This window comes from Bacteroides timonensis, assembly GCF_000513195.1.
GTDB lineage: Bacteria > Bacteroidota > Bacteroidia > Bacteroidales > Bacteroidaceae > Bacteroides > Bacteroides timonensis.
The window spans coordinates 1-96,759 of sequence record NZ_CBVI010000134.1; the positions used below are offsets into that span (position 1 = coordinate 1).

The following is a 96,759-nucleotide window of genomic DNA, read 5'->3' on the forward strand; positions in this document are numbered from 1 at the left end:
ACACATCTTTTCAAGTTCTCTCAGCACCTGCATCGCTTTTCCGCTATTACGCTTCGGCACTCTTTGTCCACGGGCTATTTTACCCACGTATTGCGTGCATACGCCTACTTTTTCCGCCACCTCTTTATAAGGTGTCGTACGCTTTTCTTTCAGTTTTTCAGCTAATTCCATAACTTTTCTCGTTTTAATTATTACTTTTGTTCCGTTAACTGGGTACAAAATTACAAAAGATTTCGCCAAATGCAAGGAATATTACAAAAAATTTCACCGATAAAGCAAAGGATTTTGCATTTTGTTGATACTTTAGGTATTAGCAAGCGAGATTTTTATGCAGCTACAGGCATATCAAGAGGAACATTAGAAAGTTCTACAGGTATTACGGAAGATACTATTGCAAAAGTTTTCGCCATTTATCCTAATTTGTCTCCAGCGTGGATTGTTCTTGGCAAGGGGGAAATGCTAAATAACCAAAATCTCAGCGAGAATAATTGTAACCTAAACTGTAACCCAAATTGTAACCAATCAGTAGAACATGATAAAAAAGATATTGTAGGGTTGGATTTAGGGGTTAGCTCTATAGGCTTAGGCATCGTTAGCGACTCTTCTGATATTAAGTATGGAAAAACAAAAAAGAAAGTATCTGTAAAGCTTCGTAGGGAACAAATACACATACCAGAATTGCTAACTGAACAAACCCGTACTTCAGTACCATTTTATAATCTCCCTGTAAGCGCCGGTCAGCTCGGTGTTCTTGAATCGGAAGTCTTCTCAAGTGCTACTCCAGATGGTTTTGTTGAATTGGGTGTGTTCGAAGGTTGTGAGGCTGTGTTTCCCATTGTTGGTGTAAGCATGGAGCCAATCATTTCGAGTGGTGATTGGATTGGTATAAAATCAATTGATAATATTTCAAGTAGTTGGGAATTCCTGCAAACCGGTGCCATTTATCTCATTATTACCCGCGAAGACCGTATGATAAAATTCATAGAAAAAGCTACTGACGAAAATTTCATTGTATGTACAAGCCCCAATTATAGTCCTTTCAAAATATTCAAAGGTGACATACTCAAGTTGTATCGTGTGAGAGCTTGTTCTAAAAGATTATAAACCATTAAATATTAATACTATGTACGATTTTAGTTTACTAAAACCTATATCTAAGACAATAGGAATAATTGGTAAAATATTATTTTTTCTTGGCTTGGTAATTGGTATCATTACTCTTTTTAATAGCGATTTCAGTAGTGGTATTAGTTTTATATATAACATTGCTATAGGGCTAGCAATATTGCTTGGTGGTGGCATTACTGGGCTTCTACTTATAGCATTTAGCCATCTCATAAATTTATTTCTTCAGATAGAAGAAAATACCCGTAAGCCATCTTAATAGTACATATAAACAAACTCCTTCATTAACTATATTACTATGGTATTTTTTGTCTATTTCGCATTATTAATATTTTAATTTATTCCATATAATAAATATATAGTAGTTTTGCTGTATAAAATAAACTATATAGCACAATGACAAAAGTAATCCATGTACATCTAATTTTCGAGAAAAGAGATTATTATTTCGGTAGTATCTCTGCAATATACGATACCTTAGACGAGGCCACAATTGGAATAAAGAAAAGCACTCTCGCTCATTCCGGTCTCTCCGATGGAAGTTCCTTACCAACAACCCGGGCTATCATAAAACAATCCCATCTCATTCGCAGCGCTCAAACTTCCGAAAAGTAGAAGCAAGGTTTAACTACCACTTAAACCCTGTTTAACTTCACTTTAAACCATCATATTAAACATCATTCAAATGTTTAACCCAAACTCACTCAAGTTTAACACACTTGCACGATTTGTTTCCATTCACCTTCACAAAACAAAAAAGGCTGAAACCCGCATCACATCGACGTTTCAGCCCTCTCGACTCTCCCCACCTCAATTTATACTATTTGTATTGCCCCCTATATCCCTCTTTATCGTCACAAAACCATAGATTTTTATGATTATCCTCATAAATATACCGTATGCTTTTTGTAAACGGTTCTATATGTTCAGGAAATACATCCGACTTGAAAGTACCGGTTGACATATCATACAAAAAAACAGCTCCATTCGCTCCGATCCAAATCCTATCCTTTGAATCAGCTTTTAAAGTAAATATTGAATTTATGGCAAGAGACGAATTTCTATTATTGTGATTTACATACTGACCGGTCAATTCATTATAGACATACACCCCATAAGAACTCCCTATCCAGTACTTGCCCTCTTTATCTCTTTCACATCCGGTAAATGAATTTTGCCTGAAGCAATCATCCGGTTTAAAGAAAGACAGTTTACCCGTCTCTGCATGCAGCAAATACATGCCACCACCATAAGTTCCTATCAAATAATCATCTCCCAAAGGTTTAACTGATAAAATAATATCCGAACGTAATATAGAAGATTTTATAGTGTAATGTTTCACTATATTCTCTTCTTCGGAAATATAATAAAGTCCGTCACGGGTACCTATTACTTTTCGCCCTTGTTTACCAATCCAGAACGCACGCACATTCAGATTATGGGAATCAAATTTATCCTTAAAAGAATAGATGGAAAAGGTATTCCCACGCGTAGGCGTATAACTCATTCCACCCATGTAAGTACCGATATAAAGGATATTTTTATCTTTCAGTAATGAATAAACAGCATTCGAACAAATGACATCTTCCTGTATAGAATGTTCTATTGACGTTATTTCTTGTCCGGAGGATGCTTTTATAATTTTGACACCACTTCCATTGGTTCCTACATACAATGTATCATTACCTACAGGTACCAAATCCTTAATACATCCATTACCTATTTGCGGATATATGGAGAAAACTTCCTGTCCAATATCAAACTTCAGCATACCCTGGTTTGCCGTACCTAAATAAATAGTATTTCCCATCAAAGCCAGACAGTTATAGTAATTTAATCCTCCTCTAATATTATTCTCAAACACTCGTGATCTTCCAGTTTCCATATTATAATGGATCAATCCTCCATTTGAAGCAATCCAAACACTATCATCCTCTCCATCTACAATATCCATTAGGCCATTCACAACAGACAAGGCATTGGAGTCCAGCAGAATCTTTCTGAATACACCACTTTCATACAGAAATAATCCACGTGAACTACCAAGTAGTAATTTCCCCTTCTTACTCACAAAAACCACTTTTACAGACAAAGATTTGCCATCTAAAACAATCGGTTCAACCGTCTCTGTCTTACGATTAAACTTTATCAATCCTATATCTGTACCCACCCATAAATTTACAGAATCAGTCTCTGCTATCGAAAAAACAGTTCTCCCGGAAAATTGAGGATAAGTCGTCACATTTACCCCATCAAAACGATCCAATCCCATCTGTGTTCCTAACCATACGAAACCACGGGTATCTTTATATATAGCATTTATCGTATTATGGGATAAACCTTCAGATACAGTTACAGAGCGAAAAACAGGAGACCGTTGAATTGAATACAGAGATAATGGCAACAACAGCATTATCGCCATAAACAAATAATGAATGGCAAATTGAGCAACTCTCCCTATATAATAATATGTGTCCTTCATACATTCATAAAAATCAATCATTTTCCCCTTATTATTACTAAGAAGTCCGACAAACTTAATAATTTATTTGATAGAATGTATAAGTTTTGTTCACTAAAACTTAGTTTAATCTCATGATGCATTATACGTATAATTGTTTTTCATAATTAAATTAAAAAATGCGATGCCGCTTTAGGTAAATCGGCTCGTAAATACGCTATACACATATTGACTTCTATCTAATATGTATTAACCTTATTATTTTAAGAATATGATGAAAAAGAAATTTATTCCATTATTCATTCTTCTCTTTTATATGCTGAATATAAACAGTCAAGAGTTTACTCATCCGGGCTTACTTCATTCTGAGTCTTCATTAAAAAGAATCCGGGAACTTGTCAGAAATGAGGCACAACCAGCTTACGGTTCATTCAACATAATGCGAGGAATGCCTGAGGGAAAAGCTGATTATTGTATAAAAGGACCTTTCGAAACTATCAGTCGTGCCGGTAGATATGGTTATACCAAAGATCCTTGTGAACGAGATTTTAATGCAGCTTACTACAATGCCATTCTTTGGATAGTCACAGGAAAAGAGCCCCATGCAGACAAAGCAATGGAAATTATCAGAGCGTATGCAAGTACCCTAAAGAAAATAGAAGGTCCGGACGATCCGCTTTGTGCCGGCCTTCAAGGATTTATGCTGGTAAACGCAGCTGAAATCATGAGATATACATATACAGCAGATAAATATGCCAACGGATGGGATGCAAAAGATACCCCCAAAGTAGAAAATATGTTCCGAAATGTATTCCAGCCGATACTTACTACTTTCTACAATACCAAACCTTACACCAACGGTAACTGGGGAATTGCGGTAACTAAGGCACAAATGGCATTCGGAGTATTTCTGAACGATAAAAAGTTGTATGAAGACGCTATAGAGTTTTTTCTGAAAGGCCATGACAATGGAACTCTTCCCAACTACGTAGCAGAATCCGGCCAGATACAGGAAAGTGGACGTGACCAGCAACATGCCATGTTAGGGTTAGGATGCCTCTCGGAAATTGCCGAAATAGCCTGGACACAAGGCAGAGACCTGTATAGCGCTTTGGATAATCGCCTTATGAAAGGTTATGAATACCTGGCCAAATCCAATCTGGGCTATGAAGTACCTTTCTTTACCTGGAAAGATATAACCGGAAAATATTCAAACTGGACTACGTTAGGGGAAGAAGGAATGGGACGTTTCCGCTCATTATTTGAAATAGCCTACAATCACTATGTTGAACGCAAAGGGTTAGAAATGCCATATACCCAAATTGTATTAGGCATGATACGCCCTGAAGGACCGGGATTTACTTGTGATAACCCAGGCTTCGGCAGCCTGCTGTTCTATTTGGGAAAGGACTTAAGTGAAAGGAAAGTCCCCGGACAAATAAATGAGGATCTTTCCCAACTGGAAGGATGGGCTTTCGCCAATTGCTCTTATAAACAGGTGGATAATCTAATGTCATTTGTATCATCCGGAGTAAATATGCAAAAGAAAAGGATTTCCTATCAGGCAGGAAACTATCCATATATTGCTGTAAAGGCACCCAAAATTCCAGCATCCGCAAATAAAGACTGGTTACAATTAAGCTATAGCGTTGCCAGTGCTCCGGAATTTTGGAAGTTAGATTCAGATAAGGCTAAAAAGATAGGAAAAGATATCTATGTATTCAAGATTACAGACTATCTGTCAAATAATGGAACGCACTTCACAGAAAGGCCAACAAACATTACTCTTATTCTCAATTTTGGGAATATCGGTAATGAACCGGTAATTGTGGAATGGATTCGCTCATTTGAAAAGCTGGAAGATATTTGAGTAATATATTTCTCTCCTTCGTATCTATACTAAAGAAAGAATTAACAAAGAAATTATGAGAAATAAAAGAAAACATGTGCTGACGCTCATTCTGTTTTGTTCCCTGGTTTTCTCAATCCGGGCGCAGCAACAACACCCCTATCTGTTCTTTACCCCCGATCGGATAGCGACACTGAAAGAACATCTCAAATCGGATAAAGAAGTCAAAGCCAATTACACCCAGGTAGAACAAGTAGCCAGGGAAGCCTTGAAAGAAAACAATCCTTACCGCAAGTTGGAATATCTGGCATTGGCATACCAGGTGACAGGCGAAAAAAGATATGCGGATAAGATCAAAGAATCAATCCGGCAGACAGGTGGAAAAGAAACCCTCGAAGCAAAGGATATGCTGAATCGGGAGCCTGCCTGGACTTCATTGCTAAGCACCGCCCATGCCAATCATCAAATGGCTATCGGTTTCGATGCTATCTATAACGAACTCTCAGATAAAGAACGGAAAGAACTGGCACAAGCCATTTACAAAATAGGAATCCGTCCGACGCTGCACGATTGGCTATCACCGGCAACTCGCTTCCATGCAATCAATTCCATGGGGCACAACTATTGGGTATCCTGTATTGCCATGACCGGAATTGCTGCCATGGCCGTCAGCAACGAAATTCCCGAGGCTGCCGAATGGATTGATATGGTAAGTAGGGCAACAACAGACTGGGCTAATTTTCAAGGAGATATCTTACAAAACAAACCGGCTAACTTCGATAATGGAGCTTATTACGAAAGTGTGAGTTACGCCAATTACGGGCTCACCCAATACCTGACCTTCCGCCTTGCCATGCAGAATTTCAATCCCCGGGCAGAATGGCCGGAAAGGAAGCTGTTTGAACGTGCAGCAGATTATTTTATGTATACCTGTTATCCTGCCGACGGTGATTATCTTCCTTCCCTTTATTTTGGCGACAGCAACATTGCCGCCAATGGTGAAGGAGTCTTGAAATTACTTTGGGAATTAGGTTTTCAGAAAACGGATATGTTATGGTATCTCACACAGGTACGGAAAAACCAGGCAAAAGAGAGTATGCCGACTGATACACCCATGGGGTTATTGTACACTCCCGATTTATCTGCGGCTCCACTGCAACCTTCCCTGTCGCTATCTACGGTATATGAAAGAATGGGTTGGAGTGTGATGCGTACTTCTTGGGAGAAAAATACAACTCTGTTAGGAGTGAAATGCGGACATACATGGAATCACTCTCATGCAGACGCAGGTTCATTTATCCTTTTTCATAATGGACAGCAAGTAATTAAGGATGGCGGAAACTGTTGGTATCCCAATCCGTGGTATCGTGAATATTTCTTCCACAGCCAGGCCCATAATGTACTGTTGTTTAATGGACAGGCCCAGCCTCAAGAGCAACAGTACAAAGGTTCGATGCTCGATGGTTCTTTGCATCATCTTACAAACGAAGGAAATATCAAATACATCCTGGCCAACGTGACCGGACCTACTTCCCGCTACTTTTCTAAAAACCACCGTAGTTTTTTGTGGATAGATGATGTTATACTGGTTATTGATGATGTCTGTTCGCATGAAGACGGTACATTCAGTCTGCTTTTTCACCCGGATGGAGTAAGCAGGAAAAATGGTATTGATTTGAGTGTCGTCAACCAACAGGCCGCTGTGGATATACGCCCTTTATGGCCGGACTATCTGACAGAAAGCGACTTCGAACATGATTTCCCTTATAATCTGAAACTGAAAGCTCACCAGGGTCCCAAAGCAAAGAAGACCGACGAAATGGAAACGTATTATTCGATAACCTATCCGATAAAGGCACAAAGTGTCAAGTTTATAACGGCAATCATCTTGAAAGATTCTCCTGCAAGTAAAAATAGTCCTCAGGTAACCCGCCTGAAAGGAGACGATCTGCAAGGTGTCCGTATTGCTAAAGGTGACAAAATAACTGATGTTTATTTAAACACACGGGCAGATGGGCATATTATGCACCGGAATTCCTGCACAAATGTGAACGGTTGGGATACAGACGCATATTTACTTGCTTTTTCTTATAAGAAAGGAACTGACCCCGCAGTTTCCAAAAACATATTGGAATGGTTCATCGGGTATGGGAGTTATGTGCGCAATGCCAATGAATCCATTTTCGATTCTTACACTAAAAAATATAAAGTAATCCGTTGACGAGACTAGTTCATTTCTGTAGGGTTATGAGCTAAATTGATACGCGGACGACGCGGACAAGGCGGACAAACGCGGATGAAAAGTTACTTACACACCGAAGGGAACCAACGGTCAGCGAAGCTAAATCTTACTCCGCGTTCGTCCGCTCTATCAGCGTCGTCCGCGTACCCATTCTCAATATAAATAATAAATATTTATAAAACAAAACATTTGCGAGATCAGTCGCATACTTAGGGGGTCTCAGTATCATACTTAGGGTACCTCAGTATCATATTGAGATACCCTAAGTATCATACTGAGATAGCCTGATTATAACACACTTGATAATCAAGCATTTACAAAACTAATCTTTGGTGGTTATAAATTAGAACAAATAAACTATTGAAATAATAAATTAATTCGTTTCTTTCCGGATATGAGCTATATAGAAGTGCAAAAGAAGCATAACTATCTGTGTGACAATGCACTTGATGTTCCACTAAGATCAGTTGTAGTGGAACACGAGTTCAGTCCTAGTGGGAAGTGCCTTCAGTCGTAGTGGGAAGTACCTTCAGTCCTAATGGGAACTATCCTCAGTCGTAATAGGAAAATAGCTCGCTATACAGTTTTAAATTCCCCTAACGGGTTTTGAGTAATATATCCCTCTACTTCGTATATATAAAGAAAGAATTAATAAAAAAGTTATGAGAAATAAGAGTTTAATCCTAATGACAATCTGTGCGGCTCTATCAACTGGTCTTTCCGCTCAATCCATTTATCCCGGACAGCATGCCGGAAAAATGAAAAAAGTGACAACAGCGCCGATACAGGTAGAGAGTTTCGATTTAAAAGACGTGCGTTTATTACCAAGCCGTTTTCGCGACAATATGATGCGTGATTCTGTTTGGATGACTTCCATAGCAACCAATCGTTTGCTACACAGTTTCCGCAACAACGCCGGAGTATTTGCCGGACGTGAAGGTGGGTATATGACCGTAAAGAAACTAGGCGGCTGGGAATCACTAGACTGCGAACTGCGCGGACATACAACAGGGCATTTACTATCAGCCTATGCTCTCATGTACGCATCTACCGGAAGCGAAATATTCAAGCTGAAAGGTGACAGTCTTGTTACAGGTCTGGCAGAAGTACAAGCAGCTTTGGGAAACGGGTATCTCAGTGCATATCCGGAAGAATTGATCAATCGGAACATACGTAGGACAAGTGTATGGGCACCCTGGTATACATTACACAAGCTCTTCTCCGGATTGATCGACCAATATCTCTATACAGATAACAAACAGGCATTGGAAGTAGTTACCCGCATGGGCGACTGGGCTTATAATAAACTTAAACCGCTGGATGAACCCACCCGGAAAAGGATGATACGGAATGAATTCGGTGGTGTGAACGAATCTTTCTATAATCTTTATGCCATCACCGGCGACGAGCGTTATCAATGGCTTGCTGAATTTTTCTATCACAATGATGTTATCGATCCGCTGAAAGAACAACGCGATGATTTAGGAACCAAGCACACGAATACCTTTATCCCAAAAGTTCTTGCCGAAGCACGTAACTACGAGCTGACGCAGGATAATGACAGTCGGAAACTGACTGATTTTTTCTGGCATACCATGATAGACCATCATACCTTTACACCGGGATGCAGCAGTGATAAAGAGCATTATTTCGATCCACAACAATTATCCAAACATCTGACCGGATATACCGGTGAGACTTGTTGTACGTACAATATGCTGAAACTCAGTCGCCACCTGTTTTGCTGGACAGGAGATGCCAAAGTTGCTGACTACTACGAACGTGCACTCTATAATCATATCCTTGGGCAACAAGATCCTGAAACAGGAATGGTATCCTATTTCTTGCCTTTGCTCTCCGGCTCTCACAAAGTTTATAGTACCCGGGAGAACTCCTTCTGGTGTTGTGTAGGCAGTGGTTTCGAAAACCATGCTAAATATGGAGAAGCTATCTATTATCACAATGACCAGGGAATCTACGTAAACCTCTTTATCCCGTCAGAAGTAAACTGGAAAGCGAAAGGAATAACTCTGCACCAGGAAACAGCTTTTCCCGCAGAAGAGAACACTGCATTGACCATCCAAACGGACAAACTTGTCACCACTACGATTTATCTGCGCTATCCATCATGGAGTAAAAATGTGAAAGTAAACGTCAATGGAAAAAAAGTATCGGTAAAACAGAAACCGGGATCATACATTGCCGTAACCCGCCAATGGAAAGACGGTGATCGCATTGAAGCTAATTATCCGATGAGCCTACAACTGGAAACAACGCCAGACAATCCACAAAAGGGAGCCTTGCTATACGGACCGCTGGTATTGGCCGGTGAATCGGGAACAGAAGGTATGCAATCTCCGGCACCATTCTCTGATCCGGCATTATATAATGATTACTATACTTACAATTATCATATTCCGGCTGAGCTGAATACCACCTTACAAATAGACCGGAAACACCCCGGACACAGTTTACAGCGTACAGGCGAGGAACTGATATTTAAAACATCACAGGGCAATGTTTTAAAGCCACTGTATGACTTACATCACCAACGTTACGTTGTATACTGGGATTTGTCATTCACATCATGCCGTCCTGCCGATAACCGGCAGGCGGCTTATGATTTTACGCCACTTGACTCCATTGTCACCTCATGGATGAATAAAGGATACTATCCGGGAGCCTCAATCTGTGTAGTCAGAGACGATAGCGTTATCTTTCAGAAAAACTACAAAGACGTTACCCCTGACACTAAAGTCTATGTAGCCTCTGCCGGAAAATGGGTAGCCGCCGCAGTAATCGGAGCAGTGGTAGACTGCACCGAACTGGACTGGAATGATAGTGTAAAGAAATGGATTCCTGAATTAAAAAACGACATAAAAGGAATGATTACTTTACGCCAGTTGCTTTCGCACACATCGGGCGTCCGCCCTTATCTGCCGGAACCACGCGTAGACAATTACAATCATCTGGATTCGGCAGTCACGGAGATTCTTCCGCTTGACACGGTTTTCACTCCCGGTACCCGCTTTGAATATGGTGGACTTGCCATGCAGATAGCCGGCCGGATAGCAGAAGAAGCTATGAATAAAGAATTCGAAGAATTATTTCAGGAATTAATAGCCCGACCTTTAAGAATGAAAAACTCCCACTTCACGCCCGTGAATACAGATGGCGGACACGCTCCCATGTTGGGTGGAGGTCTCTGTACCACTTTGCACGACTACATGCGTTTTCTTGATATGATCTACCACAATGGCGTATTTGAAGAAAAGCAAATACTGAAACCCGAAACCATACATGAAATGCAAGCAGACCAAGTGGGAAATGCAGAAGTTCACCCGGGTGAATATGTGGAACGTGCGCTGAAAAAACATCATACTGGCATATATGGTTTGGGAGAATGGCGGGAACTTATTGATAAAGCAACAGGAGAAGCCTATCAGATCAGTTCACCGGGTTGGGCCGGCGCCTATCCATGGATCAATAAACAGGACCGGGTATATGGATTCTTCATAGCCCATGTGCAGGGAAGTTCACAAAAGGAAGATGGCTTCTCGTCATTTTTTGGAAGTCCTGTCATTTCACAAACTGTCTCGAACATTATTTCCCTAAAAAGATAGAATACATTGAGTATCCTCATATTCCAAATCGTATTTATATAAAAACAATAAATACGAAGATATGAAGACTATCGGCTCAGTAATTATTATGTTAGTTCTCACTCCTTCCCTCTTTGCAGACAATGGCAAGGAACTGAAGCTGACATCTCCTGACGGAACACATGAAATAGCATTTTACCAAAAGCAGGTTTCACCTGCGGTAAACGAACTTTGTTATCGGGTAGATTACAAATCACAACCTGTAGTCAATGAATCACGTGCCGGACTGGAACTGGACAACCGGATATGGGAAATGGCTCTGGGAGCACGAAACCTGAAACAGCCCGCCTGCTGGATGGACAATCTGGAAGTGGACTCTGTGACCTACCAACCCGAAACAGACATCACCTGGCAGCCACTTTACGGTGAACGTAGCAGTGTACGCGATCATTACCGGGCTGGCACCCTTTATCTCTCCAAGAAAGATAACTCCGGCTACCGGCTCAACATTGAGGTGCGTGCCTATAATGAAGGAGTAGCTTTCCGCTATTTCTTCCCGGAACACCCAAAGGCTATCTTTCATAAAGTAGTAGGTGATCTCACAGAATACGCCTTACCGGCAGGTACAAAAGCATGGACCGAACAATGGGCACAGGCTTTCTTTGAGTACCTGAACATTGATGATATCAAACATCCGGTAGAACGTGCCCTTACGCTGGAACTCCCGAATGGTAAATGGGCGGCATTGGCAGATGCTGATGTAGACGACTGGTGTCTGACCAAATACCTTGCCTCCACAAACAAGAAGAACACACTGACTTCTGTAATGTATAGCCCCGTGGATGTGGTGACTTATTATGCCACTCCCTGGAAGATAGTCATGGCAGCCGACAAACCGGGTGAATTGCTGGAGCACAATGATATCATCCAGAATCTGAATCCGCCGTGTGAAATTGCCGATGCCGCCGCATGGGTGAAACCAGGCAAGATCATGCGCGAAACAACTATCACAACCGAAGGAGCTATTGCAACCATCGACTTCTGTGCAGCACATAATATCCCGTATATGCTTTTCGACTGGCAATGGTATATGCCCTGTACTTCACATGACGGGGATGCCACAAAAGTGGTTGCCAAACTGGATATGCCCCGTGTTATAGCTTATGGTAAAGAAAAAGGAGTTGGTATCTGGGGGTACGTAAACCAGCATGCACTCATGAAGCAAATGCGTGAACTTTTCCCACTGCTCCGCGAATGGGGAATTGTCGGAGTGAAATCCGGCTTCGTACAATACGCCAGCCATCGCTGGGCAACTTGGATGCACGACATGGTTCGCTTGGCGGCAGAGAATCATCTGCTGATGAATATCCATGATGAATATCGCCCTTCAGGCTTCAGCCGTACTTATCCGAATTTATTAACTCAGGAAGGTATTTGCGGAAACGAAGAATTTCCCGATGCAACTCATAACGTCACGCTCCCCTTCACTCGTATGATAAACGGTGCAGCCGACTATACGATCTGTTATTTCGACAAACGGCTGAAAACGACTCATGCTCACCAACTGGCAGCATCGCTCGTGTTCTACAGTCCGCTGCAAACTATCTTCTGGTATGACAAACCATCGTTCTATCACGGAGAACCGGAAATGGAATGGTTTGAGAACTTGCAAACTGTATTCGACGATACGAAAGTATTGGATGGCACTCCCGGCAAAAACATAACAATGGCACGCCGAAAAGGTCAGGAATGGTTTGTTGCAGCAATGACCAACAATGAAGGTTCCGAAGAAGAAATACCTCTCACGTTCCTTGATAAAGAAAAGAATTACCTCGCCTACATCTATACGGATGGAGGAGAAAATATAAAAACAAGTACACAGGTAAAATGTACTTATCTGCTTGTCAATGCTTCACAAACCATGAAGTTCCAACTGAAACCCAGCGGTGGGACTGCCATAAGACTGGTTCCTATAGACAGGCAGGAAATGAAGAAGTATAAAAAGTACAAAGGAGAAAGATTATAAAATATGATATTTCATTGAGTGAATAAACAGATTCGCTCGTATTAATAGGCAAATAACACATTAAGATTATTTTCAGTAGATAAAGGTAAGAGTTTGTTTAGGTAAAATCTTTGTTTTCAGGATATTTAAAAAGGTAAATAAAAAGATGAAAAAGATATTTCTGCTTACTACATTGCTATGCGCTGCCTGTTGGCAGGCGGAAGCCCAATATGTATCCAAAGCCTGGGTATCTGATCAGAAGGATGGCACATACATCAATCCGGTGCTGCATGCCGATTACTCCGATCCGGATGTCTGCGCAGTAGGTGAAGATTTTTATATGACGGCTTCCAGCTTCGGATGTGCTCCCGGTTTACCCATTCTCCACTCCAAAGATCTGGTAAACTGGAAATACGCAGGCTATGCGCTGAAACAGATAGAACCCATCGAGTTCTTCAATGCTCCCCAGCATGGAAAAGGTGTTTGGGCACCATCCATCCGCCATCATAATGGAGAGTTTTATATCTATTGGGGAGATCCGGATCATGGCATCTTCATGGTAAAGACCAAAGACCCGGCCGGAGAATGGGAGAAACCGATATTGGTAAAAGCCGGTCGTGGCATGATAGACCCTGCTCCCCTGTGGGATGAAGATGGAAAAGTATATCTGGTACACGCATGGGCAGGAAGTCGTGCCGCACTGAACAGTGTTATCACAATTTGTGAAATGAATGCAGAAGGCACGAAAGTGATCAGTGATCCGGTACTGGTCTTTGATGGTAATGATGGAATCAACCATACGGTTGAAGGCCCCAAACTCTATAAGCGGAATGGCTACTACTATATTTTTGCCCCGGCAGGCGGAGTAGCAACCGGATGGCAGTTAGTATTGCGTTCGCGGAATATATACGGTCCTTATGAGAAGAAGATTGTCATGGCGCAAGGCTCTACCGGCATCAATGGTCCCCACCAAGGCGCATGGGTTGATACGCAGACAGGGGAATCCTGGTTCGTTCACTTTCAGGATAAAGCCATGTATGGGCGTGTCGTTCACCTGAACCCGATGAAGTGGGTAAACGACTGGCCTGTAATTGGAGAAGATAAGGACGGCAATGGTTGTGGCGAACCAGTAACCCGTTATAAAAAGCCCAATGTAGGCAAGAATTACCCGGTAGAAACACCTGCGGACAGTGACGAGTTCAATACCCGTCAATTGGGAATGCAATGGGAATGGCATGCCAATTATCAGGATACATTCGGATATACTTCCGACTTGGGATTCATCCGTATTTACGGACATATTCTCTCCGAGAACTTTGTGAATTTCTGGGAAGTCCCTAACCTTTTATTGCAGAAGTTCATGGCAGAAGAGTTCACAGCAACTACCAAACTAAAAGTTTCCGCCAAAATGGACGGACAGCAATCCGGATTGATTGTGATGGGCTGGGACTATTGCTACCTGGGAGTAGAGAAAGAAGGTGATAAATTTATATTGAAACAAGTGACCTGCAAGGATGCAGAGCAAAAGACACCCGAAACAGTCAATCGCCTGGCAGAATTACCTGCCAGCAGAAAGTACGAAGCAGGTTTGTTTCCCAACTACGAAAGAGATATCTATCTACAGGTAAAAATAGAGAAAGGCGGTATCTGCCACTTCTATTACAGCCTGAATGGTAAGAAATATAAAGCAATAGGTATGCCTTTCACAGCCCGTCAGGGAAAATGGATAGGTGCCAAAGTAGGGCTATTCAGTACCACTCCTTATGGTAAGGAACGGGGATGGGTAGATGCCGACTGGTTTCACATAGATAAATAAAAAGACTGATTATATGAAAACAAAAGAACTACTGTTCGGTGCATGCTTGTGCATGTTTACAGCTTGCAACATGCCCGAGAAAGGAATGGATGTAGATGTATATGAGGCGCTGGATTACTGTGACGCCCAGGTACAACGCACTTTAACAGAACTAAAAGCGGCAGAAGGTACTATCGATTACTCGATGATGCCGCGTAATATCATGGACAGCCTCAACACCTGGCATTGCCGAAAAGCAACAAAGGATGAATGGTGCAGTGGTTTCTGGCCAGGAGTTTTATGGTATGATTACGAATATACCGGTAAAGCAACCATAAAGGAAGAAGCTGAGAAATTCACCGAACCGTTGAAGTTCCTGTCACAAATTCCGGCATACGACCATGACCTGGGTTTTCTGATCTTTTGCAGCTACGGTAATGGATATCGGTTGACACATAATCCGGAATACAAACAAGTGATTCTGGATACAGCAGATTCACTGGCAACCTTGTTCAGACCTCGTGTAGGCACCATACTTTCATGGCCACGCAATATAGAAATGTTCGGTGGACACAATACGATCATGGATAATATGATAAACCTGGAAATGCTTTTCTGGGCTGCCAAGAACGGAGGAAACCCATATCTGGCAGATATAGCCGTGTCGCACGCCGATAAGACTATGAAATATCAGTTCCGTCCCGACTACACTTCCTATCACGTAGCGGTTTATGATACTTTGACGGGCGACTTCATAAAAGGAGTTACACATCAGGGATATGCAGACAATACCATGTGGGCACGCGGACAGGCGTGGGCTATCTATGGATATACAGTAGTCTACAGGGAAACATTAGATCCACGATATCTGGATTTTGTACAGAAAGTAACAGATGTATATTTGGAAAGATTGCCGGAAGACTATGTGCCTTACTGGGATTTTGATGACCCCAATATCCCGAATGTCCCACGTGATGCCTCCGCTGCAAGTGTAACCGCATCGGCTTTACTGGAACTCTCCACTTACCTGCCCGGCAAAAAAGGAGAAGAATATAAGAATGCAGCTATAAAAATGTTGGCAATCCTGAGTTCGGATAAGTATCAATGCGGCAAAAGCAAGCCGGCATTCCTCCTCCACTCCACCGGACACTTGCCGAATAATTCAGAAATAGATGCCGCCATCATTTATGCAGACTATTATTATATCGAAGCCTTGGTTCGATTGAAGAACTTAATTGAAAATAAAGCTGTCATATAGAAGCAACGCTATCCCCTCTTACTGTTTTGGTTTGAGGGGAAGCGTAAACCAAAATGTAGAACCTTCTCCCAATTTAGAATTCACTCCGATTTCGCCTCCCATATTCTGAATAATGAGCTGGCAAATAGGCAAACCTAAACCGGTGCCCTGCTTAAAGCTATCCAACTTGATGAAACGTTCGAATATAAGATGGAGTTTATCTTCCGGAATACCAGTTCCCGTATCAGTTACATAATAATAGATGTCTTTTTCACGCACTTCATAGCCATAGCGGATACTGCCGGTTGATGTAAATTTACAGGCATTAGTCAGGAAGTTCAAAACCAATTGTTGAAGTCTGTTTTTCTCTGAATAAACAACATAATCATCCGGCATCCCCGGCTCAAAAATCAGATCAACCGCATCCTGCAAACGAGACTCAACAACTCCCTTCAAGGTTGCTAGCACTCCATTTAATCCAAATTCCGAATAATACAAATCAAGAACTCCAGCCTCAATCTTGGATAAGTCCAGAACATCATTGATAAGTTGCAGCAAGATTCCATTATTCTTCTCTATGATGCTGACATACTCCTTCTTCTCTTCTTCATCTTCAGTCATAGCCAATATACCGGAGAAGCCAATAATTGCATTCAACGGAGTGCGGATTTCATGACTGATATTAGCAAGGAAGGCGGATTTCAGACGGTTGGACTCTTCCGCACGCTCTTTGGCAGCAATCAGTTCACGCTCTGCCGCCTTACGCTCCGTAATAAACAATGATGAACCCACCACAACCAAAGGTTTTCCCTCTTCATCATATTGTTCTACAAAGGCACGCACCTCCATCCAGTCCTCTGAGCCATCTGATTTATCAGGTCGATGAACACGGTACTCTTCTTTTATTTTATCAATTTTATTAGCATGCACATCCTCAAAAACCTGCTGAATACGCTCTCTATCCTCTTCACAAACAAAGGTAAGATAGTCATCTATATTGGTGGTATAAGTCATTTCTGAGACTTCTTCTTTTCCCGGCTCTATCGGCTTATAGGAGCTATATGTAATTTCATCTGTCCGCAAATCCCATTGCCACGGCAGCAAATCAACCACCTCTAATGCCATAGCCATCTTAGAATGAGTAAAACGCTGATTCTGCTCTACTTGCTGAAGCCGTTCCAGAATCTTATTCCTACGAAGCTGGAAAAAGAGAACAACTACTAATAAAGTAATACTACCTATTACTAAAGCAGACTGATACTTGTCAAAGAAAGTAGGAGGAGCATTCAAATAAACCGTTCCCGGAGGACAGTTTTTAGGAGACAAGCCAAAATCCACCATGTAAGGATAGTTAAAAAGAACCATGGGCTTCGGATTATAATATGGAATATCCCGCGCTTGCTTGCCATCAGCTACAGCATTAATCATCTTCACAATTTCCTCACAGTACAGGTTCATATCATATACACACCCTCCTATTATAGTCCCATCTTCTTCAATACTTGAAATAGAAGAAGATAATGCAAAAAGCGGACAAGGCAATGTAGAGTTGGCAATCACTTTATAAGAGTTTGCCATCATAAGCATATTACCCGCAAACATGCGTTTGTGGAACCATGAAGCAAATAGAATACCTGTTTCCTCCGGAACCACTTGTCGCAATGTATCCAACAACTGGTCCGGACTCCAAGCACCTGCTGATAAAAACTTATAATTAATATCTGTATATTCAGTGTTAATCAACTCTGAGAGTTGCTGGTCATAATCAATGTCACGGTCAGTCTGATCACCTATTAACAGTAAATTCTTCAGATTCGGAATCATACGACGCAGCAACTGGACACTTTCCGGTATAAAAGCACGTGCAGCAAGAAAAGTCATATTATACTCATTACGCAGATCTTTCAAGTAGATACGATCTTTATATGGAATAATCTGATTGTACATATAGGTAGAATCCGGCCCTATATATCTACTTTCAGCACATACTATCAAAGGTATATCTCCCCAGTGTCTACGCATATCATCACGTAATATCAAAGGAGCATTTCCCAACATCAACACTGCTTTAGGCGGGTTGTTACCATAAGTTGAAAAAAGATTTTCTTTATATTGGTTCAGTATCTCAGGAGTTTCTATCGTCAGGATATTCATGTACTCCACATTCATACTCACATCCTTCCGGTCATACTCTTTCTGCATGATATGTGAAATGATAGTCTGACTCCATGGAGCACCCGATACATAACTGCTGATAATCAATAAATCCGTATCGGAATTCTCTTTCTTATCACCGGCAGATACCAAACAAGAAAAAGATAAAAGAAAAAGAAGTAAAAGATATCTTATATGTAGTATTCTCATGATTGCATAACTTGACTGTATTAAAACACAGAGAAGCAGCATTTAGTTCATGAACAGAAAGATTTTCCTTGTGATTATCAATATTTTCTTAGAAATAGTCTTATATTTGCATTCAACAATTATCACGAAAAGCTATTATATATGAAAAACTTAATTTATCTCTCCGTTCTTGCTTTCTTTGCGGGAAGTATCAGTTCTTGTAAACAAGAGAATCGTCCTCAAGTACTCAATGGAATAGTTTATGATGCTACAATGAATAATATCACCCTGATTACGGGAAATGGTGATACAATAAACATCAGCACTATGGACGCAAATCCGGATAAAGTTCCTGGAGTATTACTGGAGGACAGTGTAGAAGTAACATGTATCAAAGAAAAGATTGAAAGTGGGGAAATCCTGAAAGCTACCGAACTGGTAATAATCAAGAAGTGATATTCATATAAATAAGGGGTGTTCCGAAAACCACCCCTATCTCTTTTTATTCTCTATTCATTAATCGTTGTTCAGCTATGCCCTCATACTTCGTACCCGGGCGTCCATAGTTAGCGTAAGGATAAATGGATATGCCACCACGCGGAGTAAAAAGTCCTGTTACCTCAATATATTTAGGATTCATCAGGTGAATAAGATCCTTCATTATAATATTCACACAGTCTTCATGAAAAGCGCCATGATTACGGAAACTAAACAGATAAAGTTTCAAGCTTTTACTTTCCACCATCTTTATATCAGGAATATAACTAATACGGATTTCCGCAAAGTCCGGCTGCCCGGTTATAGGACATAGGCTGGTAAATTCCGGGCAATTAAAACGTACCCAATAATCATTCTCGGGATGCTTATTATCAAAAGCTTCCAGCACTTCAGGAGCATAATCCTGCTTATATTCTGTTTTTCTCCCCAAAAGGGACAGTTGATCTTTTAATTCGGTCATAACTATTTGTTTTTAATGTAAATCAGGAGTTAAAGCCAATACTCTCATTTATATCACAGTGGGAAAAATACGATACGTACTATTCTCTAACTCCTATAACTCCTAAGCGAAGCGATAATTCCTTTAAATACTTAACTACTTTAAATATTTCTCTAATCCCTCACGACGTAACTTACATGCCGGACAATGCCCGCAGCCATCACCCTGAATCCCGTTATAACAAGTCAACGTTTCGTTCCGTATCAGATCGAGCACTCCCAGTTCATCTGCTAATCCCCAGGTTTCCGCTTTGTCGATCCACATCAATGGAGTATGAATTACGAACTGCTCGTCCATAGCCAGGTTCAATGTAACATTGAGCGACTTGATAAAGGTGTCCCGACAATCAGGGTATCCGCTGAAATCAGTCTGCGACACTCCTGTCACGATATGATTGATACCATGTTCACGGGCATATACAGCAGCAATGCTTAGAAAGAAGAGATTACGTCCCGGCACAAATGTATTGGGATAACTACCGGCTGGCTTTTCCTGATCCATAAGCATCGTTGTATCCGTCAGTGAGTTGTGCCCCAACTTACCGATAAAAGACACATCCATTGCTTCAAACTCCACACCAGCTTTACCGGCTATTTCCCGTGCCAGTTCCACCTCTTTCTCATGCTTCTGTCCGTACAGGAAGCTCAAAGCAACTACTCTCTTAAACTCTCGTTTTGCCCAAAACAGGCAAGTGGTAGAATCTTGTCCACCACTGAATACGACTAATGCAACTTCTTTATTCACAACTATTCATTATTAATGCGAATCAGGAGTTAAAGGGAGTTATCGCTTCGTTTAGGAGTTAAAGGAGTAAACGCCGATACTCCTCGAAGCGATTTTATCATATATATAAAACGGAAGTATCAGCTTTAACTCCGAAGTCTGCTTGCAGACTGATAACTCCTTCAAATTCCTTAACTCCTGATTTGCAGTATTTATCATTATTTCAAATATCTTTGACTTTCAATATATTGTAAGAGATATCCTGATCATATACATCACTACCGTCAATACGTTTAATAGCTGCCACAACACGGATAGTGACCGGAAGAATCAACACCTCATACAGGGATTTCAATACAATCTGAATACACATCATCACCAGTAATTCAGGCCAAGCAATAATTCCTCCGAAAGCAACAGGAAAGAATATCAGAGAGTCTGCCGTCTCCCCCACTACAGTCGACCAGATGGCACGAGCCGAGAAATGCCGTCCGCCACTTGCCACTTTCATACGACTCATGACATAAGCGTTGAGAAACGAACCAACCAGAAAAGCCGTCAGACTCGCCACTACAATACGAGGTGCCATTCCAAAAACAAAGTTGAAGTGAGCCTCCCCCTCCCAAAATGGCGCAGCCGGTAATGCTACGGCTATCAATCCAAGCATCACCACAAAGAAATTCATAACAAAGCCACTCCAGATAATGAGACGTGCCTTACGAAAGCCCCACACCTCAGCAATGCAATCATTGATAATATAAGAAATAGGGAAAACCAGTAACCCTGCGGTAACGGTAATACCGAAAACCTGGATAACTTTAGTTTCAAGAAGATTAGCTGCAATCAGACAAACATTAAATAGAATACCCAGCAGCATAAAGGGTACAGATACTTTTTGCTTCATAAATCCTGTTTTTTACGTGGTGTTCTAGAATACACGACCGCTATTCACGGCATCATAAGATCGTTAAATCGGCTACAAAGATACGTTTTCTTCTATTGACCGCAAAACCATTTCTAATTTAAGTTGTTCAAAGGGCATTCACCAAAACCTAACTTAATAATGAAGACAATCTTAAAAGTAATGTTTCTGTTGTGCGGCATCGGTCTCATTCCGTCCGTGGCTAAAGCACAAGAAAAAGTGATTATTGATGACGAGGCATCTAACGGCATCGTCATGGTTACCATCGACAAGGCAGGCGACGAGATCGTCCGTATCATGAACGAATCACAGTTCAGGTACATCCACGATCCACAGGCGCCTCGCTTCCTGTTGATGGATAAAAAAGGAAAGTTCGCCCTTGGTATCGGCGGATATGTGCGTGCCACTGCCGAATATGACTTTGGCGGCATTGTGGACAACATGGACTTCATCCCTGCCTACATTCCGAATGCCAGCAAAGTAAAGAACCAGTTCCAGATGGATGCTAGTACTTCCACCATCTTCCTGAAACTGGTAGGGCATACTAAATTGCTGGGTGATTTCGTTGTGTACACTGCCGGTAACTTCCGTGGCGGCGATAAGGTATTCCAGTTGCGAAATGCTTATATGTCGTTCCGTAATGTAACGGTGGGTTATACTTATGGTGGGTTCATGGATTTGGCTGCATTGCCGTCCACTATCGACTTCCAGGGTCCCAATGGTGCAACTTTCTACCGTGCCACTCAACTTGCCTACACTTACAAAGGTCTGAAGAACTGGCGTTTCCATGCATCTATCGAAGTGCCAAGCGTAGATGGCGCCACGAATGACGAACTCAGCGTAGCCCAACAACGTATGCCGGACTTTACCGCTTACGCCCAATATGGCTGGGGAGCTAACAGCCATCTTCGTGTGGGTGGTATCGTGCGCAGCATGACGTATACCAGCACGCTCAGTAATCATGCATCCGATGTTACCGGATGGGGCGTACAGGCATCTACCTCGTTCAATCTCAGTAAGAAATGGGAAATCTTCGGACAGGCTACTTACGGAAAAGGTATCGGACAATATTTGAATGATATAAGCAATCTGAATGTGGACATCGTTCCCAATCCAGAAAAAGAAGGCAAGATGCAGGCATTGCCTATGCTGGGCTGGTTTGCCGGGGCACAGTATAATATCTGTCCGAAAATATTCGTATCCGGCACATACAGTATGTCCAGATTATATTCTGAGAATGGTTATCCCAACGATCAACCAAACAGTTATCGCTACGGACAGTATCTCGTAGCCAATGTATTCTGGAATGTCACTCCAAACATGCAGGTAGGAGCCGAATACCTCCGTGGCTGGCGTACAGATTTCAGCAATTCAACACACCATGCCAACCGAATGAATTTGTTGGTACAATATTCATTCTAAAGGCTAGGAGACTGTTTTTAGCAAATAATAGACTGCCTGAAACGCACAGTAAAGTTTGTTTCAGGCAGTCTATTTCATTATTTATCGGTAAATATACCGATATTTATATATACCTTTGTCACAACTATAATTCAATATACAAAGAATTCAGATATGAAACAGCACTCCGTTATTTCAGCAGATATAGTGGCCTCAACATCATTATCACCGGAAGAGCTCAGTGAATTGCGAAATAGAATCATCCGGTTCATTGATTATATGGAGCAGGAGTACAACGGATATGGACGAATCATTAAAGGAGATTATATCGAATGTTATTGTCCATCTCCGGAAAAAGCCCTCCGTCTAGCTATTGCACTAAAATGCTGTATAAAGTCCTATATACTTCTCCCGGAAAACGTAAGAGATAATACAGAAGTTAAACGGCGTAAATTATTCAAGGATTATGCTGTAAGGGTTTCTGTTGGTATCGGAGATATGAAGACAGTGGATATACGGAACGGAATTTTAGACGGTGACGCCATCTACCGGGCAGGCCGAAATCTCAAAGATCAAAATACCAGCCAGAAAGAGAAAGTAATCATAAAGAAAAGTTTCTTTTGGACAGGAGATGACAAGGATAAAGATATGCTTTGCAATGCAATAGGTGAACTCATAGATAACCAGTTGAACCGTTCTACAGCCAAACAATGCGAAGTACTATACTATAAACTGATTGGAAAAAGCGAGAATGAGATTTCTCTCATCACCCAGCTTAGTCAGTCTACCGTCAACCAACACTCTACTTCTATTGGCAGCAATGCCATTATCCAGGCTATAAACTACATAGAAAACAACACTAAACTATGGAAATAACAAAGCTATTCTTACTATTGCTTATTCTCCACATCATCGGAGATTTTTATCTGCAATCGCAGCAGATGTGTGACAACAAAAGGAAGAAAGGCATCAGAAGCAAGGAACTTTATACACATATCCTCATCATATCCCTCTTGTTTATCCCGGTCGCCATTTGTCATGGTGCATTTAAATGGTTTATTCTGATTGTTTTGTCTCACACCGCAATTGACATCTTTAAATCTTATCTCGAAAAGAAATATCCTCGATGGGTACTCCATTATTTTTTCGGGGACCAGTTGCTCCATTGGAGTGTCTTAGCATTTTGTGCAGTGAAAATATCCCCACTCTCTCAGCCGTTCCCACTGAATGAAGAACTGATACTACTGATACTCGGCTTTTTACTATTGTTCAAACCTACCAACATACTGATCACCCTTGTTCTCAGGCAGTTTAATGTAACCCCTCGCACTGAAAAAACATTGCCCAGTGCCGGGCACCTGATTGGAAACATGGAGCGAATACTAACCTTTATATTAATCTTGCTCAATCAATACAGTGCCGTCGGTTTTCTCATTGCTGCCAAGGGGCTTCTTCGCCTTCGAGATAATAAGCAAACCACTATCTCTACGGAATACGTACTTTGTGGTACTCTCCTCAGCATTGGATGTGCTTTTATCATCAGTATATGTATCAGGCATTTCAGCTCAATATTACGATTACTCACTTAATATTTACCGGTATCTAAGCCGATAAGTACTATTTATCGGCTTAAATACCGATAAATACAGCATAAAGAAAGGGCATGCCGGCTCTTCCCGCCGCATGCCCTTCCTTGATATATAAAAGAATTATAAAAATCAGAAGCTATAATCAATGCTAAGACCGAACACCTTGTTAGTGCGGCTATATACATTGGTACCAGTCAATCCGGTATTGTTATAGTTTTGAGAAGTTTTAGTGTAATCCTCATAGGTAGTCCACATATAACCAACATTCAGATTAGCTTTTTCACTCAACTTCAACTTTGCTCCAAGACCCAAAGTATAAGAATCGCAAGAGAAGCTGGTATCACTCTGATAGTCGTTGGACAATCCATAGTCTGTAATCTGACCACCGCAGCTCACTGTCAGATGCTTGGTTACATCCCATTCAATACCGGCCAGATATTCGTTTGTTCCCTTTGTCAGAAACTTCTGCTTGCCATTGGCCATTCCTGCATTCTTGTCATCAAAGAAGTGATATTCCACAGATGCGCGCAATACCGGTATGAACTCATAGGCAACAGCCACGGATAGCATGGAAGGGATATCATTCGGAGTATTCACACCATGCTTATAATCCGCCAATTCACTTTCGGCGGTACCAATCATACGAAGCGAGTTCTCTTTAGTGGAATTTTCAATGTTCAAATTAGTCATGAACTCATACTTTGCGCCAATGTTCAGCTTGCCCAACTTGGCATCCAAGCCGATAACCGGAGTAAATCCCCATCCGGTCTGACTACAATCCAAGTCGATGCCGATAAGCTCCGTGCCGGCAGGTATCGTTCCTCCGGTAGGCAAAGGCAAATTAGTGGCGGCACTGGCATTCAATGCACCCTGATAGCCACCGGTAAAGTAATTCATGCGACCACCTGCAAAGACAGAAAGCCAGTCCGTCGCCTTATAAGTCAAGCCCAACTGTACAGAATAGATGTACTGTTTGCCATCCATGTAGCTTTTCAGCGAATAGGCATTACTCGGAATGCCTTTGGCTCCCAATCCGCCTATCACCATAGCATCGAACATGGGAAGACCATCATCAAACGAAGCCTTTCCACCGCCACCGGTGATGCCGAAGAAACCGGAAAGCGTCCAGTCACTCGCCTTATAAGCGGCAAACACACTGGGAATAACAGGCGCGGACGCCTTACCTTCATAATACTTATTCAGCCCCAATCCTTCGCACGAAGCATCGATATTTCTTGTTTGGAAAGCGCTCTGAATGCTCAAAGACATATGAAAACCGTCATTGGGCAAAAAGGCCAGACCGGCCGGATTGGACAAAGCACCGTCTATTTCAGTTGTAGCACCACGGGATAGCATACGAAGAAAGGCGGCATGCTGATTTGTATTTGTCAGCAGTCCTCCTGCAAAAGTTGAAGTTGAAACGATTAGCAGCATAAGGCTAATCAACGAAAATTTTCTCATCTAAATCTTTTTTAATTGTTAGCGGGCGCAAAGGTACAACAATATTGCACATCAAAAAACGTTTTGTGCAGAAAGATACATTACAGGCAAAAATTAATTGAAAAACAAACTGTTTCTAATGAAACTTATTAAAGAAAAGAAGATATGGATAATGCATAACCGGAAAGTAATGAATTAAATGATAATTTAGGGGCGTAGCGCCCCGGCAAAGTTTAGCTTCGCTGACCGTTGGTTCCCTGCGGCGTATAAGCAATTTTTCAGACGCGGATAACGCGGATGACGCGGATTCTTTTTTTCATTCGAAATGATAGCGCAGCTTTTAAAATCCGCGTCATCCGCGTTATCCGCGTCTGAAAAATTAAAAACACACCGATAAATTCCCATTTAACTCATAACCCGACAGAAACGAATTAATTCATTATTTCAATAGTTTATTTGTTCTAATTTATAACCACCAAAGATTAGTTTTGTAAATACTTGATTATCAAGCGTGTTATAATCAGGCTATCTCAGTATCATACTTAGGGTACCTCAATATGATACTGAGGTACCCTAAGTATCATACTGAGACCCCCTAAGTATGCGACTGATCTCGCAAATGTTTTGTTTTATAAATATTTATTATTTATATTAGAGGTGCTTATCATATCGGATTATCGTTTTGTTCATAACCGGAAAGAAAAGAAGGAAATTCAGACATGAAGAAGTACGTAAGTTGCTGACTGTATGAATAATTGGTGTTCCACCTTGTTCAGTCGTAGTGGGAATATACCCGACTTCCAGACCAATCCTGTAACCTCCCCATATCCGGTCCGTATCTTCTCCGTACCAAGTCCGTAGCAAATTCGGTTCTATAGGATACGGAGTCGCCTATGAACCTTATCAGCCATCCGTGTGTTATATAACATACAATAAATTCTAAAAACTTCAATAAACTATGGCATATACAATTGCTTTCTTCGGTACGAAGCTCTATGACGAGGATTCGTTCAATGACAAGAACAAAGAGTACGGTTTTGAACTCCGCTATTACAAAGGTCATCTGAATAAACACAACGTGATACTGACACAGGGTGTAGATGCCGTCTGCATATTTGTAAACGACACCGCAGACGCGGAAGTGCTTCGCATAATGGCGGACAATGGCGTAAAGTTGCTGGCATTGCGCTGTGCCGGATATAACAATGTAGACCTGAAAGCAGCCGCTGATTGTGGCATCACGGTAGTACGCGTACCCGCCTACTCGCCCTATGCCGTAGCAGAATTTACGGTGGCCCTCATGCTGTCGCTGAACCGGAAAATTCCCCGTGCCACCTGGCGTACACGAGACGGTAATTTCTCTCTGCACGGACTGCTGGGTTTCGATATGTACGGCAAAACGGTCGGCATCATCGGTACGGGAAAGATTGCCAAGAAACTGATTATGATTCTGCGCGGTTTCGGCATGAACATACTGGCTTATGACCTATACCCCGACTATAACTTTGCCCGCGAGCATCAGGTGGTGTACACCACGCTGGATGAGCTTTACCACAGTTCGGACATCATCTCCCTGCACTGCCCGCTCACCGAGCAAACCAAATATCTCATTAACGACTACTCCATCAGCAAGATGAAGGAGAGCGTAATGATTATCAATACCGGACGCGGACAACTGATCCAGACCAACGCACTGATAGAAGGATTGAAGAACAAGAAGATCGGTTCTGCCGGACTGGACGTGTACGAGGAAGAAGGCGAATACTTCTATGAAGACCAGTCGGACCGCATCATCGACGATGATGTACTGGCACGTCTGCTTTCCTTCAACAATGTCATCGTCACCTCACACCAGGCGTTCTTCACCTGTGAAGCATTGGAGAATATCGCCACTACCACACTTCAGAATATCAAAGACTTTGCAAGCGGAAAAGCCTTGGAAAATGAAGTCAAGATATAAAATTAACAATAAAAATCTGCTATAAGCAGAGGATAACATCTGACCATAAACTTTTTCAAAACCAGTTTGTTATCTAAACATATCAACCATTTAAAAGAAAGGAATTAATTATGAAAAAAGTAATAGACAAAGCGGAAAGCCGTGGACGTGCTCTATATGATTGGCTCGACAGTCACCATACATTCAGTTTCGACACCTACTACAACCCGCGCCGTATGAACTTCGGTGCCCTGCGCGTACTGAACGACGACCGTGTAGAACCAGGTAAAGGCTTCGGCACCCACCCGCATAAAAACATGGAAATTATCTCCATCCCCTTGAAAGGAAAGCTGAAACATGGTGATAGCCAGAAGAACAGCCGCTCCATCACGCCGGGTGACATACAGACCATGAGTGCCGGTACCGGTATTTATCACAGCGAAATGAACGGCAGTGACACCGAACCGGTAGAGTTCCTGCAAATCTGGGTAATGCCGGAGAAGCTGAATACACCACCTGCCTATCAGGATTATGACATCCGCCCATTGCTGCGCAAGAACGAACTGACGTTGATTGTTTCACCGGACGGTGACGCTCCTGCCAAGATGCTGCAACAGGCATGGTTCTCCATCGGAGAGATAGAAGCAGGCAAAAAGATCGGCTACCACATGCACCAGTCGCATGCAGGGGTATACATCTTCGTGATCGAAGGTGAAGTGAAGGTGGACGACACTGTACTCTCACGCCGTGACGGCATGGGTGTATATGACACTCACAGCTTTGAGCTGGAAACACTGAAAGACTCGCATATCCTGCTGATGGAAGTGCCCATGTAAGTCTTTTAGATAAAAATAACAGCTAAAAGCCAAGGTTTGTGTAGCGTTTTTCGTAATATTGCGCTATAAATTGACCCTTGCATGAAACTTGATTACATTTACCATAGCGGCTTCGCGATTGAAGCGGACGGAGTGACAGTCATTATCGATTACTACAAAGATTCCTCTGAAACGGAATATAATAAAGGTATCGTTCATGACTATCTGTTGGGAAGCCCCGGAGAACTATATGTGCTCTCTTCCCATTTTCACCCCGACCACTTTAATCGCGAAGTTCTTTTATGGAAGGCCGAGCGTCCGGATATTCACTACATCTTCTCTAAAGACATTCTGAAACATCGTCGCGCCACACGTGAGGATGCCACCTATATAAATAAAGGTGATGTGTACGAAGACCCGAATATCCGTATCGAAGCATTCGGCTCCACGGACGTGGGCATCTCTTTTCTGATCGACCTGCAAGGCATCCGGCTGTTCCATGCCGGAGACCTGAATAACTGGCATTGGAGTGAAGAGTCCACCCCACAGGAAATCCGAAAAGCGGAAGGCGACTTCCTTGCCGAGGTGAAGTACCTCCAGCAGACCGCCCCTTCGGTAGACGTAGCCATGTTTCCAGTGGACAACCGTATCGGGAAAGACTATATGAAAGGTGCGGAACAATTCGTGGAACGAATAAAAACCGCTATCTTTGTTCCTATGCACTTCAGCGAGGAATACAAGGGCGGAAATGCTTTCCGGGAGTTTGCCGAAAGCAAAGGTTGTCGTTTCCTGTCCATCACCCGCAGGGGCGAAAGTTTCGATATTACTCAATAAAACATACGCATTATGAAAAATTTGACACAGTTTCTTTTTATGCTGTTATGCATCTGTCTGCCGGCCACAGCGTTTGCAGACGCCAATAAAGATAAAGATGACGACAGCAAGTATCTGGCAGGTGCAGTACCCGAAGTAGATGGAAAAGTGGTATTCACCAAAGAATTCAGCATTCCCGGCATGTCGCAGGAAGAAATCTTCAAACGCATGCAGAACTGGATGGAAGCACGGCTGAAAAAGAATGAAAACACCAGTCGCGTAGTCTACACCAATCCGGAAGAAGGACAAATCGTAGGTACGGGAGACGAATGGATCGTGTTCAGTTCGAGTGCGCTTTCTTTGGATCGCACAAAAATACTCTACCAGATTTCAGTAGTCTGCGCACCTGCGAAGTGTACGATGGAAGTAGAGAAAATCCGTTTCAACTATCGCGAAGGCAAAGAGAAATATACGGCAGAAGAATGGATTGTAGACAAGTACGCACTGAATAAAGCCAAAACCAAATTGGTGCGCGGACTTGCCAAATGGCGTAGAAAAACAGTAGACTTTGTAGACGACCTGGCCCTTGGAGCAGCCGAAGCCCTCAGTGCAAGCACTGCTAAGAAAGCAGCCGAAGCAGCTGAGCAGAAGGAAGCTAAGAAAGAGGAAAAGAGTGTTATCAACTCTGGCCCGATAGTAATTGCCCCAAAAGCAGAAGTTGAAGTGAAGACTCCGGCAGAAACCAGCAAAGTCACAGTAATCCCTGCCACTCCGCTCACCCCGGCTACTCCTGCAACGTCAGGTACAGTACCCGGTTACAAAGAAGTAGCTCCAGATCAATTACCGGCAAATGCCATCCAAATGGGTGCGGGCAAGTTAGTGCTTGTAATCGGCTCGGATGCTTTCAACATGACCATGATGACAGCAAATGCAGGTGGTTCATTGGGCAAATCATCAGGCAAGCCTGTTATTTTCAGCTTCCTTTCTCCCGACCAGCCTTACGAACAGATGGAAACGGCAGAAACTTACACTGTTCGTTTCTATCCGGCAAACCAAACCGAACCGTCAGTTGTTTTGGAATGTAAGAAGATGCCTTCACAGGCTCCGATGGAAGGTCAGCCACGCATGTATGTGGGTGAAATTCTGAAAGCATTCGTAAAATAATCACTAACAACTAATCACTAATTACGTGGAAATAAAAGCTAAATTCGATCATTTTAATATCAACGTTACCAACTTGGAACGTAGTATTGCTTTCTATGACAAAGCATTGGGATTGAAAGAACATCATCGTAAAGAAGCCTCAAACGGCTCCTTCACATTGGTTTACCTGACAGACAACAGCACAGGTTTCCTTCTGGAACTGACTTGTCTGAAAGATCATCCGCAAGCTTATGAACTTGGAGAAAACGAAAGCCATTTATGCTTCCGTGTTACCGGTGATTATGAAGCTATTCACCAATACCATAAAGAAATGGGTTGGGTATGCTTTGAAAATACAGCTATGGGATTGTACTTCATCCATGATCCGGATGATTACTGGATAGAGGTGCTTCCGGCAAAATGATGAAAGAATGGTAAAATGATAAATGGTAAGATGATAGGATTACATTTCCTCATCTTACCATTTATCATTTTACCATCTTATTTATGACGACCTGCCCTTTTCTTTCGTATATCCGCCTTCATCTTGGCAGCACCGGAACCATGTTTCCCAGTAATATACGATTTCTTCTTGGCTTTAGTTTTCACCTTTCCATCTTCTTTGGGTTTGTCTTTCTTTCCTTTAAAGACGATACCGCCCATTATTGCATCTTCTATACTCATATTCGGTTTCTATTACTATTACATTTATAAGCCGACACAAAGATAGTTTTTTTCTACCAATAGCCTGCATTTTTCGTATCTTTGCGGACAACTTTTAAAGATTGAATAGAATGAACACTACACTGCTTTCTGCTGATAAGGACCCGATGGGTGCTGCTATTGCCGATTATTATAAACAAAACAAGGCCGAACGGCTACGGGTCTTCTCCTCACAATTCGACGAGGATGAAATTCCGGTAAAGGAACTTTTTCGCATGGAAAAGCAGATGCCTCTTCTGGAACGTACCGCCCTGCAACTGGCTACGGGAAAGATTCTGGATGTGGGAGCCGGAAGCGGTTGTCATAGTCTTGCCTTGCAGGAAGCAGGCAAAGATGTACATGCCATTGATATTTCACCGCTTTCAGTAGAAGTAATGCAACAACGCGGTATACGGCATGCCACATTACTCAATCTGTTCGATGAGCATTTCCAAGAGACATACGACACAATATTAATGTTGATGAACGGTTCTGGAATCATCGGTAAGTTGGAGAACCTGCCTGCCTTCTTCAAAAGAATGAAGCAACTGCTACAACCCAGCGGCTGCATCTTTATGGACTCCAGTGATCTGCGCTATCTGTTTGAGGAAGAAGACGGAAGTTTTGTGATTGATCTGGCAGGTGACTATTATGGAGAAATAGACTTCCAGATGCAATATAAGGATATTCTGGGAGAGTCATTCGACTGGCTTTACATTGATTTCCAGACACTCAGTCTTTATGCAGCCGAAAATGGTTTCCAAGCGGAGTTGGTAAAAGAGGGAAAGCACTACGATTATTTAGCCAAGTTGACCTTGAAATAAGGTCAACCCGGACTTTCTGTTTATTATTTCTTTGACAGCATTTCGTCAATCTTCTTCGTCAATGCGGCAAATTCCTTCTCATTGTACAAGCGGGTCAGCATCACAATGCGTCCGTCTTTATCAATCAGTACATTGCGGGTAATGCCGGCATTACGAAGTGCATATTTGGCAAAGATATCCGCACCGGGATCCAATCCCAAAGGATAAGTAACGCCAGTCGACTTGCCGAATGCAATCACTTTGTCCAACGGCTCATCACGATCTATACCAATAAGAGCAAATGCAGAATTATCTTTGTGTTTCAGCCAGATATCCTTTTCGATAAAAGGCATTTCCTTGCGGCATACACCACACCAACTGGCGGTGAACTGTAACATCACTACCTTTCCACGAAGTTCGGAAAGGGTAACTTTCTTACCGTCTGTCAGGGTAATGGTAAAGTTGGGAGCCATCTCCCCTACTCTTACAATGTAGCCGGTGCTATCGGCAGCTGCTTCCTGTGCTTTGCCCGATAAACAGCAAAGGGCAAACAGGATAAAAATCAAACTATTTACTACTTTCATCGATCTTATACTTTAGTTATTTTAAAACGGGAACAATAACGGGAGCACAAAGATCATCACAATTCCCATAATTATCTGTAAAGGCAAACCTACTTTAACATAATCCATGAATGTATAACGTCCTGCAGGCATCACCAATGCATTGGGCGGAGTTGAGAACGGAGAAGCAAAACACATACTGGCTGCCACGGTTACGGCAAATAGGAATGGATACGGACTCAAATCCAACTGTATGGCAGACTGAAGCGCAATCGGTGCAAGAAGTACTGCCGTAGCCGTATTGCTAATAAACATAGTCATCAGCGAAGTGGTGAAATAAATACCAGCTAATAACACATAAGGTCCGTAACTACCTAGCCCGTTTACCAGCGATTGGGACACCAATTCGGAAGCTCCGGTCTTTTCCAGCGCCAACGACATAGGTAACATAGCGGCAATCAGAACAATACTTTCCCAGTTAATAGTTTTATATGCCGCTTCCACATTTCGGAAACAGCCGGTAAGCACCATCAGCAAACCTGCAATCATTACTGCCGTTACCGGAGCGACAGGGATGAAATCGAACATCATCATTACCACCATTCCCAACATGATAATGGCGGCAACAGGTGCTTTATGATTCAAGGTTACTTTGGCAGCCTCAGCAAGCGGTTGTCCGAGTACTACCCAATCAGAGGGATCTTCACTCAAACGCGCTATATTCTCCCATGTCCCTTGCACCAACAGCACATCCCCCGAATGCATCTTTTCATCCTTCAGATTCTTCAGGATATACTGACGTTTGCGTTGGATACCCAGAATATTCACCCCATATTTCTCTCTGAAACCAGAATCCTTTACCGGCTTATTGACCAGGTTAGAAGCAGGCATCAATACAATTTCAGCAATACCGATTTCTGTGAATTCAAGTTCATCACTCTTTGATTCTACGGTGCCTTCTGCATCATGCGTATCCAGTAACTTCAATGTATTTTCTTCTGCAAAGCGCTCCACATTCGCAAAATCGCCCAGTACATACAGAATATCATTCTCCTGGATAATGGTATCAGCAGCGGCCATTTCCTGACTCATCGTCTTAAAGAAATGACGGCGCGAAGAAGATGACTGACGGCGAACCTCCATTATACCCACATTATAACGTTGTGGAATACCCAGTTCCTGTATGGTCTTTCCAGTTAAAGGAGATCTACTCTCCACTCGTACCCGACACAAGTTCTGGAACAGTTGGTACTCTCCTGCCAGCTCTTTCAGTGATTTATTCTTTTTGCCCTTACGATCCTTATCGCCTTTCTTAGTCAGGAAAATTTTGCTCAATGGAATCAGTATCACCAATCCAACAGCTACACAAACCAATCCGACAGGAGTAAATGAGAAAAAAGTAAGGGGCGCATATCCAGCAGAAGTCAGTGCTTCCTGAATTACAAGGTTCGGTGGTGTACCGATAAGTGTCATCATACCTCCCATACTACTGGCAAATGCAAGCGGCATCAGCAGGCGACTGACATTAATCTGTGTTCCCATAGCCATACTGACAACAATAGGAAGCATCAAAGCTACCGTTCCGGTATTGCTGACAAAAGCGCCGATGAAGGCAGTCACCAGTACAATAAGAATAAAAAGCTTTAATTCGCTATCACCGGCTAATTTTAGGATACGACTACTGATCATCTTCGCCAAACCCGTCTGAAAAATGGCACCGCCCACAACGAACAATCCTATCATCATGATCACGACGGAATTGGAGAAACCGGTCAATGCTTCCTCCGGAGTTAGAATACCGAATATAATTAGTAACACCAAAGCACAAAGCGCCACCAAATCCGAACGCACTTTGCCACTCATAAAGAATATCGCAGAAAGGAATAAAACAATGAGAGTAATATACATATAGATATAAAATTTGTCAGTTATTAAACAATTCAACAGTGATTTTTGTTCTAAAGCGTTGCAAATATTACAAAAATCAGCACAATGGACAATAGGGTGAATCCTTTTTGAACTAAATAGGCGACAAATATCTCACTAAATTATAAATAAAGTATAGATTATTAGCATTATATTTATAACTTTGAATCCGGGAATGATATTATGGGATCACCTCTTTTATCAGTTAAATTCTATAACAACAATGGGAAACGACAACACAATTACAGGCACCTTCAATGGAACAATCCACCTGGAATACCTGCCATGCATCAATTATGCAATGATGCACAACCATGTGCCTTCATGCAATTTCTGCGAACTAATGAACAGTGATGAAGTCGATTGGAACAATATCAAAGTTTCGATAGATGGAGAACTTATTAAGCACTCAGAGAGTATTCTCGAAGTTATTCCGCACGGACAGAACATTCAAATCAACAACCTGGAAATATCACCTGAAAGTGAAAAATTAATCGAATTGACAGAAGGCATCGATACTATCTTTCATCTGGTTATTATGATTTCCGGTGAGATAGCCCATCAGCAAACATTTCCCATCAAACTAATGGCATACGATCAGTGGACCGGTTCCAGGATTATGCCCGAACTCTTAGCTACATTTGTTACTCCCAATCATCCCATACTTTCAAGAATAAGCGTAAAAGCCTCACAATTCCTCGAAAAGTGGACCGGAAACTCTGCCTTAGACGAGTATCAGACACAGGACCCCAACCGAGTACGTGCACAGATAGCTGCTATTTATGAAGCTCTCCGGTCTGAATCTTTAATATATTCTACGGTTCCAGCTAGCTTTGAAACTTCGGGGCAGCGTATCCGCTTGGTAGATAATGTACTCACCAGCAAACTAGGTACATGTATAGACCTGACTTTACTCTATGCTTCCTGTCTGGAAGCCAATGGCATTCATCCTCTTTTAGTCTTGTTGAAAGGACATATATTGGTAGGTGCATGGCTTACAGAAGATATTTATCATCAAACCGTAGGCGATGATGCTTCCTTTCTACTCAAAGGGAGTGCAAATGGCATCAGCGACATTGTATTAGTAGAGACAACCGCACTGGCATCTTCCCAAAACATTTCATTTGAAGAAGCTGCTACAATGGCTCAGAGAGAACTCAAAGAAGAAAACAGATTCGAGCTGTTTATTGATGTATATAGGTGCAGACTGGATAAAATCCGTCCATTGCCACAACGCATAAATCATAACGGTGAATGGCAAATAGAAAACAGTGGAATAGAACATGAGAATGTAACCCAAAGAATACACCAACTGGACCGGTATGAAATAAAACTGGAGGACAGCAAAGATGAAATAACCAAGCAAATCATTTGGGAAAGAAAACTACTGGACTTTTCTCTACGCAATAATCTGATCAACATCCGGCTTGGCAGAAGAGTTATACCATTCATATCTTTCGAAATTGATCATCTGGAAGATCATCTGCAAGCCGGAGAAAACTACCAGATATTATCCAGTCCCGCTAAAAGTAAAATAGAACCGGGTGAGACAGGACTCTATGATTCTTCTTTATGGAAAGAGAATTTGGAAGAATTAGTAATCAGCGAGCTGAGAAACAAAAAACTCCGTTCTTATCTGACAGAAAGCGAACTACAGAATTCACTCAAATTTGTATACCGTACATCGCGAACCGCCATTGAAGAAAATGGTGCCAATTCATTATTCCTCGTTTTAGGAATCTTGAAGTGGTACGAGTCTCCTAAGAGTGTGAAACCACGCTTTGCTCCTATCTTGCTATTACCGGTAGATATTGTGCGTCGTGGAGGCTCAAGTGGATATATCATTCGCACCAGAGATGAAGAAATTATATTGAATATAACGCTCGTCGAACTATTGAAACAACAGTTTAGCGTTAATCTTTCTGGGCTGAATCCGTTGCCGAAAGACGACAGCGGCGTAGACGTGAAAAAGATATTCGCTACAATTCGCACCTGCATCCGCAATATGAAAGGTTGGGATGTAGTGGAAGAATCCATGTTGGGGCTATTCTCATTCAACAAGTTTGTCATGTGGAACGATATTCATACCAATGCAGACAAATTGAAAGAAAATGCCATTATAGCCAGTCTGATGGAAAATCGTATTCAATGGCAGGATACGACTCCGGAGATTGACGCCAGAGAAATAGATAGAAATCTTGAACCTATCCATTTTGCCATTCCTGTTGATGTTGATTCTTCGCAGCTGGAAGCTGTCATTGAATCAGGAGAAGGAAAGAGCTTCATATTGCATGGCCCTCCGGGAACCGGCAAATCGCAGACCATTACTAATATGATAGCCAATGCCCTGTACAAAGGAAAGCGTGTGCTGTTTGTAGCAGAAAAAAATGGCGGCACTTTCTGTTGTACAAAACCGTCTGACCAAGATAGGATTAGATCCGTTCTGCCTGGAACTACATTCCAATAAAGTCACTAAATCCCATTTTCTAGCTCAGCTTCAGAAAGCCATAGAAGTCATTCACATTCAGTCTCCAGTCGAGTTTGAAAGCACTTCAATGCAATTATTTGAGCGTAGAAAGAAATTAATCGATTATATGGAAGCATTGCATCACCCCCATGCTTCCGGTTTCTCTCTCTACGATTGCATTACAAACTATTTATCAATACAGGGAGATGAATTGTCTATCGACTTTTCTCTGTTGCCCTCCATCACCAAGAATCAACTGACAGACTTTTACGAAAAGATCCAAGAACTGGATACAGTTTTTCAGATAACAGGGCATCCGCAAGACCACCCGTTAAAGGGACTGGAACCATACGATACTTCCATAGAAAGCTCTCAGAAACTACAGGCCGGAATCAGGCGCTTTATAAATTTATTCACTTCGATTACCGCTAACAGAAAGTTGCTTTCAAATAGTCTGGGAATCTCAATACCTGATAATTGGGATGGGATCAATTGGATGGGCAAGATGTGTACCCAGCTTCTATCCATCCCATATCTGAATAAAACGTTATTGGAAATGGGTGGTAATACCGACTTGATAGAAGAATGGAAAAACGTTGTCCTGTCCGGTCGTAAACGAGATCAGTTACAAACCGAACTAGGCAAAGACTATGCACCCCAAATTCTAGAAGAAAATGCATTTGCCCTTCAGCAAGAGTGGAAAGCTATCGAACTGAAATGGTTCTTACCCAAATTCTTTGCCAAACGTTCTTATTTGAAAAAACTCAAACTTTACAATACGAGTTTGCAAGCGGTACAAATACCAAGCCTGTTAGAAAAGCTAAATGCTTATCAAAAGAATAATAAAATCATTCAGGAACAATCTTCCGAATTATCATCTTCTTTCGGCTTCTTAGGAAGAAAGAGCAAAGAGAAATGGGATGATATTGATTCTATACTTAAGAGTCTTCCGACGATTTACAATACTTTATCGGAATATGCAGTAATCGTCCAACAACCATTTGCAGAAGTTCTGAATCAATTTGCAAATAAAATCAGCATTGACTGGAACGCATTCCAGCAGTCTAATGAAAATACATTCAAGCAACTAATCGATACATCCAACGAGTTGAATACGGTCCTCAATGAAATAAAAGGTTTATGCAACATACAACTGCCGGATAATAATCTTGAAATGAAACTACCGGTTCTACTGAATACTTGGTTAACTCACTTCAATAAGATTAAAGATTGGGGACAATGGTGCATCCGTAAGAGAGAATTGGAATCCCTGCATTTAACCGTAATTATCAACTATATAACAAATAAGCATAAAAGCGGATCGGAAGCTTCTGATGCGTATATGAAGGGTGTTTATCACCAATTAGCTCTAAAGACCGTTGATGCAGACGAAACTTTACGTCTTTTCAACGGGTTGCTATTTGAGGAAATGATCAGTAAATACAAACAGTTGACCGTAGATTTTCAGGAGTTGAGTAAAAAGGAACTATATTGTAGATTAGCAGCCAAAATACCATCACTGACAATGGAAGCCGCCTCCAGTTCCGAAATAGGAATTCTAAAAAGGAACATTTCAAACGGAGGACGCGGCACATCTATCCGGAGAATTATAGACCAGATACCAACTCTGCTGCCCAAGTTATGTCCATGCATGTTGATGAGTCCGATATCAGTGGCTCAGTATATCGATCTGAATACAGAGAAGTTCGACCTTGTTATTTTCGATGAAGCATCACAGATGCCTACCAGCGAGGCAGTCGGTGCAATAGCCCGCGGTAACGCATTAGTCGTAGTAGGCGATCCCAAGCAAATGCCTCCGACAAGTTTCTTCTCCTCTTCACAAGTAGACGAGGAAGAAGCTGAATTTGATGATATGGAAAGCATTCTGGATGATTGCATCTCGTTATCCATTCCATCCCGTTATCTGACCTGGCACTATCGGAGCAAACACGAAAGTCTGATTGCTTTCAGTAATTCTCAGTATTACAATGGAAAGCTATATACTTTTCCTTCTGTGGATGACAGAATTTCAAAAGTACGTTTAGTTCAGGTAGACGGCTCATACGATAAAGGACGTACACGCAGCAATCATGCCGAAGCGGAAGCCATTGTGAAAGAAATACTGAACCGGCTACGTACATCTGAAGTTCCCCAAAAAAGTATAGGTGTCGTATCTTTCAGCCAGGTACAGCAAAACCTGATAGAAGATATGCTCATTGAGGAACTGAACAAATATCCTGAGTTGGAAGAAAAAGCTTTCCAAAGTAATGAACCTATTTTCATCAAGAATCTGGAGAATGTACAAGGTGATGAACGGGATATTATTCTTTTCTCTATAGGATACGGTCCGGACAGGAATGGCAATGTATCTATGAATTTCGGACCATTGAATAATCAAGGTGGCGAGCGTCGTCTGAATGTAGCCGTATCGCGTGCACGTTATGAGATGATTATCTTCTCAACCTTACGCTCCGAACAAATAGATTTGAAACGTACAAAGTCCAAAGGTGTGGAAGGCCTAAAGAGGTTCCTTGAATTTGCAGAACGCGGTACCTCACCTATTCCGGCCATCCAACTACAGAACCTGCAACAAAGTAATCTTATTACTTTAATTGCACAGGAACTTACTCAGCGCGGTTATAAAGTGGACACTCTGGTAGGGCGGTCAAACTTTAAGGTGGATTTAGCGATTGTCAATCCGTTGCAACCGGATACATATATTCTGGGAATATTGTGTGACGGCAGGAACTATTATGAAACTAAGACTACAAGGGACCGTGAAATAGTACAACCGAATGTTTTGCAGATGCTCCACTGGAATGTAATGCGTGTATGGTCCGTCGACTGGTTTGAACATAAGGAGAACGTCGTGGAGCGCATTATCAAAAAGCTGGAAGATTTAAAAAACACAAAAGTAGAAGAACAGCCTCCTCTTCCGACAGAGAATAATGTTCTGAAAACATTCAGTATAGAGAATGAACCTGTTGTAGAGTTAGTGAACAATCGAGAAAGAGAGTATATATTTGCTGACTTGCCCAATATAGGCTACAGTACAGATATCGATACCGTAATGGCTTCCTCCTATCAGGTTAAAAAACAACTTCAACAAATAGTCAAGATTGAACAACCTATAACAAATACTCTGCTATATAAAAGGATATTACGAATTTGGAATCTAACAAGAGTTACCACCCGTCTACAGGTATTTATCGACAGTCTTCTTGAAGATGCATATAAAGACCCCTTATCAGGAGATACTATAATTTACTGGGAGGATAAAGAGAAAGCTAAAGACTGCGACTTTTACCGCATCAACTCCAAACGCGACATTCTGGATATTCCGATCCTGGAAGTAATGAGTGCCGCCCGCTATGCCATAGAACAACAGATATCCATGCCGACAGAAGATCTGAAACGGCTGACTTCCCAACTTCTTGGTTTCAGTAGGAAAGGAAACAATTTAGATATGGTAACGGAACATACTATACAATTGCTGATTGATAAAGGAATATTCAGCCACGCGAACGGAATGGTATCCATGAACAATTAGGGTTCATGGATACTTTTTTCCGAAAGGGAAAACAGGATGAAAAAGAATGTCTACCTAATAGTCTTCGATAGTGGAATTTCCGAATATATCCTTTTTGATAATCTGCCTGTGCCCTTTACTGTCTTCAATAATGGTATTGCCGAAGATATCTTTTTTGATTGTTTTCTTATTGCCATTATTATCCTCAATAATAGTATTGCCAAAAATATCTTCTTTGATCGTTTTTCTATAACCATTATTATCCTCGATAATAGTATTGCCAAAGATATCTTTTTTAATCGTTTTCTTATGGCCGTTATTGTCTTCGATAATAGTATTTCCCAAAATATCTTTTTTAATCGTAATCTTATTACCATTATCATCTTCAATAATCGTATTATCCCAAATGTCTTTTTTGACTGTTTTCTTTCCCTGATTGACTATCGAATATTCGTAACTATCCTCGATAGAATTAACACTATAGCTCTTCATTATATGGGGAGCTAAAACAAACTGAACTGTAAATAGGATAAATAGAATCTTTTTCATGGCGTATTTCTTTTGGTTTGTAACAAAAGTAATATGGGAAAATGATAACTAACTGGTGAATTCTATAATTATTGATAGGGAAAAACCTAAAATTAATACTTTTCATGTGCTACAATCGTATCGTTTTAGGAGGCTCGGACTACATGCGGTCTACATTCGCACGATTTTCCACCCAAATGGCAGGGTAGCTAAGTTACTGAAGGTCAATAAACAACAAATGCCCCGAGTATTTCTACTCAGGGCATTTTGTTCGTTTTGAGGTTCCTGGCGGATTCGAACCGCCGTACACGGTTTTGCAGACCGCTGACTAAGCCACTCATCCAAGGAACCAATCTTTTCTCATTTGCGGTTGCAAAGGTAGTACATTTTTTGGAAATTCCAACTATCCGCAGCAATTTTTCTTCTTTTCTTTTTTTGTCACACTACACTCTGCACGCTTCTCATCCATCAATCGCTTTAAGTCACAACCGGTTACGCAATTTGCACATGGATTACCATTTTCTTTTGTCCGGCGAAAAAATGCATAAATTCCCCATCCGATCCGGACAATACACAACAGTAACAGGATTGCAACTACCCATTGTTGCCAATTCATCATACAAATAATCCTCCTATTCTATAAATGACAAATGCCATTATCCACGCAAGCAACGTGGTATACACTGCCGTAAATAACGCCCATTTCCAACTACCGGATTCTTGCTTGATTGCTACAATCGTAGCTATACATGGGAAATAGATCAATACAAACACCATATAACAGAAAGCTACCAATGGCGTAATCGGAATACGTTCGGCAAGACTTACGGCATCTGCTTCAGCATCATTCGTATAAAGCACGCCCAGTGTACTTACCACTAATTCCTTAGCGCCCACACCTGAAAGTATACCGATACCAAGTTTCCAGTCAAAACCCAAAGGTACAATCACCGGCTCCATAGCCTTTCCTATCTGTCCGATGTAGGAATTCTCCTGTTGTTCGGCAACCGTTTCATACGCATCATGGTCAGGATAATATCCCAATGCCCATATTACGATGGAAGCTATCATGATAATACCTCCCATTTTACGAAGATATTGTGCACCCTTCTCCCACGTGTGACGGAAAATGGCTTTTGCTGTCGGTAAACGGTAAGGCGGAAGCTCCATTACGAACGGAGTATCATCCCCCTTCACCAGAAAACGGCTGAATAAACGCGCCAGCAATACCGCCAACAGGATACCTATTGAATATATTAATAACAGTATCAAACTACCATTGTTCGGAAAAAATGCACCTACCAGCAACAAATAAATAGGCAGGCGGGCACTACATGACATCAACGGATTGACGAGCATGGTAATAAGTCGGCTTTTACGGTTCTCAATAGTGCGCGAAGCCATAATAGCAGGTACATTACATCCGAAACCCATAATCAGAGGAATGAAGGATTTACCATGCAACCCCATCTTATGCATAATCTTATCCATGATAAATGCAGCACGCGCCATATAACCGGAGTCTTCCATCAACGATATACAAAAATAAAGAATAAGAATGTTCGGCAGGAAGACAATCACACCACCAACACCACCTACAATACCATCTACCAATAGATCTTTCAACGGTCCGTCCGCCATATTGGCATGTATAAAGTTGCCGAGGGTTTCTACCAGCCATTCGATACCCATCATCGGGTATTCGCCAAGCACGAACGTCCCTTCGAACATGAGATACATGAACAGGAAGAAAATGGGGAATCCCCACACACGATGTGTTACAATGGAATCTATCACGCGTGTAGTATGTTCTTTATCCAAGTGATTATCCACAAAGGTTTCTTTCAGTGCACCGGATATAAAACCATATTTTGCATCGGTGATAGCCTGATCGCAATCCTCATTCAGCACGTCTCGGATACGGCGGCTTTCCTGATCACGGACATCTATGATTTCTTTGCCGTTGGGTAAAGTTTTAATCAGTGTTTCCAAATCCGTATCATTCTCCAGAAGCTTGATGGCAAGAAAGCGGGTAGAATACTTATGACGGATACCCTCATTCTCACTAATCACCCGCTTCACCTCTTCAATGCTGCGTTCCAGTTCAGGACCGTGGTTAATGTGAATATGACGATAGAATCCATGATGACGTACTTCTTCTTCTTTATGAGCCCCACCGGTATAGCCGGGCACATACTCCCGATGCCATTCACGCAGGTCATTCAACACTTCTGCACGTACCTTGCCTTTCTGATCGAGGAAGTCGGCACCTTCGTAAATACTGATAACAACATGAAAAAGATCTTCGATGCCTTTGCCCGTACGCGAAACGGTAGGAACCATAGGAACACCAAAGAGTTCACTCAGTTTCATGTAATCCAGCGTGTTGCCGCTGGCTTCCAGTTCATCGTACATATTGAGAGCCATCACCATACGCACGTTCATGTCAATCAACTGGGTAGTGAGGTACAGATTACGTTCCAGATTGGACGAATCTACCACATTGATAACAATGTCCGGTGTTTCATCAATAATATGATGACGGACATACATTTCTTCAGGACTATATGCTGATAGCGAATATGTACCGGGCAAATCGACTATGCGGAAATGATAACCTTGAAAATTAAAGTAGCCTTCCTTGGCATCCACTGTAACCCCGCTGTAGTTACCAACGTGTTCGTGTGAACCGGAAGCAATATTAAACAGAGAAGTTTTCCCACAGTTTGGATTACCCACTAATGCAACATTAATGGTACGACGTTTACCGAGAGCGATACGTTTCAGTTCTTCTTCCCCCGGATAAATATCTTCACTCATTCCCGGATGATAATTCGGTTTTGTCACTTGCTCTTTCGCCTCATGTTCGCTGAGTATTTCAATCATCCCTGCCTCCTGTCGGCGCAAAGAGATTTCATACCCCATTACTTTGTATTTTATTGGATCTTTCAGCGGTGCATTCAGCAAAACCTCTACAGTCTTGCCTTTAATAAAGCCCATTTCTACAATTCGTTTGCGGAAACCGCCATGCCCCAGTACTTTAACGATTACACCTTTTTCTCCAGTTTTTAATTCGGATAAACGCATAGTCTTCTCTCTTTCTTTAATTTGGATGCAAAGATAAATGATTTGTATTTAGCCTACAAATTATTTAGATTGTTTTTAAATAAGGAGAAATATTCTCCATTCTCCACTTTGTTCCGAAGAATTAGAAAGAATTCAATTCGTTAATATTATCTTTGCACCATTATGAATATAAAGAAAATAGCGCAATACATTGATCAGGAGAAGCTTTTCACACGAGAAGACAAAATACTGATAACATTGAGCGGTGGAGCGGACTCAGTAGCTTTGTTGCGTCTACTTCTTGATATGGGGTACACTTGTGAGGCGGCACATTGCAATTTCCATCTGCGGGGCGATGAGTCGGTTCGAGATGAAATGTTTGTCCGCGAACTATGCTTACAATTGAAAGTTCCATTACACATTCAACATTTCCAAACCACGGAAGAAGCGGAAAAGCGCCACATATCCATTGAAATGGCAGCACGGGAATTACGTTATGCCTGGTTTGAGCAGCTCCGTCTACAACAAGGGGCCGACGTCATCGCCGTGGCCCATCATAAAGATGATAGTGTAGAAACTCTCCTGCTCAACCTTATTCGTGGAACAGGCATCAACGGATTATTGGGTATCCGCCCCAAAAACGGAAACATTGTTCGCCCCTTGTTATGCCTCGACCGGAAAGAAATAACCGAATACCTACAAAAAATCGGACAATCTTACGTAACGGACAGCACCAACCTGCAAGACGAATATACACGCAACAAGATACGCCTCAACCTTTTGCCCCTTATGCAGGAGATCAATCCCTCTGTAAAAGAAAGCCTTCTCCGCACCGCAGAACATCTGAATGATGCAGCTCTCTTATATAAGAAAGGTATAGAAGAAGGTAAGCAGAAAGTGCAAACCGAACAAGGTATCCTAATCAGTGCTTTGTTCCAAGAACCTGCACCGGAAACTTTATTATTTGAGATCTTATCTCCATTAGGATTCAACGGTGCACAGATCAAAGATATTTTCACCTCCCTGAATGGGCAACCGGGAAAGATATTCCTTAGCGGAGAATGGCGCGTGATTAAAGATCGGGAGCTTCTACTGTTAGAACCGGTCTGTTCAGAAGATGTTTCAACAGTCTTTTCTCCAGATGATCCTGCCCTGCCCTTTCGTCTGACAATGGAAGAACTAAAAATCACGGATGATTTCGTCATTCCACGCGACCGAAACACTGCCTGCTTTGATGCGGACAAACTAAAACAACCTCTCACTGTCAGACGTTGCCGACAAGGCGACACATTCGTTCCTTTTGGTATGACCGGACGAAAAAAGGTCAGTGATTACCTTACTGATCGAAAATTCTCCCTTTCCCGCAAAGAGCAACAATGGGTGCTTTGCAGTGGTTCCCACATCATTTGGTTGATAGGCGAACGTACTGATAATCGTTTCAGAATAGACGCCCAAACACGGAAAGTTGTTATTCTGAAGTTTATTCCTTGATTGTAGGGTTATGAATTCATTCACCACAGAGTAACACAGAGTTTCACAGAGTTTAATCAATTTGAAATCAAAAGAATAGAACTCCGTGAAACTCTGTGTTACTCTGTGGTGAAAAACTCATTACCGGACGGTTATGAACAAAACGATAATCCGATATGATAAACGCCTTCAATATGAATAATAAATATTTATAAAACAAAACATTTGCGAGATCAGTCGCATACTTAGGGGGGTCTCAGTATGATACTTAGGGTATCTCAGTATCATATTGAGGTACCCTAAGTATGATACTGAGATACCCTGATTATAACATACCTGATAATCAAGCATTTATAAATCCCTTTTTTAGTGATTATAAATTAGGACAAACAAACTATTAAAACAATGAATTAATTCGTTTCTGTCGGGCTATGAATTCATTCACCACAGAGTAACACAGAGCGACACAGAGTTTAATTAATTTAAAATCAAAAGAATTAAACCCTGTGTTACTCTGTGGTGATTAAAACTATAAAATAATCCGGTCCTCTTTCTGCCGCACAAAGCAGTCTGAAAGCAATGAAGCAAACGGAGTATCATACGTCCGCGCCTTGAACGAACATCCTTTGACGCATGCGCAACACTTTATGCACTTTTCGGCAATCGTATTACATTCGTCACCTTTCAGAATAGCTCCCGAAGGACAATGTACAGCGCAAACGCCACAATGCGTGCAAAGTTCCGCATTCACTTCCGGTACACGCGGCAAAGGAATACCACTTTTACGCAACTTTATCACCCGGCGCAGAAACTTGAACAAAGGCAGAAAAGGCTGGCGCGGGCGCTGAATACGGTTCACATCCACCGGATACAGGTGCTCCATATCAACGGCGGCATTTATTTTCGTCCGTATCTTCGCACCAAATTCCTCCGCATATTGCAAATCATTTGCATCCGGACGCCCTGGGGCTATTGGGTTTTGTTCCGTACTATACGAATGTTCTCCCACAAAAGTAGCCCCGGCAATAACTTTGAAGCCCTGAGCAGAAGCAAATGCGTCCAATTCTATCAAAGCCTTTTCATACGCGCGGTTACCATAGACTACTACCAGCACAACCGGAGATCCCGATGCACGAATACCCTGCAAACGCTCCATAGCCAAAGGAGCTACCTTGCCGCCATACACCGGCACAGCAATAACAGTCAGTGTATTCTCCGGAATATCTACCTCAGCAGCATGCAGTGTTAAATTAGTAGTAACAACATTTGTTAGTCCTGTTCCGCGAACAATTGCCTCGCCAACTTGTTTAGAAGTACGAGTAGGCGAAAAATAGATGAAATGAACTTCGTTTATATCCATAAATATATGCGTTTTTTCTTGGTTTATCAAGCAAAGATAAAGTTTTAAAATTAAAAAAAAGACGAATTGTTTATGAAACCAAAAATATTTATTACCTTTGCACCGTTGAAACATTCTGTAAACTCCTAAGTGCGGGTAGCTAACAGTTTTCCGGTTCAATAATAAATATCCCATAATCATTATATTAAATAAAGGTATATTTGCCACGTTGCTTGTGACGACAACCGCAGCCGTGTGAACATATCTGTCCAATAACAAAAGAAATTTTAAACCATTCACATATATACTGTATGTATAATATCATTCAATTGAACGACAAAAATTTGTCGGAACTTCAATCTATTGCCCAAGAACTGGGTATTAAAAAGACAGACTCACTAAAAAAAGAAGAACTTGTTTACAAGATACTTGATGAACAAGCCATCGCAGGTGCTACCAAAAAGGTTGCCGCTGAAAAGCTGAAAGAAGAGCGTAAAGTGGACAGACAACAGAAACGCACCCGCGTGACCGTAAAAAAAGAGAGTACTGACAAAGTCTTCACCGCCAACAAAAATGGTGACCTCACTAAGGCAAAAGCGGAAGCCACTGTTGCAGCAGCCAAGGTACAACCTGTAGCAGAGGCAGCAAAAGCCCCGGTAGCAGAGAAAGCTCCTGAAATAGTTGCAACCACCACCGTAGCCACTCCCGAAAAAGCTGAAGACTCTACCTCCCCGAAACGTAAACCGGGACGTCCTCGCAAAGTCAAGACGGAAGAAAAAGCTCCCATACCTGCACCTGTGCCTGTCGCAAAAAAGGAAGAGCCTAAAAAAGCTGAACCGGAATTGAGTTTTGAGCCCGAAACACCTAAAGTAGTTAAGAAAGTCGTAATAGAGGACAGCCCTATCTTATCAGAACCCGAAGATGACTTCATTCCCATCGAAGATCTCCCGACTGAGAAAATAGAACTCCCTTCAGAACTGCTGGGCAAATTCGAAGCTACCAAAGCCGAGACTCCCGTAACACCCGTAACAGAACCCACACCTGCTATTGCACAACGCCCACGCCTTCGTCCTCGCGACAATAATAACACTCCTTATAACAATAACAATAACAATAACAATAACAACAACAACAATAATAATCGTAACAACAACCCGCGTCCTGTTCAGCAGCAACGTCCCGCACAACAAAATGCCGGTGATAACTATGCTCCTGTGCAAGAACGCAGACCGGTAATTGAGCGTGAAAAAGTATACGAATTCGACGATATCCTGACCGGTACCGGCGTACTGGAAATCATGCAGGATGGTTACGGATTCCTTCGTTCTTCCGACTATAATTACCTTTCTTCACCGGATGATATTTATGTATCGCAATCTCAAATCAAGCTGTTTGGTCTGAAAACCGGTGATGTTGTAGAAGGTGTAATCCGTCCTCCCAAAGAAGGTGAGAAATATTTCCCATTAGTAAAAGTGGAACAAATCAATGGACGTGACCCGGCTTTCGTACGTGATCGCGTACCATTTGAGCACCTCACGCCATTATTCCCCGACGAAAAATTCAGATTGTGCAAAGGTGGCTATTCAGACTCTATGTCAGCTCGTGTAGTAGACCTTTTTGCTCCTATCGGTAAAGGCCAGCGTGCATTGATCGTGGCACAACCTAAAACCGGTAAGACCATATTGATGAAAGATATAGCCAATGCTATCGCAGCAAATCATCCGGAAGTCTACATGATCATGTTGCTTATCGACGAACGCCCGGAAGAAGTAACCGACATGGCACGTACCGTAAATGCCGAAGTGATTGCCTCAACTTTTGATGAACCGGCCGAACGCCACGTAAAGATTGCAGGTATCGTACTGGAGAAAGCAAAGAGACTTGTAGAATGTGGCCATGATGTCGTTATCTTCCTGGATTCTATCACCCGTCTGGCACGTGCTTACAATACGGTATCCCCGGCTTCCGGCAAAGTTCTTTCAGGTGGTGTGGACGCCAATGCACTACACAAGCCCAAACGTTTCTTCGGTGCCGCCCGTAATATTGAAAATGGTGGCTCACTCACTATCCTGGCTACTGCATTGATTGATACCGGTTCTAAAATGGACGAAGTTATCTTCGAAGAATTCAAAGGTACAGGTAACATGGAGTTGCAACTCGACCGCAACCTGTCCAACAAACGTATTTTCCCTGCAGTCAATATTGTTGCTTCCAGCACTCGTCGCGATGATCTGTTGCAGGATAAGCAAACATTGGATCGCATGTGGATACTCCGCAAATATCTGGCTGATATGAACCCGATAGAAGCTATGGATTTCGTAAAAGATCGTATGGAAAAAACCAAAGACAACGACGAATTCCTAATGAGTATGAACAGCTAAAACTGAAGTCAAAGGATATAATCAACAAGAAATAGGATTAAATATACAAAAAGGACGAGACATTTTCGGATATCTCGTCCTTTTTAGTTATTTTTGTCGCAATTAGTCATATGCCATTGTATAAAACGTATTAGTTAATAAAGTGAAGCTCAGTAAAACGTTCATGCTATCATTGTTGATGCTATTTTACGGCGCTTCCTATATCCTGTCTGCAAGCAAGGATTCGGAAGATGAACGTATACATCTTATAGAATACCTGATGGATAACAACTTAGGTTATTCCCAGGAAGTCAGATTAAGCGATATCGTCCAATGGGAGGACGAACTTGTAGAAGTATTCCGCAGCAGGAAGGACTATAAATACATGTTCCTTATGCGTCAGATGTCCGCCTATGCCCTTGCTTCAGGCGGGCATATCAACGATGCATTGGAAAAAGCGAATGCCATGCTGAAACAGGCCACTCAAATGAAATGCGATATCGGCATAGCCATAGCCCATTGCTCAATAGGCGATACTTATCTGAATGCCCACATGAACAACGAGGCTATCGAAGAATACCAAATAGCCATGCAGAAGTTGCATAAAGTTTCCGGCTCCGAAAAATTACAGGAAAAAGTCTTGATTCAACTAATTCCAGCCCTCATCAGAAAAGGAAGGATGGATGAAGCTAAAGCCCATTTGGATCAGATGGAACAAATGAATGATAACCAGCACAGCCGTTTCATAGAAAATATCTTCCAAGCATATTATTACCTCTATAATAATGATATGGATAAAGTCCGGAAATATATTCAGGAAGCAGAAGAATGGTATGAATACTATCCGTTTTATTTTCATAGTTCTATCTTGAAATATATACAAGCTGAATATGCCAAAAGAATTGGAGATGACGAACTAGCTATCAAATTATATAATGAGCTGACCATCAATACTAGCAATGCCAATGTCTATAACAGATATCTGAAAATGAAGAATTCACTGGCGTACTTGTATACCAAACAAAGCAGACCCAGAGAGGCATGCGCCATTTTTCAGGACATCAACATTGCACGAGATTCTATCAATGCCCGTAATTATTCCACCCAGATAAACCTGTTGCGAACCATATATCAGGTGGACCGTCTTGAGATGGATAATCAAAGTGAGCGAAGCCGTCTGCTTTTTTATTCAATTATAGGTTGTATCCTCATTTTAGGCATATCTATTGCATCCGTACTTTATATTCGTAAAATCAATGCACGCTTGATTGCATCTCAACATAAATTGGAAAAAGCCCGGCAAAGTGCTGAGAACTCCATTCGTACCAAAAGTCTTTTTCTGTCGAATATGAGTCATGAAATACGCACTCCACTAAATGCCTTGTCCGGTTTCTCATCTATTCTGACCGATGCTAATATTGACATCGGAACCCGACAACAATGCAATGAAATCATTCAGCAAAATTCAGACTTACTTTTGAAGCTGATAGACGATGTTGTTGACCTTTCCTGTTTGGAAATCGGGAAAATGCAATTCCAGTTTAGAAACAGCGATGCAGTAGCTATTTGTCGCAATGTAGTGGATACGGTAGAGAAGATAAAGCAAACATCCGCCGCAGTCCTATTCCAAACGTCTCAGGAAAAAATGGAAATCTATACGGATGAAGCACGTCTCCAGCAGTTACTCATCAACTTGCTGATTAATGCAACCAAATTTACCACAGAAGGTAGTATAACCTTATTATTGGAGAAAGAATCAGAAGAAATGGCTGTGTTTTCAGTTACAGATACCGGTTGTGGGATTGCCCCGGAAAAACAGGGACAGATATTTAATCGTTTTGAAAAGCTGAATGAAAATGCCCAAGGCAGCGGATTGGGACTCTCTATCTGTCAATTGATTGTAGAACGTTTTGGTGGAAGAATATGGATAGATCCTGAATATAAGGATGGTTCCCGATTCTTGTTTACTCACCCGATTCACTCTGTCAACAGAAAGGAGGCAGCGCAATGAAACAAACCTTGTTAATACTCGCTCTTTTCCTGCAAAGCTTCCTCGCATTCGCAGAGAATACAACAGAAAAATCAGCTGTTGCAGACAGCCTGTTAATTGAGCTGCGTACACTTCCGCATGACACCACAAGATTAAAATTGCTTGAAAAACTCGTGCTTACCGAACAAAACTCTCCGCATTATATAGAATATGCTGAAGAAATGTTCAACGAAGCACAGCGCCAAAAAAATCCTAAATATATATGTAGCAGTACATATTTCAAAATATTGTACTACTATAATAAAAATGAAGTCGATAGTGTCAGTAAACTGGTGAACTACGTGAAACCCATTGCCGAACGCATGGAGTTTTTCAGGTTGTACTTCAATGCACAAAAATTGCTTATTTATACTTATACATATAAGGAGAAATATGAATATGCCATCAATGAATCATTAAAAATGCTTGAGAAAGCAGAAGAACTGAATAACACAGACGGCCGTATAGCTGCTTATTCATGTCTGGCAAGTGCATACCATGAAACCAACCGTACAAAAGAAGAAGGAGAAGCGCTTCGAAAAGCTCACAAATATGTTTCGGAACAAACAACCAGCAGTACACAGTTTAATGTTCTGAATCAACTAATTGTATTCAGTAAAGACCAGAAAGACTATTCAAGCCTGAAGATGTATCTGAAAGAAAACAAACAGCTATTGCAAGAAATGCTTAGTTTAGATCCGGATATGTATGAATCATATTTCAATCTTTATTTATTCTCAGAAATATTTCAAACTTACTATTATATAGGGATAGGAAAGATAGACTCGGCTAAATATCATATAGAAGAAGCTCAAGGCTTCATAACTCCGCAGAGTTATATTCCTTATATGGCCCTGTATTATGATGCAAGTGCGGAGTATTACCGGCATACAAAAGATTATCAGGCTGCACTTCTCTATATAGATTCTGCTCTGATAAAGATGAAACAATTTGAATCTGCCCAAATGGAGTATGCCAAACAATTATCGCGGAAAGCTGACATTCTGCAAGAAATGGGTAAATATGCAGAAGCCCTGCCACTGTACGAAAGTTCCAATCATATTCAGGATTCACTGACTGCTACCATATCAGCTAAACAACTGGAGGAAATCAAAGAAATACATCATCTGAACCAATTGGTATGGGAACGTGGAAAACTAAGAAATCGTGTACAAACCAGTATTCTTTTGAGTCTCGGAATCATCCTGATCTTATGTATCGGCTATATGTTCCGCATCAATCTGATACGAAAAGCACTAAAGATATCAGAAAAAGAAACTCATAAAGCCACACGACAGACAGAAGAAGCCAATGAAATGAAGAATCGTTTCCTCTCCAATATGAGTCACGCCATCCGTGTTCCCCTGAACGGGGTATTGGGGTTCTCACAAATCATAGCAAACGAAGCGGAAATAGACGATCAAACCCGCAAAGAATATGCGGAAATTATTCAGCAAAACACGGATCAGCTAATGCGTTTAGTCAACAATGTCCTTGATTTGTCGCGCCTGGAAGCCGGTATGATGAAATTCCAAATGAGTAATTATGACATCGTACAGCTCTGCAACGATGCTGTAGGAATGGCACATATGCAGAATTCTACCTTGCATACTCATTTCATCAGTAACATTGACGAATATATCATCCATACAGACACAAACCGGTTCATGCAATTCGTTGTCAGTATTCTAACTTGTCCATTCGCTTCTTTCAAAGAAGAACGCGATCTCAACTTCACTCTGAACAAGAACGGAGAAATATTACGTTTTAAAATCACCAACTGCCCCCTCGCAGACCTCAAATATGCCAATCAAGACTCTGCTTTGCGTAATGATGTCAACCGTCTGTTTATAAAACACTTTGGCGGTACATATCAGGTAATCCCCGATAGCAAAGAAGGTCCAACTATTCTTTTCACTTATCCCGCTACCTCGGTTGAATAATATTATTGCCTTAAATGAAGGTAGATACGTGGATTTTTTGTACTTTTGCGCCTCAATAAGAGTAATTTGTAATTTATAAATAGAATTATATCATCATGTTCGATAATTTAAGCGAAAGACTGGAAAGGTCGTTTAAAATTCTGAAAGGTGAAGGAAAGATCACCGAAATCAATGTTGCGGAAACCCTGAAAGATGTGCGCAAAGCACTGTTGGACGCTGACGTAAACTACAAAGTAGCCAAAACTTTCACTGATACCGTTAAGGAAAAAGCATTAGGACAAAACGTGTTGACAGCTGTAAAGCCCAGTCAGTTGATGGTAAAAATCGTGCACGATGAACTGACTCAATTGATGGGTGGCGAAACAGCAGAGATTGATTTGGAAGGAAAGCCGGCAGTTATTTTGATGTCCGGCCTGCAAGGTTCCGGTAAGACAACTTTCTCAGGTAAGCTGGCACGAATGCTGAAAACGAAAAAGAACAAGAAGCCGTTATTGGTGGCTTGTGACGTATACCGCCCTGCCGCTATTGAACAGTTGCGCGTATTAGCTGAACAAATTGGAGTTCCAATATACTCTGAACTTGATAGCAAGAATCCGGTGAAAATTGCCGAAAACGCCATTCAAGAGGCTAAAGCCAAAGGATACGATGTAGTCATTGTCGATACAGCCGGACGTCTGGCAGTAGACGAAGAGATGATGAACGAGATTGCCGCTATTAAAAAAGTAATCAATCCAAACGAAATCTTGTTTGTAGTAGACTCCATGACTGGTCAGGACGCTGTAAACACAGCAAAAGAGTTTAACGAACGACTTGACTTCAACGGTGTTGTACTGACTAAATTAGATGGTGACACCCGTGGTGGTGCCGCTCTTTCCATTCGTTCGGTGGTGAACAAGCCGATCAAGTTTGTGGGTACAGGTGAAAAACTAGATGCCATTGACCAGTTCCATCCCTCACGTATGTCAGACCGTATTCTTGGTATGGGTGATATCGTTTCATTGGTGGAACGTGCCCAGGAGCAGTACGATGAAGAAGAAGCAAAACGCCTGCAAAAGAAGATTGCCAAGAATCAATTCGATTTCAACGATTTCTTGAGTCAGATTGCACAGATCAAAAAGATGGGCAACCTGAAAGACCTAGCTTCTATGATACCGGGTGTAGGTAAAGCTATTAAGGACATTGATATTGATGATAATGCATTTAAAAGTATTGAGGCTATCATCTATTCGATGACCCCGGCAGAACGCAGTAACCCAGCTCTTCTGAACGGTTCGCGTCGTCAACGTATTGCCAAAGGTAGTGGTACGAATATTCAGGAAGTAAACCGCCTGTTGAAACAATTTGACCAAACCCGCAAGATGATGAAGATGGTAACGGGTAGCAAGATGGGCAAAATGATGCCGAAGATAAAATAATAAAGATAAACTGCAAGTATACCAATCCCGCTAATTTCATATTTTAAATGAAGTCAGCGGGATTGTTGTTATATTCGGTTATTTGCTCTATATTTGCGATACTCTTTTAGGTCCCCAATGCAAGATAAATTATAATCAAAACAAAAAATATTTATATGACATTAATTGATGGAAAAGCAATCTCTGAACAAGTAAAACAGGAGATTGCTGCAGAAGTAGCAGAAATTGTAGCAAAAGGTGGCAAATGCCCTCACCTTGCTGCAATTCTTGTAGGCCACGATGGTGGCAGCGAAACGTATGTTGCTGCCAAAGTGAAAGCATGCGAAGTTTGTGGATTCAAATCCAGCCTCATCCGTTATGAAGCGGATGTTACGGAAGAAGAGCTCCTTGCTAAAGTACGTGAATTAAATGAAGATGCAGATGTTGACGGATTTATCGTACAGCTCCCATTACCCAAGCATATCTCTGAGCAAAAAGTGATTGAAACTATCGATTATCGTAAAGATGTAGACGGGTTTCATCCCATCAATGTAGGTCGCATGTCCATAGGATTGCCTTGCTATGTATCAGCAACTCCTAACGGTATTCTTGAACTACTGAAACGCTATCAAATAGAAACTTCGGGCAAGAAGTGTGTAGTATTGGGACGCAGTAATATCGTCGGTAAACCAATGGCTGCACTGATGATGCAGAAAGCCTATCCGGGAGATGCTACTGTAACCGTATGCCATAGCCGGAGTAAAGATCTTGTAAAAGAATGCCAGGAAGCCGATATCATCATCGCTGCATTGGGACAACCCAATTTTGTGAAAGCTGAAATGGTAAAAGAAGGTGCCGTGGTTATTGATGTAGGTACTACACGTGTACCGGATTCTACAAAAAAATCAGGCTTCAAACTGACTGGAGATGTTAAGTTTGACGAGGTTGCTCCGAAATGTTCATTTATCACTCCTGTACCGGGTGGTGTAGGACCGATGACCATCGTTTCTTTGATGAAGAATACATTGCTGGCTGGTAAGAAAGCAATATATCAATAATAAAAATACCGAATACCGGAAGGAGCCTCTTGTGACAACTCGACTCCTTTCGGTATTTATTTTATCCAGTGGAACCTTAATCCACTCAAAGTCATGAAACAGACAATCCCTCTTGCATTACTTTTCTTCTTTATATCGTGTTGTAGCACAGCACAGGAACAAGTAGTACCGGAATCCATTGATACAATCCCCCCTGCAAAAATCACTCTATTATTTGTAGGTGATTTGATGCAACACAAAGCCCAGCTTGACGCCGCACATACAGATAAAGGGACTTATGACTACTCTCCCTGCTTCTCTCTCGTAAAAGAGCAAATCAGTGGGGCGGACATCGCTATCGGCAATTTAGAAGTACCTATCGGTGGAAAACCTTATAGTGGTTATCCGGCTTTCTGCGCACCTGATGAATATTTATATGCCATTAAAGAGGCCGGTTTCAATGTTCTGTTAACTGCTAACAATCACTGTCTCGACCGCGGTAAAAAAGGTTTGGAACGTACAATCCTAATGTTAGATTCCTTATGTATCCCCTACACCGGAACTTATAGAAATGAAGAAGAACGCTGTCAACGATACCCATTATTCATTCACAAAAACGGTTTTCGAATTGCCCTTCTTAACTATACCTATGATACCAATGGAGTTAAGCCATCCTCTCCCAACATAGTGAACTATATTGATAAGAAAATCATGTTACAGGATATCAATACAGCACGAACATGGCAACCTGATGTTATCATTGCCTGTATGCATTGGGGAAACGAATACCAATCGCTACCTAGTCGCGAACAACGACAGTTGGCTGATTGGCTATTGAAACAGGGCGTTACCCATATCATCGGTAGCCATCCTCATGTTATACAACCTATGGAACTACGCACCGATAGCATTACCGGAGCACAACACGCTGTAGTATATTCTTTAGGGAATTTCATCTCCAACATGAGCAAAGTAAATACTGACGGAGGACTTATTTTCACATTAGAATTAGAAAAAGACACCACAATATCTGCCTCCCCGCAAGTTCGAGTACAACGTCGTGGATATAATTTGGTATGGACAGCACGTCCCAATCTCACCAAAGAAAAAAATTATGTGCTTTATCCTACAGATTCCGCATCTATTTCAAAGCTCCCGGAAGCTGCACGTAACCATCTGAATATCTTCGTCAAAAATGCCCGAAAGCTCCTCCAACAGCACAATGTAGGAATTAAGGAGAATAAAAAATAATGCATATTTCAATAAAATATTTCGCCAAATATTTGCAGTATCAAAGATAATACCTATCTTTGCACCGCGTTTGAGAAATGACGCAAACATGGTGACTGTAGTTCAGTTGGTTAGAGCGTCAGATTGTGGTTCTGAATGTCGTGGGTTCGAGTCCCATCAGTCACCCAAAGAAAGAGGAATTTCAGTAATGATATTCCTCTTTCTTGTTATATATCAGGCTTTTGGGAAGATTGTTTCACTTCCTCCGATACTGCTGCGGAGACTCCCCCGTCTGTTTCCTGAAAAACGTGCCAAAGTAGGAAGCATTAGGGAAGTTGAAGTAATCAGATATTTCCTGTATGCTCTTTTGCGTGTTCTTAAGCAATGAAATGCTCTTGCGGATAATGGCTTTGAACACCAGTTCCTGTACCGTATATCCACAAATAGACTTGGACAATACGGAAAGGTACTTAGGTGACAAACAAAGTTTATCTGCATAAAACTCCACGCCTCGCTGCTCCATATAATGCTTTTCAATCAACTGAATCAACCGTATGAAAATATCATGCTTATGCCCTACCGATGCTCTTTGCGTGATAAGTTTACGGTTATAGATAGAACAGAGCCGGTACGTCAGCCCCAGCAAAAGTAACTTCTGCTCATAATGATTGAATGTATTTTCCTCTATCCGTAAAGTGTTGTCCAAAAGAGACATGTACTTCAGGACTTCATTCTCTTCACCTGTACTCCATACGTAACATGGCTCCGTGGCAAGCTGTGAGTAGAGATGCATCGAAGTCACACAATTGCCTATGATGTCACGTATTGGCTCTGTCTGGTAAACAAGGATGAATACTTCCGCATCTTCCGACTGCCGGGATACCTGAAAGACAGAACCACCGGGAATAAAAAGAGTCTCATTCACTTTGGCCGAGAAACTATTCTGATTAAGAGTAAACATAAAACTTCCCTGACGGCAAACCACCACCCCCACTCCATTCACTTGAAACGGTTTCTTCAATGACTCCGGAAAATCATGAAGCATACCTTCCGAACTACAAACATCTTTTCCACTTAATAATGCATGGTTAAGACGATACAAACGTTCCTGCTGAGTATCCATAATATCACAAGCTATATAAAAAAACAGTGCTAAGTTACTAATTTCCGCTTAGGATAAGGAATAATCAGTACGAATATCATACAAATAAGGCAACCGTATATAGTCCAGCCCGCCATTTCTTTTACGGCAGACAGGGTGGCCTGCACCTGAATCCGCCCTTTGGTAGACATTGCCGCCATATTGATTGCGTCCTGCTTGCTCTTTCCCTGATATTGCATGCCTTGAACAGTCTGGGTAAACGAGGCGGAAGCCTCGGGATGAAGCATATCCACATTTTGCGCATAGCGGGTGACATAATGCTGCTGACGCTCCTGCAATATATTTGAGTAAAGAGCGCCTCCGACGCCAGGTCCCAACACCATGCGCACGGTAAGCATGACGCAAATCCAAGTAGAAAGGTACTTATAGGGCATGCGTTGCGTGGCATAAGCAGCCGTCAGGGCATAAAGGAACATCATACCTGTGGCACGGATAATGACCGGATACTTCACCCGCTCGTATAATCCGGCACTCTGCACTTCGAAGTACATGAATACTGCCGACAATCCGAGAAACAGGAAGCCGGCCGCAAACAGATACTTGAAATGTACTCCCTTGGAGCCCAATATCATAGAAGAGATAGCACCAATGGCGTAACCCGCCATACACCAGTTGCCCAATGTCGCATTCTGATAATTATCCAATTTCATACCGACACCCGTAAACACATTGACAAACATGGCACTCGAATTGAATATCATCAGTAACAGATAAAGCAAAATGCCCATACGAATGGTGCGTAACTTAAAGACATCCAACAGGAGGTAATGTGAATGGCGGTTCTTCTCCATATAGAAAAAGAGACAGGCGAAGACAACCGCAACCAGGGTGGCGGTGCGGATGGACGCATCATCGTACCAATCCAAGACTTTACCATAAACCAGCACATAAGTGATGCAAACCAATGTAATGCAGAACACCGCCACATTGCCAAACTGCCTGAAGTTAATAGGAAAGCGGCGCGTAGTAAACTTATGATAAGGCATTGTGATAAAGATAACCAAGATGGAAAGCAACACCGTACCCATCATAAAATAATACACATACCGCCATTCATACTCAAAAGCCAGCCACGCCGTAAGCGACGTGCCCAATTGCCCTAAAATCATGAAGAACAGATAAATGCCCGGTTGGCTGACGCACCTGTCAATGTCCAGTTTGTTCCAACCCTTATCATCATCAGGCTCCAATCCCGGAGTGATGTTGCGGGTAGCTTCCATTCCGGCGGCGTATTTGATAAGCGTAAACAGATTGACCATCATCAGTACCATCCGCAAGAAGCCCATGAGCAGGCTGCAAAGCGCCAGAATAAATATACTGTCCGTCTCCGCACAGATATAGCTAAAGACATACATGAGCGAGAACCCTGCCAGGCACATCATCTTCTCCCGGCGGATACACATCAGGCGATACAGGAAAGGAGCAAAAGCCGCCATTCCGATGGACGTGACGAAATTAGTGAACTGAATATGTTCGGAGATGATGCCCAGTCCACTCATCATTTCGGTGCTGTTCACAGAGTAAACGCCACCCACCGTAAGGATAGGAATAAAGAGTAACAACATAATGATGATGCCTATCGGTTTAGGCACCCAGTTGTAGAAAGGATAGTTTTTAGGGTACGAGGGCATGGCGTCAGAGTTTAGCTTTCACAACTACCATCATACCTGCCGCCAGTCTCCCATTATCTTCTTTGGAGAGATTGGTGAAATCGATACGAACCGGTATGCGTTGCTGTATCTTCACGAAGTTTCCGGCAGAATTATCGGTGGGAACCAACGAATATTTAGAGCCCGTAGCTCCCGAAATAGCCGTAACAATTCCTGTGAATTCTCTGTCGCTGATGGCATCCACCGTGATAATCACCTCCTGCCCAAGACACAGATTCTCAATCTGGGTTTCTTTATAATTGGCAACAATCCACTTCTGCGTATCGGGCAAGATATAAGTGATGGTCTGCCCTGCTGAGATGAATTGTCCTTCCTCCAGGGCACGGCGTCCCAACTTTCCGTCACAAGGGGCTACGACTACTGTATAAGACAGATTCAGCTTAGCCATTTCCACCGCAGCCGTTGCCCGCTGAATGGCCGCCTCGGTACTCTCACGGCGATGAGACACTTCGTTCACTCCCGAAAGAGCCGCCTTCCGCTGACGCTTCACGGCTTCCAGTTTCTTGTGTGTAGCCTCGTATTCCGTTTCTATCTGCTCCAACTGAATGGGGGTTGCAGCGTTCCGTTTCACCAGATTCTCATAACGCTGGCGGTCTTTCTCCAGTTTGGCCAAACGGATTTCTATTTCAGAGATGGAAGCATCGTAAACGGATGCAGTGGTTTGCGTGGTCTGCAAGGTGGCTCCAATGACGGTGGCGCCTGCCTGCGCATCCTTGAGGGCGGCTTCCGCTTCCATAACGCGGATTTTATATTCACGGTCATCCAGTACAAGCAAGGTGTCTCCTTTGCGAACTTCCTGATGTTCGGTAAAATAAATCTTCCTGATATACCCTGAGGCACGCAGGTTGACGGGAGATATATACTGTTCTATCTGGGCGTCGTTGCTGGTTTCGGTCTGCTTGTAATCCAGGAAGAGACAGACCACTTGAATCATCCCCCAAATCATGACGCCTACTCCCAACAGGCTGATTACGATTTGCCAACGGCGTAATTTTCTCAACTTCCTTGCTTTCTCCTGATGCGTATTGGATGCGCTATTGTTTTCTACAGTTTCCATATTTAGATGTTATTGATTAACGTGTTATTCGACTAATGATTCTATTTGCCCGGTCAGTTTCAGCAACATGAGGTTAGTCACCCGATAGTTGTAGTGGGCGCTGATGTAATTGTTCTGGGCTTCGCTCATCCGCATTTCGTCTTGCAGCACTTCGGTCATTGAGGTGATGCCTTCGCGGTAGCGGTCCATAGTGACGGTATATACATCTTCGGCGAGCAAATAATTATCTTTCTGTTTCCTGAAATTCCGTTGGTTGTTCATCAGATCGTTGGTAGCATTCAGGTATTGGGTCTGCAAATTCTTGCGGGTGTTCTCCTGTGCCAGTTTGATGTTTTCGATATCAATGACCGCCTTTCTGGTTTTATAGCGTTTGTCCAGACCGTCGAAGATGGGGACACGCAGCGAGAGCCCTAAGCCATAGGAACGATACCAATGACCGGAAGGACCGGAATGAAACCAGTGGTAAGCCTTATCGGTGTAAGCGGAAAACATCCAGTTGCCCGTCAGATTCAGGGAAGGGATGTATCCGTAACCAATCATCTTCTTTTGCTGCTCCGCCAGTTGGCGTTGCGATTGCAGCAGTTGGAGTTCGTATAGACTCTCCGAAAGTCCGGTCAACGCTACGGGGGTGATGGTTTCGGTATCCACCGGCACTAAGGCTATTTGTTTTTCTGCGGGATAATCGATGATGTATTTCAGCAGGTTCAATTGCTGTTCCAGCATGGCTTGTGCATTGTCATACTGCACTTTCAGGTTTTCGAGATTGATGTTCACCCGTTTTACATCGACTTCCATTGCCATTCCGTTGTCATAGAAGGCCTGCGTGATGTTCTGCAATTCTTCAAGACGGGTGATATTGGTTTTTATCAGTGCGATTTGCTCGGCGGTGACTTGTCCCAGGTAATACATCTTACAGACTTGCAAGATGAGGTCTTCTCTCGCCTTTTCGTAGGTGAGGCGGTTCATCTCGTCCATTGTCTGCGCAATGGAGATACCGGTATAGAGGGTTTGGTTATAGAGCGGCATCTGGAGCTGCAAACCTGCGCTGGCATTGTATTGCAAGGTATGGGTTACATTGTAGGGTGTGCCGTAAGCGGAGCCGTCAGTGACGGATACGGGCGGGTCGATATTGTCATTATAATTGGCAAAACCATTGATTTGGGGCAACAACCGTGCACGGTTCTCGGAGATGCCATACCTTCCCTTTTGTATCTCTTTCCGTTTACTTTGCAGGGACAGGTTGTTCTCGATACCTATCTTCAGGCAGTCTTCCAATGCCAGAGTATCTTGTGCGCCTGCACTCACAACGGGCAGGCAGAAAAAGGAAAAAATGAACAGTAGCCTTCTCATAACAATCATTTGATATTTGGAGGCAAAGTTAGCGGGTTAGCACATAAGATGCTGTCTATATATCGACTGTTTATGTTCACATTTTCCCTTTTTGCATGATTACTTCTGATTCATCCCACAACCATAACATGCACAAATGTTCCCCACCCTATAAATCAGATCTTGCCAATAGCCATATATAACGTTGCAAACATTAGTAAATTCCCAAGCTATTCATAAGAATATATGCAAAAAAAGTGAATGGCTAAAAACATAAAAAAAGCACAGTTGTTATTTTTTCATCCAGAATCTGCAAAGCAGGCATCGACGGTATCTTTAAGATTAAATAGTCTGAAAATAAATAATACAACGTTTATTTCCAAGATACTGGCATCCGGTTTGCGAGTAGTATTATGGAATGTTTATTCCTCTATTAGTAACATGACAACGTTATAATTAAAATAAATGATTATGGAAACAAGCAAAAAATTAATTGCAGTCGTAGAAATCAGTGGTGACAAATCAACACAATTCTGGGCAAGAGCCGATGATTTAGCGCAAGAGTACAATGAAAAGTCAACGGATATTACTTATATCGTAACAAAACTTCCCGATTCAGATGACTTGTTCAACTTTTATGCAACCTCTCAGGGAGAAATGAAGCAGGAGACACTGATCGAATGCAGTCGTGAATTCATCGACGGACTGATGAAACTGGTTCCAAGTGAGTGCGTTAAAATCAAAGTCATCGGAGATTCTGAAGAAAAATAACTCAGAAAAATCAGATAACCACAATGCCTCCATTGCATTATTATTACAATGGAGGCACTATTATGCTGTCAAGGTCGTATAAAAGCCAGTCTCTTATCCTCTTCCGCAAACAAGATCGCCGTATTCACCAATGCCAGATGAGAATACGCTTGCGGAAAGTTGCCCAATTGCTCTTTCGTGTCAAAATCAATATCTTCGCTGAAAAGTCCCAAATGATTGGCATATTTCAGTACTTCATCGAAAAGACATCTTGCCTCTTCGCGTCTGCCCGTGACGAACAATCCCCGTATCAGCCAAAAGGTACAAATTGTAAAGGCGGAAGAGGGCATACCGAAATCATCCTCATTCTTATAACGGTACATCAATCCTTTATGGAAAAGAGCTTTCCTGACTGCCTCCACTGTCTTATGGTAACGGACATCATCAGCCTGAATAAACCCGTAAGGTTCCATCAGCAGCAAGGACGAATCTAAGGCTTGATTATCATAAGCCTGGGAGAAACTCTGCATATCCTCTTTCCAACCATGTTTCATGACGTCTTCCCGAATATCCTCCGCCTCCTTCTGCCAACGCTCGGCATCCTCATACTTGCCCAGCATACGGGCTATCTTCACACCACGATCCAAGGCTACCCAGCACATCACCTTTGAGGACACGAAATGCTGTCCTTCACCCCTGATCTCCCAAATACCCTTATCCGGTTCCCGCCAATCTTCCACAACCGTGACCAGAATGCTTTTCACCATTTCCCACATATCCTCTATCTCGTCCAGTGTGCCCGGCATCAGGCGATAATACTGATAGATCAAATCCATCAGATAACCGAAAGAGTCGTTCTGTCTCTGATGATAGGCATCATTCCCTATCCTGACAGGTTTCGAATGCTTATATCCGGAAAGATGATCCAGAATAACCTCAGTCAATTTGCGTTCACCACGTATTCCATACATGATCTGATATGACTTGCGACTGGCCACGAAGGTGGACTGGATAAATTTCATGAAACGGCGGGCAGCACCGGCATGCCCCACCCGGAACATCGTCTCGATAGACATGGAAGCGTCACGCAGCCAACAGAACCGGTAATCCCAGTTACGTACCTCGCCAATAGTTTCCGGCAAACTAGTAGTCAAAGCTGCCAAAACGGCACCATTATAATAAGACATCAGCTTCAGCACTAGCAGGCTACGCTCTATCACTTCATTATAGAGTGTATACTTCTTACTTCGGTTAGTCCAGTTCAGCCAGTAGACCAGTGTCCGGCAGTATTCTAATTTCTCGCGTTCAATGTCTATCGGAATAACTTTTTCATTATAAGATAACAATAGGAATTCATCTTTTTCCAGTACTATTGTCTTTTTGGCGGTTATATCCTCCAGAGGTAAGGAAGAATACAGATATTGCCTGTCCCTGGTATCTGAAGAACAGTAGGTTTCAACATAACGGGAGGTCACATTATACATGACTTTACCACGTGCATAGTCAGGAGCCGGATTATAGTTGACTTTAAATTCCGGCCTCCCCTTTATCCAATGGATATAGCGATAGAATTCCGCCGGAATGTAATGTCCGCTACTGTCCTTTGAACGATAGCAGGGCATGAAGTCGAGCACGACGAAAACACCCGCTTCCGAAGCAAACTGTGTAGAGAGTATATTGATATGCGGAACATACGTTTGTGATATACGGTAATCTCCACTTACTTCAAAACCAAAGCATCCACCTTTCTCCTGGTCGAGCAGGGCGGCAAAAACGGAAGGTGAATCAAAATCCGGAAAACACAGCCACTCCACATTCCCCGTTTCGGAGATGAGGGCAGCAGTACGGCTATTGCCTACGACACCATAATTCAAATTCATTGTGTAATCATTTTATATTCCTTCGCAGCAATCCTTTCAGGAAGCCGAAGGTTGTTCTCATTCGTTTCTTTTCATCTTTCGTATCTTTACTATTAACGGCAAGAGCCCTCAGGAAAGGCAATACATCCGTCTGCGAGGGCAGATTATAGCCGGCCATTTCCGAAATACTGCCCACCTTTATCGTCACGGCATTCCGGGGTAATGCCTGGAACATATCATCGTCCGTGGTATCATCCCCTATTGCCAGAATAAAATCATAATGCATACCGGCTATCAGGCGACTGACTTCGGAACCTTTATTATAATCGGGCGACTTGATTTCCACCACCTTATTTCCCTGCATGATCTGCAATTTCTGCCGGGTGCAGATAGAGATGAGTGTGTTCACCAATTGTTGGGCACGCAAGCTCCCCAACCACACATCACTCTCCCTGTAATGCCAGGCAAGTGCAGTCTCCTTCATCTCCAGACGGGCACCGGGGGTCTTGCTGACAAACAAACGCAGGATTGCCAGCAAGCCATTCCCCCAGTCCATCTTACGGGTGTTTTTATGCCATACACCGTTTTCCTTGTAGAAAGCTCCATGCTCCGCCGCAAAGGAAACCGGGAGATTCCCTAACCATTTCTCCAAAGTATAGTGATCGCGCCCGCTGTTTATTACCACATGATTTGCCGGATCGGCAGCCAACTGTTGCAACAGTGCTATCAGTTCCTGTGTCGGCTTCGCATCTTCCGGACGAGGTTTGAGAGCCGCCAGCGTACCGTCATAATCCAGCAATATCAACCGCCGGCCAGCTTGAGCATACCTAAGTCTGAGTGAAGCAATGGCAGCAGCCGACAAGCGCTTTTGTCGGAACTGCTCGTTCTTCGCACAGGCATCTTCCAGCTCATGAATAAAGTCAGCTGCCCACTTGTCCACAGTCTGAACAGAGATTATGGCCTGCATACGTTTCAGACGCCTCATCTGCTCTTCTACCGGCATTTCCAATGCAGTACAGATGGCTGCTTCTATCTGCTCCGTGTCATTCGGATTAATCTGTATGGCATCGGTCATTTCTACAGCCGCACCTGCCATTTCGCTTAATATCAATACTCCCGGATTATCCGACTTTGCGGCTACGTATTCCTTTGCCACCAGATTCATGCCGTCGCGCAAAGGGGTCACCAAAACAATATCCGCCACACAGTACATAGCCGCCAGTTCTTCCCAGGAAAAACCATGATAGAAATAGCAAACCGGTGTCCAGTCCATCGTAGAGTAGCGTCCGTTGACGGAGCCGATCTCTTCATCTATGCGGGTTTTCAGTTCGGCATAGCTGCCGACATGGTCACGCGAAGGGACAATGACCATAGCCAATGTCATTTTTCCGTGATATTCAGGATGATGTTCCAGGAAAGAAGCAAAGCCGTAGAGGCGATGCAGGATACCTTTACTGTAATCGAGCCTGTCTACGGACAGTATCAGTTTGTGATTGCCGAACTGCTTACGGGTACGGTCGATGGCCTGATGTACTTGAGGATTGCAGGAGGCAGCATGGTAAAAATCGTAGTTGATACCCATAGGCAAAGCATCTACCCGCGTCACACGGTTGCCCAACTGCACCTCATCCAGTTTAAACTCAAGACGCAGCACACGTTCTACGGCACTGATGAAATGCCGCATATAGTCGTGGGTGTGGAAAGCTATAAAATCAGCTCCCAATAATCCTTTCAGTATTTCGGCCCTCTCTGGAAGGATGCGGAAAAGTTCATAAGACGGGAAAGGTATGTGATGGAAATAACCTATACATAAGTCCGGATAGACTTTCCGCAACAAGGCGGGAAGCAACATCAACTGGTAGTCCTGTACCCATACCCTGTCTCCGGGTCGTACCAGGCGGCAAATCTCGTCACAAAACAGTTGGTTCACTTCCTGATAGGCCTCCCAAAAACACTTCTTATACAACGTATAAGCATAGAAATAATGACAAAGCGGCCAGATAGTACTGTTACTATATCCTTCATAATAGTCCTGGATTTGCGATTCAGACAAGAATACAGGGTGGAAATTCATTGCAGCCAATTCAGATGTAATCTCTGATTTCTCTTTTTCCTTGCCCGCACACAAACCCGGCCAACCAATCCAGTGCTTCTCGCAAGAGGTCTGAAGAGAATTAAGTCCCGTGGCAAGTCCGCCTTCGCTACGCACAAACGAAAAGTTCCCGTCTGAATGGGTTACTTTTACCGGTAATCTGTTTGATATGATATAGAGTTTCATATCATCCATCATTGCAAAGTGCATACCAAAACCAATAAGAGCAACATAGCAAACTAATAATCAATAGCATAGCATTACTTTGTCCAGATATACCCTACTTCCCAAAATGAAAAAGACTTGTTCGTTTTGAAAGATTTCCGACCAAATGCCCTATCTTTGTACGTCATGAAATTAAACAAACCAGCATGAAAATCCTCTGGCTCGACCTGAACAGTTCATACGCCCACTCCTCACTGGCACTTCCGGCACTGCATGCACAGATAGCCAATGATGCCTCCATCGAATGGGACATCGTATCCGCCACCATCAACGAGAACGTGGGCATGGTAGCGGGCGAAGTTTACCGCCACCGTCCCGACCTGCTTGCCGCCACCGCCTGGTTGTTCAATCACGAGCAACTGTTGCACATCATTTCAAGAGTAAAAGCCCTGCTGCCCCAATGCTGCATCGTATTGGGCGGACCGGAATTTCTGGGAGACAATGAATTCTTCCTGCGCAGCAACCCGTTTGTCAGTTGCGTATTCAGGGGAGAAGGCGAAGAGGTATTCCCGCAATGGATAACCTACCGTAACGAACCGTTGGAATGGAAGAATATCCCCGGACTCTGTTACCTCGACTCCAACGGAAATTACATCGACAACGGCATCGCCCGTGTGCTGGACTTCCATCACCTCGTCCCCCCCGAGAAAAGCCGTTTCTTCAACTGGAGCAAGCCTTTCGTTCAACTGGAAACCACACGGGGCTGCTTCAACACCTGCGCCTTCTGCGTCAGCGGTGGAGAAAAGCCTGTGCGCACCCTGTCCATCGAGGCAATCCGCGAACGGCTGCAAATCATCCACCGGCACGGAATAAAAAACGTACGCGTGCTCGACCGTACTTTCAATTATAATGCCCGCCGGGCAAAAGAGCTGTTGGAACTGTTCCTTGAATTTGCCCCCGACATACGTTTCCACCTGGAAATGCACCCTGCCCTACTCTCCGAAGAGTTGAAAGAGGAATTAAAGCGTCTGCCCGAAGGGTTGCTGCACCTGGAAGCCGGCATACAAAGCCTGCGCGAACCGGTGCTTGTGCAAAGCCGGCGGATGGGCCGACTGTCGGATGCGCTGGAAGGGCTGAAATTCCTGTGTGCCCTCCCCAACATGGAAACGCATGCCGACCTGATTGCCGGACTCCCGCTCTATCAACTTTCGGAGATATTCGAAGACATCCGCGTATTGGCGGAATATGGCGCCGGAGAAATACAACTGGAGTCCCTGAAACTGCTTCCCGGCACGGAAATGCGCCGCAGGGCGGAAGAACTGGGCATACAATATTCCCCGTTCCCCCCCTACGAGGTGCTGCAAACCCGCGAAATCAATGTGGACGAACTGCAAACCGCGCGGCAACTTTCGCGCCTGCTGGATGGATTTTATAATGCTCCCGCCTGGCAGGGTATCACCCGAAGACTGATTCTGGATAACGAAACGTTCCTGCACGAGTTTCTGGAACATCTGATACGGATAGGATTGATAGATCAACCGATGAGTCTTGAAAAACGGGGCCTCATCCTGTATGAGTTCTGCAAACGGCATTATCCCGAATATCAGTCGGAAGTAAGCATCGCCTGGATAGAAGCGGGCATGTCGCTGAAGAAGCTCCCGGCAGAACGGGTAAAGACCAAGCGACAGGTGCGTCCCGAACATTGGGAAGTGCTGTATGGGGAATACAGGGAGAACCTCCGGCTTTGTTTCCTGCCTGCCGGCGAGGAAGAGAACCGGGGATATTGGTTCGGCTTTGAATCGGAGATACAGAAAATAGAGCCTGTGTTCAAGGCAAGAAATTAATTTATCGTACGAGGCTGAAATACTACCTTTGCCATGCACAGGTTACGGATTAGTTATGCTATCTTTGCGACTCGGCATATCATCATCCGTATTGATGATAACCATCATCCGTATTGATGGTAGGCATCATCCGTATTGATGATATATTAATGATATAGATAAGCCTCGCTCAGTCGTAGCATCAAGGCTATTAAACCATAAAGAAAGGAGAAATCAACATGGCTTTCTACAAAAAACAAAAAATACATGGGAAGTGGTATCCGAGAGCAATAACCAAAGGCCGTACGGCTACAACGGATGATGTGGCAAAACGTCTGGCGCTTATATCTACAGTAAGTCCGGGAGATACGTATGCGGTGCTTGTGAATCTGGGGGAAGTTTTGGCAAAACTGATGAGCGAAGGTCGGTCCGTACGGCTAAAGGGCGTAGGGACATTCTATCTCACTTGTCAATCGGAGAACCAGGGAGTGGACACACCCGAAGAAGTCAGCCCCCAGCAAATCACCGATACCAAAGTGCGCTTCATCCCCGAATACAGTCGTGAACAAAACAACCGAGTAATCGAACGAACCCTCATCGACCCTTATCTGGAATGGATAGATTTTGACGAAATAGGCAACAACAGCAACAAATAACCCCTCTTCAAGAGGCTGAACAAGATCAACTTCAACCCCACGATATGGAAAACCAAACCATCGAAAAAGCCGATTTCACCATCGACGAGCTGGAACCCAACTACTACGAATGCACCTTCGACAAATGTAACTTCTCCGGCCAGAGCATCGGCAGAGTTATCTTTGAGAGATGCACCTTCAAAGAATGCAACCTGTCACTGGTGAAAGCCAACAACACCTCCTGGCTGGACGTCCTCTTCACCGACTGCAAGATGACAGGCATCAACTTCACTCTCAGCAACCGCTTCGGCCTGTCCGTGGAGTTCCGCAACTGCCTCCTCTCCTACGCCCTTTTCACCGAGATGAAGCTGAAAGGTACCCGCTTCACTCGCTGCGATCTGCAAAATGCCGACTTCATGGAAACGCAACTCCCCGAAGCCAAGTTCACCGAGTGCGACCTCTGCTATGCCTCCTTCCATCACACCAACCTGGAAAAGGCCGATTTCAGCACCGCCCGCAACTACGCCCTGAACCCTTCCGCCAACCGCCTGAAGAAAGCCCGGTTCTCCCGCTACGGACTGGAAGGACTGCTGACAGGATTAGGAATAGAGGTTGTTGATTAACGCCTCATTGTGTAATTGAGAAGTAGGTGCCGTAGCACAAGGCAGTGTAACCCAAAACGTAGTACCTGCACCCACTTCCGAAGTCACCCCAATGGTTCCGCCCATGCTCTCTGCTATTAATTTGCAAATGGGCAACCCTAACCCAACTCCTTGCGTAAAAGAGTCCACTTTCTCGAAACGATCGAAAACCACCGGAAGTTTATCCTGCGGAATACCGCAGCCTGTATCTTTCACACTAATCTTGACACCCCCATCTATTATGCTGTACGCTATATCAATATGGCCGCTTTGGGTGTTTTTCAGAGCGTTCGACAGAAAGTTGCTCAATATCCGTTTGATATACTGAGCGTCAAGTTCCACCATATAATCCCGTTCCGGTTTATCCACCCGGACATCCAGCTTTCCGCCAACCTTCATCCTGCACTCGGCGGCACTTTCCACAACGAGGTCCGACAGACAAAACCATACAGGATACGGTTTAAAGTCTCCCGCCTCCAACTTCGAAAGCTCCAGAACATCATCCACCACCTTCAACAAGAGGGTATTGTTATGCTGTATCAACCGGTTATATTCCTTTTTCTCCTCCATATCCTCCGTCATAGTCAGTACGCTTGAGAAACCGACGATAGAATTCAACGGAGTACGTATCTCGTGGCTCATATTGGCAATAAAGGCAGACTTCAACCTGTTGGCTTCTTCCGCTTTCTCTTTTGCTTCCCGCAAGTCCTGCTCCAGTGCCTTTCTCTTGTCAATCATCAGAGTTCCCCCCACCAAGACGACCGGTTCGCCATCTTCATCATACTGATATACAGCTCCGTAGATTTCTCTCCACGAAAGATCGCCGTCTTCATCCCGAAGCAAGAATTCCTCGTCAAAGAAGTCCGTTTCCTTTCGTTTCAGTCTGTCCAATGCCCGGTGGATGTTCTCCCTGTATTCCGGCAGGATAAGCAGCAGATGTTCGTCGGCATCTACTATTCTGTCCGTTCCACCTTCACCGTCTCTTTTCCAGGTAATCTCTTTACGCCGTAAATCCCATGTCCACAGCTTCATACCGGTAGCTTTCAACAGCAAGCGATGCTGAATATCCAATTGTTCCAACTGGCACCGCTTTTCTGTTGCTTCCGTAACGTCCACAGCCGCACTAATCAGCCAGCGGGGCTCGCCCTTATAGTACAACAACTGCTTATACATATTCAAAGCATGCTTGTACCCATCAGCCAATATCAGATGCTGAAAGGTGTTTGATTGACCGGAACGTATCGTTTCCCAGTCTGTCTGTTGAAAGGCAGAACAAATTTCGGGAGGCAGAACACTTGCATTCTTCCCGATCAGGTCGTCCTGAGAGACACTATATAAATCTTCAGATTTCTTGTTCCAAAAAAGATAGTTACAGTTATCCTTGATGTCCTTCACCGTAGTCGGAATAGGAAGATTATTCAGCAACTCCCGCATCAGGAAATTGTCTTCCTTCATTTTTTCCCACTCTTTTACTGATATGCCATGAAGTTTATACAATCGGAAATAATAGACTGCCGCTACAATTGAAACAACAAAAGCAACTTGAATGGCTAGACACAATATAGACATTGTATATACAGATTTTTGTCGTTATAATATTGCAAAGGAATAAAATATCGCAAAAATAACTGATATACAGTTTGCCATACATATAAAGAATTGTCCTCAAATATATAAAAAAAAGTGATATATCACTGACATACAAAATATTACCTTTTCAGTTCCTTCTCTGTATTCTTAAATTCGGAAGGAGTCATACCCGTCCTTGCTTTGAACAATTGGTGGAAAGTAGGCATACTATTGATGCCTGACGCTTCGGCAATGGCACGTAATGTATGTTCAGGATGTTCCTTCAATAAATGCATGGCGTAATTCAAGCGGAGATTATTGAGATATCCGTTCAAATTGGTTTTCGTATTCTCTTTTATCATCCGGGCAAAACGGGTATTGTTCATCTTGACCATCCGGGCAAGTTCTTCTCTTGATAAGTCGGCGGACAGATACAGTTTATCCCGTTTGATAATATAATCCAGCTTGCCGAAAATCATCTTATTCATCTGGGCCTCCTCTTCGTTGCCGGCGAATGCTTCCGGTTCTGTCTGTTCCGTCTCCGGGAAAGGCTGGTCCTCAGATATTCTCTCGGCATCAGCCTGCAAGCGGTTCATCTCCGTCTGCATGGACATTTGCTCGTTGATGCGCTCCACCAGCACTTGGTTCTTACGCTTGATTTTGCGGTTCTGCACCCACATACGCCACAGGAAGAACAGCGACAACAACGAAATGCAGAGGATGAAGACTAACGTAATGGTACGTATGGTAAGCTGAAAAGCTTGTTCCGCAATGCGAGCTTCCTTCTCGTTCACTTCGTAAAGGTTATCCAATTCCAGTGCGGCATTGGTTTTATCACGCCGGTAGATGCTGTCCGTTATGGACAGGATGGAAGCACGCAACGCGGCAACTTTCTCATAGTCTTTCAGGGCAAGATAGGCGTCTATCTCCCGTTGCAGAACGCCGATGTACTGGATATTCAAGGTGTCTTGCCGGCGCATCAGTTCCTTGAAGTCGCGGCAATGGTCTATTACAGCCTGATATTGTTTGGTGACAAACAGATAAGGGGTGGCATCGCGCTTACCGGCAGGAGTGTTATAGACATGGGTAGACTGGTATTTTTTATGGTACTCTTTCCCACGTTCCACATCTCCCAGCAAATGGCAGATGCGGGACAATTTGGAATAGACATATCCGTATTGCTGGTCGAGGAAAGCCTCACGCACTTCCGGATTGCCTTTCATCCCATCCAGCAACTTCTCACGCTGCAAACCTACCTGCAAGGCATCTTTCAGCCGGTTATCATTAATCAGGTATCCCATCTTTACCCCATAGAAGTAGGAGAGCATCGACTTGCTCAGTTTATCTTTCCTGCCATCCAACAGGGCAATTGCCTTGTCGAAAAGCTCATACCCTTCCTCTTTCAATGACAGCATCCATTTGTTCTCGCCCATACAGAAGAGTAACTTGCATTCCGACTGCGGGTCATCGAGCCTGCGTGCCAGTTCCAGTCCTTCAACCGCATAACGGTTGCTTTCTTTATAGTCACTCAGGGTATGGGAGAGGTCGGCCAGAGTTATAGTCATCCTCAACAAGTGATCAGGGTTGTTCCCGGAGATAGAATCGTGCACATAGGCCCGGCGGGCATAGTGGAATGCCGATTTATCCTGATACAGGTATGAGTAGACCATGCTACGCAAATCATCCACCATGTATATGGGCAACGCTTGCTTTGTTTCAGCTTCATCCAGCAGTTGCAACGCGCGTTCCGGTTCATCCATATAGATGTCCGTGATATACTGTTCCGTATATATATCCTTTGTTTCTTTATCTCCGCTTGCCAAGGCAGATGCTGACAGAAAGCCTAACAAGAGGAGACATATATAGAAATGTCTCATACGCTCAATCGTCTGTGTCTATTTTCTTATGGACTGCGCAGTCGGCGCAAATCCCCTTGATTACATAATTAATTCCCGTCTGCATGAATCCCTCCGGAAGCGAGACTGACGGGGCGTGCACACTCCGGATGCAATAGGTTTTATGGCAACGCTCGCAATAGAAGTGCATGTGCTGGTCTTCCACCGTACACATACAGCAGTCTTCGCAAACGGCATACTTCAATGAACCGCTTCCGTCGTCCACACCATGTATCAGGTGATGGGAAAGAAACAGGGTCAGTGTCCGGAAAATAGTGGATTTATCAACCGTATCGAGCTTATCTTCCAGGTCTGCCATGGACACAGCCCGCTTCATCTCCATCATGGTGCGGAGAATCAACAGCCTCATCGCTGTAGGTTTGATATCCCGAAGGGACAATTTATGTAGATATACGTCTTTCATACTACTCAGAACTTCTTGCCTAATATGCGAACCGAATTGAGAACAACCAGCAAAGCTACCCCGACATCGGCAAACACCGCCGCCCAAAGCGTGGCAAAGCCGAAAGCACCCGCAAGCAAAACCAATATTTTCACAGTGATGGCACCGATAATATTCTGCATCACAATCTTTCTTGTGGCCCGTCCGATGGAAATGGCTGTCGCCACCCGTGACGGCTGGTCGGTCTGGATAACTACGTCTGCACTTTCGATGGCAGCATCCGAACCCAGCCCGCCCATAGCAATCCCCACATCACTGAGAGCCAGTACGGGAGCGTCATTCATTCCGTCACCCACAAAGGCTACAGACACGTCCGGGGCGGAATTGAGTTGTTCCAGATGGACGGCTTTATCTCCGGGAAGCAGGTCACCGTAAGCCTTGCCAATTCCCAATTCTGCGGCAAAGATATCAACAATCTCTTGTTTATCACCGGATAACATTTGAATATTATCTATTTTTAAAGCCTTTAATTCTTTAATAGCATCTATCGAATCCTCTTTCAAGGTATCCGAGAGCAGCAGGTATCCGGCATATTGTCCGTCGACGGCACAGACTACGACAGTGGCTACACAGTCTGCCAGTTCTTCGGGTACGGATATCTTGCGGTCCTTCAATAGGCGGATATTACCAACAAGGATTTTACGAGACTCTACTTCAGCCTCCAGACCATACCCCGCCAGTTCATTCAGTGTAGTTACTTCCAAAGGCTCTATACCTCGTTCGGCAGCAAAGTGGGCAACAGCTTGTGCCACAGGATGAGTACTCTTCTTTTCTACAGACAATACCAGACGCAGCAAATCATCTTCAGGAAGATTAGCCGCCTGTATGGATGTCACGCGGAAACTACCGGTAGTCAGCGTACCTGTTTTATCGAAGACGATGGTATTCACGCGGGTAATGGCATCCAGATAATTGCTTCCCTTAAACAGAATTCCCATACGGGAAGCCACCCCTATACCTCCGAAATACCCTAACGGAATGCTGATAATCAATGCACACGGGCAGGATATTACAAGAAAAACCAAGCCACGATAAAGCCAATCGTTGAATACATAGTCAAGGCCCGGGTGCACTGCCGCAACAAGTGCAGGAAGGGCTACTATCAGAAAAGCCAGAAGTACGACAATCGGCGTATAGATGCGGGCGAACCGCCGGATAAACAGTTCGGCAGGCGCTTTGCGCTCCGCTGCGTCCTGCACAAGATTGAGGATGCGTGCCAGCGTGCTGTGGTCGTAAGGTTTCGTCACCAGTATGCGCACTGCCTGTCCGCTGACAATCATACCGGCAAGAACATCACCGCCTGCTGATACATTGCGGGGCATACTCTCTCCGGTCAATGCCGAAGTATCGAAAACGGCCTGCGGATTTTGCAGAGTTCCGTCCAGAGGGACACGCTCGCCGGGTTTTACTTCAATGGTTTCTCCCACATTGACGTCGCGGGGAGAGACTGTACGGAGCGTGTTTTCACGATATACATCCACCCGTTCGGGGCGCACATCGAGCAGACCACGGATATTGCGGGTAGCCTGGTTCACGGCTTTATCCTGCAACATCTCTCCCAGAGTATAGAGCAGCATCACGGCAAGAGCTTCCGGATATTCTCCGATATAGAATGCTCCGAGTGAGGCTAAGGCCATCAGGGAGAATTCATTGAACCAGTCTTTCCGCAAAATGCCCTCCCATGCTTCGCGCATCACAGGAAGTCCCACGGGCAGGAAGCCCAAGAGGAACCAGCAGAATTCAACCACCGGCTGGCTGAACCATGCCCATTCCTGATGCTGGAAGATGATACCCGTGATAAGGAATATACCTGATAGCACCGGAGTTCCTATCTTACGAATCATAGATTGCTCTTTCTCTTTGCTCTGCGGAGAAGTATGTGTATGTGCACAACAACACTGACATTTTGTTTCCATAATCTTAATCTTATTATTTTGTCCGGTGCAAAGGTAAGAGATGGGGAGTGCAACCGGGTTGCAAAGGTGATACAGGAATTCATAGGTCGTCGAAAATCACTTCCACACTCCTGTTTTTCCTTTTTCGACAAGTATTAGTACTTAGAAGATTAAACATTCCCTAAAAGAATGTCGTTCGTAAAACTTCTTTCACAGAAAGACGGTTGTTATCATATAAACCCTAAAAAAACGAACAACATGAAGAATGTAGTATTGATAGGAGCAAGTGGTTTCGTAGGAACCGCCATCCTAAACGAATTGCTGAACAGAGGCCATAAAGTAACCGCCATTGTGCGTGATGCTAAGAAAATGACCGTCAGTAGCCCGAACCTGACAATCGTCGAAGCCGACGTCACCGACACAGATACCCTGAAAGAGGCCAGCAAAGGAAAAGACGCCGTAATCAGCGCCTATAACCCCGGCTGGAAGAATCCCCATATATATGAAGACACCCTGAAGAACTATCCCCTGATAGTGGAGAGCGTGAAGCAAGCCGGCGTGAAACGTCTGTTAATTGTGGGCGGTGCCGGAACCCTGTTCTATACCCCCGGCAAGATGGTGATGGATGCCGACGATGTGCCCGCACAGCTTCTGCCCGGCATTAAGTCTTTAGGCGAATTCTATCTGAATACGCTTCGTAAAGAAAACGCTATTGACTGGATATTCCTCTCCCCTGCCGCCAACATGACACCGGGAGAACGTACCGGAAAGTTCCGTATCGGAAAAGATGACCTGGTGGTGGATGCCAACGGAAACAGCAATATATCGGTCGAAGACTATGCCGTGGCAATGGTAGACGAATTGGAACAGAAGCACCACCACAAGGAGCGCTTCACCATAGGATATTAAGCAAGACTATTTCAGAAAAGAATTTCTTTAAATTTCAAAACAGAATAAATGCCGGCAAATAAAGAATCACTCTTCTTTTTGCCGGCATTTGTCTTTTTACCAAACTTAATTGAACTAACCCTATTTATTCCGCATTCTTTTTCAACCATTCCAACCTGCGCATATCAGGCAGGTGCCTTACCTTGAAATTCTCAAACTTAACATTAAACCCGTCTCCGTCGGGACAGGCAGCCATAAATCCAACCTTCACCGGAATATTATCCTGCAACCATGCATTCCGCATCATCGTATAAGTCTTGTCATCGAACGAATAGAAGATTTCAACGGCATCCAGCCTGCGGACAGCTTTAATCCAGATATAAGGAACAGGCTTATCCAACGTGATTACGCTCCAGTCACTGGTCTTATGAGTCACTACTGTACTCAGATTGAATTTACCGTCTACAAACTCAATGCCTGCTTTGATGTAGTTCTCATGGTCGATGCGGAGCATCAGTCCCGCCTGGTCGAAGCGCGCCTTATAATCGCCCGTCACTTTCACTTTAACTTCAAACTCACCGCCATACGTTGCATAATAGAAAGGGGCGTCATCCACAGTAAAGCCATAATGAGAGATACGCCAATAATCACTCTGCGGAGTGACAAACATCGAAAGGCTTTTATCCTTTATCTCCCACTGTTCAGGTTCGTTGAACCACTGCATTTTTTCCAATGTCTGCGCAAAGGAGGCTTGTACCCCAATCATCATCAACAGACTAAAAAGTAACTTTTTCATTTCTCGTATTATTTTAATGAATTATTATTCTGACATATATTTAGCCCTGTCCGCTTCGGTGATCGTACGTAGCACCCGGCAAGGATTACCGACAGCCAGCACATTGGCAGGAATACTCTTTGTGACCACACTTCCGGCACCAATAATCGTATTATCACCAATCGTCACTCCCGGCAACACACAGACCTGGGCACCAATCCACACATTATTTCCGATAGTGATAGGATAAGCATATTCAAGTCCCTGAATTCTCCGTTCCGCATCCAAGGCATGTCCGGCAGTATAGAAACCACAATTCGGAGCTACAAAAACATTATCGCCAAACGTAACTTTAGCTCCATCCAGAATGACGCAATTCACATTCGAATAGAAGTTCTCCCCTATTTCGATATTATATCCGTAATCACAATAAAACGGCTGTTCTATCAGGAAAGATTTTCCGGTCTTACCAAACAGTCGGCGGATAATGCTCTCCCGTTCCTTCTTCTGTGAAGGGCGCAAGCTATTCAGTTCATAACATACTTCTTTGCAAGCTTCCCTCTCCGACACAAGCTCTATATCATTATTGGCATCATACAATTTCCCGGCTTTCGCTTTTGCTTTTTCACTCTCCATAATTTATTGCACTTAAATAAATAACCATTAGTTTTCATTACCTTTGCAAAGGTAAAAGCTTACAGATAAGTCGGCAATACTGATTAATAACCATTTTTCCATCTTCATACCGTATGGACATCGTAAATAAACTGAAGAAAGAGCTACTGAAACAAGCGTTCACCGAGGAACAGAAACAGACGGAACGCCTGAATGAGTGCAAACATATAGCTTCCATATATGCACAGACCGAAAATGCCATAGCAGTGTTGAGCGATATGAAAGCCAATATTAGTTATATTTATTACGGCGGAGTAGCCGAGAAACTAGGACTGGCAGAACGAAATACCGCCAAGACCATTCAGTCGATATGGGAAGAAGAAATATTCAGTCACATCCATCCGGACGACTTACAGGAAAAGCATTTGCAGGAACTCCGCTTCTTCCACTTCCTGAAAAGTGTTCCGGAAAAGAAACGTCCGGACTACTACCTTATACACAATATGCGCATGAGCGATCATTCGGGCAGGTATGTACACATCTTGCACAGGATGTTTTATATAGCGAGCCACTCAAACGGAAGTGTATGGTTATCCTTATGCCTTTACAACTTTTCAATGGATACATCGTTAAGTTGCACCATTCTTAACTCGGCAGACGGGCAAACCCTCGAACTGGAAAAGCAGAATTGCAACGACCTGTTGTCAGAGCGGGAAAAAGAAATCCTGCAATTGATAAATAAGGGAAAAATGAGTAAGGACATTGCCCAGACATTATCCATTAGTATAAACACCGTAAACCGGCACCGGCAAAATATCCTGGAGAAACTTCAGGTAAACAATTCTATTGAAGCTTGCCGGATTGCTAAAGAATTGCACTTGTTATGATAAGAGAAGTAAGGCCGGAAGATACCGGAAGCATTACAGCCATTTACAACGAGTATGTCGCACACAGTGTGATTACATTTGAAACAGAGCCTGTACGCGAAGAGGAAATGCGTTCACGCATAACCGCAATAGTATCACACTTTCCTTACTTCGTTTATGAAGCGGAAGGTAAAATTGCCGGGTACTGTTATGCCCATGCCTGGAAAGAAAGAGCGGCTTACAGGTATACGTTGGAAACAACTGTTTATTTGGCATCCGAATATCAAGGCAAAGGAATAGGAAAACAACTCATGCAGACGTTGATTAACGAATGCCGCCACAGAGGTTATCACGCATTGATAGCCTGCATCACGGAAGGCAACGAAGCCAGTAATTCCCTGCATCAGAAACTTGGCTTTAAGCAAGTCTCCCACTTTGAGAAAGTCGGATTGAAATTCGATCGCTGGCTGGACGTGTTTGATTATGAATTAATACTAATTCCTGAATCACCCGGAAATAAACAACTATAAAAAATAATGAGAAATTGATTACCATCTGATACTATTAATCCTTTATAATTCACGTATGAAAGCAAAATTCTTTTTAAGCTGTATAGCGCTGGCAATCTTGTTCAGTGCATGCAATACCACCAACCGCACCCCGAAGCAGAAGATAGAACAACAAATAGATTCCCTTCTGAAAGATAAGAAAGCTACGGTAGGCGTTGCCGTACTCGCCAATGATGAGACTGTAGCCGTTTATAATAATCAAATCCATTTCCCCCTGTTAAGCGTCTTCAAGTTTCATGTGGGGCTGGCTGTTCTGGATAAGATGGATAAAGGGCATATTGCTTTAGATAGTCTTATTGAAGTGAAGTCTTCTCAACTGACGCCCAACACATACAGTCCGTTAAGAGATGAATTTCCCGATCAGGATATTACAATTTCTCTCGGAGAGTTGCTAAAATACACCATTTCGAAAAGCGATAACAATACATGTGATATCCTTATAGAATATGTCGGCGGTATAGATCAAGTAAATGAGTATGTGAAATCGTTAGGAATAAAGGATTGTAATCTTGCGGCAACAGAAACCCTCATGCATACCTCCGGAGATGCTTATCTGAACTGGAGTACTCCGGAAGAAGTTGTCAGATTATTGAATATAGCCGACAAGCAACCTCTATTTGGAACTCAATACAAAGACTTCCTTCAGGCAATCATGCAGGAAACTTCTACCGGAAAAGATAAGCTGAAAGGCCAGTTACCCGCCGACGTAATCGTAGGCCATAAGACAGGCTCTTCCGACCGGACTCCGGAAGGGATAAAGATCGCTGATAATGATGCAGGCTTTGTTATCCTGCCCAACGGACAGAAATATTATATAGCTGTCTTCGTGATGGAGTCGCAGGAAACCGATGCAGATAATGCAGCTATCATCGCCAGTATATCCAAAATTGTATATGATACTTTAAACTCAGATATCCAATGAACAAGAACACTGATCCCCGCTGGCTCGAATGGGCCAAGGAATTACAATTCATAGGTCAGGTAGGACTGACCTACTCCCGCGATCCCTTCGACATCGAGCGTTTTGAACGTATCCGGGAAATATCGGCAGAGATCATGAGCCATCAAAGCGATCTGCCGGTAGAGAAGGTAAAAGAATTATTCTGCAATGAAACCGGTTTCCAAACACCTAAACTGGATACCCGTGCCGCCATCTTTAAAGACGGGAAAATACTCTTGGTAAAGGAAAAAGCCGGTGTATGGTCTATGCCCGGTGGCTGGGTAGACGTCAACCAAAGCATCAAAACCAATACGGAGAAAGAAGTCAAAGAAGAAGCCGGACTGGACGTAAAGGCTGTACGCCTGATTGCTTTGCAGGACAGAAACCTGCACAACGTGCCTCCTTATGCATACAATGTTTGCAAAGCCTTTGTTCTTTGCGAAGTTACAGGCGGGAGTTTTCAAAGCAACATAGAAACAACTGAAAGCAGATATTTCTCTCTGGATGAGATACCGGAATTAGCCGAAGAAAAGAACAGCAAAGAACAGATAGCTATGTGTTTCGCCGCTTATCAGGATGAGAAGTGGGAGGTGCCATTCGACTAAAACAACAACCCGTAAAAAGTAAAGATATGAAGAAAGAAACCACCCCTCTCCGTCTGATTTATCCGCAATGGCAAGGCGGAATTGTAGATCACTGGATGCCGGATATTCCGGCAGAAGACTCTTCCAGAGGTTATTATTTAGGTGCTCAGTTACTGAACCTGCTGGCTCCGGACAGCAATCAGAAAACCGTGGAAGTTCCGGTATCTCTCGATATAAACGACAGAGCAACTGAAAAAGGTATCAGCTCCCGTAACGTGATTGTCAAACAAAGTAAGGCTGCGCTCGATATACTTAACGAAAACAAACCGGACCGGATCATCACCCTGGGCGGAGAATGTTCGGCCAGCGTTGTTCCGTTCACTTATCTGGCCGCCCGATACCCGAACGATGTAGCCATAGTCTGGATAGATGCGCATCCGGACATTAACCTGCCTTATGATGAATACAAAGGGTATCATGCCATGGCTCTCACCGCTTGCCTGGGAATGGGTGACGAAGAGATTATGAACTTACTGCCCGGTAAGTTTGACGCTTCCAAAGCATTAATCGTAGGACTGCGTTCATGGGACAAAGGCATGCAGGAACGGCAAAAAGAACTGGGCATAAAAGGTCTGGCACCGAAAGAAACAGCGGACAACAGTTCCGCCATTATAGAATGGCTGAAAAGTACCGGAGCTTCCAAAGTTGTCATCCACTTTGACCTGGACGTGATAGATCCTGCCGACATGATAGCAGGCGTCGGCGTAGAACCGGACGGTATGAAGACCGAGGAAGTAGTCCGCGTGATTAACGACATTGCTTCCGAATATGACCTGGTAGGGTTGACCGTAGCCGAACCGATGCCACGTATCGCTATTAAAATCAAGAATATGCTGAACCAGTTGCCTTTATTAAAAGAGTAAGAAAAGAGAAACCCACAAATAATCTCTATATTTGTATGGTCTCAAACAAAAACAACTGGAATCTATAAAAAATACGGACCATGCATACGATATTGATTATTGAAGATGAATCAAGAGTAGCCAGCCTGCTCAAGAATGGACTGGAAGAGAATGGTTATCAAACCATGGTAGCTTACGATGGTGTCATGGGACTACGTCTCTTCCGTGCCCATACTTTCGACCTGGTAATTTCTGATATTATCCTGCCCAAGATGGATGGTTTTGAGCTATGTAAAGAAATCCGCAAGACAAACCCAAGCATCCCTATCCTGATGCTGACAGCCTTAGGCTCTACAGATGATAAACTGGACGGATTCGACGCAGGAGCCGATGACTACATGGTGAAACCTTTCGATTTCCGCGAACTCTATGCAAGAATCAGGGTACTGCTGAAACGTAATAATGAAGCAGCTGCACCACAGCCCCGGGAGATCAGATATTCCGACCTGTACATTGACCTACAAGGAAAAAATGTAACCCGAAACGGTGCTCCCATCAAACTTTCACCCAAAGAATATAATCTGTTACTCTACATGGCCGAGAATGCAGAGCGGGTTCTCAGCCGTATAGAGATAGCTGAAAAGGTCTGGAATACCCACTTTGATACCGGGACCAACTTTATCGACGTATACATCAACTATCTCCGCAAAAAGATAGACAAGGATTTCGACACCAAACTAATCCATACCAAAGCCGGTATGGGCTTTATACTGACGGATAAACTATGACAGCCTTAACCCTGCGGTACACCTGTATCACAGCCGCCGTGTTCCTGGTATTTATAACCGCCATCTACTACGTCAGTGAGCACTCGCGCAGCAATGCCTTTTTCCGGAATCTGAAAAGTGAAGCGATCACCAAGGCACATCTGTTTCTGAATAATCAGGTGGATGCCGAAACCATGCAATCCATTTACCTGAACAATAAAAAGTTTATTGACGAAGTAGAAGTAGCCGTCTACGACACCGACTTCCGGATATTATACCACGATGCCTTGCAAAACGACATCATAAAGGAAACTCCGGAAATGATAGAGCGCATCCTTCAGAAGAAAGAAATAGACTTCTACATTGAAGATTACCAAGGAGTAGGCATCATCTATACTTTCGAAGGTAAGGATTACATCGTTACCGCCGCCGCTTATGACGGCTACGGATATGCCAAACGGGAAATCCTGAAAGACACACTTGCCCTATTATTGTTCAGCGGACTGACCGCGCTGATTATTGTAGGCTACCTCCTTGCCCGGAGCGCATTAGCACCCATCAGAAGCATCGTGAAAGAAGCGGAGAACATAACCGCCTCACGAATCAACAAACGCCTGCCCGTCAAGAACGAAAAAGACGAATTAGGCGAACTGAGCCTTACCTTCAATGCCCTGCTCGACAGACTGGAAAAATCATTCAACTCGCAGAAGATGTTTGTCAGCAACGTATCGCACGAACTGCGTACCCCTATGGCTGCGCTTTCTGCCGAACTTGATCTTGCCGTGCAGAAAGAACGAAGTCCCGAACAATACCAAAACGCCATCCACAACGCGTTGCAGGATTCGCAAAGAGTGATTAAACTCATCGACGGATTACTGAACCTTGCCAAAGCGGATTATGAACCGGAACAGATCAAAAGAGAAGAAATCCGTCTGGACGAACTGTTGCTCGATGCAAGGGAACTTGTATTGAGGGCGCACCCCGATTTCCATGTGGAACTCGTATTCGAGCAGGAAGCCGAAGACGACAAGGTGCTCACAGTAATCGGTAATAGTTACCTGCTTACAACAGCGTTCGTAAACCTCATCGAAAACAATTGCAAGTACTCCCGGAACCAAACTTCTTTTATCCAGATTTCTTTCTGGGAAGAATGGTCCATCATCCGCCTTTCGGACGACGGTGTGGGCATGTCGGACAAGGATAAAGAGAACTTGTTCCGACTATTTTACCGTGGCGAAAACAAAGATGTGGCATCCGGCTACGGCATCGGCATGACTTTGGCACAAAAGATACTGAGCCTGCATAAAGGGGAAATATCTGTCTTCTCGCATCCGGGTGAAGGGACCACTTATGTCGTTAAACTCCCGCATATCTGATTTCTCTAATGGTTTTCTAATACTACTCTAATAAATCTCTAACGGCTTCTCCACGAAGCCGTTCTTACTTTTGCGCCGTGAAATAGAAACGCAATTAGTAACTTCAAAAAAGGAAAGAGATTATGAAGTGGAAGAAAAAGTCACAGCAGCCTCAGTATACACTCAACTCCGAGAAAGTATTCTTGACTGCCACACAACCGGCAAAATCCGTTTACTCATACTTGCAAACGACAAGGCTCGGGTTGACAAGAGCAGAAGTTGAAGACCGTCAACTTACTTATGGAAAGAACGAAGTGGTTCACGAACAAAAGAAGAATCCATTCATCGTATTTATCAAAACTTTCATCAATCCGTTTATAGGAGTGCTGACCGGATTGGCAGTCATATCACTCGTCATCGACGTACTCATGGCAGAGCCGGGAGAACAGGAATGGACGGGAGTCGTCATCATCACCGTCATGGTGGTGTGTAGTGCCATCCTGCGCTTCTGGCAGGAATGGAAAGCCAACGAAGCCACAGACTCGCTAATGAAAATGGTAAAGAATACCTGTCTCGTGAAGCGTGCCGGAAGTGGTGAGGAAGAATTGGATATTACGGAACTGGTTCCGGGAGACATCGTCTTCCTGGCAGCCGGAGACATGATTCCGGCAGACATGCGCATCATCGAATCCAAGGACTTATTCATCAGCCAGGCTTCCCTGACCGGGGAATCGGAACCGATAGAGAAGTTTCCGGAAGTAAAAGAAAAGCAATACCGGAAAGGCAGCATCGTGGAACTGGATAATATCTGCTACATGGGTTCCACCGTTATCAGTGGCGCAGCCAAAGGTATCGTGTTTGAAACCGGCAACAGGACTTTCCTCGGTACTATCGCCCGCAACCTCACGGGACACCGTGCCACTACTGCTTTCGACAGGGGGATCAGCAAAGTAAGCCTGCTGCTCATCCGTTTTATGCTGGTCATGGTTCCGTTCGTCGTCTTCATCAACGGGTTTACGAAGGGGGATTGGTTCGAAGCTTTTATCTTCGCCATTTCGGTAGCCGTGGGACTCACGCCCGAGATGCTTCCGATGATTGTAACCGCGAACCTCTCTAAGGGTGCTCTGTCCATGTCGAAGAAGAAAACGATTGTCAAGAATCTGAATGCCATCCAGAACTTCGGTGCGATGAATATTCTTTGCACCGATAAAACGGGTACGCTGACGTGCGACAAGATTGTTCTGGAAAAATATATCAATGCGGATGGCAGCAATGATGAAAGCAAGCGGATATTGCGTCACGCCTACTTCAACAGCTATTTTCAGACCGGGTTAAAGAATTTGATGGACAAAGCCATCCTCTCGCACGTAAAAGAACTGAAGCTGGAACATCTGAAGGATGCCTACACCAAAGTGGACGAAATACCGTTTGATTTCATCCGCCGGAGAATGTCCGTAGTGATAGAAGACAAACAAGGGAAACGCCAGATCATCACCAAAGGTGCTGTGGAAGAGATGCTCAGTATCTGTTCGCACACTGAATTCAATGGAGAAGTGCAGCCTCTGACGGATGAACTGAAGGTTAAAGCCCAAAAGATCAGTGAAGAAATGAACCGGAAAGGAATGAGAGTACTGGCCGTTGCTCAGAAAAGCTATATAGAGAAGGTGGGCAATTTCTCCGTGAGTGATGAAAAGGAAATGGTTCTGATTGGCTTCCTGGCTTTTCTTGATCCTCCGAAACCATCTGCGGCAGAAGCTATTAAGCAACTGCATGAGTATGGTGTGGAAGTTAAAATCTTATCGGGGGATAATGATATTGTAGTGAAAGCCATAGGTCGGCAAGTCGGTATCGACACAAGTTATTCATTGACCGGACCGGATATTGAGAATATGGATGAGGCTACTTTGAAAGAGCGTGTAAAGACCACTACCTGCTTTTCTAAATTGACGCCTCTGCAAAAAACACAGATTATTTCCATCTTACAGGAACAGGAGAATACCGTAGGATTTCTGGGAGACGGTATCAATGACGCTGCCGCCTTACGGCAATCGGATATCGGCATTTCGGTAGATTCCGCTGTGGACATCGCCAAGGAAAGCGCCGATATTATCTTGCTGGAAAAAGACCTGATGGTACTGGAAGACGGAGTACTGGAAGGCCGGAAGACTTTCGGGAATATCAATAAGTACATCAAGATGACGGCAAGTTCAAACTTCGGTAATATGTTCAGTGTCATGTTTGCCAGTGCATTTCTACCGTTCCTGCCGATGATGCCGATTCATCTGCTCATCCAGAATCTACTGTATGATATCTCGCAGACTACCATTCCGTTCGACCGCATGGATCCGGAGTTTCTGAGAAAACCACGCAGATGGGATGCATCAGACCTGAAACGTTTTATGATTTACATCGGGCCCATCAGTTCCATATTTGATATTGTCACGTATCTGGTGATGTGGCATGTGTTTGGCTGTAATAGTCCGGAACATCAGTCCTTGTTTCAATCAGGATGGTTTATTGAGGGGCTGCTTTCGCAAACTCTGATTGTACACATGATACGTACACGGAAAATTCCGTTCATACAGAGCCGTGCCACTTGGCCCGTAATCGGTATGACTACTTTGGTGATGGTTATAGGAATTGTGATACCGTTCACATCTTTCGGAGCATCCATTGGTCTGCAGGCGCTTCCATTGAGTTACTTCCCGTGGCTGGTGGGTATTCTGCTCTCCTATTGCGTGCTGACTCAATTGGTAAAGAACTGGTATATCAGAAAGTTTTCGGGTTGGTTATAAAAGAAAGCCCTGCTTTTCTTCTTTGTCAGACGATACTGGCGGATGAAGAAAGCAGGGCTATTAGTATCAACAAAACTACAGTGTCATTATTCAGAAAAAGACTCGTCGCAGACTTCGGTGACTTGTTCATAGGGAATACATCCATAGCTGCGGTCGTCCAGATAACGCAATGCTACATACGGTACGTCTGCCCCGGAAACATACATTTGCAATATAGATATAACCTCCGCCATACGCGAAGTGAATGAGCCATTTCGCTCATTGTATACCTTCACCCACACACGGTCCCCTCTTTTGATGGGAAGTTCTATATTCTTCATAAACAGTATAATTAATGCGTTTGTTGGAATTACTTGCATAGTAACGGCAAGCTACCATTTGATGCAGACCGGAAAGGCGTTTTCAGACGGCATCATTTTATGGTAAAAAGAAGTTTTCCTGATAATAAGGTACGTAAAGAAGCATTCCACTTTCAAAGGATAAAGCGGAAACACGATTCCTTTTGCCTGCTGGGGTAAAAAATCGAAAGCTGTATGTATCAGGGACTAATTTTAATATTGTTTTTGCTGTCCGATATAAGATTTATTCATATTTTGTTAGGGTTTGTTTGCTTTTCTGTCAAAAAAGACGCAACTTTGTAGCTGCTATTTGCCGTTACTATGCAAGTAATTTCACCTCAACGAAGTGCCATACAGCATATTAAATCTGCCATCTTTCTTCTTTTTACTTTTCTTCACCAAGGAAATCACTTGTCTGTTTATTCTGTCTATCACCTCCGCATCAAACGGTTTCAGATAAGTCATCGTCACCCGAATGGACGAGTGCCCCAACGACTGGCTTATCAGTCCCACAGGTACACCACTATGATAAGCAAGTGTAGCCCATGTATGGCGTGCGGTGTACGAACTTACGGAAACACCGGGCAATAACTGCTTCATCAACCGCGCCAACTCCCGGTTGAAATGCCGTAATGTTTCTTGATAACGGTGGTGATGTTCCTCCATGAACAGGCCTCCATGTAGTAACGGGAACAGATACTCCGAATCCGTCTTGTCCCTGTATTTCTGCAACAGCCTCATCGCATCGGGCGGCACATCCACCACCATCAGTTTCCCCGTCTTGTGCCGACGGTAAGTGATGCGCCTATTTCTCAAATCCGACTTCCGTAAGTGTGCCAGGTCAATGAACGGCATACCGCGCAACATGAACATCAGCAGGAAATAGGTGAGCACTTGCTGTTGACGCAGTGTCAGCACACTAAAGTCCGTATTCCTGAGTTGCTCCATCTGCTCTGCCGTCAGCGCCCGCTTGGTACGCGACTCCACTTTCGTATAAACATCCTTAAACAGCACCGGATTGTACCCCTCTATACCCGGTGACATCCAACGATTGTACACCGCCTGCAACGTACGCATATAAGTGGAAATCGTGTTCGGACTGGACTGTTGTCCAGCCAGCCAGTCCTCATACTCTTTCAGCCTCTCAGGGGTGAAAATCTCCTGCATGGATAGGGAAGCAGTGGTGTTTTTCGGATACCTTTCCTCTGCACAAAATTTCTCATAGGAACGCAGCGTGCAAGCATAAACATGCATTGCCGGGAACTTTCCTTCCCGCTTCAGCATCTCGATAACTTCCGGCATGTAGAGCCGTAAGTCATCTTTCGCATTTTTTCTTTCTACATTCATAAAGCATTGATTTTAATTACATGATTCAAAAAACTGCTTGTACCACAGAACGTACGTGCAGTAGTAATGTTTATGAGCGCCAAAGATAAAGCTAAAGGAATCCGACAAGAGAATATTCATAAATTATACGAATCTGGTATTGAATTTGATTTATAACGGTATGGTAATGAGCTAAATGATAATTTAGGGGGAGAATGGGTACGCGGACGACGCGTATCTATTTAGCTCATAAGCCGAAAGAAACGAATTAATTCATTATTTCAATAGTTTATTTGTTCTAATTTATAACCACCAAAGATTAGTTTTGTAAATACTTGATTATCAGGCGTGTTATAATCAGGCTATCTCAGTATCATACTTAGGATACCTCAATATGATACTGAGGTACCCTAAGTATCATACTGAGACCCCCTAAGTATGCGACTGATCTCGCAAATGTTTTGTTTTATAAATATTTATTATTTATATTAGAGGTGCTTATCATATCGGATTATCGTTTTGTTCATAACCGGAAAAGAAAGAGTTAATTCAACTCCTGATTCTCATAAATTGTGAAATAGTAGTAATTCTTTCCCTACCCGTTGAACTAATGCCTTGTGCACTCTGTTCTCTGACCAAAATAGAACATTAATTTAGTTTTTAACCATTAAACCTGTTTAATTATGACATGTAAAGATTCTCACTTTTTGATTGGCCTTGGAATAGGTTCAATCTTTGGAGCACTGGCTTATGGCTTTGCCCGCAGTGCAAGAGCAAAAAAAATGAAAGCAGAAGTATTCGATGCCCTGCACAGAATTGAAGGACATACCGAATGCCTGATTGAGTCCGCCAAAGAAAAGGCATTGTATGCCGGAGAAAAAGTCGCCGACAAAGTAGCTGATGAAACCTCCGTTATCGCCGAAAAAGCAAACGACCTTAAAGGCAAAGTGCATACGTTCGTAGACACTTCAAAGAAGTAATCAACCTGGTGTCACCATCAGCAAAGAAGGTGTGTCAAAACAAAGATTTACGTTCTTTTATTCAGTTTTGACACATCATCTTTCATTTCCCCCATCCTATCAGTCATAAATCTATCCCCGGCATCACAATACACCGTTTTTTAATTCTATCTTTGCACCGTCTAATCTATTAAAATACTCCTTATGAAACGATTGTTTGTCCCGGATGATATCCTCTCCTACTACTACTCCAGGCAAAAAGACCACGTCTGCCTGCTGCAATACACCAACGTATACGGCACGGAAAACTTCGACACTTTCCTCACCCAGCACGCTCTCGTCTATATCCTTTCCGGCGTGAAGCAAATCAACGTCTCCCATTCGGACTTCCGCATCAATGCCGGAGAATTGTTTCTGATTCCCAAAGGAGAATACGTGATGTCCGAGTACATTGCTGGAGAACAAGGCTTCCGGAGCATGATGCTGTTTTTTAACCAGAAAGTGGCCCGCTACGTAGTGGAGCAACTCAACGAAACCATCCCGGATGCACTGGCCGAGACGAAGAAGAAAGAAGCTATAAAGATCATCCCCAACAGCCCCGCCATTCAGAGCCTGTTTTCCTCCTTGGTAGGTTATAGCGAAGAACACAACCCCTTTCTCAGCGAAATGGTACGCCTGAAGTTCATGGAACTCATCTACCTCCTATTAGACAGCCCCTACCGGAAGATCATCATCTCCTTCCTGCTCGATGCCGCCCGCTACGAGAACCCCTCCATCACATCCGTACTGGAACGATACCTTTACTCAGCGCAAACAGTAGAAGAACTTGCCAAAATCGCGGGGCGCAGCCTGTCCGGCTTCAAGCGGGAGTTCACCCGGCTATATGGCGAAGCACCCATGACATGGATACGGAAAAAGAAATTGGAGCATGCCGCCTTCCTGCTGGAAAAGTCGGATAAAAGCATTGAAGACATAGCAGACGCAAGTGGCTTTATCAGCGCTTCACACTTTGCCCGTTTGTTCAAGGCACAATATTCCGTCAGCCCAAGCGCATACAGAGCCAAACAGACAGATATTTGAACCGAATAGGCAAGGACCGGCAGTCTGCCCGCCCCTATCTTTGCAAACGAAATATTAAAAGATAGGAATTATGAAGAAAGCATTGATTTTAAAGACACTGGCCGTAATAGTCCTCACAGGAGTACTGACACCTGCCTATGCCGGAAGCATGCCGGAAGGCAAGACCACCAAAGTAATTACAGAAGGCATCCGTTTCTGTGAAAGCACCTATCCCTACAATGGAGGGATACTGATTGCCAACTTCGGCACGGAGCAACTGAATCCGCTGAACCGGGAAAAGAAAGGCTATATCCTATATTATAAGGACGGCAAGATAACCACCCTCATCCCTGCCGACGGTAATCTTTCCGCTCCGAAAGGAATGTTCGAAAGAAATGGATACCTGTATATCTGTGATGTCAACCAATTGGTAATATATAATCTGAAAGCGGTAGCCCAACCTCCCCAAATCATCCGCTTCCCCGCCGACGATTTGTTCCTGAACGATTTGGCTGCATCCGGCAATACCCTTTATATTTCCGTAACGAACAGCGGCCGCATCTATACGTTGGATATCAGCAATCCGGCAAAACAGGAAAACTCGCTTCCCGTCAAATGGCTGGACATTACCGGCCCCAACGGAATTACGATAGATGGCAACACAATGTACATCGCCTCCTATCCTGCCGACGGAAACACCACGGAGGCCAATGTCATATATAAAGTCTCGAACTTGAAAAAGCCCGCAGCCGAAATATTCGTCAACGCAGCCAGCCAGTACGACGGCATCGCAGTGTCGGCAGATAAGAAAACACTGTACATCAGCAGCTGGACGCCCGCAAGCGTCAGTGCCATCGACATGAAAAGCAAGCAGCAGACAGTTCTTCCCGTAGCAGAGGGCTTAACAGGTCCCGCAGACATGACCTTGGTGGACGGAACGCTTTTCATACCCGACTTGCCCAATAGCAGAGTTTTGATTTATAAAGTAGAGTAAAGTGAAAGAGCCTCACTTACCAATGGAGCCGGATAATCGCAGATCTCCAATATCTTGATTGCATTATGTTCGGTGGCGATTCCGCGTTTCAGCTTGTAATCAAACGACAGGATGCCGTCTTTCACCGACTCGCTGAAATAGTATAATTCGTATTCATCTTCCAGCATATCGGCAAGTTCCAGGTCATGCGTAGAAACAAATACCAGATTATCACTTTTCACCAGCCAGGAAAGCACAGCTTTCGAAATCGCTACCCGTTCCTTGGTATTGGTTCCTCTGAACAATTCATCAAGCAGGAAGAGATGATTCCCATGACCGCTTTCATCTACGAAATCCTTGATAGTCGTCACTTCCTGCATAAAGTAACTCTTATTTTCCATCAGGTTGTCTCCCTGGTGGATGGAGGACAGAAGAGAAATTCCGGTATTTATCTCAAAGACTTCTGCGAAACAGGTATGAAGTGCCTTCGCTGCCAACAGATTCACTCCTATCGTACGCATGAAACAGGTCTTACCCGCCATATTCGAACCGGTTATCAATGCCGATTTCTCATGCAGCACCATATCGTTCGGAATGCAGTTCTCTATCAGAGGATGATACACAGCCTGTGTACGCAATCGCTCCCCTGCCCTGTTATCTCCCGGCAGACAGTAATAAGGTAGCTCCTCTCTCAAGATGGCAACAGACAAAATAGAATCCAGAAAACCTATGAAGCGGTAAACATTGTGAATTGCCGTTGTCTTCTCCTTCAACAGATGAAAAGTTCTACCTACCGCATACGCCTCGTGGAGAAAGAATACCCGGATTAATTCCGCTACCATATAAAACATAATAGCCATGTCGTTATCCAGACTGAGGTTGAAACGGAAATAAGAGATATACTTCTTCAGACCTTCCACAGCTTTCAGATCGGTCGTGATAGAAGGATCTACAGAGACAAACTCCTTATTCTGCGCCAGCTTTCCCGCCTGCCTTATCATCTTCAGAAGCTGAGGTATGGAGAAAAAGTATCTCTGGATTTTCGCCTTATTACGATAGTGCAACACTGCATTCGCCACAAATGAAAAGACAAATAAAGTAAGAAACACCCCCGAATGAGTGAGCAGCATCAGAGCCAGAAACAGCAAAGGCAGAAACCGGCAGATATTAATAAGAACCATCTCCTTAGCACCAATCCCTGTATTATCGTTTTCCAGAATGGATACGATAGAATAAGCATCCGGCTTATCCAATTCCTTCAGTGCATTGCTTAAAAGAGTGCGTAATTCCGCATGAGTTGCCAATGAGGACAGAAAGGTTTCCTGCTTTTCCATGCCGGAGGTTTTATCCGATAGCAGAAGATAATACAAATACTGCCTGCCTATGCTGGAATGACAATAATCTATTTCGGCAAACAGGTCATCCAGATTCAGATCGTCAATGCTGTTAGCGGACAAGCCGGTTTCTCCTTCGGCATTTCTATAAAGGAAATAGTTTGCAATTTCGGACATGGGGTATTCTTTGTTGTTCAGTAACTGTTTTGCGCATTTATTCAGCCTCTTCCGTATCAAAGCAGAAGGGATGTCCTGCCGGATCAAACATCGTTCGTGAAGTCCTGAAATACTGCTCATCTGCCTGCCGGGCTCCCAACTGAATGGCATAAGCCACAGCCTCCTCCAGATTTTCCACATAGAAATCAAGATGAAGCATTTGTCCCTGCTTACCTTCTTCCCAAGGCCATACAGGTGGCCGATACTCCTCAATCTCCTGAAACGCCATCACCATACCGGATGGAGAAGTGATAGCCGCCCAACCGTTCGCACGTTGATGCGTCAGCTCCCATCCCAGCAATTTACTGTAAAACTCTGCTAAAACTCCTGCATCTTTACAGTCAACCACTATATTCATTTTATAAACTAAAGGTTTCACATTTGATGTCATAAAGCTCTGTTTTATAATCAATTTATTGAGTAAACGGCAAATCTATTAAAATCAACCGGAAAAGCAAACCCTTTTAGGGATATTGTTTTACCTGAACCACTATTCTTTCATGAAAAAGCAGCGATTCACTGAAATCGGGAATAATTGCAAACTATACATGTGATATCGTTATCCCCCACCCCAACGGAACCGCCTACCTTTGCAACATCAGAAAACAAGAATAAAACTCTAACGGAAAATAATATGAAACAGAAATTAATAACATTAGCAGATCTGCTGATTTCGGGAACGATTTTAGCACAAGACGGAGGAACAATTATGGAGAAGTATGAAAATCAACTGCCGCAGGAAGGCAGGAGCTGTTAGAAAAGATAGTTATTCAATCGGCAAGTGTATATTAAGTAAAAACAGAAACACAAAAACTTTATATAAAAAACGGAGCGGGGACTATCTTTTTAGATACATCCCCGCTCTACTTTATTATGGGTAATACAAAGACACTACCCTGACTCTTTATCTACAAATTATGCTTTATCCGCAATGGAAATACTTATTAACCAGTTTTAGCATTTCCTCCTGATTGTCACGTACCTCACTACGCAAGGTACGATCTTCATAGGAACGCAATTTACTGATAATTCCATCGACCATTGCAGGACTAAATACATGATACTGTTCGAAAATAGCACGCTGTTTTTCCAGGCAATCGGCAGAAGCGGCACAGCTATCAGGGAGTTGAGCCAATTGTTTCAGCTTATCCTCATTTTCCTTCTTATGAATATTCACATTCACATAGGTCTTTTCTGCAATCTCCAAAGCATTTTCAATTTCAAAACCATGACGACATGCTACGGCCAATCCGGCTATCAGTTGGTACAAATCGGCAGAACCGTCCGGAGAGCGCATTTCCACAGTTTGTTTCTGTGTTGTATCATAGTGGCTGGGAGCTTCCAACGGATTAGCCAGCATACACATATCTGTCTTTGCCGACCATCCCAGCGGAACACGTACCAATACGGAACGGTTACGGTCACCCCAACAAATATTTGTCGGAGCTTCCTGATGCGGCACCAAACGGAAATAAGAAGTAGGATTCGTATTACCGAAAGCTGTAATGGAAGGTGCAAGCTCCATCATTCCCGCAATAGCCTTACGGGCAGTTTCAGAAAGTACACCGTCTTTCAACATCTGGTTTTGACCGTCTTTCATAATACGCATATGGATATGCAATCCTGAACCGGCCTTTCCGGCTGTAATTTTCGGAGCAAACGTAATGTCATACCCGTATTGATAGGCCAGATTACGGATAACCCATTTCGCAATCATCAACTGATCGGCAGCCAGGTCGGCACGTACCGGCAGGAATTCAATTTCATTCTGCTCATAGATTTTACCGTCAAGCGTGAAGTTACCTACCTCGGAATGCCCGTATTTGATCTGTCCGCCCGCCTTTGCAATATGCAGCATACAGTCGGTACGGAAGTCATTGAACTTGGCATAAGGAGCAGATTCATGATAGCCACGTTGGTCAGTGGCAGGGAACAGTCCACTATCTTCTGATATCACATAATATTCCAATTCGCCCATAGCCTGGAATTCCATTCCGGTTACATCAGTAAAGGCTTTGCAAGCTTTACGCAACGTATATTCCGGTGAGCTTTCCAGAAGTTCGCCATCTTTATTGAAGTAAGAGCAAAGCATGGAAAGCGTTGTAGCTTCAGCAAAAGGATCGATAAAGGCTGTGCAAAAACGTGGCACTACATACAAGTCGCTACTGCCCGCTTCGATAAATGGGAAAAGGCTTGATCCGTCTACACGCTCACCACAAGTCAGTATGGCATCAAGGTAAGCCGCGTCGTTAATGACAAAATTCAATGTTTTCAGTCGCCCGTCTGCAGCGGGATACATGAAGTTCACCATGCGGATATCGTTCTCCTTGATATAAGAAATAATGTCTGCTTTCGTAAATTCGGAAGCCGGTTTTTGAAGAGCAGCCACCAACTGGTTGGCGCTCATCGATAGTTCATGATTCATACGTTGGTTGTTTTTTAAGTTATTGTTTGGTTAACAATGTGTTGTCATGCAATGATTCCCCACAAAGATAATATTTTATAATAACTTCAATATATATGATACTCAAAAAAAGAAATAAAATGAAGGTTTGGCAAAAGGTGATAGGATAAACTATTTGTATATCCGGGTTGTTATAATAAGAAAAGTTATAGGGAATACTACCGAGCTACTATTCCTTTTTTCCGTCATATCCCCACTTTACATAAATAGCACCCCAGGCAAACCCTGCCCCAAATGCTGTAAAGATGAGGTTATCGCCTATCTTTAGCTTATCTTCAAAATCCCAGATACAAAGCGGAAGTGTGGCGGCACTCGTATTACCATAACGCTCGATATTAACCATCACTTTCTCAGTTGGAATCTCCAAGCGTTGCGTTACAGCAGTGATAATGCGCTGGTTGGCCTGGTGGAGAATTACCCAGTCAATATCGTCTTTACTTAAATGGTTTCTTTCAATGACAGCTTCACAAGCATTAGCCATATTGGCTACGGCATATTTGAAAACCGTACGCCCTTCCTGATAAATGTAATGCATGTGATTATCTAGCGTATAATACGAAGGAGTACATACAGAGCCACCTGCTTTAATATGCAGGAAAGGTAGTCCCTTACCATCTGTTCTCAGCACTGAATCCATTACACCTAAATCTTCCGTAGTAGGTTCCAGCATGAAAGCTGCCGCACCATCACCGAAAATGGGACAAGTGGCACGATCGGTATAATCTATGATTGAAGACATTTTCTCAGCCCCTACCACGATAATCTTCTTGTAGTTTCCCGAGCAAATAAAGTTTGCTCCCGTCTCCAGCGCATACAGAAAACCGCTGCAAACTGCCTGCACATCGAAAGCAAAAGCACGTTTCAATCCCAGTCGCTCACACAAGATGGAGGCTGTAGAAGGTAAACGATAGTCAGGAGTGGTAGTAGCGACAATCACCAGATCAATTTCATCCGGTTGAGAATTCGTACGTTGCATTAACTGTTTGGCAGCCTTGCGGGCCATATACGAAGTTCCCAGTCCCTCTTCATGCAAAATACGCCTTTCCTTTATGCCTATACGCCCCATAATCCATTCATCGGTGGTATCGACCATTTTGGAAATCTCATCATTGGTTAGGATATAATCGGGTACATATCCTCCGACTCCTGTAATTACTGCGTTTATTTTCTCCATAAGCTCTGCCTCGTTTAGTTAATTCGGG

The 96,759-nt window shown here is 43.4% G+C and carries 76 protein-coding genes, 2 tRNA genes and 1 pseudogene; 47 read left to right on the forward strand and 32 right to left on the reverse strand.

The genetic code is table 11. The features are described 5' to 3' along the window. Positions 1–240 precede the first annotated feature (240 nt). The 3 genes from BN161_RS23535 to BN161_RS30720 all read left to right on the forward strand — a co-directional run bounded on the left by BN161_RS23535 (position 241) and on the right by BN161_RS30720 (position 1,740). Entirely contained in the window at positions 241–1,104 is an 864-nt protein-coding gene (locus BN161_RS23535) for a S24 family peptidase (protein WP_044270893.1), read from the forward strand. 19 nt (positions 1,105–1,123) lie between these two features. Then, positions 1,124–1,384 (forward strand): hypothetical protein, encoded by a 261-nt coding sequence (locus tag BN161_RS23540; RefSeq protein ID WP_044270895.1) that lies wholly within the window; start codon positions 1,124–1,126, stop codon positions 1,382–1,384. 137 nt (positions 1,385–1,521) lie between these two features. After that, a complete protein-coding gene (locus BN161_RS30720; protein WP_074435186.1) occupies positions 1,522–1,740 on the forward strand; it encodes a hypothetical protein in 219 nt (72 codons plus the stop codon). 205 nt (positions 1,741–1,945) lie between these two features. Here the strand turns inward: BN161_RS30720 and BN161_RS23545 are convergent, their stop codons facing one another. Then, the gene (locus BN161_RS23545) at positions 1,946–3,628 is read right to left on the reverse strand and encodes a ligand-binding sensor domain-containing protein (RefSeq protein ID WP_244436607.1); all 1,683 of its coding nucleotides are present in this window, start codon (positions 3,626–3,628) and stop codon (positions 1,946–1,948) included. Positions 3,629–3,857: 229 nt separating this feature from the next. On the opposite strand from BN161_RS23545, the gene BN161_RS23550 reads away from it, so the two are divergent. From BN161_RS23550 to BN161_RS23575, 7 genes and pseudogenes are all read left to right on the forward strand, one after another. Continuing rightward, positions 3,858–5,456, forward strand: coding sequence for an alginate lyase family protein (locus tag BN161_RS23550; RefSeq protein WP_052356410.1), 1,599 nt, complete (start codon positions 3,858–3,860; stop codon positions 5,454–5,456). A 55-nt stretch (positions 5,457–5,511) separates the two neighbouring features. Further along, positions 5,512–7,656: a heparinase II/III domain-containing protein gene (locus tag BN161_RS23555; protein WP_052356411.1), complete on the forward strand. Its 2,145-nt coding sequence runs from the start codon at positions 5,512–5,514 to the stop codon at positions 7,654–7,656. A gap of 683 nt (positions 7,657–8,339) precedes the next feature. Continuing rightward, positions 8,340–10,253: pseudogene (locus tag BN161_RS30195) on the forward strand (beta-L-arabinofuranosidase domain-containing protein); the annotation flags it as partial. After that, positions 10,251–11,300 carry a serine hydrolase domain-containing protein gene (locus BN161_RS30725; RefSeq protein WP_244436613.1) on the forward strand — a complete coding sequence of 350 codons (1,050 nt, stop codon included), beginning with the start codon at positions 10,251–10,253 and terminating at the stop codon, positions 11,298–11,300. The pseudogene BN161_RS30195 and the gene BN161_RS30725, both read left to right, overlap by 3 nt. A 61-nt stretch (positions 11,301–11,361) precedes the next feature. Next, positions 11,362–13,305, forward strand: coding sequence for a glycoside hydrolase family 97 protein (locus tag BN161_RS23565; RefSeq protein ID WP_044270898.1), 1,944 nt, complete (start codon positions 11,362–11,364; stop codon positions 13,303–13,305). A gap of 145 nt (positions 13,306–13,450) precedes the next feature. After that, positions 13,451–15,100, forward strand: a complete 1,650-nt coding sequence (locus BN161_RS23570) for a glycoside hydrolase family 43 protein (protein WP_044270900.1) — start codon at positions 13,451–13,453, stop codon at positions 15,098–15,100. A gap of 13 nt (positions 15,101–15,113) precedes the next feature. Continuing rightward, a complete protein-coding gene (locus BN161_RS23575; RefSeq protein ID WP_044270903.1) occupies positions 15,114–16,337 on the forward strand; it encodes a glycoside hydrolase family 88 protein in 1,224 nt (407 codons plus the stop codon). 18 nt (positions 16,338–16,355) lie between these two features. Here the strand turns inward: BN161_RS23575 and BN161_RS23580 are convergent, their stop codons facing one another. Further along, a complete protein-coding gene (locus BN161_RS23580; RefSeq protein ID WP_244436608.1) occupies positions 16,356–18,680 on the reverse strand; it encodes a sensor histidine kinase in 2,325 nt (774 codons plus the stop codon). 141 nt (positions 18,681–18,821) lie between these two features. On the opposite strand from BN161_RS23580, the gene BN161_RS23585 reads away from it, so the two are divergent. Next, entirely contained in the window at positions 18,822–19,115 is a 294-nt protein-coding gene (locus BN161_RS23585) for a hypothetical protein (protein ID WP_044270908.1), read from the forward strand. A gap of 46 nt (positions 19,116–19,161) precedes the next feature. On the opposite strand, the gene queF is transcribed toward BN161_RS23585, so the two are convergent. The 3 genes from queF to BN161_RS23600 all read right to left on the reverse strand — a co-directional run bounded on the left by queF (position 19,162) and on the right by BN161_RS23600 (position 21,283). Further along, entirely contained in the window at positions 19,162–19,617 is a 456-nt protein-coding gene (queF, locus tag BN161_RS23590) for a preQ(1) synthase (RefSeq protein WP_007216146.1), read from the reverse strand. 135 nt (positions 19,618–19,752) lie between these two features. After that, positions 19,753–20,400: a 7-cyano-7-deazaguanine synthase QueC gene (queC, locus tag BN161_RS23595; protein ID WP_044270910.1), complete on the reverse strand. Its 648-nt coding sequence runs from the start codon at positions 20,398–20,400 to the stop codon at positions 19,753–19,755. 202 nt (positions 20,401–20,602) lie between these two features. Further along, complete coding sequence (locus tag BN161_RS23600) at positions 20,603–21,283, reverse strand: queuosine precursor transporter (RefSeq protein ID WP_044270912.1); 681 nt, start codon at positions 21,281–21,283, stop codon at positions 20,603–20,605. Positions 21,284–21,442: 159 nt separating this feature from the next. Between BN161_RS23600 and BN161_RS23605 the strand changes: the two genes are divergently transcribed. The 3 genes from BN161_RS23605 (at position 21,443) to BN161_RS23615 (ending at position 24,291) form a co-directional block, all read left to right on the forward strand. Next, positions 21,443–22,723: a DcaP family trimeric outer membrane transporter gene (locus BN161_RS23605; protein ID WP_044270914.1), complete on the forward strand. Its 1,281-nt coding sequence runs from the start codon at positions 21,443–21,445 to the stop codon at positions 22,721–22,723. 153 nt (positions 22,724–22,876) lie between these two features. Then, positions 22,877–23,578, forward strand: coding sequence for a helix-turn-helix domain-containing protein (locus tag BN161_RS23610; protein WP_044270916.1), 702 nt, complete (start codon positions 22,877–22,879; stop codon positions 23,576–23,578). Further along, entirely contained in the window at positions 23,569–24,291 is a 723-nt protein-coding gene (locus tag BN161_RS23615; RefSeq protein ID WP_044270919.1) for a DUF3307 domain-containing protein, read from the forward strand. The genes BN161_RS23610 and BN161_RS23615 overlap by 10 nt, the downstream gene beginning before the upstream one ends. 129 nt (positions 24,292–24,420) lie before the next feature. Here the strand turns inward: BN161_RS23615 and BN161_RS23620 are convergent, their stop codons facing one another. Then, positions 24,421–25,752 (reverse strand): OmpP1/FadL family transporter, encoded by a 1,332-nt coding sequence (locus tag BN161_RS23620; RefSeq protein ID WP_044270921.1) that lies wholly within the window; start codon positions 25,750–25,752, stop codon positions 24,421–24,423. Positions 25,753–26,689: 937 nt separating this feature from the next. Between BN161_RS23620 and BN161_RS23625 the strand changes: the two genes are divergently transcribed. From BN161_RS23625 to BN161_RS23645, 5 genes are all read left to right on the forward strand, one after another. After that, a complete protein-coding gene (locus BN161_RS23625; RefSeq protein WP_044270923.1) occupies positions 26,690–27,691 on the forward strand; it encodes a 2-hydroxyacid dehydrogenase in 1,002 nt (333 codons plus the stop codon). Between the two features lie 110 nt (positions 27,692–27,801). Continuing rightward, on the forward strand, positions 27,802–28,506 hold the full coding sequence (locus tag BN161_RS23630; protein ID WP_007213364.1) for a pirin family protein: 705 nt from the start codon (positions 27,802–27,804) through the stop codon (positions 28,504–28,506). 81 nt (positions 28,507–28,587) lie between these two features. Next, the gene (locus BN161_RS23635) at positions 28,588–29,319 is read left to right on the forward strand and encodes an MBL fold metallo-hydrolase (protein WP_044270925.1); all 732 of its coding nucleotides are present in this window, start codon (positions 28,588–28,590) and stop codon (positions 29,317–29,319) included. A 12-nt stretch (positions 29,320–29,331) separates the two neighbouring features. Then, positions 29,332–30,462 carry a DUF4468 domain-containing protein gene (locus BN161_RS23640; protein WP_044270927.1) on the forward strand — a complete coding sequence of 377 codons (1,131 nt, stop codon included), beginning with the start codon at positions 29,332–29,334 and terminating at the stop codon, positions 30,460–30,462. A gap of 25 nt (positions 30,463–30,487) precedes the next feature. Then, the gene (locus BN161_RS23645; protein WP_044270928.1) at positions 30,488–30,865 is read left to right on the forward strand and encodes a VOC family protein; all 378 of its coding nucleotides are present in this window, start codon (positions 30,488–30,490) and stop codon (positions 30,863–30,865) included. Positions 30,866–30,942: 77 nt separating this feature from the next. Here BN161_RS23645 and BN161_RS23650 read toward each other — a convergent pair whose 3' ends face one another. Next, complete coding sequence (locus tag BN161_RS23650; protein ID WP_044270930.1) at positions 30,943–31,125, reverse strand: hypothetical protein; 183 nt, start codon at positions 31,123–31,125, stop codon at positions 30,943–30,945. A gap of 110 nt (positions 31,126–31,235) precedes the next feature. Between BN161_RS23650 and BN161_RS23655 the strand changes: the two genes are divergently transcribed. Continuing rightward, on the forward strand, positions 31,236–31,967 hold the full coding sequence (locus tag BN161_RS23655) for a class I SAM-dependent methyltransferase (protein WP_044270932.1): 732 nt from the start codon (positions 31,236–31,238) through the stop codon (positions 31,965–31,967). A gap of 23 nt (positions 31,968–31,990) precedes the next feature. Here BN161_RS23655 and BN161_RS23660 read toward each other — a convergent pair whose 3' ends face one another. Together BN161_RS23660 and BN161_RS23665 are read right to left on the reverse strand one after the other, a co-directional pair. Further along, a complete protein-coding gene (locus BN161_RS23660; RefSeq protein WP_044270933.1) occupies positions 31,991–32,530 on the reverse strand; it encodes a TlpA family protein disulfide reductase in 540 nt (179 codons plus the stop codon). A gap of 21 nt (positions 32,531–32,551) precedes the next feature. Continuing rightward, the gene (locus tag BN161_RS23665; RefSeq protein WP_044270935.1) at positions 32,552–34,417 is read right to left on the reverse strand and encodes an SLC13 family permease; all 1,866 of its coding nucleotides are present in this window, start codon (positions 34,415–34,417) and stop codon (positions 32,552–32,554) included. Between the two features lie 241 nt (positions 34,418–34,658). Between BN161_RS23665 and BN161_RS30730 the strand changes: the two genes are divergently transcribed. Together BN161_RS30730 and BN161_RS30735 are read left to right on the forward strand one after the other, a co-directional pair. Then, the gene (locus BN161_RS30730; RefSeq protein WP_244436609.1) at positions 34,659–36,902 is read left to right on the forward strand and encodes a DUF4011 domain-containing protein; all 2,244 of its coding nucleotides are present in this window, start codon (positions 34,659–34,661) and stop codon (positions 36,900–36,902) included. After that, the gene (locus tag BN161_RS30735) at positions 36,823–40,452 is read left to right on the forward strand and encodes a DUF3320 domain-containing protein (RefSeq protein ID WP_244436610.1); all 3,630 of its coding nucleotides are present in this window, start codon (positions 36,823–36,825) and stop codon (positions 40,450–40,452) included. Before BN161_RS30730 ends, BN161_RS30735 begins: the two co-directional genes overlap by 80 nt. 54 nt (positions 40,453–40,506) lie before the next feature. Here BN161_RS30735 and BN161_RS23675 read toward each other — a convergent pair whose 3' ends face one another. The 4 genes from BN161_RS23675 to feoB form a co-directional block, all read right to left on the reverse strand. Continuing rightward, positions 40,507–40,980 (reverse strand): hypothetical protein, encoded by a 474-nt coding sequence (locus BN161_RS23675; RefSeq protein ID WP_044270936.1) that lies wholly within the window; start codon positions 40,978–40,980, stop codon positions 40,507–40,509. 258 nt (positions 40,981–41,238) lie between these two features. Then, positions 41,239–41,310 (reverse strand) — tRNA-Cys (locus BN161_RS23680). 52 nt (positions 41,311–41,362) lie between these two features. Then, positions 41,363–41,578 (reverse strand): hypothetical protein, encoded by a 216-nt coding sequence (locus BN161_RS30740; RefSeq protein ID WP_044270937.1) that lies wholly within the window; start codon positions 41,576–41,578, stop codon positions 41,363–41,365. Then, the gene (feoB, locus tag BN161_RS23690; RefSeq protein WP_044270939.1) at positions 41,575–44,046 is read right to left on the reverse strand and encodes a ferrous iron transport protein B; all 2,472 of its coding nucleotides are present in this window, start codon (positions 44,044–44,046) and stop codon (positions 41,575–41,577) included. The genes BN161_RS30740 and feoB overlap by 4 nt, the downstream gene beginning before the upstream one ends. 162 nt (positions 44,047–44,208) lie before the next feature. Between feoB and tilS the strand changes: the two genes are divergently transcribed. Continuing rightward, positions 44,209–45,516, forward strand: a complete 1,308-nt coding sequence (gene tilS / locus BN161_RS23695) for a tRNA lysidine(34) synthetase TilS (protein ID WP_044270941.1) — start codon at positions 44,209–44,211, stop codon at positions 45,514–45,516. 508 nt (positions 45,517–46,024) lie between these two features. On the opposite strand, the gene BN161_RS23700 is transcribed toward tilS, so the two are convergent. Then, a complete protein-coding gene (locus BN161_RS23700) occupies positions 46,025–46,855 on the reverse strand; it encodes a 4Fe-4S binding protein (protein ID WP_044270943.1) in 831 nt (276 codons plus the stop codon). 290 nt (positions 46,856–47,145) lie between these two features. Between BN161_RS23700 and rho the strand changes: the two genes are divergently transcribed. The 7 genes from rho to BN161_RS23735 all read left to right on the forward strand — a co-directional run bounded on the left by rho (position 47,146) and on the right by BN161_RS23735 (position 57,013). After that, positions 47,146–49,215: a transcription termination factor Rho gene (gene rho / locus BN161_RS23705; RefSeq protein ID WP_044270945.1), complete on the forward strand. Its 2,070-nt coding sequence runs from the start codon at positions 47,146–47,148 to the stop codon at positions 49,213–49,215. A 178-nt stretch (positions 49,216–49,393) separates the two neighbouring features. Further along, entirely contained in the window at positions 49,394–51,205 is a 1,812-nt protein-coding gene (locus BN161_RS23710) for a tetratricopeptide repeat-containing sensor histidine kinase (RefSeq protein WP_044270947.1), read from the forward strand. Continuing rightward, a complete protein-coding gene (locus BN161_RS23715; protein ID WP_044270949.1) occupies positions 51,202–53,166 on the forward strand; it encodes an ATP-binding protein in 1,965 nt (654 codons plus the stop codon). The genes BN161_RS23710 and BN161_RS23715 overlap by 4 nt, the downstream gene beginning before the upstream one ends. 95 nt (positions 53,167–53,261) lie before the next feature. Further along, positions 53,262–54,581, forward strand: coding sequence for a signal recognition particle protein (ffh, locus tag BN161_RS23720; RefSeq protein WP_044270951.1), 1,320 nt, complete (start codon positions 53,262–53,264; stop codon positions 54,579–54,581). Positions 54,582–54,736: 155 nt separating this feature from the next. Then, positions 54,737–55,618 carry a bifunctional methylenetetrahydrofolate dehydrogenase/methenyltetrahydrofolate cyclohydrolase FolD gene (folD, locus tag BN161_RS23725; RefSeq protein WP_007216115.1) on the forward strand — a complete coding sequence of 294 codons (882 nt, stop codon included), beginning with the start codon at positions 54,737–54,739 and terminating at the stop codon, positions 55,616–55,618. 93 nt (positions 55,619–55,711) lie between these two features. Further along, positions 55,712–56,848: a CapA family protein gene (locus BN161_RS23730; RefSeq protein WP_052356412.1), complete on the forward strand. Its 1,137-nt coding sequence runs from the start codon at positions 55,712–55,714 to the stop codon at positions 56,846–56,848. 91 nt (positions 56,849–56,939) lie between these two features. Beyond that, positions 56,940–57,013: transfer RNA gene (locus BN161_RS23735), tRNA-His, on the forward strand. A 70-nt stretch (positions 57,014–57,083) separates the two neighbouring features. Here BN161_RS23735 and BN161_RS23740 read toward each other — a convergent pair. From BN161_RS23740 to BN161_RS23755, 4 genes are read right to left on the reverse strand one after another with little or no spacing between them, the layout of a single operon-like run. Next, positions 57,084–57,950 carry a helix-turn-helix domain-containing protein gene (locus tag BN161_RS23740; RefSeq protein ID WP_044270952.1) on the reverse strand — a complete coding sequence of 289 codons (867 nt, stop codon included), beginning with the start codon at positions 57,948–57,950 and terminating at the stop codon, positions 57,084–57,086. 29 nt (positions 57,951–57,979) lie between these two features. Then, entirely contained in the window at positions 57,980–59,620 is a 1,641-nt protein-coding gene (locus tag BN161_RS23745; RefSeq protein ID WP_044270954.1) for an MFS transporter, read from the reverse strand. 4 nt (positions 59,621–59,624) lie between these two features. Then, on the reverse strand, positions 59,625–60,716 hold the full coding sequence (locus tag BN161_RS23750; protein ID WP_044270956.1) for an HlyD family secretion protein: 1,092 nt from the start codon (positions 60,714–60,716) through the stop codon (positions 59,625–59,627). 24 nt (positions 60,717–60,740) lie between these two features. Beyond that, a complete protein-coding gene (locus tag BN161_RS23755; RefSeq protein ID WP_044270958.1) occupies positions 60,741–62,066 on the reverse strand; it encodes a TolC family protein in 1,326 nt (441 codons plus the stop codon). Positions 62,067–62,516: 450 nt separating this feature from the next. Here BN161_RS23755 and BN161_RS23760 point away from each other — a divergent pair, with 450 nt between their 5' ends. Beyond that, positions 62,517–62,816: a hypothetical protein gene (locus BN161_RS23760; RefSeq protein WP_244436611.1), complete on the forward strand. Its 300-nt coding sequence runs from the start codon at positions 62,517–62,519 to the stop codon at positions 62,814–62,816. A 68-nt stretch (positions 62,817–62,884) separates the two neighbouring features. On the opposite strand, the gene BN161_RS23765 is transcribed toward BN161_RS23760, so the two are convergent. After that, the gene (locus BN161_RS23765) at positions 62,885–64,675 is read right to left on the reverse strand and encodes a glycoside hydrolase family 15 protein (RefSeq protein ID WP_044270963.1); all 1,791 of its coding nucleotides are present in this window, start codon (positions 64,673–64,675) and stop codon (positions 62,885–62,887) included. 7 nt (positions 64,676–64,682) lie between these two features. Then, the gene (locus tag BN161_RS23770; protein WP_044271025.1) at positions 64,683–66,932 is read right to left on the reverse strand and encodes a bifunctional alpha,alpha-trehalose-phosphate synthase (UDP-forming)/trehalose-phosphatase; all 2,250 of its coding nucleotides are present in this window, start codon (positions 66,930–66,932) and stop codon (positions 64,683–64,685) included. Between the two features lie 185 nt (positions 66,933–67,117). Between BN161_RS23770 and BN161_RS23775 the strand changes: the two genes are divergently transcribed. The 3 genes from BN161_RS23775 (at position 67,118) to BN161_RS23785 (ending at position 69,992) form a co-directional block, all read left to right on the forward strand. After that, positions 67,118–68,755 carry a B12-binding domain-containing radical SAM protein gene (locus tag BN161_RS23775; RefSeq protein WP_044270966.1) on the forward strand — a complete coding sequence of 546 codons (1,638 nt, stop codon included), beginning with the start codon at positions 67,118–67,120 and terminating at the stop codon, positions 68,753–68,755. A gap of 218 nt (positions 68,756–68,973) precedes the next feature. Then, positions 68,974–69,390, forward strand: coding sequence for an HU family DNA-binding protein (locus BN161_RS23780; RefSeq protein WP_044270968.1), 417 nt, complete (start codon positions 68,974–68,976; stop codon positions 69,388–69,390). Between the two features lie 44 nt (positions 69,391–69,434). Continuing rightward, positions 69,435–69,992 carry a pentapeptide repeat-containing protein gene (locus tag BN161_RS23785; RefSeq protein WP_044270969.1) on the forward strand — a complete coding sequence of 186 codons (558 nt, stop codon included), beginning with the start codon at positions 69,435–69,437 and terminating at the stop codon, positions 69,990–69,992. On the opposite strand, the gene BN161_RS23790 is transcribed toward BN161_RS23785, so the two are convergent. The 4 genes from BN161_RS23790 to BN161_RS23805 form a co-directional block, all read right to left on the reverse strand. Further along, positions 69,969–71,465, reverse strand: a complete 1,497-nt coding sequence (locus tag BN161_RS23790) for a PAS domain-containing sensor histidine kinase (protein WP_244436612.1) — start codon at positions 71,463–71,465, stop codon at positions 69,969–69,971. The genes BN161_RS23785 and BN161_RS23790 overlap by 24 nt on opposite strands. Positions 71,466–71,719: 254 nt before the next feature. Continuing rightward, a complete protein-coding gene (locus BN161_RS23795) occupies positions 71,720–73,456 on the reverse strand; it encodes a helix-turn-helix domain-containing protein (protein WP_044270974.1) in 1,737 nt (578 codons plus the stop codon). Between the two features lie 4 nt (positions 73,457–73,460). Continuing rightward, a complete protein-coding gene (locus BN161_RS23800; protein WP_044270976.1) occupies positions 73,461–73,898 on the reverse strand; it encodes a Fur family transcriptional regulator in 438 nt (145 codons plus the stop codon). A gap of 5 nt (positions 73,899–73,903) precedes the next feature. Then, positions 73,904–75,853, reverse strand: coding sequence for a heavy metal translocating P-type ATPase (locus BN161_RS23805; protein WP_044270977.1), 1,950 nt, complete (start codon positions 75,851–75,853; stop codon positions 73,904–73,906). A gap of 237 nt (positions 75,854–76,090) precedes the next feature. Between BN161_RS23805 and BN161_RS23810 the strand changes: the two genes are divergently transcribed. After that, positions 76,091–76,741 (forward strand): NAD(P)-dependent oxidoreductase, encoded by a 651-nt coding sequence (locus BN161_RS23810; RefSeq protein ID WP_044271027.1) that lies wholly within the window; start codon positions 76,091–76,093, stop codon positions 76,739–76,741. Positions 76,742–76,865: 124 nt separating this feature from the next. On the opposite strand, the gene BN161_RS23815 is transcribed toward BN161_RS23810, so the two are convergent. Both BN161_RS23815 and BN161_RS23820 read right to left on the reverse strand, forming a co-directional pair. Beyond that, entirely contained in the window at positions 76,866–77,516 is a 651-nt protein-coding gene (locus BN161_RS23815) for a DUF1349 domain-containing protein (protein WP_044270979.1), read from the reverse strand. 24 nt (positions 77,517–77,540) lie between these two features. Then, a complete protein-coding gene (locus BN161_RS23820) occupies positions 77,541–78,131 on the reverse strand; it encodes a sugar O-acetyltransferase (protein WP_044270982.1) in 591 nt (196 codons plus the stop codon). A 113-nt stretch (positions 78,132–78,244) separates the two neighbouring features. Here BN161_RS23820 and BN161_RS23825 point away from each other — a divergent pair, with 113 nt between their 5' ends. The 8 genes from BN161_RS23825 (at position 78,245) to mgtA (ending at position 86,888) form a co-directional block, all read left to right on the forward strand. After that, complete coding sequence (locus tag BN161_RS23825; RefSeq protein ID WP_044270984.1) at positions 78,245–78,997, forward strand: response regulator transcription factor; 753 nt, start codon at positions 78,245–78,247, stop codon at positions 78,995–78,997. Next, the gene (locus BN161_RS23830; RefSeq protein ID WP_044270988.1) at positions 78,994–79,506 is read left to right on the forward strand and encodes a GNAT family N-acetyltransferase; all 513 of its coding nucleotides are present in this window, start codon (positions 78,994–78,996) and stop codon (positions 79,504–79,506) included. Before BN161_RS23825 ends, BN161_RS23830 begins: the two co-directional genes overlap by 4 nt. A gap of 55 nt (positions 79,507–79,561) precedes the next feature. Next, positions 79,562–80,467 (forward strand): class A beta-lactamase, subclass A2, encoded by a 906-nt coding sequence (gene bla, locus BN161_RS23835; protein ID WP_044270991.1) that lies wholly within the window; start codon positions 79,562–79,564, stop codon positions 80,465–80,467. Beyond that, positions 80,464–81,090, forward strand: coding sequence for an NUDIX hydrolase N-terminal domain-containing protein (locus BN161_RS23840; protein WP_044270994.1), 627 nt, complete (start codon positions 80,464–80,466; stop codon positions 81,088–81,090). Before bla ends, BN161_RS23840 begins: the two co-directional genes overlap by 4 nt. A gap of 26 nt (positions 81,091–81,116) precedes the next feature. Then, entirely contained in the window at positions 81,117–81,992 is an 876-nt protein-coding gene (locus BN161_RS23845; RefSeq protein WP_044270996.1) for an arginase family protein, read from the forward strand. Positions 81,993–82,072: 80 nt separating this feature from the next. Continuing rightward, entirely contained in the window at positions 82,073–82,759 is a 687-nt protein-coding gene (locus BN161_RS23850; RefSeq protein WP_044270998.1) for a response regulator transcription factor, read from the forward strand. Then, positions 82,756–84,114: a HAMP domain-containing sensor histidine kinase gene (locus tag BN161_RS23855; RefSeq protein WP_044271000.1), complete on the forward strand. Its 1,359-nt coding sequence runs from the start codon at positions 82,756–82,758 to the stop codon at positions 84,112–84,114. Before BN161_RS23850 ends, BN161_RS23855 begins: the two co-directional genes overlap by 4 nt. 122 nt (positions 84,115–84,236) lie before the next feature. After that, a complete protein-coding gene (gene mgtA / locus BN161_RS23860; protein ID WP_044271002.1) occupies positions 84,237–86,888 on the forward strand; it encodes a magnesium-translocating P-type ATPase in 2,652 nt (883 codons plus the stop codon). Between the two features lie 86 nt (positions 86,889–86,974). Here mgtA and BN161_RS23865 read toward each other — a convergent pair whose 3' ends face one another. Next, positions 86,975–87,208 (reverse strand): hypothetical protein, encoded by a 234-nt coding sequence (locus tag BN161_RS23865; protein WP_022391614.1) that lies wholly within the window; start codon positions 87,206–87,208, stop codon positions 86,975–86,977. A 351-nt stretch (positions 87,209–87,559) separates the two neighbouring features. Continuing rightward, the gene (locus tag BN161_RS23870) at positions 87,560–88,573 is read right to left on the reverse strand and encodes a tyrosine-type recombinase/integrase (RefSeq protein WP_022208376.1); all 1,014 of its coding nucleotides are present in this window, start codon (positions 88,571–88,573) and stop codon (positions 87,560–87,562) included. Between the two features lie 662 nt (positions 88,574–89,235). On the opposite strand from BN161_RS23870, the gene BN161_RS23875 reads away from it, so the two are divergent. From BN161_RS23875 to BN161_RS23885, 3 genes are all read left to right on the forward strand, one after another. Continuing rightward, on the forward strand, positions 89,236–89,532 hold the full coding sequence (locus BN161_RS23875; protein WP_044271003.1) for a YtxH domain-containing protein: 297 nt from the start codon (positions 89,236–89,238) through the stop codon (positions 89,530–89,532). Positions 89,533–89,715: 183 nt separating this feature from the next. Then, positions 89,716–90,591, forward strand: a complete 876-nt coding sequence (locus tag BN161_RS23880; protein ID WP_044271004.1) for a helix-turn-helix domain-containing protein — start codon at positions 89,716–89,718, stop codon at positions 90,589–90,591. Positions 90,592–90,661: 70 nt separating this feature from the next. Then, positions 90,662–91,564 carry a beta-propeller domain-containing protein gene (locus BN161_RS23885; protein WP_052356413.1) on the forward strand — a complete coding sequence of 301 codons (903 nt, stop codon included), beginning with the start codon at positions 90,662–90,664 and terminating at the stop codon, positions 91,562–91,564. Here the strand turns inward: BN161_RS23885 and BN161_RS23890 are convergent. Beyond that, positions 91,549–93,054, reverse strand: a complete 1,506-nt coding sequence (locus BN161_RS23890) for a MutS-related protein (protein WP_044271007.1) — start codon at positions 93,052–93,054, stop codon at positions 91,549–91,551. The genes BN161_RS23885 and BN161_RS23890 overlap by 16 nt on opposite strands. A 37-nt stretch (positions 93,055–93,091) precedes the next feature. After that, a complete protein-coding gene (locus BN161_RS23895; protein ID WP_044271010.1) occupies positions 93,092–93,484 on the reverse strand; it encodes a VOC family protein in 393 nt (130 codons plus the stop codon). A gap of 243 nt (positions 93,485–93,727) precedes the next feature. On the opposite strand from BN161_RS23895, the gene BN161_RS30880 reads away from it, so the two are divergent. Continuing rightward, positions 93,728–93,850 carry a hypothetical protein gene (locus BN161_RS30880; RefSeq protein WP_262483936.1) on the forward strand — a complete coding sequence of 41 codons (123 nt, stop codon included), beginning with the start codon at positions 93,728–93,730 and terminating at the stop codon, positions 93,848–93,850. A gap of 165 nt (positions 93,851–94,015) precedes the next feature. Here the strand turns inward: BN161_RS30880 and BN161_RS23900 are convergent, their stop codons facing one another. Then, positions 94,016–95,518, reverse strand: coding sequence for a glutamine synthetase family protein (locus BN161_RS23900; RefSeq protein WP_044271011.1), 1,503 nt, complete (start codon positions 95,516–95,518; stop codon positions 94,016–94,018). 208 nt (positions 95,519–95,726) lie between these two features. Beyond that, entirely contained in the window at positions 95,727–96,731 is a 1,005-nt protein-coding gene (locus tag BN161_RS23905) for a beta-ketoacyl-ACP synthase III (RefSeq protein ID WP_044271012.1), read from the reverse strand. Positions 96,732–96,759 lie beyond the last annotated feature (28 nt).

Coding starts and splice junctions, on each gene's coding strand:
- BN161_RS23535 (WP_044270893.1), top strand. CDS start 241: ATGCAAGGAATATTACAAAAAATTTCACCGATAAAGCAAAGGATTTTG.
- BN161_RS23540 (WP_044270895.1), top strand. CDS start 1,124: ATGTACGATTTTAGTTTACTAAAACCTATATCTAAGACAATAGGAATA.
- BN161_RS30720 (WP_074435186.1), top strand. CDS start 1,522: ATGACAAAAGTAATCCATGTACATCTAATTTTCGAGAAAAGAGATTAT.
- BN161_RS23545 (WP_244436607.1), bottom strand. CDS start 3,628: ATGATTGATTTTTATGAATGTATGAAGGACACATATTATTATATAGGG.
- BN161_RS23550 (WP_052356410.1), top strand. CDS start 3,858: ATGATGAAAAAGAAATTTATTCCATTATTCATTCTTCTCTTTTATATG.
- BN161_RS23555 (WP_052356411.1), top strand. CDS start 5,512: ATGAGAAATAAAAGAAAACATGTGCTGACGCTCATTCTGTTTTGTTCC.
- BN161_RS23565 (WP_044270898.1), top strand. CDS start 11,362: ATGAAGACTATCGGCTCAGTAATTATTATGTTAGTTCTCACTCCTTCC.
- BN161_RS23570 (WP_044270900.1), top strand. CDS start 13,451: ATGAAAAAGATATTTCTGCTTACTACATTGCTATGCGCTGCCTGTTGG.
- BN161_RS23575 (WP_044270903.1), top strand. CDS start 15,114: ATGAAAACAAAAGAACTACTGTTCGGTGCATGCTTGTGCATGTTTACA.
- BN161_RS23580 (WP_244436608.1), bottom strand. CDS start 18,680: ATGAGAATACTACATATAAGATATCTTTTACTTCTTTTTCTTTTATCT.
- BN161_RS23585 (WP_044270908.1), top strand. CDS start 18,822: ATGAAAAACTTAATTTATCTCTCCGTTCTTGCTTTCTTTGCGGGAAGT.
- queF (WP_007216146.1), bottom strand. CDS start 19,617: ATGACCGAATTAAAAGATCAACTGTCCCTTTTGGGGAGAAAAACAGAA.
- BN161_RS23600 (WP_044270912.1), bottom strand. CDS start 21,283: ATGAAGCAAAAAGTATCTGTACCCTTTATGCTGCTGGGTATTCTATTT.
- BN161_RS23605 (WP_044270914.1), top strand. CDS start 21,443: ATGAAGACAATCTTAAAAGTAATGTTTCTGTTGTGCGGCATCGGTCTC.
- BN161_RS23610 (WP_044270916.1), top strand. CDS start 22,877: ATGAAACAGCACTCCGTTATTTCAGCAGATATAGTGGCCTCAACATCA.
- BN161_RS23615 (WP_044270919.1), top strand. CDS start 23,569: ATGGAAATAACAAAGCTATTCTTACTATTGCTTATTCTCCACATCATC.
- BN161_RS23620 (WP_044270921.1), bottom strand. CDS start 25,752: ATGAGAAAATTTTCGTTGATTAGCCTTATGCTGCTAATCGTTTCAACT.
- BN161_RS23625 (WP_044270923.1), top strand. CDS start 26,690: ATGGCATATACAATTGCTTTCTTCGGTACGAAGCTCTATGACGAGGAT.
- BN161_RS23630 (WP_007213364.1), top strand. CDS start 27,802: ATGAAAAAAGTAATAGACAAAGCGGAAAGCCGTGGACGTGCTCTATAT.
- BN161_RS23635 (WP_044270925.1), top strand. CDS start 28,588: ATGAAACTTGATTACATTTACCATAGCGGCTTCGCGATTGAAGCGGAC.
- BN161_RS23640 (WP_044270927.1), top strand. CDS start 29,332: ATGAAAAATTTGACACAGTTTCTTTTTATGCTGTTATGCATCTGTCTG.
- BN161_RS23650 (WP_044270930.1), bottom strand. CDS start 31,125: ATGAGTATAGAAGATGCAATAATGGGCGGTATCGTCTTTAAAGGAAAG.
- BN161_RS23655 (WP_044270932.1), top strand. CDS start 31,236: ATGAACACTACACTGCTTTCTGCTGATAAGGACCCGATGGGTGCTGCT.
- BN161_RS23660 (WP_044270933.1), bottom strand. CDS start 32,530: ATGAAAGTAGTAAATAGTTTGATTTTTATCCTGTTTGCCCTTTGCTGT.
- BN161_RS23665 (WP_044270935.1), bottom strand. CDS start 34,417: ATGTATATTACTCTCATTGTTTTATTCCTTTCTGCGATATTCTTTATG.
- BN161_RS30730 (WP_244436609.1), top strand. CDS start 34,659: ATGGGAAACGACAACACAATTACAGGCACCTTCAATGGAACAATCCAC.
- BN161_RS30735 (WP_244436610.1), top strand. CDS start 36,823: ATGGCGGCACTTTCTGTTGTACAAAACCGTCTGACCAAGATAGGATTA.
- BN161_RS23675 (WP_044270936.1), bottom strand. CDS start 40,980: ATGAAAAAGATTCTATTTATCCTATTTACAGTTCAGTTTGTTTTAGCT.
- BN161_RS30740 (WP_044270937.1), bottom strand. CDS start 41,578: ATGATGAATTGGCAACAATGGGTAGTTGCAATCCTGTTACTGTTGTGT.
- feoB (WP_044270939.1), bottom strand. CDS start 44,046: ATGCGTTTATCCGAATTAAAAACTGGAGAAAAAGGTGTAATCGTTAAA.
- tilS (WP_044270941.1), top strand. CDS start 44,209: ATGAATATAAAGAAAATAGCGCAATACATTGATCAGGAGAAGCTTTTC.
- BN161_RS23700 (WP_044270943.1), bottom strand. CDS start 46,855: ATGGATATAAACGAAGTTCATTTCATCTATTTTTCGCCTACTCGTACT.
- rho (WP_044270945.1), top strand. CDS start 47,146: ATGTATAATATCATTCAATTGAACGACAAAAATTTGTCGGAACTTCAA.
- BN161_RS23710 (WP_044270947.1), top strand. CDS start 49,394: ATGCTATTTTACGGCGCTTCCTATATCCTGTCTGCAAGCAAGGATTCG.
- BN161_RS23715 (WP_044270949.1), top strand. CDS start 51,202: ATGAAACAAACCTTGTTAATACTCGCTCTTTTCCTGCAAAGCTTCCTC.
- ffh (WP_044270951.1), top strand. CDS start 53,262: ATGTTCGATAATTTAAGCGAAAGACTGGAAAGGTCGTTTAAAATTCTG.
- folD (WP_007216115.1), top strand. CDS start 54,737: ATGACATTAATTGATGGAAAAGCAATCTCTGAACAAGTAAAACAGGAG.
- BN161_RS23730 (WP_052356412.1), top strand. CDS start 55,712: ATGAAACAGACAATCCCTCTTGCATTACTTTTCTTCTTTATATCGTGT.
- BN161_RS23740 (WP_044270952.1), bottom strand. CDS start 57,950: ATGGATACTCAGCAGGAACGTTTGTATCGTCTTAACCATGCATTATTA.
- BN161_RS23745 (WP_044270954.1), bottom strand. CDS start 59,620: ATGCCCTCGTACCCTAAAAACTATCCTTTCTACAACTGGGTGCCTAAA.
- BN161_RS23750 (WP_044270956.1), bottom strand. CDS start 60,716: ATGGAAACTGTAGAAAACAATAGCGCATCCAATACGCATCAGGAGAAA.
- BN161_RS23755 (WP_044270958.1), bottom strand. CDS start 62,066: ATGAGAAGGCTACTGTTCATTTTTTCCTTTTTCTGCCTGCCCGTTGTG.
- BN161_RS23760 (WP_244436611.1), top strand. CDS start 62,517: ATGGAAACAAGCAAAAAATTAATTGCAGTCGTAGAAATCAGTGGTGAC.
- BN161_RS23765 (WP_044270963.1), bottom strand. CDS start 64,675: ATGAATTTGAATTATGGTGTCGTAGGCAATAGCCGTACTGCTGCCCTC.
- BN161_RS23770 (WP_044271025.1), bottom strand. CDS start 66,932: ATGAAACTCTATATCATATCAAACAGATTACCGGTAAAAGTAACCCAT.
- BN161_RS23775 (WP_044270966.1), top strand. CDS start 67,118: ATGAAAATCCTCTGGCTCGACCTGAACAGTTCATACGCCCACTCCTCA.
- BN161_RS23780 (WP_044270968.1), top strand. CDS start 68,974: ATGGCTTTCTACAAAAAACAAAAAATACATGGGAAGTGGTATCCGAGA.
- BN161_RS23785 (WP_044270969.1), top strand. CDS start 69,435: ATGGAAAACCAAACCATCGAAAAAGCCGATTTCACCATCGACGAGCTG.
- BN161_RS23790 (WP_244436612.1), bottom strand. CDS start 71,465: ATGAAGGAAGACAATTTCCTGATGCGGGAGTTGCTGAATAATCTTCCT.
- BN161_RS23795 (WP_044270974.1), bottom strand. CDS start 73,456: ATGAGACATTTCTATATATGTCTCCTCTTGTTAGGCTTTCTGTCAGCA.
- BN161_RS23800 (WP_044270976.1), bottom strand. CDS start 73,898: ATGAAAGACGTATATCTACATAAATTGTCCCTTCGGGATATCAAACCT.
- BN161_RS23805 (WP_044270977.1), bottom strand. CDS start 75,853: ATGGAAACAAAATGTCAGTGTTGTTGTGCACATACACATACTTCTCCG.
- BN161_RS23810 (WP_044271027.1), top strand. CDS start 76,091: ATGAAGAATGTAGTATTGATAGGAGCAAGTGGTTTCGTAGGAACCGCC.
- BN161_RS23815 (WP_044270979.1), bottom strand. CDS start 77,516: ATGAAAAAGTTACTTTTTAGTCTGTTGATGATGATTGGGGTACAAGCC.
- BN161_RS23820 (WP_044270982.1), bottom strand. CDS start 78,131: ATGGAGAGTGAAAAAGCAAAAGCGAAAGCCGGGAAATTGTATGATGCC.
- BN161_RS23825 (WP_044270984.1), top strand. CDS start 78,245: ATGGACATCGTAAATAAACTGAAGAAAGAGCTACTGAAACAAGCGTTC.
- BN161_RS23830 (WP_044270988.1), top strand. CDS start 78,994: ATGATAAGAGAAGTAAGGCCGGAAGATACCGGAAGCATTACAGCCATT.
- bla (WP_044270991.1), top strand. CDS start 79,562: ATGAAAGCAAAATTCTTTTTAAGCTGTATAGCGCTGGCAATCTTGTTC.
- BN161_RS23840 (WP_044270994.1), top strand. CDS start 80,464: ATGAACAAGAACACTGATCCCCGCTGGCTCGAATGGGCCAAGGAATTA.
- BN161_RS23845 (WP_044270996.1), top strand. CDS start 81,117: ATGAAGAAAGAAACCACCCCTCTCCGTCTGATTTATCCGCAATGGCAA.
- BN161_RS23850 (WP_044270998.1), top strand. CDS start 82,073: ATGCATACGATATTGATTATTGAAGATGAATCAAGAGTAGCCAGCCTG.
- BN161_RS23855 (WP_044271000.1), top strand. CDS start 82,756: ATGACAGCCTTAACCCTGCGGTACACCTGTATCACAGCCGCCGTGTTC.
- mgtA (WP_044271002.1), top strand. CDS start 84,237: ATGAAGTGGAAGAAAAAGTCACAGCAGCCTCAGTATACACTCAACTCC.
- BN161_RS23865 (WP_022391614.1), bottom strand. CDS start 87,208: ATGAAGAATATAGAACTTCCCATCAAAAGAGGGGACCGTGTGTGGGTG.
- BN161_RS23870 (WP_022208376.1), bottom strand. CDS start 88,573: ATGAATGTAGAAAGAAAAAATGCGAAAGATGACTTACGGCTCTACATG.
- BN161_RS23875 (WP_044271003.1), top strand. CDS start 89,236: ATGACATGTAAAGATTCTCACTTTTTGATTGGCCTTGGAATAGGTTCA.
- BN161_RS23880 (WP_044271004.1), top strand. CDS start 89,716: ATGAAACGATTGTTTGTCCCGGATGATATCCTCTCCTACTACTACTCC.
- BN161_RS23885 (WP_052356413.1), top strand. CDS start 90,662: ATGAAGAAAGCATTGATTTTAAAGACACTGGCCGTAATAGTCCTCACA.
- BN161_RS23890 (WP_044271007.1), bottom strand. CDS start 93,054: ATGTCCGAAATTGCAAACTATTTCCTTTATAGAAATGCCGAAGGAGAA.
- BN161_RS23895 (WP_044271010.1), bottom strand. CDS start 93,484: ATGACATCAAATGTGAAACCTTTAGTTTATAAAATGAATATAGTGGTT.
- BN161_RS30880 (WP_262483936.1), top strand. CDS start 93,728: ATGAAACAGAAATTAATAACATTAGCAGATCTGCTGATTTCGGGAACG.
- BN161_RS23900 (WP_044271011.1), bottom strand. CDS start 95,518: ATGAATCATGAACTATCGATGAGCGCCAACCAGTTGGTGGCTGCTCTT.
- BN161_RS23905 (WP_044271012.1), bottom strand. CDS start 96,731: ATGGAGAAAATAAACGCAGTAATTACAGGAGTCGGAGGATATGTACCC.